This is a genomic window from Allosphingosinicella sp., assembly GCF_046295735.1.
GTDB lineage: Bacteria > Pseudomonadota > Alphaproteobacteria > Sphingomonadales > Sphingomonadaceae > Allosphingosinicella.
This window is the reverse complement of record NZ_JBKBMQ010000016.1, coordinates 1-90,111: the sequence shown is the minus strand read 5'-3', so window position 1 is coordinate 90,111 and position 90,111 is coordinate 1. Positions and strand designations below refer to the sequence as shown.

The 90,111-nt window shown below is 65.0% G+C and carries 81 protein-coding genes; 38 read left to right on the top strand and 43 right to left on the bottom strand.

The features are described 5' to 3' along the window. The 24 genes from ACK4K7_RS14480 to ACK4K7_RS14365 form a co-directional block, all read right to left on the bottom strand. The coding region (locus ACK4K7_RS14480; RefSeq protein ID WP_431867070.1) for a S49 family peptidase at positions 1-961 on the bottom strand (961 nt) is incomplete at its 3' end. 8 nt (positions 962-969) lie between these two features. Then, the gene (locus ACK4K7_RS14475) at positions 970-2,430 is read right to left on the bottom strand and encodes a phage portal protein (protein WP_431867068.1); all 1,461 of its coding nucleotides are present in this window, start codon (positions 2,428-2,430) and stop codon (positions 970-972) included. Positions 2,431-2,433: 3 nt separating this feature from the next. Next, positions 2,434-2,646, bottom strand: a complete 213-nt coding sequence (locus ACK4K7_RS14470) for a phage head-tail joining protein (RefSeq protein WP_431867066.1) — start codon at positions 2,644-2,646, stop codon at positions 2,434-2,436. Positions 2,647-2,656: 10 nt separating this feature from the next. Then, entirely contained in the window at positions 2,657-4,696 is a 2,040-nt protein-coding gene (locus ACK4K7_RS14465) for a phage terminase large subunit family protein (protein ID WP_431867064.1), read from the bottom strand. After that, the gene (locus ACK4K7_RS14460) at positions 4,641-5,231 is read right to left on the bottom strand and encodes a hypothetical protein (protein ID WP_431867062.1); all 591 of its coding nucleotides are present in this window, start codon (positions 5,229-5,231) and stop codon (positions 4,641-4,643) included. The genes ACK4K7_RS14465 and ACK4K7_RS14460 overlap by 56 nt, the downstream gene beginning before the upstream one ends. Before the next feature lie 29 nt (positions 5,232-5,260). After that, a complete protein-coding gene (locus ACK4K7_RS14455) occupies positions 5,261-5,521 on the bottom strand; it encodes a DUF7220 family protein (RefSeq protein WP_431867060.1) in 261 nt (86 codons plus the stop codon). Further along, the gene (locus tag ACK4K7_RS14450; protein ID WP_431867059.1) at positions 5,518-6,996 is read right to left on the bottom strand and encodes a site-specific DNA-methyltransferase; all 1,479 of its coding nucleotides are present in this window, start codon (positions 6,994-6,996) and stop codon (positions 5,518-5,520) included. The genes ACK4K7_RS14455 and ACK4K7_RS14450 overlap by 4 nt, the downstream gene beginning before the upstream one ends. A 344-nt stretch (positions 6,997-7,340) precedes the next feature. After that, entirely contained in the window at positions 7,341-7,814 is a 474-nt protein-coding gene (locus ACK4K7_RS14445; protein ID WP_431867057.1) for a DUF6362 family protein, read from the bottom strand. Beyond that, positions 7,774-7,974: a hypothetical protein gene (locus ACK4K7_RS14440; RefSeq protein WP_063185802.1), complete on the bottom strand. Its 201-nt coding sequence runs from the start codon at positions 7,972-7,974 to the stop codon at positions 7,774-7,776. Before ACK4K7_RS14440 ends, ACK4K7_RS14445 begins: the two co-directional genes overlap by 41 nt. Next, positions 7,971-8,228 (bottom strand): DUF6378 domain-containing protein, encoded by a 258-nt coding sequence (locus ACK4K7_RS14435; RefSeq protein ID WP_431867055.1) that lies wholly within the window; start codon positions 8,226-8,228, stop codon positions 7,971-7,973. Before ACK4K7_RS14435 ends, ACK4K7_RS14440 begins: the two co-directional genes overlap by 4 nt. Further along, the gene (locus tag ACK4K7_RS14430; protein WP_431867054.1) at positions 8,225-8,872 is read right to left on the bottom strand and encodes a crossover junction endodeoxyribonuclease RuvC; all 648 of its coding nucleotides are present in this window, start codon (positions 8,870-8,872) and stop codon (positions 8,225-8,227) included. The genes ACK4K7_RS14435 and ACK4K7_RS14430 overlap by 4 nt, the downstream gene beginning before the upstream one ends. Further along, complete coding sequence (locus tag ACK4K7_RS14425) at positions 8,872-11,799, bottom strand: DUF7146 domain-containing protein (RefSeq protein ID WP_431867052.1); 2,928 nt, start codon at positions 11,797-11,799, stop codon at positions 8,872-8,874. Before ACK4K7_RS14425 ends, ACK4K7_RS14430 begins: the two co-directional genes overlap by 1 nt. After that, on the bottom strand, positions 11,792-13,072 hold the full coding sequence (locus ACK4K7_RS14420) for an ATP-dependent DNA helicase (RefSeq protein WP_431867050.1): 1,281 nt from the start codon (positions 13,070-13,072) through the stop codon (positions 11,792-11,794). Before ACK4K7_RS14420 ends, ACK4K7_RS14425 begins: the two co-directional genes overlap by 8 nt. Beyond that, on the bottom strand, positions 13,069-13,839 hold the full coding sequence (locus tag ACK4K7_RS14415; RefSeq protein WP_431867048.1) for a hypothetical protein: 771 nt from the start codon (positions 13,837-13,839) through the stop codon (positions 13,069-13,071). The genes ACK4K7_RS14420 and ACK4K7_RS14415 overlap by 4 nt, the downstream gene beginning before the upstream one ends. Before the next feature lie 8 nt (positions 13,840-13,847). Then, positions 13,848-14,063 carry a DUF6511 domain-containing protein gene (locus ACK4K7_RS14410; RefSeq protein ID WP_431867047.1) on the bottom strand — a complete coding sequence of 72 codons (216 nt, stop codon included), beginning with the start codon at positions 14,061-14,063 and terminating at the stop codon, positions 13,848-13,850. A gap of 140 nt (positions 14,064-14,203) precedes the next feature. Then, complete coding sequence (locus ACK4K7_RS14405) at positions 14,204-14,431, bottom strand: hypothetical protein (RefSeq protein ID WP_431867046.1); 228 nt, start codon at positions 14,429-14,431, stop codon at positions 14,204-14,206. A 5-nt stretch (positions 14,432-14,436) separates the two neighbouring features. Continuing rightward, on the bottom strand, positions 14,437-15,153 hold the full coding sequence (locus ACK4K7_RS14400; RefSeq protein WP_431867045.1) for a hypothetical protein: 717 nt from the start codon (positions 15,151-15,153) through the stop codon (positions 14,437-14,439). A 6-nt stretch (positions 15,154-15,159) separates the two neighbouring features. Further along, positions 15,160-15,993, bottom strand: a complete 834-nt coding sequence (locus tag ACK4K7_RS14395) for an ATP-binding protein (protein ID WP_431867044.1) — start codon at positions 15,991-15,993, stop codon at positions 15,160-15,162. After that, positions 15,993-16,292, bottom strand: a complete 300-nt coding sequence (locus ACK4K7_RS14390; RefSeq protein ID WP_431867042.1) for a hypothetical protein — start codon at positions 16,290-16,292, stop codon at positions 15,993-15,995. Before ACK4K7_RS14390 ends, ACK4K7_RS14395 begins: the two co-directional genes overlap by 1 nt. Next, entirely contained in the window at positions 16,289-16,783 is a 495-nt protein-coding gene (locus tag ACK4K7_RS14385; RefSeq protein WP_431867041.1) for a hypothetical protein, read from the bottom strand. Before ACK4K7_RS14385 ends, ACK4K7_RS14390 begins: the two co-directional genes overlap by 4 nt. Continuing rightward, a complete protein-coding gene (locus ACK4K7_RS14380; protein WP_431867040.1) occupies positions 16,783-17,124 on the bottom strand; it encodes a hypothetical protein in 342 nt (113 codons plus the stop codon). The genes ACK4K7_RS14385 and ACK4K7_RS14380 overlap by 1 nt, the downstream gene beginning before the upstream one ends. A 34-nt stretch (positions 17,125-17,158) precedes the next feature. Next, positions 17,159-17,734: a sigma factor gene (locus ACK4K7_RS14375; RefSeq protein WP_431867038.1), complete on the bottom strand. Its 576-nt coding sequence runs from the start codon at positions 17,732-17,734 to the stop codon at positions 17,159-17,161. Positions 17,735-17,866: 132 nt separating this feature from the next. Further along, positions 17,867-18,811: a hypothetical protein gene (locus tag ACK4K7_RS14370; protein ID WP_431867037.1), complete on the bottom strand. Its 945-nt coding sequence runs from the start codon at positions 18,809-18,811 to the stop codon at positions 17,867-17,869. After that, positions 18,771-20,018, bottom strand: coding sequence for a hypothetical protein (locus ACK4K7_RS14365; RefSeq protein WP_431867036.1), 1,248 nt, complete (start codon positions 20,016-20,018; stop codon positions 18,771-18,773). Before ACK4K7_RS14365 ends, ACK4K7_RS14370 begins: the two co-directional genes overlap by 41 nt. 352 nt (positions 20,019-20,370) lie before the next feature. Here ACK4K7_RS14365 and ACK4K7_RS14360 point away from each other — a divergent pair, with 352 nt between their 5' ends. From ACK4K7_RS14360 to ACK4K7_RS14335, 6 genes are all read left to right on the top strand, one after another. Continuing rightward, positions 20,371-20,826: a DUF2924 domain-containing protein gene (locus ACK4K7_RS14360; RefSeq protein WP_431867035.1), complete on the top strand. Its 456-nt coding sequence runs from the start codon at positions 20,371-20,373 to the stop codon at positions 20,824-20,826. After that, on the top strand, positions 20,823-22,133 hold the full coding sequence (locus ACK4K7_RS14355) for a recombinase family protein (protein ID WP_431867033.1): 1,311 nt from the start codon (positions 20,823-20,825) through the stop codon (positions 22,131-22,133). Before ACK4K7_RS14360 ends, ACK4K7_RS14355 begins: the two co-directional genes overlap by 4 nt. Beyond that, positions 22,130-22,525, top strand: coding sequence for a hypothetical protein (locus ACK4K7_RS14350; protein WP_431867031.1), 396 nt, complete (start codon positions 22,130-22,132; stop codon positions 22,523-22,525). Before ACK4K7_RS14355 ends, ACK4K7_RS14350 begins: the two co-directional genes overlap by 4 nt. 58 nt (positions 22,526-22,583) lie before the next feature. Beyond that, complete coding sequence (locus tag ACK4K7_RS14345) at positions 22,584-25,556, top strand: type I restriction endonuclease subunit R (protein WP_431867029.1); 2,973 nt, start codon at positions 22,584-22,586, stop codon at positions 25,554-25,556. 467 nt (positions 25,557-26,023) lie between these two features. Next, on the top strand, positions 26,024-26,944 hold the full coding sequence (locus tag ACK4K7_RS14340; RefSeq protein WP_431867027.1) for an IS1595 family transposase: 921 nt from the start codon (positions 26,024-26,026) through the stop codon (positions 26,942-26,944). A gap of 55 nt (positions 26,945-26,999) precedes the next feature. Then, complete coding sequence (locus ACK4K7_RS14335; RefSeq protein ID WP_431867026.1) at positions 27,000-27,362, top strand: hypothetical protein; 363 nt, start codon at positions 27,000-27,002, stop codon at positions 27,360-27,362. A gap of 224 nt (positions 27,363-27,586) precedes the next feature. Here the strand turns inward: ACK4K7_RS14335 and ACK4K7_RS14330 are convergent, their stop codons facing one another. Then, entirely contained in the window at positions 27,587-28,285 is a 699-nt protein-coding gene (locus tag ACK4K7_RS14330; protein WP_431867024.1) for a hypothetical protein, read from the bottom strand. Between the two features lie 56 nt (positions 28,286-28,341). Between ACK4K7_RS14330 and ACK4K7_RS14325 the strand changes: the two genes are divergently transcribed. Genes ACK4K7_RS14325 through ACK4K7_RS14315 form a run of 3 tightly spaced genes read left to right on the top strand, consistent with a single transcriptional unit; the run spans position 28,342 to position 31,970 of the window. Continuing rightward, complete coding sequence (locus tag ACK4K7_RS14325; RefSeq protein WP_431867022.1) at positions 28,342-29,208, top strand: restriction endonuclease subunit S; 867 nt, start codon at positions 28,342-28,344, stop codon at positions 29,206-29,208. Between the two features lie 3 nt (positions 29,209-29,211). After that, positions 29,212-30,339 carry a hypothetical protein gene (locus tag ACK4K7_RS14320; protein WP_431867020.1) on the top strand — a complete coding sequence of 376 codons (1,128 nt, stop codon included), beginning with the start codon at positions 29,212-29,214 and terminating at the stop codon, positions 30,337-30,339. After that, positions 30,336-31,970 (top strand): type I restriction-modification system subunit M, encoded by a 1,635-nt coding sequence (locus tag ACK4K7_RS14315; protein WP_431867019.1) that lies wholly within the window; start codon positions 30,336-30,338, stop codon positions 31,968-31,970. Before ACK4K7_RS14320 ends, ACK4K7_RS14315 begins: the two co-directional genes overlap by 4 nt. A 503-nt stretch (positions 31,971-32,473) precedes the next feature. On the opposite strand, the gene ACK4K7_RS14310 is transcribed toward ACK4K7_RS14315, so the two are convergent. Genes ACK4K7_RS14310 through ACK4K7_RS14295 form a run of 4 tightly spaced genes read right to left on the bottom strand, consistent with a single transcriptional unit; the run spans position 32,474 to position 40,776 of the window. Further along, complete coding sequence (locus ACK4K7_RS14310; RefSeq protein ID WP_431867018.1) at positions 32,474-33,790, bottom strand: McrC family protein; 1,317 nt, start codon at positions 33,788-33,790, stop codon at positions 32,474-32,476. After that, entirely contained in the window at positions 33,787-36,948 is a 3,162-nt protein-coding gene (locus ACK4K7_RS14305) for an AAA family ATPase (protein ID WP_431867017.1), read from the bottom strand. Before ACK4K7_RS14305 ends, ACK4K7_RS14310 begins: the two co-directional genes overlap by 4 nt. After that, the gene (locus ACK4K7_RS14300; RefSeq protein ID WP_431867015.1) at positions 36,945-37,376 is read right to left on the bottom strand and encodes a DUF4268 domain-containing protein; all 432 of its coding nucleotides are present in this window, start codon (positions 37,374-37,376) and stop codon (positions 36,945-36,947) included. The genes ACK4K7_RS14305 and ACK4K7_RS14300 overlap by 4 nt, the downstream gene beginning before the upstream one ends. Continuing rightward, positions 37,369-40,776, bottom strand: coding sequence for a TM0106 family RecB-like putative nuclease (locus ACK4K7_RS14295; protein WP_431867014.1), 3,408 nt, complete (start codon positions 40,774-40,776; stop codon positions 37,369-37,371). The genes ACK4K7_RS14300 and ACK4K7_RS14295 overlap by 8 nt, the downstream gene beginning before the upstream one ends. Positions 40,777-40,901: 125 nt before the next feature. Here ACK4K7_RS14295 and ACK4K7_RS14290 point away from each other — a divergent pair, with 125 nt between their 5' ends. Next, positions 40,902-41,237 carry a hypothetical protein gene (locus tag ACK4K7_RS14290; RefSeq protein ID WP_431867012.1) on the top strand — a complete coding sequence of 112 codons (336 nt, stop codon included), beginning with the start codon at positions 40,902-40,904 and terminating at the stop codon, positions 41,235-41,237. Between the two features lie 32 nt (positions 41,238-41,269). On the opposite strand, the gene ACK4K7_RS14285 is transcribed toward ACK4K7_RS14290, so the two are convergent. The 4 genes from ACK4K7_RS14285 to ACK4K7_RS14270 all read right to left on the bottom strand — a co-directional run bounded on the left by ACK4K7_RS14285 (position 41,270) and on the right by ACK4K7_RS14270 (position 44,340). Beyond that, positions 41,270-41,950, bottom strand: coding sequence for a hypothetical protein (locus ACK4K7_RS14285; protein ID WP_431867011.1), 681 nt, complete (start codon positions 41,948-41,950; stop codon positions 41,270-41,272). Positions 41,951-41,991: 41 nt separating this feature from the next. Next, complete coding sequence (locus ACK4K7_RS14280; RefSeq protein ID WP_431867009.1) at positions 41,992-43,479, bottom strand: hypothetical protein; 1,488 nt, start codon at positions 43,477-43,479, stop codon at positions 41,992-41,994. A 103-nt stretch (positions 43,480-43,582) separates the two neighbouring features. Then, positions 43,583-43,801, bottom strand: coding sequence for an AlpA family transcriptional regulator (locus ACK4K7_RS14275; RefSeq protein ID WP_431867008.1), 219 nt, complete (start codon positions 43,799-43,801; stop codon positions 43,583-43,585). 77 nt (positions 43,802-43,878) lie between these two features. Then, positions 43,879-44,340, bottom strand: coding sequence for a helix-turn-helix domain-containing protein (locus ACK4K7_RS14270; protein WP_431867007.1), 462 nt, complete (start codon positions 44,338-44,340; stop codon positions 43,879-43,881). A gap of 348 nt (positions 44,341-44,688) precedes the next feature. Here ACK4K7_RS14270 and ACK4K7_RS14265 point away from each other — a divergent pair, with 348 nt between their 5' ends. The 18 genes from ACK4K7_RS14265 to ACK4K7_RS14180 are packed head-to-tail and all read left to right on the top strand — an operon-like array spanning position 44,689 to position 62,673. Continuing rightward, positions 44,689-45,033: a hypothetical protein gene (locus ACK4K7_RS14265; protein ID WP_431867005.1), complete on the top strand. Its 345-nt coding sequence runs from the start codon at positions 44,689-44,691 to the stop codon at positions 45,031-45,033. A 26-nt stretch (positions 45,034-45,059) separates the two neighbouring features. Further along, positions 45,060-45,347: a type IV conjugative transfer system protein TraL gene (gene traL, locus ACK4K7_RS14260; protein ID WP_171128498.1), complete on the top strand. Its 288-nt coding sequence runs from the start codon at positions 45,060-45,062 to the stop codon at positions 45,345-45,347. Positions 45,348-45,359: 12 nt separating this feature from the next. Then, entirely contained in the window at positions 45,360-45,932 is a 573-nt protein-coding gene (locus ACK4K7_RS14255) for a type IV conjugative transfer system protein TraE (protein WP_431867004.1), read from the top strand. Continuing rightward, positions 45,932-46,690: a type-F conjugative transfer system secretin TraK gene (locus ACK4K7_RS14250; RefSeq protein WP_431867002.1), complete on the top strand. Its 759-nt coding sequence runs from the start codon at positions 45,932-45,934 to the stop codon at positions 46,688-46,690. The genes ACK4K7_RS14255 and ACK4K7_RS14250 overlap by 1 nt, the downstream gene beginning before the upstream one ends. Then, on the top strand, positions 46,683-48,005 hold the full coding sequence (locus ACK4K7_RS14245; protein WP_431867000.1) for a TrbI/VirB10 family protein: 1,323 nt from the start codon (positions 46,683-46,685) through the stop codon (positions 48,003-48,005). Before ACK4K7_RS14250 ends, ACK4K7_RS14245 begins: the two co-directional genes overlap by 8 nt. Beyond that, positions 48,002-48,868, top strand: a complete 867-nt coding sequence (locus ACK4K7_RS14240; protein WP_431866999.1) for a DsbC family protein — start codon at positions 48,002-48,004, stop codon at positions 48,866-48,868. The genes ACK4K7_RS14245 and ACK4K7_RS14240 overlap by 4 nt, the downstream gene beginning before the upstream one ends. 5 nt (positions 48,869-48,873) lie before the next feature. Further along, a complete protein-coding gene (locus ACK4K7_RS14235) occupies positions 48,874-49,629 on the top strand; it encodes a conjugal transfer protein TraV (protein ID WP_431866997.1) in 756 nt (251 codons plus the stop codon). Beyond that, positions 49,629-52,199 (top strand): type IV secretion system protein TraC, encoded by a 2,571-nt coding sequence (gene traC, locus ACK4K7_RS14230; protein WP_431866995.1) that lies wholly within the window; start codon positions 49,629-49,631, stop codon positions 52,197-52,199. Before ACK4K7_RS14235 ends, traC begins: the two co-directional genes overlap by 1 nt. A gap of 54 nt (positions 52,200-52,253) precedes the next feature. Continuing rightward, complete coding sequence (locus ACK4K7_RS14225) at positions 52,254-52,598, top strand: hypothetical protein (RefSeq protein WP_431866994.1); 345 nt, start codon at positions 52,254-52,256, stop codon at positions 52,596-52,598. An 8-nt stretch (positions 52,599-52,606) separates the two neighbouring features. Next, positions 52,607-53,002, top strand: coding sequence for a type-F conjugative transfer system protein TrbI (locus tag ACK4K7_RS14220; protein WP_431866992.1), 396 nt, complete (start codon positions 52,607-52,609; stop codon positions 53,000-53,002). Beyond that, positions 52,989-53,507 carry a S26 family signal peptidase gene (locus ACK4K7_RS14215; protein ID WP_431866990.1) on the top strand — a complete coding sequence of 173 codons (519 nt, stop codon included), beginning with the start codon at positions 52,989-52,991 and terminating at the stop codon, positions 53,505-53,507. The genes ACK4K7_RS14220 and ACK4K7_RS14215 overlap by 14 nt, the downstream gene beginning before the upstream one ends. Then, positions 53,504-54,151 (top strand): type-F conjugative transfer system protein TraW, encoded by a 648-nt coding sequence (gene traW / locus ACK4K7_RS14210; RefSeq protein WP_431866988.1) that lies wholly within the window; start codon positions 53,504-53,506, stop codon positions 54,149-54,151. The genes ACK4K7_RS14215 and traW overlap by 4 nt, the downstream gene beginning before the upstream one ends. Further along, the gene (traU, locus tag ACK4K7_RS14205; RefSeq protein ID WP_431866986.1) at positions 54,148-55,173 is read left to right on the top strand and encodes a conjugal transfer pilus assembly protein TraU; all 1,026 of its coding nucleotides are present in this window, start codon (positions 54,148-54,150) and stop codon (positions 55,171-55,173) included. Before traW ends, traU begins: the two co-directional genes overlap by 4 nt. Next, positions 55,170-55,934 carry a type-F conjugative transfer system pilin assembly protein TrbC gene (gene trbC / locus ACK4K7_RS14200; protein WP_431866984.1) on the top strand — a complete coding sequence of 255 codons (765 nt, stop codon included), beginning with the start codon at positions 55,170-55,172 and terminating at the stop codon, positions 55,932-55,934. Before traU ends, trbC begins: the two co-directional genes overlap by 4 nt. Further along, positions 55,931-57,694 (top strand): conjugal transfer protein TraN, encoded by a 1,764-nt coding sequence (locus ACK4K7_RS14195; RefSeq protein ID WP_431866983.1) that lies wholly within the window; start codon positions 55,931-55,933, stop codon positions 57,692-57,694. Before trbC ends, ACK4K7_RS14195 begins: the two co-directional genes overlap by 4 nt. Next, positions 57,675-58,508, top strand: a complete 834-nt coding sequence (locus ACK4K7_RS14190) for a conjugal transfer protein TraF (protein WP_431866981.1) — start codon at positions 57,675-57,677, stop codon at positions 58,506-58,508. Before ACK4K7_RS14195 ends, ACK4K7_RS14190 begins: the two co-directional genes overlap by 20 nt. Position 58,509: 1 nt before the next feature. Next, positions 58,510-59,934, top strand: coding sequence for a conjugal transfer protein TraH (locus ACK4K7_RS14185; RefSeq protein WP_431866979.1), 1,425 nt, complete (start codon positions 58,510-58,512; stop codon positions 59,932-59,934). Positions 59,935-59,970: 36 nt separating this feature from the next. Next, complete coding sequence (locus ACK4K7_RS14180) at positions 59,971-62,673, top strand: conjugal transfer protein TraG N-terminal domain-containing protein (protein ID WP_431866978.1); 2,703 nt, start codon at positions 59,971-59,973, stop codon at positions 62,671-62,673. A gap of 12 nt (positions 62,674-62,685) precedes the next feature. Here ACK4K7_RS14180 and ACK4K7_RS14175 read toward each other — a convergent pair whose 3' ends face one another. From ACK4K7_RS14175 to ACK4K7_RS14150, 6 genes are all read right to left on the bottom strand, one after another. Beyond that, on the bottom strand, positions 62,686-62,916 hold the full coding sequence (locus ACK4K7_RS14175; RefSeq protein ID WP_431866977.1) for a hypothetical protein: 231 nt from the start codon (positions 62,914-62,916) through the stop codon (positions 62,686-62,688). Between the two features lie 93 nt (positions 62,917-63,009). Beyond that, a complete protein-coding gene (locus ACK4K7_RS14170) occupies positions 63,010-66,306 on the bottom strand; it encodes a DUF499 domain-containing protein (RefSeq protein ID WP_431866975.1) in 3,297 nt (1,098 codons plus the stop codon). 11 nt (positions 66,307-66,317) lie between these two features. Beyond that, entirely contained in the window at positions 66,318-69,050 is a 2,733-nt protein-coding gene (locus ACK4K7_RS14165) for a DUF1156 domain-containing protein (protein ID WP_431866973.1), read from the bottom strand. Beyond that, on the bottom strand, positions 69,034-73,266 hold the full coding sequence (locus tag ACK4K7_RS14160) for a sacsin N-terminal ATP-binding-like domain-containing protein (RefSeq protein WP_431866972.1): 4,233 nt from the start codon (positions 73,264-73,266) through the stop codon (positions 69,034-69,036). The genes ACK4K7_RS14165 and ACK4K7_RS14160 overlap by 17 nt, the downstream gene beginning before the upstream one ends. Further along, positions 73,263-76,772, bottom strand: coding sequence for a helicase-related protein (locus ACK4K7_RS14155; protein ID WP_431866971.1), 3,510 nt, complete (start codon positions 76,770-76,772; stop codon positions 73,263-73,265). Before ACK4K7_RS14155 ends, ACK4K7_RS14160 begins: the two co-directional genes overlap by 4 nt. A 25-nt stretch (positions 76,773-76,797) precedes the next feature. Then, complete coding sequence (locus tag ACK4K7_RS14150) at positions 76,798-77,661, bottom strand: WYL domain-containing protein (RefSeq protein WP_431866969.1); 864 nt, start codon at positions 77,659-77,661, stop codon at positions 76,798-76,800. Positions 77,662-77,766: 105 nt separating this feature from the next. On the opposite strand from ACK4K7_RS14150, the gene ACK4K7_RS14145 reads away from it, so the two are divergent. The 8 genes from ACK4K7_RS14145 to ACK4K7_RS14110 all read left to right on the top strand — a co-directional run bounded on the left by ACK4K7_RS14145 (position 77,767) and on the right by ACK4K7_RS14110 (position 82,895). Next, complete coding sequence (locus ACK4K7_RS14145; protein WP_431866967.1) at positions 77,767-78,003, top strand: DUF2188 domain-containing protein; 237 nt, start codon at positions 77,767-77,769, stop codon at positions 78,001-78,003. A gap of 23 nt (positions 78,004-78,026) precedes the next feature. Further along, the gene (locus tag ACK4K7_RS14140) at positions 78,027-78,998 is read left to right on the top strand and encodes a CBASS cGAMP-activated phospholipase (protein WP_431866965.1); all 972 of its coding nucleotides are present in this window, start codon (positions 78,027-78,029) and stop codon (positions 78,996-78,998) included. Next, positions 78,995-80,251 carry a nucleotidyltransferase domain-containing protein gene (locus ACK4K7_RS14135; protein WP_431866964.1) on the top strand — a complete coding sequence of 419 codons (1,257 nt, stop codon included), beginning with the start codon at positions 78,995-78,997 and terminating at the stop codon, positions 80,249-80,251. Before ACK4K7_RS14140 ends, ACK4K7_RS14135 begins: the two co-directional genes overlap by 4 nt. Continuing rightward, positions 80,236-80,937, top strand: a complete 702-nt coding sequence (locus tag ACK4K7_RS14130) for a hypothetical protein (RefSeq protein ID WP_431866963.1) — start codon at positions 80,236-80,238, stop codon at positions 80,935-80,937. Before ACK4K7_RS14135 ends, ACK4K7_RS14130 begins: the two co-directional genes overlap by 16 nt. Positions 80,938-81,301: 364 nt before the next feature. Continuing rightward, positions 81,302-81,946, top strand: coding sequence for a S24 family peptidase (locus ACK4K7_RS14125; protein WP_015459677.1), 645 nt, complete (start codon positions 81,302-81,304; stop codon positions 81,944-81,946). A 12-nt stretch (positions 81,947-81,958) separates the two neighbouring features. Beyond that, complete coding sequence (locus ACK4K7_RS14120; protein WP_431866961.1) at positions 81,959-82,384, top strand: hypothetical protein; 426 nt, start codon at positions 81,959-81,961, stop codon at positions 82,382-82,384. Then, entirely contained in the window at positions 82,381-82,686 is a 306-nt protein-coding gene (locus ACK4K7_RS14115; protein ID WP_171129629.1) for a DUF5818 domain-containing protein, read from the top strand. Before ACK4K7_RS14120 ends, ACK4K7_RS14115 begins: the two co-directional genes overlap by 4 nt. Then, a complete protein-coding gene (locus tag ACK4K7_RS14110; RefSeq protein ID WP_431866960.1) occupies positions 82,686-82,895 on the top strand; it encodes a DUF6961 family protein in 210 nt (69 codons plus the stop codon). Before ACK4K7_RS14115 ends, ACK4K7_RS14110 begins: the two co-directional genes overlap by 1 nt. 19 nt (positions 82,896-82,914) lie before the next feature. Here ACK4K7_RS14110 and mobF read toward each other — a convergent pair whose 3' ends face one another. Genes mobF through ACK4K7_RS14095 form a run of 3 tightly spaced genes read right to left on the bottom strand, consistent with a single transcriptional unit; the run spans position 82,915 to position 88,557 of the window. Beyond that, positions 82,915-85,839 carry a MobF family relaxase gene (gene mobF, locus ACK4K7_RS14105; RefSeq protein ID WP_431866958.1) on the bottom strand — a complete coding sequence of 975 codons (2,925 nt, stop codon included), beginning with the start codon at positions 85,837-85,839 and terminating at the stop codon, positions 82,915-82,917. A 37-nt stretch (positions 85,840-85,876) separates the two neighbouring features. Beyond that, entirely contained in the window at positions 85,877-88,234 is a 2,358-nt protein-coding gene (locus ACK4K7_RS14100) for a type IV secretion system DNA-binding domain-containing protein (protein WP_431866956.1), read from the bottom strand. Continuing rightward, positions 88,231-88,557, bottom strand: coding sequence for a hypothetical protein (locus ACK4K7_RS14095; RefSeq protein ID WP_431866954.1), 327 nt, complete (start codon positions 88,555-88,557; stop codon positions 88,231-88,233). Before ACK4K7_RS14095 ends, ACK4K7_RS14100 begins: the two co-directional genes overlap by 4 nt. A gap of 437 nt (positions 88,558-88,994) precedes the next feature. Here ACK4K7_RS14095 and ACK4K7_RS14090 point away from each other — a divergent pair, with 437 nt between their 5' ends. Next, the gene (locus ACK4K7_RS14090; RefSeq protein WP_171128448.1) at positions 88,995-89,237 is read left to right on the top strand and encodes a hypothetical protein; all 243 of its coding nucleotides are present in this window, start codon (positions 88,995-88,997) and stop codon (positions 89,235-89,237) included. Between the two features lie 58 nt (positions 89,238-89,295). Here the strand turns inward: ACK4K7_RS14090 and ACK4K7_RS14085 are convergent, their stop codons facing one another. After that, a complete protein-coding gene (locus ACK4K7_RS14085) occupies positions 89,296-89,532 on the bottom strand; it encodes a hypothetical protein (RefSeq protein WP_171128446.1) in 237 nt (78 codons plus the stop codon). A 340-nt stretch (positions 89,533-89,872) separates the two neighbouring features. Here ACK4K7_RS14085 and ACK4K7_RS14080 point away from each other — a divergent pair, with 340 nt between their 5' ends. Then, positions 89,873-90,103: a DUF6437 family protein gene (locus tag ACK4K7_RS14080; protein WP_336919407.1), complete on the top strand. Its 231-nt coding sequence runs from the start codon at positions 89,873-89,875 to the stop codon at positions 90,101-90,103. Positions 90,104-90,111: the final 8 nt, after the last annotated feature.

Genomic DNA, 90,111 nt, shown 5'->3' with positions numbered 1-90,111 from the left:
TTGGAGGTTGAACGGCAGAGGTGCGCCGCTGGGCGCCTGCCTTCGCCGGGGCGAGACCTCGGCTTCGGACCGGTCGATCGAGCGTCGCGGCGAGGTCGGCGAGGGCCTGGTCGACGCTGCCGAGGCGGTCGGCAAAACCGATGTCGATGCCGCGCTGCCCCCGATAGATCGCGGCTTCGGTGGCACGCACGGCGTCGGGACTCATTTTCCGATTGCGCGCCACCAGGGTGACGAGGTCGGCATGGAGCGCGTCGACATCCGCCTGGATCGCCGAAAACGCCGTATCCGAGAGCGGCTCGTGGGGATTGCCATCGACCTTCTTCGCGCCGGAATGGATCAGCGTCCACTTGAGTCCGGCCATCGCGTCGGCGGCGCTCTCGTCGACATGGATGGCGACGACGCCGACCGAACCGACCTCACCGGTGCGGCTGACATAGAGGCGGTCGGCGGCGCTCGCGATGGCAAAGGCAGCCGACAGCGCGCTTTCGCTCGCGACAGCCCAGAGCGGCTTCTGCGCGGCTTCGCGCAAAGAGGTGACACGTTCCACCAGATCGAACAGACCGCCCACCTCGCCGCCCGGCGAGTCGAGCTCGAGCAGCACGGCGCGGGCCGAGGGTTCCGCGAGCGCCGCCGCGACGGCGCTGCCGATCGCGCCGTAATCGGTCGCGCCCAAGAGCGCCGTCAGCCAGTCGCTTCGGCTCACCAGCGGACCGAGCACCGGCACCACGGCGATGCCGCTGTCGGTCAGGGTGAAGCCGCGCGATGCCGACCGATCGGTATCGGGGAGGATCGGCGTGTTCGCGGATCGCGCATCAATGGTCGGATCGACCGCGAGCAGTCCGTCGAGCGCGCCCCGCGCCGGTGAAGTCTGCGCGGCTAGTTCAATGGCGCGCAAGGCGCGCGGCGCGATCGCCAGCGGTCCGCGGACAAGCCGGGCCAGCACAGGAAGGTATGATCTCATGGGAGTCCTCAATCGGCAGCTGGTGCGCTTGCCGGCTGTTCCGTATCGGCCAGAACCGGATCGGTGCGCGCGCCGGCGAACGCGAGCCCGAGGCTCCGCTCTCGCGCACGGTCCGCAGCAATCTCGGCATCGACCTGATCGGCGTCGTAGCCGCGCTCGGCGAGGGCCTGGGTGCGGCTCTTGAGCCCCGCCTCGATCTGCTCGATCTCGGCGCGCGCGTCCTTCAGCGGATCGACCCAGTCCCATTTCGGCGGCAGCCACGAGCAGGCAATGTGGTCACGGCGGCGCGCCTCGTAATCGGGAAGGTCGAGAGCGCCGGCCATGACCGCCGTATCCATCCAGCGCGCCCAGACGCGCCGGCAGATCTGCCAGACCATGACAGCGTGCTGATAGGCCTCGACCCGACGGCGGAACTCCAAGAGCGCCAGGCGCGAGTTCGAGTAGTTCGCCTTCAACATGTCGTTCGACAGATATGCGTATGGAATGCCGAGCGCCGCCGAGACCTGCAGGAGCGTGCGGTACTGGAACGGCTCGTAGGTCTGCCCGACATCCGCCGGAGCCGAGGTCTGCACCTCCTCGCCCGGCTCCAGCATCACGATCTGGCCGGGCTGCAGGTCCATCGTCCTTTCGCCGCCTTCATCGCTCTCGGCGATGTCAAAGGGCTCGGCCGGCGCCGGCGTGGTGATGAAGAGCGCATGCATCGCCGCGACCTTCTTCCGGTCGAGCTCGGCGTCGTCGTACGGGTCGAGCAGGAACAGTTTCACGATCCCCGGCGCGAAGCGCGAGACGCCCCGCAGCTGCCCGGCATCGACCGGATCGATCACGTGGATGACCTCGGATGCAGGAACACGAACGGTCTCGCCCATGAGCCCCGGATCGGTCACGTCGCCCGGGTGCCGGCGCAGGAAGTGATAGGCAACGCGCCTGCCGATGCCATCGAACTCGATGCCCTGGCGGACGACATTGCCGCCGGGAAGCTGCTCGTTGCGGCTGAGCGGCAGCATCTCGGAAGGGATCATCTGCAGCTGCAGCGGCACCACGAGCCCGTCCTCGGGCCGGCGCGGACGGAAGCGGAGGAACACCTCGCCGGCGATGAACACCTCGCGCGCGGCGCGCCGCTGCTGGCCGTAGAAATCGGTGAACCCCTCCGCATCGCTGTCGTCGGTCCAGTCGAGCCAGAGCCGCTGCACGCGCGCCTTGAGATCGGCGTCAGCGATCAGCGAGGACGGCTTGATGCCGTCGCCGACCACATTGCCGGCCCAGCTCTCGATCGCGTTCGCCGCATAGCCGTTGTTGCGCACCAGCCAGCGGGCGCGCGCGGTGATGTCGGCGCCGGCAGCCGCGATCAGCGTGTTGAGATGCGCCCGGCTCGGCTGGAAGTGCCGCAGCCTGCGGCTTGCCTGCCCCGCTTCGAAGCCGCCCACCAGTGCGCCGATGCGGCGGCGCCACCGCGTGATCGATCCCGGCACAGGTCACAGCCCCTTGCTTGCCGTCGTGCGAACGATGCGGCGGCGCGCGCCGGCCTGCGCCTCGGCGATCCGCCGTTCGAGGTCGCCGAGGGCGGAGGCCATTTCGGCGTCGGTCGCATAGGTGATGCGCCGCCCCTCGATCTCGACGGTGCGCACGCCGCGCCAACGGGCGGCGAGCAGCGCATCGCGGCGCGCGATCATGTCCTCAAGCGTCATTGTCCTGGTCTCAACTCAGATAGCTGGGCGTGATCACCCGTCGGCCGCGCCGGGTTGGCGCGCGTCGCACCAGACCCGCGGAGGCGATCCCTGGCGTGCCGGGGTGAGAACCAGCAGTCTCTGGCGTCACCGGGGCACACCGATCGGGCGAACCCACCTGGCCTTCGAGATCGCGCCACCGGGCTTCCCCCCAGCGATCGGCGCCGGCGATCCAGGCAGCGGCGCGGGCGTAGACCCGGCAGTCGAGCGCCTCGTTCCTCTCGCGCAGCTTCTGCCATTCGAGCCGGGCGAAGCCGCGCCGGTTGCGCACGGTGACTAGCTGCTCGGCGGTGAGCTGGCGCAGCCACTCGCTCTCGATCCAGTCGGGCAGATGGATGGTGCCCGGCGGGAAGCCGGCGCCGGCCGCGCGCTCCTCGGCAGTCGGGCGTGCGAGCCGCAGGAAGCGGTAGGTCTCGGCCTTGAAGCTCGAGACCGCCACCGTCCACAGCCGCGCGCCGCGGCGCAGGCGCCGTCCGTTCTCGGTCGCATCGACATAGGTGGGCCCCGAGACCGGGCTTGCCCGGTTGAACCCCTCCACCCCCTTGACGGCTGCGACCTGGGCAAAGCCGACGCTGCGCGCCCAGGCATAGACCGCCGGGGCCTCGTAGCCCGTGTCGATCGCGAGCCGCGCGATGCGCAGCTGCGCGCCGTGCTCGTGCGGCCAGGGCTGGTCGAGGAGCGCGGTCAGCCGGTCCCAGGCTTCCTGCCGGTCCGGCCCTCCCTCGATCACGATATGATCGACCAGCCAGCTTTCGAGGCCGCGGCCCCAGGCCCAGACATCGACCTCGATGCGGTCCTTCTGCACGTCGGCCCCGGCGGTCAGGAACAGCCCGCCCGCAGGCACGGTGCCGGCCTTCCACGGCTCGCGGCGGTCGTAGAGCCGCTGCCAGTCGGGCGCCTCGCCGCTCTCGATCCAGGTCTCGCCCAGCACCGTGTTGCGGAACACCTTGATCGCCTCGTCAGCGCCCTGCGCCGCCTCCCAGCTGCGCGCGATCCGCGCCCAGCTCAGCCAGCCCACCGGCGAGTAGAGCGCCGAGAGATGGTAGCCGGTCGTGGCAGGATCGGCGGCAACGGCGGTGGCGCGCCATTCGCCGGCTTCCAGCATCGCCGTCTTGTGGTGCTCGGCGATGGGCGCCTCGCAGCCCTCGCAGACATATTCCGCCGTCTCGGGCTTGCCCTTGTGCCAGCGCAGCCGCTCGAACTTCAGCCACTGCATCGCCCCGCAATGCGGACAGGGCACGAAGAAGCGGCGCTGGTCGGAGGCCTCGAACTCGCGCTCGATCCGGCTCACCCCGCGGATGGTAGGCGTCGAGACCAGCAGCACCTTGCGCCGGTGGGCGAAGGTGAGCGAGCGCGCCTCGGCGAGGCTCACCGGATCGCCCTCCTCGTCGGCCGAGGCGGGATAGGCGTCGATCTCGTCGAGGAAGATGTAGCGCGCCGGCATCGAGCGCAGGCCCACGGCCGAGTTGGCCCCCGTGAGGATCAGGATGCCGCCGGCAAACTCCTTCGACAGCATGGTGTTGCCGGCATCGCGGGCTCGGGCAGGCTTCACCCGCTCCCGCAGCGCCGGGCTCTCGGCGATCAGCGGATCGATGCGCTGGCGCGAATGGCGCTTGGCCAGCTCCACCGTGGGCTGGACCGCGAGCATCGGCCCCGGCGCCTGGTGGATGACATAGCCGATCCAGTTGTTGCCGGCCTCGGTCGCGCCCACCTGCGCGGCCTTCATGAACACCACCCGCTGCACCGGATCGTGCGGACCGAGCCGGTCCATGATCTCGCGCATGTAGGGCGTTCTCGCCGTGCGATAGCGCCCCGGCTCGGCCGAGGCGCGCGGGGCGAGCATCCGGTGGCGATCGGCCCAGGCGGAGACCGCGAGCAGCGGATCGGGCGCGATCCCGCGTGCCCAGGCGCGCAGGATGGCATCGGCCCCGGCGAAGTCCTCATGCTCCGGCTGCTCAGCCGAGCTTGGGTGCGCGCGGCGCGCCGAGGTCCTCGAGGTGGCTGCGGACATGGGTCTCCAGGGCTTTCTGCATCGCCGCCGCCTCGATCGTGATGTCCTGGCCGATGGTCCTGCTGCACGCGGCCGAGAGCTCGGCCGCCATCAGCGCGGCCACCCGCGCCGGCCAGGTGATCCATGCCTCGCGCTCCTCGCGCGCCAGACGGAAGACCAGCGCCTCGGCGCGGGCGCGCTCGACCAGCTCGCCCTTGAGCTTCTGCAGCCGGATGCGCCGCTCCTGGGCTTTCAGCACCTCGTTGGCGGTGCGGGCCTGGAGGAAGGTCATTGGGCTGTTCGCCGGCGGCGCGGCAAGCCCCTGCTCGCGCAGCGTCTCGCCCACGGCGGCGACGGCGGCCTCGGACACGGGCCTGACGCGCTCTGCCGGGCCACGGCGGGATTTGGCCGGATCGGTGGTCTCGGCGCGGCGCACATCGGAAGCGGCGGCATCGATCGAGCCGTCGGGATGCAGCACCAGCCTGCCGGCAGCGCGCGCCTTCTGCACCGCGCCGCGCGAGATGCCGGCATGGGCCGCATATTGCCGCTCGCTCATGCCCATGAGGGAAGAAGTGCCGTTGGCAGTCATGTCGCCGACCGATCAGGCCTTGCCGATCCTTGCCCCATCGTCTGGCGCTCCCGCAGCTGCTCGAACAGCCGCCGCAGCGCATAGGAGCGCGCAAGGCTCAGCAGCGTGAACATGGCGCCGATCATCAGGTTCTGCGCCAGCGTCGCATTGAGGCCGAACAGCGGAAAGATCAGGATCTGCGTGATGACCGCGACGCCGTAGCCGACCACGACATTGGCCAGCGCCTCCACCAGCGACATGAGACGGGACTGCTTCATCCCTGTCCTGCCCGCCTGCGCTTCGGCTTCGATCCGCTCGCCGCCTCCTCCGCCCGTGCACCGGCGCTCTCGGCGGCGGTCTGCGGCGCGGCGGAAAGCCGCTCGGCCTTCACCTCGGCGAAGGTCCGCCCGTCGCCTTCGAGGATCACCTCGCGGCCCGTGGCGGCCTGCCAGCGCTCGACCGCGACATCGACATAGGCCGGGCTGATCTCCATGGCATGAACGCGTCGGCCATTGGCCTCGCCCGCCATGATCTGCGTGCCCGAGCCGGAGAACGGCTCATAACAAAGCCCGCCGCGCTCGACGTGCTGGCGCATCGGGATGGCGAAGGCATCGAGCGGCTTGGGCGTCGGATGATCGGGCCGCTCCTCGCCGGCAGGCACAGCCATCTCCCAGGTCGAGGGCAGCGTTTCCTCGGCCACCTTGGGCGGACGGTGCGGGCGGCGCCAGCCCATGAAGCAGGGCTCGTGCTTCCAGAGGTAATGCGAGCGGGTGAGCACCCCGCGGTCCTTCACCCAGATGATCTGCTGGTGCACGAAGGCACCGGCCTTCTCCCAGCAGGCCTCCAGCATCGCCTGGCGGCGCGAGGCGTGCCAGCAATACCAGGCCGCGTCCTCGGTGATCGCCTCGGCGACCGCGGCGGCGATGAAGCCGTCGTAGAGTTCCGCGCCCTGCGAACTGTCGTCCCAGGTCACGCCATACGATCGGCTCGAGTCCTTTTTGCGCGTCGGGTGGTTCGCGCCGTCGTAGTCGACCAGATAGGGCGGGTCGGTGGCAAAGAGCACGGCGCGCTCGCCGTTCATCAGGCGGCGCACATCCTGATGGTTCGTGGCATCGCCGCAGAGCAGCCGATGGTGCCCGAGGATCCAGAGATCGCCCGTCTGCGACGCCGGGTTGCGCGGCGGCTCGGGGATGGTCACCAGCGGGACCGAAGCCGAACCATCCTCATCGCCGGCATCCGGATCGAGCGCCAGCAGCCGGTCGAGCTCACCATCATCGAAGCCGGTGAGCCCCAGATCGAAGTCCTCGGCCAGCAGGGCCTGCAACTCGGCCGAGAGCAGCGCCTCGTCCCAGGTGCCGAGGTCGGTCAGCCGGTTGTCGGCGATGCGGTAGGCCCGGCGCTGGGCGGGCGTGAGATGCCCGAGCACGATCACCGGCGCCTCGGTCAGTCCGAGCTGGCTCGCCGCCAGAACGCGGCCATGGCCCGCGATCAGCTCGCCGTCCTCGGCCACCAGGCAGGGCACGGTCCAGCCGAACTCGGCCATGCTGGCGGCGATCCGCGCCACCTGCTCGGCCCCATGTTGCTTCGCGTTCCCGGCATAGGGCTTGAGGCGCGCAAGCGGCCACGTCTCGATCCGGTCGGGGGCAAAGGCAAGGGTCATGGAAAAGAGGAACCGATGAGGGGTCAGGAACGCGGGAGCGGCGGCACCGGCGCTGGTGGCCGCCAGGAGAGTGGATCCTGCGGTGGACTCCACGGTGGATCGCCTGTGGACTCCGGGTGGATTCCGCAGCCCAGCAGGAAGCCACCCGCAAGCCACCCCGGGCTTGTGGCTATGGAGCGGAAATCACGCGGTTTTCTTGTGCCCTCAGGCAGCCGGTGGCTTCCGTCTGGCGGGGTGGCTTCCCAAAAATCCAGCCTGTGCCAAGCGATACGCCGCGCCTCGCCCGCCAGCATCCGGCGAGGCGCCAGAAGGAACCGTGCATCTCGCCCGTCACCGATCACCCCCGCACGCGGCTCGCCCGAGCTTGACGAAGAACTAGCCCAAATCGCCGGCCCCTGTCTCGCCGGCAAATGTCTCAGCGAAAATTGTCTCACGCATCAAAATAAACTTGACGAGCGCACGCGCTCGACGAGGAAGGCGCGCGAACGCTTCGCCGGCACTTTCTGCCCGTTGAGCTTCCAGGTGATGACGCTGAGGCCATATTCCCAGCGACGGCACGCGGTGGCGCGGGAGATCCCGAAGCGCCAGCAAATCGGCTTCCACGGCGTGCCCTCGGCGCGCGCCCAGACAAGCCGGGCATCGTCGGGCTCCAGCCATCGCAGCCAGGGCAGCGTCGCCTCCATACGGCTGATGGCGCCCGGCAAGGGCGGCGGACGCTTCATGCGAGGCGGCTCCTGACCGACGAGGTCAGCAAACTCATGCACGATCTTCGGCCACACCGAGAAATAGCCCTGCACCCGAACCTCGGGCAGGCGCTTCATGACGTCAGCAGCTTCGATCAGCCGCTCCTCGACTTGTTCGCGAGTCCAATCAGCCATGCCGTTGCTCCGTCGGCTGGCGCCGTCCGCCATAGAGCTTCTCGCCGAGCTGGCGAACCAGTTCCCGCTCGGGCCAGGTGAGGCGCGGATCGGTGGGGCTGACGACGAGGAGGCCCTGCTCGCGCCAACCCTCCCGCTTGACCTCTTCGGCCGACCGGCGTTCGCCGCCATATCCTTTGGGCAGCCATCTCATCGTGCGACCTCCTGAAGCACCGCTGCATAGCCGGCGATGTCGAGGATCGAATCCTGATCCTTCGGGTCGTGCGCGAGCTGCGCCAGCTCCAGATCGATGAGGCAAAGCACGACCTCTGCCGGCGTGACGGGGCGGCCGAGCGTGATCGACCAGCGTCTGGCGACAACAGCCATCACAGCAGCCGGATCGCCGTAGATCTTTCGGCGCTCGGCGACGACCGACGCGGCGTGCCTTAGCATCGACTCCCCGCTCATCGCACACCTCCATCGGTCTCGATGGCCCACAGCAGGATGGCGATCGCATCCGCTTCATTGTCGTCCGCGGGCGAGAAACCCCGGGCGCGAATGGCGGCCATGACGGCGGCCTTGTCGGCGTTGCCCCTGGCGGCGACGTGCCGCTTGATCGTGCCGACGGGAACGCCCTGATAGGCAATTGTCCGCTGCTCACACCAGGCGGTAAGCGTCGCGAGGAAGCCGCCATGGAGATGAGCAGCGTCGGTGCCGATGTGGCGGCGAACCTCCTCGAAATAGATTGCCGCGAGACCGCCGGCATTGGCCGCGATCTGATCCAGCCAGCTTCGCAAGCGCAGGTAGCGCATGCCGCCGCCATCGTAGCGGCTCGACCGGAACGAGACCGTGCCGCTCGTGATCAGGCCGTCATGGCTGCGCAGCGCCCAGCCGGTCGTGGTGCCGAGATCGAGACTGAGAATGGCGCGAAGCCCATGAGCCGGATGCGGGCGGAATGCGATGGCCCCTGCTGCGGCGGGACCGGTTTCGATGGTCGGGATCATGATTGTCTCCAGGATATTCGTTCGAGGGGCGGGTTCCTGAGCGAAAACCAAGCGCGGCGGACCGGTCGCTGCCGCCTGAAGGCAGACGAGTTGACGGAGCATGCCCATCAGAGCACCTCCTTGAGCCAGTCCGGCGCGGTGCCGTTCGGGGAACGTGACGAGGAACGTTCCCCCGCATGTTCCCCCGCGCAAGTCGTTGAGGAACAAGCGCTTTGGGAAGGTGGGGAACGTGGGGAACGTTCGTCCCCATCCTTTATCGCGTGGGCGCAGCCGCGCGCGTGCGTTAGTGTCGAAAAACGTTCCCCACGTTCCCCACGTTCCCCTGAGGCTTTGGTTTCAATGGGTTGCGCCGGGGAACGTTGGAATTCGACGTTCCCCTTTTCGGGGCAACGTTCCCCGCCCGATGGCGCGACACCTTGCGGAAAACGTTCCCCACGTTCCCCCTCGATCGCAAGCTGCCAGCGCTTGGCCTGATGGGAAACGCCCAACGTGCGCACGCGCATCTTGCGGCCGTCGATATCGAACACACGGTCGCGCATGCGGGCGAGCGCCTTGCCGAGCCGTGTGCGCTGTGACCGATCGCCCCCGGCGCCCAAGGGCAGCGGCGGCTCGCAGGCCAATGCCACCTCATAGAGATCGCCGGTGCCGACCTCCGCCGTCCCGAAGCGGTCCCACCATGCGCCAATCAGGCTGCGCCAGATCGCGCCCTCACCATCAGCGGCAGCGAGCATCTCGTCGAGGTTGGCAAGAAACCCCTCGATGCCGGCGACCTCGAGGACGCCGCCCATGACCCGCGCCCAAGTCTCGTAGCTTCCGATCATGCGCGCGCCCCGCGGGCGGCCGGCGGCAAGCCAGGCCCGGCACAGGGTAAGGCAGGCCGCGACCAGGCGTGGCCGGTTGGCGCGAACCCAGCTCATGAGATCCGGATGTCGGAACCCCTCGCGCCGCCAGGGTTGATCGACGCGGGCATCGAGCCGGATGCGGACGATGCGGCGCGCCATCTCGTTGGAGAAATCCGGATTGTTGCCGGTCGCGATCCAGACGCAGCGGATCGGCAGTCGCGTCATCTCGGACGCACCGAGAATGCGGTCCTCCCAGAAGGGCGCGGTGAGCGCTGCCGCAAGCGCTGATGAGTCGAGGGTGTGGCGCAGATTGTCGATGAGCACGATCGAGGGTATCTGCCGCAGCTTGGCGGTCAGCCGCTTGCGCCACTCTTCATCGTCGCGACCCTCGGTCATCACGGAGGCTCCCACACCGGTGAGCACGGTCGCGATCGCGTCGACCATCAGCGTCGCGCCGGTGCCGGGCGTCGGCTTCTCGATCAGGTGGAGGGGTGTCGGCGCGTCGATCATGGCGCGAAGAAAGCCGAGCAGCATCAGGGCAATGGCGTGCGCCCGCTCCGCTTGGCCGGTGAACGGAAAATCGCCGAGCATGTCGTCGATGATGAGACTGCGCGCGGTCGCGATCTGCGCCGGCGACGGGCGCTCCGGTATCGGGGGCACGGCAAAGCCTGGTGTCGGCTGATAGAGCAGCCGTGCATCGGGGTGGTAGCCGGGCTCGGTCAGGAGCGCACCATTGCGACCGAAGACCGGCGTGGTGACGATCCCCGCCAGCACCGGCAGGCCCGGGTCCGGCGTCGCCAGCAGCGACTTGATCAGCGGCATCGGCGGATGCGCGGGGACGAGATCGCCGTTGCGCGCCAGACGCCGCCAATCGGCGAGCTTCGCCAGCATGTGCCGCAGGCGTTCTTCGGTGACGGGCCGGGCCATGGGCAGGCCGTCATCGTCATGCACGGCCCAGGTCGGCATGCCGCCGCTGCGAAAGAGCCAGGGCGTCCTGTTCGAGGCAAGAAGCAAACCCCAGCTGCGTGCATGAGCCCGGGCGAGATCGCCCTCATCGGCGCGCAGTTGCGGCAGACGCCCCTGGGGCTCGACGAAACCGATCGGACGGTTTCGGCCACCGTCATCTGCATCGGCGGCATCCGCCACTGCATATGGCTCGGCCGTGTCGACGATCTGGCGGACCGCGTCCGCGCCGTCGCGCAGCAGGACGTCGTTGAAGTCATCGCCTTCCGCTCGCGGCAGGGCGATGGCGACGCTGCGGCCCTCGGCCCGCAGCCGCCGCGCCGCCGCTTCGGCTGCGCGAAGACCCGCGCCCGACGCGTCGTGGTCAGCGAGCATAACGACACGCCGGGCCTCTGGCGGGAGGACGACCTGTTCGAGATTGGTGGCCGAGAGTGTCGCCCATACCGCCATGCCCGGGCAGGCCGTCATCACGGCGAGCGCCGTCTCGATGCCTTCGCTGAGACCAAGGACAGCGTCCTCGCCGATCGGCGAGAGGCGCACGGCGCCGCCGCCGACCCGGCCCAGCATCTTCTTCGGATTTTCGACCTCGGCTTTCCCCGCCCCGTCCGGGCGCAGGTAGATGCGGTGCAGGGCCACCACGCTGCCGGTGCGGTCGCGAACCAGGCCGACGATGGCCGGGAACCCGGTCCTCGTATCCCGATGCGCGAGATCCGGATGGAATAGGAGGTCGGGCGGTGGCGGAACCGTAAGCCCGCGTGCGCGCAGATAGGCCTCGCCCGGTGTGCCGGCGATCGGGATGGTTCGGGAGAGGATGATCTCGATTTCTCGGGCAGGATCTTTCTCCGGCTTCGCGGAGACCGCCAAGGGTTCGCGCCGGGATGGCGCCGCGGCCGACCATCCGACCAGATCGGCGGCATAGGCAAGGAGGTCGCGGCCCTTGAGGCCGGTCGCCTGTTCGAGCGTGCTCAGCGGCCCGCCGCCCTGGCCGCCGTCGAAGTCGATCCAGTCGCCGGCGTGCTCGCCTCTGAGCGTGATCACGCAGGAGCCGTTCTTTCGCGGCGCAGCACCATTGATGTTGGCGAGACGCCATTCGTCGCCCTTGCGCCGACCGTTCGGGAAATGCTGCGGCACCCAGGTGCCGGTCCTGTCACGCAGGCCGGCCACGATGGCGTCGAGATCATATTGGACCGCGGGCGTTCTGGCGGGCGCGATGTCGTTGAAGTCAATCAAGGATCACCAGCCCTTGCTCCGCGCGCGTGATGGCGGTGTAGAGCCAGCGGGCGCGGTCCTCGGCGGTCCGCCCGAGGCCGTCGTCGTAGACGATCACGTTCTCCCACTGCGACCCCTGGGCCTTGTGGCAGGTGATGGCGTAGCCCCAGACGCTCTCGACAAGCCCCCGCATGTCGCGCCAATCGCGGCGCAGGCGCTCGGCGTCATAGGCGACGTGGTCGTCGAAATGCCCCTTGTAGAACCATTGGCGGCCGGGAACGCGCGTCCCGTCCTCGGTGCGCACCGATGCGCTGAAGGCGAGCGGGCTTTCGTCGCGGATATCCGAAAGGTCGAGGAACATGCCGTTGACGAGACCGAGATCGTGCCGGTTCTTGAGGCAGATGATCTTCTCGCCGAGACCGCGCGGGTAAGCGTCCGGAAATCCGGCCGCCTGTTTCATCGCGGTGTTCAGAAAGAGCCGCGTCGCGTTGCGGCCGCAGATCACCTGGCCGCCCTTTAGGAATTGATGCGGGCCGATGTCAGAGCGCCGCATCTTCCAGACGAAGGCATCGTGCTCGCCGTAGGGAATGGGCATGCTCTGCCGTGCGAGCGTGGCGAGACGGATGATCGCGCTGGTCTCGGCCTGGCGATGGATATCGGTCAGCATCACGTCGGGATCGGCGTGGGTGAAGGCACCGTCACCCTTGATCGGCGGCAACTGGCCGGGATCGCCGAGCACCAGGATCGGCTTGCCGAAGGCGAGCAGATCGCTCGCCATCTCGGCGCCGACCATGGAGACCTCGTCGAGCACGATCAGGTCCGCGTCGCGGACCAGCGACTGCTCGTTCAGAATGAAACGGGGCTGATGGATATCGGCGAGCCGGAGCTCGAGGCGGCGGATCCGGGTCTCGGCAAAGGAGCGCTCCGCCGGCCCCATGCTCCGCACGCCTTTGCGCAGCGTTTCCAACTCTCGGGTGACGCGCTCGATTTCTTCGGGCGTCGCCTCGGAGACCTTGTAGATCAGACTGTGGATCGTCGAGGCCGGCGTTCCCTTCCGGGTCATCACCAGGGCCGCCTTGCCGGTGAAGGCAGCATAGAGCACGCCGCCCGAGCCGCCCGTGCGATCCATCGGTTCGAGGCCGAGCTCGCCGATGGCATACCGGGTGATGGTGGTCTTGCCGGTTCCTGCGTAGCCGAACAGGCGGAACACCTGCTGCTCGCGGGTGCGGCGCCGATACCAGTCCTCGATCGCGGCGAATGCCGCAGCCTGCTGCTGAGACGGGATGAAGCTCACCGCTCGCCCTCCCAGCAGCGCCGCGTATAGGCGCACATGCGGCACAGATGGAAGTCCCGGGCTGTGGCGATACGCGGGGGGAGTTCGCCGGCTGCCGCGGCGCGCAGGATATCCACGGCCCTGTCGGACAGAGCCTGTGCGCAGGGCGGATCGAACGCGACCACCTCGTGGTGGAGCGCCTGAGTGTCCTTGTTGAGCGCCGTGACGAGCGCGGTCTCGAGCTCCAGATAGGCCATGTAGAGCTGGACCTGAGCAAAGTAGAGCGGCTTCGAGAGCGCGAGGCCACGCTTGACCAGGTCGTTCCAGGATTTGGCGCCCACCGCCTTGTGCTCCCAGAGCACGGGCCAGCGCAGACCGACATCGGGGCCGGCGAGGATCACGCCGTCGATGTGGCCGCGCAGCCTGCCGTCCGCCGCCTCGAACCCGAATTGTCCGCCGTCGGCGCGTTCGGTGCGAAGGTCGAAGCCCGCGTCGCGCAGCCAGCGGATGGAGAGCGTCTCGAACTGGTGGCCGGCGTCGAAGATGCGCAGGATCGCGCCATCGAAATCCCGTCCCTCATCCTTGGGCGTATGGGTCACCTCGTAGACGAGCTTGCGGGCGCAGGGTTCGCCGATCCGGCTGCCGCCGAGATAGTCACGCGGCTGCTGCCGACGATTGCGTGCGACGAGCGCCGCATCGATCAGGACGTTGACCCGATCGGACACGCTGATCGCGTGACCGATGCGGCCATAGACAAAACCGGAGCCGTGGTTGAGATCGATTCCCATGCGCCACCTCAAAAGGGAATCGGATCGTCGAGCGGGTCGCGGGCGGCGGCCTGGCGCTGCATCGACTCCTGAAACCCATCGACACAGGCCTCGATGATGCGATCGATCTCGGCCGCGCTCCGGTCGTAGAACGGCCCCATCAGGCCAAGTTCGGTGAGCGCCTCGGCGAGATACCGGCGCGCCTCCTTGATCGCTCGGGTCTCCATGTCGGTCTTGTCGATCATTCCGTTGTTCCTGTTGGCGAGCGCGGCGCCGACATCGAGGCAGCGCATCGAGCAGAAGCGGTGGTGCGGAAATCGGTCCCACTGCAGCCGGTGGACGTAGCCAAAGCCCCGCGCCTGACGCGCGCACAGGGCGCAGGGCTCTACCCGAGCAAGAGCCGGGTCAGGTCCTCGTTGCCGGTGGGCTGCTCCTTGATCCGCTGCGAGGCCAGGACGATGAAGCGGGAGATCGCATTCGAGGCCATGGCTTCGAGGTCGGCCATGGTGAGGGCGGCGATGGGCTGATTGAGCCTTCCGCGCCCTTCGAGCCATTTGCCGACCTCCTTTGCCGCTTCGCGCGTCACGTGCGCCTGCCACTCGTCATCAGTCATGGGGGTCAGCTGTTGAGCCAGGCAGGGCCGGCCGGCTTGGCGGCCGGTTGCGGCGGTGTGGACGCACCTGCGTTCGCCCAGGCTGTGCCGGCGGCCTGTGCCGGCGGCTGCGCGGGAGCCACCCGGTTCCAGGCCGGCTGCCCCGCCGGCGCAGGAGACTTCGGGCGGGCGCGGGTGCTCGGGCTCGCCGGCACGACCTCGCCATCCATAACCTTGCGCCATTCCGGCTCGCTCGGCAGGACCACGCGGTCGAGCTTGTTGCTGTCGCCGTAGCGCGGGTCGTCGCTGGGCTCGATCCTGATCTTGGCTACGAAGGTGATGCCGTCGAGGTCGGCGAGACCTCGCAGGATGCGTTTGGCCTTCGCCGCCTCGCTCATGTCGGCGGGATCGAGGCCAAGCGCCGAGTCGATCATCGCGCGGAAGCTCCCCTTGGAGATCTTCCAGCCGATCGAGACGCCATGCTCGTCCACCTTGCCGCCCTGGACGGTGAACATCTGCCAGAACTTGCGCCGGACGTGCAGGCCCTCGGCGACGGTGAACTCGCAATCGAGCATGAGCACGTCGCTACCGGGCGCGTTCGAGGCCTTGAGCAGCCCCCGGTCGATCTCGCTCTGGCCGTCGGTTCCGCCCGGTCGGATGGTCATGGTGACCTTGGCGAAGGTGCCGTCGGGTATCAGTTCGCCGCTCTTCTGCGGCTCGGCGTCGTTCATGTCGAAGCTCATGGCTCGTCATCCTTTCCGGGTTGCGTTGATCTTGGAGAGGAGCGCGCCGAGGTCGGGCGGCTCGGTGACATCGAGTCGGCCGCTGCGATCCTTCGCCGGCAGGCCGAAGGGATTGCCGGCGCGGCAGACGAGGCGCCGGGTCTCGCCGCGCTCCGGCTCGTGCCGCCAGCCATCTCCGTCGCGTGCGAACAGGCTCATGGTGATGACCTGATCGACGATGCCGGGCAACTCACGGCCGGCCTTGCCGCCTTCCATCTGCGGCTGCCAGGTCGTGCGGTTGAACTCGTCGGTGACGCGCTCGAGGATGCCGACAAAGATCACGGTCTTTCCGGGGGCGTGCTGCAGATGCTTGAGCAGGCCGACGACCTCGCGGGCGAGCAGGCCATAGGCGCCGCGAATGTCGGGTTTGCCGGTCCTGTCGGAGAAGGCCTCGGGCCGGGTCTTCGCCCAGGCCATGGCCTGGCGGGTGAGATCGGTGATCGAGTCGACGAAGATGATGCGCTTGCCCGCAATGATGCGAACGAGATCGGGATGGCTTTCCCTGAGATGCCGGTAATGCGCCTCGGAGAAGAAGCCGCTCGGATCGGCGGACGGGTTGACGCCGCCGACGAGGCAGCCGATGTCGAGGGCATCGGCGAAGGTGCGCACCGAAATGCTGTCGCCCGGCCAGTCCTGGACCGACTTCATGCCCGCCTCGAGATCGATGCAGAGCGTCTCGGCCGGCGGCAGCGATCTCAGCAAGGATGTCTTGCCGACGCCGCTCGGGCCGAAGATCGCCATGGTGGTCTTGGCACCGGCGGCAGACAGCCGTTCGTCGGCGCTGACGATACGCAGCGCCATCAGCGCTTCCCCTGGTCTCGGGACACCACGCCGAGCGCGCATTCACTCCCGCGCGCGCCCGCCTGACGGGCAAGACCATAGAGCTTGCGCAAGGCGTGCAGGCGGTCACCGACCGCGCTGAACTCGGCCTCGACGCCCAGCAAGGCGAAGGCGATGTCGTCGAGCGTGGCCTCCTCGATCGGCTTGATGGCCTGCTCGCTGCGGGTCTCGCCGAGCAACGGGACGACAATGGTGTCGGGCAGCGTTTCGAGCGCGTAGTGGCGCTTGCGGATTCGGGTGAGGGCAGCAGAGCTGGTCATCGGACATCCTCGTTCCTGATGGTGAGACGGAAGGTCGGCTTGGAGGTCCGCACCGTGCGGGCGGCGGCGAAGGCCTCACGGATGGCTGCGGGCCAGGCGGTGTATTTGCGCTCGGGGACCTTGAAGCCGATGTCGACGTAGTCGGCCGGGTTCTCCCCGCTCGCACGGATGCGCTCGACGAGCGCGGCGAGCAGCGGCTGGTCCCAGTCGACCTTTTTCGGGAGATCGGCAGCGACCATCACGGCGCCGTCCGCGAAACGGACGAGGCCGGTGTCCTTGCCCTCGGCCCTGCGTCTGGCGGCTGCCGCGTCGGCATAGCGAATGGCGATCGCGCCTTCGAGCCACTCCTTGAGCCGCTTGGCGGCATCCAGGGCCGCGTTGGCATCTTCCTGGAGCAGCGCCAGATGCTCCGCCGGAAGCTTTGCGATCTCGCCGACCGGCATGGTGCGGATGTCGTCGAGGCCGGGGCGATTGTTGCGAGCCGATGCCATTACGCCACCTCCGCCAGCAGGAGCGAGGACAGGGAAACCGCGGTCCGCCGGGGCTTCGGGCGAGCAATGGCCAGATAGCTGTAATCGTTGGTCCGATGCCGACGCTGTACGAGATGGATCAGTCCGTACTCGGCCGCCCACCAGGCGCGGCGCGCGACGCGCGCGAGTTCCGCCCGCTCCCGCTCGGCAAGGCGCGTGCCGTGCGGCATGGTATCGAGGGCGAGGAAGCCGCGGTGATATTCGAGGATGTCGCCGGGCGCTGCCTGGCCGACCCAGCCACACAGATCGATCTCGGTGAGCGGCCCGTGGACAGCAGCAAATCGGGATGGAATGGCGTTCATGATGCGCTCCTACTCATGCGCTCGCCGAACCGTCTCACGCGGCCCCGATGCCGATGGCCGTCAGGACGAGGCGGATGTCCTTGATGCGGCGATAGAGGCTGCTGCGGGCGCCATGACCGCTCGCGGCAAGACGATCGACGGTGGTGCGGGAGAGGCTTGCGCACAGAGCGCCATCGGCGGGGGCGAGCGAACCGAGACCGCGCTCGACATCGAGACGCTCCTCGACGGCGGCGAATGCATCGACGGGCTGGCCGAAGAGCGCCGACAGCCCGTCGGCCTCGGCGACGAGGTCGCCACGGGTCAGCCCGTCGCTCTCGGGAAGGATCTCGTCGAGCGAGATCGGCGTGGAGCCATACATCCGGCGCTCGCGCTTCGCCTTGCAGGCGATCCGCGTCGCCCGATTGGCGAGGACGATGCCGGCGAAGGCGCCGAGTGTGCCGCGATCAGGGTCGTAGGCAGGAAGCCGCGCGATCAGATCGACGAGCAGGTCCTGGCGGACATCGTCGAGCTCGGCAGGGGCAAGCCGCAGCCGGCGGACGAGCCGGCGGGCGGCGATGTCTGCCTCATGAAGAAGGATCCGAAGGTCGTCTCGGGAAATCGAAGAGTGCATCGGCATGGCCTCGGGTCATTGCGGTTGATGACCTCGAGCCTGCCGAGCCCGCCGCTCCGATGGGTGGGAGCACAATGGGCTTTGGATGGGAAAGAATGGGAAGACGACCGCTGGTTCAGGCCAGCCTCGCCGTCACCGAAGTACGAACTCGTCCGGAGCCAGCGCAAGGAAGTAACCGGTCGGACTCCGACGCGTCTTGATCAGGTCTGCGCCGCGACCTTCTCGTCCATGCGACAGGAAATGCCTCAGTTCGCGAACGAGATCGGCAGCGCCTCGCCCGCTGTTCTCGGCTTCTATCTGATGCCGCGTCAGATAGCCGCTCCGAGTCCCGACAGCCTTGGCCAGCATCACCAGAAGCTTGAACGGCTGTTGCGGGATGTGCATCTCGATGCCATCGAGTACCACCCGCTGGCTCTGGCGGAAAATAACGAGTTGTGGCCTCAGAGCCGGAGCGCACTCAAGCATCGAAATGTCGATCGCGAAGCCGGCCGCGTTCCTGCCCAGACAGCGGTCGATCGGCATGACGGCGATCGCAGCTTCGGCGAAGCGGGCGAGCTCGGTCGCCGCCATCGCGGGCGCGATCACCGTGATGGGCGAAGACCGGGCGACCGACCGCATCAGACCGATGATTCCCGGTTGAAGCACTGCACCACGCGACAGCGCGAGGAATAGCGCCCGCTGGTTGGATGTTTCCCCCACATGCCAGACACCGGTCGCGACCGGCGCCGGCTCGCCGCCGAACCCGGACGCCATGGCGATTTCGCGGACCAGCGCCGCCTGGACTATGCGAAAGCTCCGCAGATCGTCATCGCCGAGTACGAGGTCGCTTGCCCGATCCGTCGGACAGACGGCGACAGGTCGACCGTCGATCTGGCGCACGGGCCGCGCGCCAAGGCCGCAATCACAGGCTGGGCACACATCCCATTCCGTTGCCGGGGCCTGCTCGACCAGGACGCCCCGATCGAGCAGCCGCTCGAAATCACGCACGGCATGAGGCGCAGCCTGTCGGCCCCAAAGGATTGCGGGATCGCCCGCCTCACTCAGCCGCAACAGCAGCCTGGGCAGCGTCTCGGTCATTGAGCAATCCGTTGCGGCGAAGGAGCGTCATGATCCGGTCCTCGAACTGCTGACGCTTGAACATGGCTTGGGCCGGCGGCTTGAGCTTGACGGTCACCCTCCTCGCCGACTTGCCGCCGGTCGCGAAATGAACGCGGATGACGATGTGGTTGAGGCGCCAATCCGACCCAAGACGAGCGCCCATCATCATTTCGCCCAGCCTGGCCAGGGCATTGTCGCGTCCGTCGCGCGCAACATAGGAGTAGAAGCTTCGTGTCTCGCCGGTCTTCGGATCGGCGCCGACGCGGTCGACCTGGACCTCGGTTATCTGGACCCGCTGGATACCCGGATCGAAGTCATGGTTGAACGCGAAGCCGAAGCCTGCGCGCTGCACCGGATCGAGCGTATAGAGGTTCTGGGCGTCTTCGCCGGCGAAGAATTCGGGCTTGCCCAGGATCTTGTCGGCGAACAGTTCCGCAAGATCGGCGCGACGCGCCCTGGCGACGCCGCCGATCTTCAACAGGCCCGTCGTGGAGTTGTAGGACAGCACCGCGTGTTCGGCGGCGCGGAAGCTGATCACGCGCTTATGATCCTTCTGCAGGACGTCGGTCGTGGTGATCGGAGAGCCATGCTCGATCACCAGGACGAGTTCGTCGGCATCGTCGTACCAGCCGACCCGGCAGTAATTGCTGCGCAGATCCTGCTCGAACATCGCGGCGGCCGCGGTTTCGAACTCGGTCTTTGCGCGATCATCCATGATCGCCTCGACGCCTTCGTCGCGGCCCGCGAACTCGGCGAGCGACGTGCGCGCCATGAGCGCCATCATGTCCGACGCGGCGTTAAAGACGTCGGGATGGTCGAGGAAGACGCGCAGGGCGACATGCTTGGGATCCTGGTGAACCTCCGGCTCGTCGCGCTTACCTTCGGGTGTCAGGCTTATCCCGAGCCGTGCGGCCTGTTGAAGGATGATGTCGAGGCCTGCCGCATTGCCGAGCTCCGCGATCCGGTGCAGGTCGGCGACGAGTCCTTCCGGATAGTTCTCTTCCGGTCCCGCGAAGAAGTCCTGGACGGCGCGGCGCGCCTGATCCTTCGCGGCCTCTGCCTTGAAAATGCCAAGGTCGAGACCGGTGAGGGCATTGCGGTGGCGCTCGAACAGGCGGCCCAGAAGGCCGAGATCGATGGTTCGGATGAACTTGGGATTGACGAATTTCTTCAGGTTCTTGGCCATTTCAACCGCCCGGGCTTTTCGTGCAGATGTTCGACTTGTGTTCTTATCTTCGAGGACTGCCCGAGTCGACTCGCAGTCCACGGCTTTGAGACGGATCGTCCACAGCAAGAGTAGAGGCAGGGGAAATCCGGGCCGCTCAGGTGAACCTTGCCATGGACATGCCGAACCCGATCCACCCCCGACACATGAAACCGGATGAGCGAGTGGCTGAACTCTGCCGGCTTCTCGCATGCGGGCTGGTTCGGCTCACAGCGCGTCAGTCAAGCCAACTATCTGGCGACATGCGAGAAAGTTTCCTTCACTTCATGCCCGACCGATGCCGTCATGCAACTCCAAGCCACCGGAGAATTGCATGAGCAGGCCCGATCCCGTTCCCGCGCGCCTCGCCGCGCTCAAGACCATGCCGACGCCCGACCTGAAGCGACAGTGGCGCGACCTGTTCGACAGCGAACCGCCACCCTTCAACAGGCGCTATCTCGAGAGCCGGCTGGCCTATCGCATTCAGGAACTCGCCTATGGCGGGCTCAGATCCGAGACGATCCGGCGGCTGGAGCGGCTCGGCGAGGAACTCGACGGGGGCGACAGGAGGAAGCGCTGCTTCCGAGCCGACCGCGACCGTCCGATCACCGGCACGCGGCTTCTGCGCGAATGGCAGGGCGTCGAGCATGTCGTCACCGTTACCGCCGATGGCTTCGAATGGCAGGGGCGGCCCTACAGGTCGCTGTCCGCGATCGCGCGCGCCATCACCGGGACGCGCTGGAACGGCTGGGTCTTCTTCGGTCTGAAAAATCACAGGGGACGCGGATGACCGAGCCAGTCTTCCGCAAGTTACGCTGCGCGGTATATACCCGGAAATCCTCCGAGGACGGCCTCGAGCAGGAGTTCAACAGCCTGCATGCCCAGCGGGAGGCCTGCGAGGCCTACATCGCCAGCCAGCGCTCCGAGGGCTGGGTGCTGGTCCGCGATCGGTATGACGACGGCGGTATCTCCGGCGGCACGCTGGAACGACCCGGCCTCAAGCGGCTGCTGGAGGACATCGAGGACGGTCTCGTCGATGTGGTCGTGGTCTACAAGATCGACCGGCTCTCGCGCTCGCTCACCGATTTCGCCAGGCTGGTCGAAGTGTTCGATCGCAATGGCGTGACCTTCGTCTCGGTCACGCAGGCGTTCAACACCACCACATCGATGGGGCGGTTGACGCTCAACATCCTGCTGTCCTTCGCCCAGTTCGAGCGCGAGGTCACCGCCGAGCGCATCCGCGACAAGTTCGCTGCCTCTCGGCGCAAGGGCATGTGGATGGGCGGCGTCCCGCCCTGCGGCTACCGCGTCGAAAACCGCAAGCTGGTGGTCGATGAAGAAACCGCCGGGCATGTCCGCTGGATCTTCGCCCGCTTCCTCGAGATCGGGTCGTGTACGCTGTTGGCACGCGAGGTTGCCGCCCGCGGCCTGCGCACAGCCCGCGGCAACCCGATCGACAAGAAATACCTTTACCGGCTGCTCGGCAACCGCGCCTATCTCGGCGAGGCGGTCCACAAGGGCAACAGCTATCCGGGCGAACACGAAGCGATCATCGACCGCGAGACGTGGGACCGGGTTCAGGCGATCCAGCAAGAGAGCCCCCGGAAGCGCGCCGGGCGCACCCGTGCCGATACGCCCGCGCTGCTGAAGGGGCTGCTGTTCGGGCCCGATGGGGCCGCCTTCTCGCCAACGCACACGCGCAAGGGCGTCAAGCTCTACCGTTACTATGTCAGCCAGACGGTGCTGAAGCATGGTGCGGGTTCTTGTGCGGTCGGCCGCGTGCCTGCAGGGGCGATCGAGGCTGCTGTCATCGACCAGCTTCGCGCCGTGCTCCGCCAGCCGGAAATCATTGCAGGCACGTGGAAGGCGGCGCGAGCGCAGGATGGGGCCATTACCGAGGCTGACGCCCGCGTTGCCCTGCAGCAGCTCGACCTGCTGTGGGGCGAACTCTTCCCTGCCGAGCAGGCGCGCATCGTGGCGCTGCTGGTCGAACGCGTGGACATCGGCATGGACGGGCTCGACGTCCGGCTCCGGGTGGACGGCATCGGCAGCCTCACGCGCGAGATGCTGGCCGGCGCCATCGCAGAGGCGGCATGACCCGCATGACCCCAATCCCCGAGACGGTCACCATCCACGTGCCGTTCCGCATCGTGAAACGCGGCGGGCGCAAGGAAGTGCAACTGCCCGATGGCGCAGGCTCCGAACCCAAGGCGGACAATACGTTGGTCAAGGCGCTCGCCCGCGCGTTCCGCTGGAAGCGCATGCTCGAGTCGGGCGAGTTCGCGTCGATTTCCGAACTGGCCGAGCGCGAGGGGATCGCGCCCTCCTACATGACCCGCATCCTGCGCCTGACCCTGCTCGCGCCCGACATCGTCGAGGCAATCCTGGACGGAAAGCAGGGGCCGGAGGTGACGCTGGCGTGGCTGATGGACGGGTTTACGGAGGATTGGGAGGGGCAGCGGCTCGACATGCGCGATACTGGCCGCTAGGTGTCAAGCTGCATCAGATCAGACCAAGACTGGTTCATCCAAAGGCGTTGCAAATCAGATGGTGATGACCAGGGAAGCCGAAATCGAACAGGAACTCATCAGGCTTCTGTCTGATCAGCATTACACGATCCGGCATGACATTCGCAACCGCGAGGCACTCGAAGGCAATTTCCGGGAGAAGTTCGAGACCCTGAACCGCGTCAGGCTTACCAATAGCGAATTCGATCGGCTGCTTGAAGAAATCGTGACCTCCGATGTCTTCGCCAATGCCGAGCGGCTGCGCAACTGGAACACCTTCGAGCGGGAAGACGGCACACCGCTGCACTATCAGCTGGTCAATCTCAAGGACTGGTGCCGCAACAGCTTCGAGGTGGTCAGCCAGCTGCGCATGAACACGCGCAGCAGCCATCACCGTTATGACGTGATCCTGCTGCTCAACGGCCTGCCGCTGGTGCAGATCGAACTCAAGGCGCTGCAGGTATCGCCGCGCAAGGCGATGCAGCAGATCGTCGATTACCGAAACGATCCCGGCAATGGCTACGGAAACAGTCTGCTGTGCTTCATGCAGCTGTTCATCGTCAGCAACTGCAGCCAAACTTGGTACTTCGCCAACAACAACGACGAGCATTTCCTCTTCAACGTCGAAGAGCGATTCCTGCCGATCTATAGCTGGGCCACACGCGACAACCGCAAGATCGAACACCTTTCCGAATTTGCCCAGCAGTTCCTGGCCAAATGCACCCTGGCGGAAATGATCAGCCGATACATGGTGCTCATCCAGAACGAGCGAAAGCTCGTCATGATGCGCCCCTATCAGGTCTATGCCGTCAAGGCGATTGTCGATTGCATCCGGGAAAACCGCGGAAACGGCTACATCTGGCACACGACCGGCTCGGGCAAAACCTTAACCTCGTTCAAGGCCTCGACCCTTCTCAAGGATAACCCCGATATCGAGAAATGCCTCTTCGTGGTTGACCGCAAGGATCTCGACAAGCAAACCCGTGAGGAATTCAACCGCTTTCAGCCCGGTTGCGTCGAGGAGAACACCAATACTGAAACCCTCGTTCAGCGCCTGCTTTCCGATGACTACCGCAACAAGGTGATCGTCACCACCATCCAGAAGCTCGGCCTCGCGCTCGGCGGCTCGAGCAAGCAGCAATACCGCGACCGCCTGGAACCGCTGCGGAACAAGCGCGTGGTTTTCATCTTCGATGAATGCCACCGGTCGCAGTTCGGCGAGAACCATCAGGCGATCCGCGCCTTCTTTCCCAACGCCCAGCTGTTCGGCTTCACCGGCACGCCGATCTTTTCCACGAACGCTAGCTACAGCCGCATCGAGGGGCGCGAGGCCAGCCTCGTCACCACGCAGGACATTTTCGACAAGGAACTGCACACCTACACCATCACCCACGCCATCGACGACGGGAACGTGCTGCGCTTCCATGTCGATTACTTCAAGCCCGACGGCACCCCTGTCAGGCCGGGCGAGACCCCGGCCAAGCGCGCCGTGGTCGAGGCGATTCTCGGCAAACACGATGCCGCGACCAACCAGCGCAAGTTCAATGCGCTCTTCGCCACGGCCTCGATCGACGACGCCATCGAATACCACCGGCTGTTCCGCGACATCCAGCAAGCCCGCATGGCGCAGGATCCGGATTTCCTGCCCCTCAACATCGCCTGCGTCTTCTCACCCCCGGCCGAGGGCAACCGCGATGTTGCCCAGCTTCAGGAAGACCTGCCGCAGGAGCTGGAGGACAACAAGGTCGATCCGAACCGCAAGAAGGCCGCGCTTGCCGAAATCATCGCCGATTACAATGCGCGCTATGGCACCAACCATGACGTGACGAACTTCGACAGCTACTATCAGGACGTCCAGAGCCGCATCAAGGATCAGAAATACCCCAATTCCGACCTGCCGCGCGCCAAGAAGATCGACATCACCATCGTGGTGGACATGCTGCTGACGGGCTTCGATTCGGCCTATCTCAACACGCTCTATGTGGACAAGAATCTGAAATATCACGGCCTGATCCAGGCCTTTTCGCGCACCAACCGGGTGCTGAACGATTCCAAGCCCTACGGCAATATCCTCGACTTCCGCGCCCAGCGCGAGGCGGTGGACGAGGCGATCGCGCTCTTCTCGGGTGAGGCATCGGAGCGCGCCAAGGAGGTCTGGCTGGTCGATCCCGCGCCCAAGGTGATCGAACGGCTGGCCGAAGCCACGCGCAAGCTCAGCGATTTCATGGCCGATCACGGCCTTCCTGCCCGTCCCGAAGAGGTGAGCAACCTCAGGGGCGATGCCGCGCGCGCTGGCTTCATCGAACGGTTCAAGGAGGTGCGGCGGCTGGCCACCCAGCTTGACCAGTACACTGACCTTGCGCCCGAACAGCGCGCGCAAATCGAGGCGCTGATCCCCCGCGATTCCCTGCGCAGCTTTTCGGCCCGGTATCTGGAACTGGCGAAACAGCTTCAGGACAGGGCCCGCAAGACCGACGATCCGGACGACCCGGCGGGGCAAATCGATTTCGAGTTCGTGCTCTTCGATTCCGCGCTGATCGATTACGACTATATCATGGGCCTGATCGCCCGCTTCAGCCAGGCCGCGCCCGAACGGCGGAAGATGACGCGCGAAGAGCTGATGCGCCTGCTCGCCTCCTCCGCCCGGCTGATGGAGGAACGCGACGATCTTGAGGCCTATGTCGCCACCCTGCGGGAGGGCGAAGGCCTGAGCGAGGACGAGATTCGCGCCGGCTATGCCCGCTTCAAGGCCGCGCGCCAGGCCGAGGCGTTGGCCCATATCGCCGAGAAGCACGGGCTGGAGGCGCAGGCGCTGCAGGGCTTTGTCGATCTGATCCTTGGCCGGATGATCTTCGATCCCGACGCGCTGACCGATCTGTTCCGCCCGAAGGGGCTGGGCTGGAAGGCGCGCGCGCAGGCAGAACTGGCGCTGATGGAGGATCTGATCCCCTGGCTCAACCGCAAGGCCGAGGGGCGCGAGATCTCGGGGCTTGAGGTCTATGACCAACGCTGACGGCCCCGTCCCCCGCCTGCGCTTCCCCGAATTCCGCGACGCCGGCCCGTGGGAGGTGAAGCGGCTGGGGGAGGTGTGTGAAATCAATCCCGCCAGCGGAGAATTGCCAGAGTTCTTTATATACATAGATCTGGAATCAGTGTCCGCAGGCGAACTCCTTCAGAAAAAGGTCGTTTTGCGAAACGAAGCACCAAGTAGAGCACAAAGAATCCTATCCCCAAGCGACATCATCTATCAAATGGTACGGCCGTATCAAAGAAACAATCTTCTATTTTCGATTGTTGGCGATAAGACGTATGTTGCATCGACAGGATACGCTCAACTCCGTGCAAATAATTCTGCTTAATTCTTGTTTCAACTCATTCACACCGATTCATTTGTCGGCTCCGTTCTTCAGAAATGCACTGGATCAAATTATCGGCAATTATATACTTGGCGTAACAGATCGGGCGGTGTATAGAACATCCATGTTTGACCTCACCAATCCGATTTACAGCGATGCGAGCAAGGCTCGCGAGCATCTTGAAGCCCTCCACTGGCCCCACGGCCCGGTGTGCCCCAAGTGCGGCGAAACTGAGCGCGTGACCCGTCTCCAAGGCGACAGCACCCGCCCCGGCGTCGTTATGTGCAATGCCTGCCGCAAGCCCTTCACGGTCACGGTCGGCACCATTTTCGAGGGCTCCAAAATCCCCCTCAACAAGTGGCTTCTCGCCTTCCGCCTCATGGCGGGGAGCAAGAAGGGCTTCAGCGCCCACCAGCTCCACCGCTCACTCGGCATCACCTACAAGTCGGCATGGTTCATGGCCCACCGCATCCGCGAGGCCATGGACGGCGCTGACGGTCACGATCCGCTCGGCGGCGGCCCTGATGCCGTTGTCGAAGCCGACGAAACCTATGTCGGCGGCAAGGCCAAGAACCGCGCCACTCGCAAGCCTGCGCCCAAGAAGGTCGTCGTGGCCCTCGTGGAGCGCGATGGCCGCGCCCGCTCGTTCCATGTCGCCAACGTCAATGCCAAGCACCTGCGCAGCCTGATCGTCACGAACGTCCATCGCGGCGCGCACTTGATGACCGACGAGGCTACCGTTTACACCAGCCTTGGCCGCGAGTTTAACGGCCACTCGGTCGTGAACCACAGCGCCAAGGAATACGTCACCACTGGCGGTTTCAAGCATTCCAACACCGCCGAGAACTTTTTCTCGGTCTTCAAGCGCGGCCTGATCGGCACCTACCACCACATGAGCGAGGCTCACCTTGGCCGCTACTGCCGCGAGTTCGATTTCCGTTACAACACCCGCACCCTTACCGATGCAGAGCGCACTGACGCCGCTATCGTGGGCGCTATCGGTCGCCGCCTGACCTATCGGCGGACTGACGCTCTCGCCGCCTAAGCTGGCCCCTATCCCCGTTCAGATCGGCGAGCGCCGCAAGCGTTGGAGCGCGTAAATGGATGAAATCTACTACCGGATGGATTCAGTCGATGGCGTCGGGGTCAACGCCGAAATTGGTGACGTGATTATCGCGGGGCCGGTCGGGCCTAACACCCGATTGCTGACAGCCATTCCACTTGATGACCTGCCACTTCTGGTGACCTACCTTTCGCGCGCATACGCTCAGGCAAGCAGCGGATTACCTCAGAATGAACTTGGAACCTCACTGAATGCTGAGGCTCCGCAGTTTGTAGATCATCCCGACCAATCCAAAGTAACGCTCCATCTTGAGCTATTTTCCGGCGTGTCTCTGGCGTTCGGCTTGCCAAAGGATCAATGCGCTGCCCTGCGCGATCAGCTTGATCGCCTTCTTGGATAGACACTACTCGCCCTCCCTTGCGGCATCGCCGCACGGAGCGAGCGCGCCACTTCGATTGGGTCTGGACTTGCTTGGCCTTCGCTGGCCCATTCGGCTTCGCGGGCATCTGCAACGCCCGTCGCAGGCCGAACTGCATCCGCCGCTCGGTTTCCTGCTCGCTTCGCTCGTCAGTTCGGATGTCTGCCATGCCTCAACCAGTAGACTATTCTGGCGCGATCCTGAAGCTAGATCGCGCTGAGCTTCACATTCGAGACGTAGACTTCCTCGTCTATCATTGGCTGCGCAGCCACAGATACAGAATCACGCAGAAAATTGACCTGCAAACGGGGCAGTCTGGCTTCGAAGTCGCCCTCAAAGAGACCCCACCAAGGGCAATCGGCCCCGTTCTTGGCGATGCGCTCCACAATCTGCGAAGCGCACTTGACCTTTGTATCACCGCCATCGTGTCCGCTCGCAGCGGAAACACCGAAAACGCCTACTTCCCCTTCGCGAAGAACGGCGGCTCTGACATTGAGCACATGATCGGCAGGCGAGCCGGGGAAGCGGGCGAGGAAGCCCAGCAAATCTGCCGGGAGCAAAAGCCATATCCAGGAGGGAATGACGCTCTCTGGGGCCTTCACAAAGCCGACATTGCGGACAAGCACCAAGCCATAATCGCGACAGCAGCTTTCGGCACCTTCGGCATCCGATACCTTCCCAAATCGCCAGCTAGGCCAGTGGGGATCGAAGCCGAAATTCATTACCTCGGCTTGGAACCATACTTTGTGCCAGCGCCCGAAGGCCGAGAATTCGACACACCAGCGCAGCTTGGCCTGTCCGTTGATGTAGTCTTCCCTGCAAACGGGCCTTTGGCGGGCCATCCAATCGTTCCGACGCTGTATGCGCTGCTCGATGATGTCCGCTTCGTCGTGCGCCAGTTCCAAGAGCGATGTCCGTAGGTTCAAAAGCACCTTTGCGCCGTGTTACGCAAAGTATATAATTGCCAAATTATCCGGCAATCAACCCGTCCGATCTTGGCGAAATCCATGTGTCGGTTCCTTCCAACCCCGAACAACAGAAGATCGCCGACTGTCTCACCTCCCTCGACGATCTGATCCGGGCCGAGGGCGAGCGGCTGGAGGCGCTCAAAGCCCACAAGCGCGGGCTGATGCAGCAGCTCTTCCCCCGCCCCGGCGAGACCACCCCCCGCCTGCGCTTCCCCGAATTCCACGACGCCGGCCCGTGGGAGGTAAAGCGGCTGGGTGAGGTGTATCGTTTCAAGCCGACGAATTCATGGCCGCGCGATCGGCTCAATTATGAGTCGGGCACCACGAGGAACATCCACTACGGCGATATTCACAAAGGCCTCTGCAATTCATTTCGCTTGTCGGAGGAGACCGTTCCATTTCTCGACGATGGTCTTGCCGATCGACTTGCCAGCGATGCATTCTGTGAACCCGGCGACGTGATACTTGCCGACGCCTCCGAGGATCTCGCCGATATCGGCAAGGCTATCGAGGTCGTTGAGATCAACGGCGAAAGGCTGGTTTCAGGCCTTCACACCATCCTAGCCAGCCCGATAGAGCGGCGGCTGATCGTCGGCTTTGCAGCTTGCCTGTTCGCTTCGTCCGCCGTGCGAAAGCAGATACAGGAGCGCGCGCAGGGTGCGAAGGTGCTTGGCCTGTCCAAGTCTCAACTTTCGGAAGTGCTGCTGGCATATCCGAGGCAAGAGTCAGAACAACAGAAAATCGCCGATTGCCTCACCTCCCTCGACGATCTGATCCGGGCCGAGGGCGAGCGGCTGGAGGCGCTCAAAGCCCACAAGCGCGGGCTGATGCAGCAGCTCTTCCCGCAAAGCGCCGCCTGACCCATGGCCGCCGCCGGAACCTTCGCCACGCTCGACGCGCTCGCCGCCCATCTGCGGCGCGAGATCGCAGGCGCCAACAAGAAATGCACCCTCATCTTCGCCCATAACGGCACCGGCAAAACGCGCCTGTCGATGGCCTTCAAGGACCTGGGCAAGGCGCGCGACGCGGAAGGCCAGGTGACGGCGCGCGACACGCTCTATTTCAATGCCTTCACCGAAGACCTGTTCAGCTGGGACAACGACCTTGCGAACGACCGCGACCGGGTGCTGCGGATGAACACCGCATCGGCCTTTTTCGACGGTCTGGCGGAGCTCGAGATGGAAAACCGCATCCGCCCGCTGCTGCGCCGCCATGCCGATTTCGACTTCCAGATCGACTATGCCGCAGGCACCATCCTCTTCTGGCGCGAGACGGCGAAGGACGCCCAGGGCGCGGAGGTGCCCGTGCCCATCAAGATCTCGCGCGGGGAGGAGAACCTCTTCATCTGGTGCTTCTTCCTGGCCGTGGCGCAGCTCGCCATCGACGGGCAGGAAGCCTATGACTGGGTGCGCTACCTCTACATAGACGATCCCATCTCGTCGCTCGACGAGCAGAACGCCATCGCCGTCGCCGCGCATCTGGCGCGGATGCTGAAGGGGCAGGAGCGGCTGAAGGCCGTGATCTCCTCGCACCACACCTTGTTCTTCAACGTGCTGTGCAACGAGCTGAACAAGCCCTGGCAGTTCTACCTTGGCCGCGAGGCGGCGGGCTGGGTGCTGCGCGACACGGGCGCGACGCCGCGCTTCTACCATGTCGCCATGCTGAAGGAACTGCACGAGGCTGCGCAGGCAGGCAGGCTTTACACCTATCACTTCACGATCCTGCGCAGCATCCTGGAAAAGACAGCGACATTCCACGGCTTCAGCCATTTCGGTGACGTCATGAAGCGCGATCCCGACGACGAAGACGGCACGCTGCATTTCCGCTATATCCAGCTGCTGAGCCACGGCAGCTATTCGCTGTTCGAGCCTGCCGAGATGCTGCCGGAGAATAAGGACATCTTCCGCCGGATCCTGGAGAATTTCATGACCGATTACCGGTTCAATCCGGCGCTGTTTCCGCAGCCCGAAACCGAAGGAGCCACCCCATGACCGAACAGGACCAGATCCGGCTCGGCCGCGTGCTGTGGGCTATCGCCGACGAGCTGCGCGGGGCGATGAACGCGGACGACTTTCGCGACTATATGCTGTCGTTCCTGTTCCTGCGCTATCTGTCCAGCAACTACGAAGATGCCGCTCGGGCCGAACTCGGCGCCGACTGGCCCGACCTTCCGGCAGGCGACCGGCGGTCGCCCCTGGCTGTCTGGTACGAGCGCAATCCCGAGGACACGGGGGAGTTCGAAACGGTCATGCGCCGCAAGGTGCATTACATCATCAAGCCGGATTTCCTGTGGAGTTCCGTCACCGAGCTGGCCCGGACCCAGAGCGATGCACTGCTGCGCACCCTGCAGGCGGGCTTCCGGTTTATCGAGACCGAGTCCTTCTCTGCGAACTTCCAGGGCCTCTTTTCCGAGATCAACCTTGATTCGGACAAGCTGGGCCGGACCTATCCGCACCGCAATGCGCGGCTGTGCACGATCATCCAGAAGATTGCCGAGGGGTTGGCGGAATTCCCCAGCGACCGCGACCTTCTCGGCGATGCCTACGAATATCTGATCGGCCAGTTCGCCGCAGGGTCAGGCAAGAAGGCGGGCGAGTTTTACACCCCGCAGCAGATTTCCACGATCCTGTCACGCATCGTGACGCTCGACAGCCAGGACCCGGCATCGGGCCGGCGTGCGAAACTGAACCACGTCTATGACTTCGCCTGCGGCTCGGGTTCGCTTCTCCTGAACGTCCGGCGACACATGGGCAAGCACGGGATCGGCAAGATCTACGGTCAGGAAAAGAACATCACGACCTACAACCTCGCGCGGATGAACATGCTGCTGCACGGGATGCGGGATACCGAGTTCGACATCCACCACGGCGACAGCCTGGAAAACGACTGGGACATCCTGCGCGAGCCGAACCCCGCGAAGAAGATCGAATTTGACGCGGTCGTTGCCAATCCGCCCTTCAGCTACCGCTGGAACCCGACCGAGGAAATGGAAAAGGATTTCCGGTTCAAGGATTTCGGCCTTGCGCCGAAGTCGGCCGCCGATTTCGCCTTCCTGCTGCACGGGTTCCACTTCCTCGCCAAGGACGGCACCATGGCGATCATCCTGCCGCACGGCGTGCTGTTCCGGGGCGGGGCGGAGAAGAAGATTCGCACCAAACTGCTGAAGGACGGCAACATCGATACCGTCATCGGATTGCCGGCAAAGCTGTTCTACTCGACCGGCATTCCGGTCTGCATCCTCGTGCTCAAGAAGTGCAAGCGTACCGATGATGTTCTGTTCATCAACGCTGTCGAGCACTATCAGCCAGGAAAACGTCAGAACGCGCTGTTGGCGGAGCATATCGACAAGATCGTCGAAACCTATAAACACCGTCGCGAGGAAGAACGTTTCTCAAAAGTTGTGCCGCTCGAAGAAATTGAGCGCGAGCATGACTTCAATCTCAATATTACCCGCTATGTAAGCACCGCCGAGGCTGAGCCGGAGATCGATCTTGCCGATGTGCATCGCCAGCTCGCTGAGCTACAGAACCGGTCTCAGTCTGCTGCAAGACGACACAACGGCTTTCTCGAGGAACTTGGTCTGCCGCCCCTGCCTACTGGCGAAACGGCTCGGGCAGAATGAGAGGGCCTGGTAGCGGATCAGCTGAAACAGATGGTGACAGGTCGGGGCACCGTGGGCGTCGAGTCGCGCGCCGGCCACGGTGACCGGCGAGGTTTCGATCAGGGTCGCATCTCTTGACCGTGACACCGATATCGAACCGTCCAGTTCGCATCACTTCTTTCGCAAACAAAATCAACGGCTTGATTGGAATTCACCAAACTGGCGCAGTCAACAGGTCCGGAGAATATCGACCCCAAGAGAACGCTACCAAGCCTACCAGGCAGAGGGCGGTGCTCAGCCCATCCCGCATAACCCCCGAAGACAACGGAAAAATCCAGCCGCAGCCGGATCGGGAGAACGCATTCGCGATGGCAAGTGGCGGGCAGGAGGGATTCGAACTCGTCACCTATCAGATTGAAATCGTTCGAGTTCGTAGCCCACCGAAAAACTACGCCCACATTTACGCCCACACTTTTTCGGAGTGTCGGCGCAATCGCCTCAAATTAGAGACGCTACCTCCACTCTCAGGCTGCCGCAAACTGCTTTGGGTGGAGAGCCAGTTCTTCAACAAACAGAAGTTCTCTCAGCTGCCCGACGGCCGCCTTCGGGTTCGAGAGAGACAGCGTCGCAACTCCAATCCGGCTGTCGTCCGTGCCGTTGATCCGATGAACACAGGTCAGCCCGGCGGGTTCCGATCCCAAACCGGCGTGGTGTGGGTAGAGGAGTAACAGCCGCTCGCACCGATAGACGTGGGCATAGGCCATCATCTGATACACGTCGGCTTGCCCGACGCCGTATTTTGGATCGTCGATGGCCCCCTTGAGACGCTTCCATTTGGTGTCGATCACAAGCACCGGTGCGCCCCGCTCAGCGATCGTGATGTCGGGCTTTGTGGCAAAACGGTTTTGCCCCGTCTCGAGGTCAGCCAGCGCATAGCCCCGGGGACCCTGCAGGCGGACCTCAAAGCGGGTTCCAGAAAGGGCGCGAACAAGGCTCCGTCCGACAAACTCCTCGAACAGCTTGTTCATCTCGAACAGGAGCGAGAAGCCCCGGACGTCACCGCTGCTCGTCGTCTGGAAGCGGTCGCCGAGCAGCAGCTTAGCCAAGGAAAGTAGTTGCGCCCAAGAGCGGTTGGTTCGGTCGATAACGACCTGGTGCCACGGAAGGGCTTTGACGGGCAGCGCGGTGATGTCGGCGAAGGCAAAGCTGAGCTCCGCCAGTCGCCGCTGGTTCTCCGGCGCCCTCGCAACCTTGGCGAGCTTCGTCACCGCTGCCTTCATGATCTGGTTGAGGGCGATATCGGCGCTCAGCTCGTCATAGCGGCACGCCAATCGCTGCGGACTGGCCGCAAGCACCGTGAATTGCCGCTTGACATCCAACCTGCCCCGCAGGGCCGCCAAGTCGTCTTCATGCGGCACATAGCGTCGGGGAAGACCACGGTGGAGCGCCTCGAACAGTCGGTCGCAGAACAGCCGGATCAGAATTTCGAGCAGGTCGTCGCGCTGCCATCCGAGATCCGTCAGGGCGCCCTCGACGATGTCGAGATTGAGCACGACCGCGAGCATGTGGACAAGGCTTCGACGCGCGGCTGCGTCGCTTTCGTTGCCGTCAATTTTGGGAAGGATCTCAAGCGTCACGTCATCGGCAGCGATCACGCCGACGACCTGCTGGGCGCGCAGCTTCTTCGGATGGTTCGCCAGGATGCGCTCGCCGTCGAGGCCGGCCGACCGAACGGCGGCCGCACATTCGACGACGCGGTCCGCGGCCGCCCTGCTGAACGAACCCGCGCCGGGCTCCTCGATAGGGATATAATCCCATTCGCGGACGCTGCGGCGGATCATCCCGTTAGCTGCCGGTAGGCTTCATGGCTGAACGTGTCGCGGACGGTATACCGCCACCGCTCGTTCACGTAGTCGCCTTCCCCTGCCGCGAGCGGGGCGAGTTTCCGGCGGACGATGAAGCCGCCATCGTCTTCGATTTCCCCGAGGGCCTGCCGGACCCGCTCCCAGTTCTCGTAGAAATACTCCGCGAGCAGCGGGATGACCTTGGCGCGCATGACCTCATCGATGCCCTCCTTGGTCGCACAGCCAAGGAAGTAGGCGTGGCCGATCTGGTGCTCGCGATCGAAGAGGTACTCGATACGATCATTCAGGGTTTGGAGGAGACGTCTCACGTTGATGCCCTCGACATCGTCGGACACCAGGTCGGGGTTCGGCATCAGTTCCTTGAAGCGGAAGCGCCTCCTCAGCGCCGTGTCCAGGAGAGCGATGGATCGGTCCGCCGTATTCATCGTGCCGACGATGTGCAGGTTCGCGGGGACGCCGAAGGTGTCGCCGGAATAAGGCAGCTTGAGCCGAAGCTCGTTGCTTTCGCCAAGGCGCTTGTCGGGCTCGATGAGCGTGATCAGTTCGCCGAACACCTTCGAGATATTGGCCCGGTTGATCTCGTCGATGATGAGCACAAACTGGTCGGGGGCCGAAGGAACAGCCGGAGTGTCGCTGGGAAGGAGGCGGGAAAGAGCCTCCTTTTTGACCTTCGCCTCCTTGAGCATGTAGCACGACTGCATCGTCAGCGCGCCGTCGTAGATCGTGTCGATCGGCAGCGCCTCGTCGAGGACAAGAAGCCAACGCACCGGCCGGCGATGATTGTAGGTCCGCTCGCCGGTCGGCTCGTAATAATAGGGACCGGTGATCTCGCCGATCGCGCGGAAGTGCGAATTTCCTTCCGACACGATGACAATGTCGCCCTCGCGCATGCTGCCGCGGAATCGCCAGACCTGGGAGATATTGCCGCTGTTGCCTTTGGTGCCGGGCTCGATCTCGTTCCACTTGTCGAAGATCGCCTGGTAGTCCTCGTAGCGCGGATCGGACCAGTCGACCTCTCCGCCCCATCCGAGCACGATATATCCGCCCTCGATCGCGGCATCGTAGATATGATCCTCCGCGCCGGCCCGACCGAGGGACATCTTGAAGAACTGGCGATCACCGAGGTCATAGCCGCCCGAGCGACCGGCGCTCTTGCGCGCCTGCTCGGCGAGCGCCGAGATTTCGCGGAACACGCCCTTGCGCGGCTCCAGCCTGAAGCCGCCACCCTGGCTCTCGGCGCCGTCGTCATCGCCGGTGACCGGCCGGAGACCTTCGACGAAGTCTTCATAGGCGTAGGACTGGTGGAATGTGACGAAGCCAATCTGCCCCGCTTCCATCAGCGCGTCGTAGCGGCCTTTCAGCTCCTCCCTGCTGGCAGGAACAGATCCGTCACAGAGCCTCACCGCCTCCTCGGCCGTCGCGAAGGTCTTGCCGGTCCCGGGTGGCCCGTAAAGTATGAGGTTGGTCGGTCTGGTCACAGTCGTTCCCCCGCCGGAGCCCGTGCTCGCGGCATTGTCCATTTGAGAGTTGTCGGCCCGGTTTGCCGCCCAGATGAACCCCTGGACGTCCCACAGGTCGCGCGGCTTCCAGTCCCATTCACGGTCCATCACGTCGCGAATGGCGCCCATCAGGTCGAGCACGTTGCGATACTCGTCCGCGCTGAGCGGGTTGTAGGTGAGGACGGGCTTGCCGAGGAGCGCGCGAGCGGTCCTCATCACCGGGTCCGTATTAATTCCGTACGCTTCGGTCGGACGCGCGAACGCTGCGATCATCGTCGGGATGTTTCGGCTTTCGCTGTAGGGAAGGTTCTTCTCCTGGCCTTCCTTGAGGACAGGCCAGGTCCCCTGCACGAAAGCGGCTACCGCGTCGGCAATATCGCCCGTCGACCTTGCGAGCTGCCCCGCGTGCCGCTCAAGAACGCCCGGGTGCGCGGTGCGCAGGTTCTTGATCCGGGCGTCGGTGCGCCAGCCAAGAAGCCCGGACTCCTGGCCTGTCAGCAGGTCGAGAAAGGCGGCGCCGAGCGCCTCATCATCGAGCGGCGGTTCCCTCCGGAGCGCCTCCTGGGCCCGCGCCAGAAGGGCGTCCTTGTAGCGTCGCTCCTCGTCGAAATAACCGCCGCTGCTGGCTGCGAACCCCTCCGGCTCGAAGTCGGGGTATCTCGCGAGAAACAGCGTCTTGAGCCTCTCGAGCGCTTCGCGGTTGAGGCGGCTTCCTTTGCCCTCATACCAGTCAAGAACCTTGAGCAGCTCTCCCTCGCTCGAGGCGCGGACGCTGAGGACCGGCTTCGGGAATCCCACATTGCGAAGATCGGAGGGCGGAGCATGGCTGAGACGACCGGGCAGATTGGAATGCCGGCCCTTGTCGGCCGCATATGATTGCACTTCCTGTACCGGCGGCGCGCCGGCCCGTTCGTCGTCCTCGAGCCAGAGCTGGACCCTCGAGATGTCTTTCTGGAGCGCAATCGCTCGGCCGTCGGCGAGCGTGAACGAAACCATCTTCTGGCTGTCGACGTCAGGATCGCCATAACGCTCACGCAGGATCGCCTCGGCGCGGGGTACGTCGAATGTCCCGTTGGACACCGTCTCGAAGGTGAATTCGGTGGTCGAGCTGTTCTCCGGTCCCTCGCGCCGCACCAATCGAACACCCGCCAGGGCCTGGAACTTGGTGCCGCCGACGGCGCTGCAGACGGCCGGCATGGCGTCCTGCAAACCCATTTGCTTGTGGACGTCGCCTGCACGGACGACAAAGCGGCTCTCGCCCGCACGGCGGGCCGGCTCGACGATCTGCTTCAGCACGAATGCGCGAATACGGTCGGCCTGTGACTGCCCGGCGCTCGGCCCCGCGCCGTTCTCGCGGAACTGGCGATAGACGGAGAGCGCCGACCGGTATGATGCCAGGCTCTTGTACGGGTCACCATCGATCTGGATCTTCGAGGTGTTCGGCTTGCCCGCGGCGTTATCTTCGGCGGAGTAGGCGAGATCCTCAAGGATGGCCGCAAAGCCGTCCGCTTCGAACGCCTCGTCGAGGTCGCCGTAGTGCCTCTCGACCCTGCGGGCATCCGCCAGCCGGGTCGAGACGGTGTTGGGAGCCTGGCCCTGCGCCTGCATCCACGCGCGGAATTCTTCTTCCTTCAACGAGTCCTCTCCGTCCCTGGCGAGGCCCGCAGTCGGGAGCCGAACTCCTGCTCGAACGCCTGCATCATCCCGATCGCCCAGCGATGCTGCTCATCCCAGTCGCTGCGGTCCTCATAGCCGCGGCTGAGCGTCGCGCGAACGGCCGTCTTCTTGCGGCCCTCCTTCTGTTCCCAGGCAAGGCTTTCGCCGATCGCCGACTGGATCGCGGCACGCTCGCGGTAAAGCCGCTCGAACTGCCGGCGATCCTCATCGCGCTCGTTGTTCAGATTAACCTGAATCGCGTCGCGGCGAACGCTCAAGCTGATGTGAGAGCCCGGCACGATCTCCCGCATCGGCGCCCAATTCTTCCCGGGCGGCCTCATGTCCAGTCCTGCGTCTTTGGCACGCTGCGTGAAAATGGCGAGGTAGCTCGCCACGGCATCATCCATAGACCCCTCCCGACGCTTCCGCCTTGAGCCACGCCAGCGTGTTTACCAGCCGCAGGTGCTCGACGGCCTTCGCGTCGAGTTCGAGGAGCTTTGGATTGGCAAGGACCACCGCGAGCGTTCGCGCTCGGCTGATTGCCACATTGAGGCGATTTTTCGAATAGAAGAAGTCCACGTGTCGCGGCAGGTCTTCCGCCGTCGAGGTCGTCAGCGAGACGATGACGACCTCCGCCTCCTGGCCCTGGAATTTGTCGACCGTCCCGACACGGGTGCCGTCTGGAAGGCGGGCCTTCAAGGCGTTCACCTGCATGTTGTACGGGGCCACAACGAGAATGTTGTCCAGTCCAAGGCGCGCCTCGTTCCCTGCTCGATCGATATATCGCTGTCGTAGAAGGCTTTCGATCAGGCCGGCGGCGAGCTCGACCTCCTCATCGCTTCGCTGGCGGCAGCCGCTATGCCCCATCTCCACCAGCCGGATGCCTGACGGCTGCAGGGCCTCGTGCGCTGCCGAGAGAACAAGCATCTGGCGCTCATTGTCCGGCTCAGCCTTCAGGCGGCCGTCGTAGACCGCCCTCGAGATGAAACCGCAGATCGTGGGATGCATGCGCCAGCTGGTGTCGAGGAGTATGCCCCGGTCCGCAGCGATCGTGGCCGCGCCCTGGACCAGATAGTCGAGGACCGACAGTCCGCTCTCGCCCGGATGCGCGCCCTGGATGGGCTGGCCGAGCTGCATCTGGTCGCCGACCAGAATGATGTTACGCGCTGCTGCGCCCATCGCGACGAGGTGCCCCAGCGACACCTGGCCGGCCTCGTCGATGAAGAGGTAATCGAAATACTGGTCGAATTCGGGCATTCCAAAGAGCCACGCGGTTCCGCCGACGAGTTGCGAACCTTGATCGAGGATGTCGCTCGCCCGGTCGAAGTCCTGGATCATGCGACCACTCAGATGGGTCTCGGGATCGCTCCGGTTGACCTTCTTGGCCCCGTCGAACGAGAAGCCTTCTGCGGCAGCCACCTGCTCAACCTTGGCGAGCAGATTATTGATGGCCTTGTGGCTGTTCGACGAGACGCCGACCCTTTTGCCCGCCTTGAGCAGGGCGACGATTACATGTGCGCTGGTGAAGGTCTTGCCGGTGCCGGGCGGCCCCTGGATGAACAGGGTCGATCGCTCCAGCGCCAGCGCGCGGCGCGTCGCCGCTTCAACCAGGGTCTCGCTCTCGCCGACGAGATTGCCGCCGGGCCAGCCTCTCAGGCGAGGCGGTGCCCGCTCGATGAGATCGACGATCGCCTCGTACCGACCGGTGACCGTCGCTCCCGACGCCCGGAGCTCGCGCGTCAGGTCGTTGTTGCCCGTTGCCAGATATTCGGCGACCCGCAGAACGGCGCCTTCGAGCACGTCCGTGTCGATCGGCCACGCCGGAATGATCGAGCCACCTAATGGCCAGTCCGTTCCGGACTTCACGCCTCGCTTCACTTCTACGAGGCCCGCCTCGCAATCGAGGCTCTGGATGCTGCCGAGCCGCTGCCGGGACGGCGCGTGCAGCACATCCTTCCCGGGTTGCAGTTTCGTCTCCTGCGGCGGGAATGCGTAAGTCGCGACGATCGATCGCTTTTCGGGCCGAAGCCAGTCTTCTTGTACCGGTCTGATGTCACCGATGCATTCGCCATCGTCGATGAGGTCGTCCTCGAGCCGTTCGCAGCGGTCGAATACCGCCCATTGCTCGGGTTTTTTCGCGCGACGGTGAAAATCGATGACGTGTGCGAGGAGCTCCCGGCCGCGTTCGGACAGCCCGGCCGCCTGCTCGCGAACCAGCCGGCGAAGCTGCTCGCGACGAACTTCTGCCGGGTCCTCTTCGACCTGGACGACGGTCGGCACTTCCCGGCGCGCCCACCATTCGATTCCGCCGGGCCTCAGTTCGAGCAGCCAGTTCCGGAGCCCTTCAGTGTTTTCGCAATCGACCCGGTTATAGTCGAGGATGTCCTGAAGGAGCTTCTCGTCGCGAGTCTCTCGCCAGCGGTGATAGAAGACGATGGACTGGTCAGCCTTGGTGACGGCTTCGTCTCTGGTTGCGGCGAAGAACGCCTCAAGCGCCTTGAGGCTCATCGACGGTTGGGAGGTACGGATGGCATGCCGCGCCACCGAATAGAGGTCGACGAACTTCTCGGCGCGCAGCAGGGCATCAACGGCATCTTCGCGGGAGGCGTAAGCGGTCGACAGACGCCGCAACGCCGTCACTTCGTAGGCCGCATAGTGGTAGATGTGGGCGTCGGGGTTGGCTCTGACATGCGCGGTCAGGAAGTCGACGATGCGCTCGAACACCTGGCGTTCGGCATCATGATCGTGAGCCCACTCGGCGATGAACCGCGGCTGTGCTCCGTCACGGTAATGAATGCCCCACAGATACTCGAGGCCGCCGAGGAACAGCGGATCTCCCTCGAGATCGAAGAACAGGTCGGCCGGATCCGGAGCCGGGAGCCTGGCAAAACCGCGATCGGGCTGCACCGGCAGCACTTCGACCCGGCGCTCGCCCGTCCTCGCCTCGACCTGAAGAGCGGCCTGGGCACGAAGACGCGCGAATGTCTCGGGGGAGAGCTTTGGGATGCGTGCTCCTTCTGGCGTCCTCGCCAGCGCCTCAACCGAGTTGATGCCCGCCGCGCGCAGCTTGTCGATCTGGCCGCGGCTGATTCCCGCCACGAGGCTCAGGTGGTCCGCCGCTTCCCAGATGGATTCACAATGGTGGCGCCAGCCGCAGTAGCCACAGGCCGAGCAGGGTTCGCCCACCGAGCCCTTGGCGCCTGAGCCGATGAACTCGAGATAGCGGGCCTTGGCCGTTGCGAGCGTGTACTGAAACTCGACCCGCCGGAAGGATTCCTCGCGGCCATCGCCGAGGACCAAGTGCATCGAATGCGGCGCCATCCCCTGCATCTCGGAGATGAGATCGGAGTACAGGCCCAGCTGGAGGACGTGCTTCGGATCGGCGGTCCGCGCGAGCTTTGTATCGATCGGCTCGTACGACCAGTCGGCGAGGGCGGACGGAATCTCCACTCGGCGCAGGAAGTCCGCGAATCCGTGCCACGGCGGCGCGAGAAAGGTGGCCTGGTAGATGATCTCATGTCCCGCCCGCATGGCGGCGAGCGTTGCCTGCGCCCTTGTCTCCAGGGTCCCTTCGCCTGCGATTTCAGCGACGTCATGCCCGGCGGCCTTCAACTGAGCGAGATAGCTCGCCTCGTGCGCGTGGCCGGCCTGCTGGATCAGCTGGACGCTTTCGTCGTCTTCCGCCCTGTCCGGGAGAGAGGCCGGGTCGACAAGCTTCTGCAGGTTCAAGGCGGCCGCGTGAGAGCAGCCGAGAAAGGCGTTCAGGTCCGACGCGGAATGAAGAAGTGAATCGTTGTACCGGCGCATCGGGCCCCCGTCCCTGGCGTGTGCGACATAATCGGTCGTGAGCCCCCGCTACGCCCCGCGCGCAGTCTAGACGGAGAGCTTCCTTCGTTTCAAGCTAAGTGCCTGAATTGCGGGAGCGGGCGAGAATGCCGGAATGGACAGCCGTGCCGTTGGACTATGAGCCGGTGAGCGGCCAATCAGACGTCTTCGTCAAGGCGGCATCAACTATCGACGCAGACACCTTGGGCAAAGTCACGCCCGCGCCGACCACCGCACGGCAGGCCTATTTCCACGAGTATTTGAAGCGAATCTCCTGGCACTTGGGAAGCCGCTCGATTCCCATATTCCTCGACTTCAACGGCGACCGGCGACGGATGGACAAGGGCTGCATCGGACACGCGGTTGCGGCCGGCGTACTCAAGCCGCCCGTGAATGGCCCCGACGGGATCAGTCACGTCGAGCTGGCTGAGAGCGATACCTAACCCCGCGTCAGAGTGGCCAAAAATCGTGCGCGTCACTCCACGACAGGATAGTTCGGCATCGGCCATTCGTGGCCGGGGTTGTCCATCATCAGGTCGATGAAGATGGGCAGCAAGCATCCGAGCAGCGATGCGCCGTCGCGAACCTGGTCGCGGTTGACGTCGCTGTTCCAGGTCGCGCCGCCATGCACGAGCTGGTTGCGCAGGACATAGAGGCGGTCGAAGAGGATCGAGAGGATCCGGACCGTGTCGTGCTCGCGCAGCGCGTGATTGATAGCCGTCCGGCTGCGCTCTAGCTTCTCGGCCCAATCAGCATAGCCGGGCACGCCATTCTGATGCTGCCAGAACGGGTGGTAGACATAGCGATTGCCGAGCAGCAGCCGGATTTCCTGGCTGAACCGTTCCCAGACCATGTCGTAGATTCGGTGCCGGGAATCGAACTGGACGAGCGTCGAGAAGAAGGCCTGAAACAAGCCGCGCTCGCCCTCCGGGGCAGGGGAACTTGCCGAGGCCTCGATATCCCCGGCGTAGGCGGCATTGAAGCCGATCCACAGCAGGATGAAGCGGACGTCGAGGTCATTCGTCTCGGCTTGCGCTCGACGCAGCCATGACAGGGACCGGTGCACGCGAAGGGTCAGGGGCGTCGAAAACCCATCGCGGAGCCGCCGCTGCTTTTCTTTCAAACTATCGGGATGAAGAGGATCGCTGGAGAGCATCCGCCTAGCTTAGCCGGAAGTGAAGTCCCAGCAAGCGCGGCCTAGATTTCGCCTGACCGCTTGAGCGCCTCCAAGCTGCGAACGGTATCAGCTAGGCGCTTGAGCCCCGCGTCGCTGTCGATGCCACGAGAGCCAGTGAGAACGATGCTGACCTTGTGCTTGCATGTGGCCCGCAATGAATCTGCGGCGTCGAACAGCTTCTGCTTGAGAAGATCGGCGCCCATCTCCAGCGCATTCTCGAGATGCTCCTGCGAACGCAGCCCTTCGAGCGCCCGTTCGACGATCAGGCGCTTCAATTTCAGATCTTCCGCGTCGCCGATCATCTGCCCGAAGTCACCAGCAAGGTAACGCCCCCACTCGGAGGCCACGTCCTCGCGGGCTTGGCGTAACCGCGCCTCGTCGCTCTCAAGGCGGGGAGCGTTGCTGAGGCGATCTAGGATGCTCGACATTATTGATCCGGAGAGCGCGACCGCCAAGCACTCCTTGGCAACATAGCCCAAGAACGGGGCTACTATCGCGCGAGCGATCATCGGAGCGTACATGGCCTCGGCGGAGTCACAGATCTCGGCGGCCTTTTCCCGAGCCAAGGCGAACACCCAATCGGTGTAGTCGGCGTCGACCTCCTGAAGCAGGTCCCTCAGTCGGCCTACCCGCTTCTCGAGATTGGGCCGCCCCACGAACATTTCCGGCGGAAACCCGAAGAGCATCGCGATGCCGAGATTCAGCCGGTGTGTCTCGGGCGTATCGCGGATCTGCTCGCGCAGTAGTTCAAGGTCCTCGTCCGTAACCGGAGCGAGCTTCTGCACGTCCCCCGCCAGACCCCTGAGCAGACCTTCGAAGGCATCGAGGCGGTCGGATACGATTTGGTTATCCACCACGATGCGCTGCTTGAAGAAGCGGGCCGCGACCGCGCCTTCGCGTCCCATCCACTCGTCAAGATCGACGGGGCGGAGGAGCTTGATAGAGAGCTTCGGCAGGCTTGCGAACACCAACCGCTCTACAACCTCGTCATCCATCCTCGCCAAAGTCGCGTAGGTGTCGCGGACCTCGACCGCGGCGGCCATGATGGCGTCGCGCTTTGCTGGCTCAACTTCCGAACGCCGCGCGAAATAGTCCACGACCGTCCTGGCGGGATCCCTCGCCACCGTCAGCATATAGATGAGCTCGCGGTCGAACCGCAGGTCCCCGTTCACGCTCGCAAAGAGGATGAGTTTGGCCATCTCGCGAAACACAGCGGGAAGGGCCATCTGCCCTTCCAAGCGCTTGCACTGTATCACGCCGACCGGAACGCCACCCTTCGTCAGCAGCACGTCGCGACCTGCATCAGCGCCACGCACCATGAGCGCCGCATCATCCCAGATCCGTTCGACGCCAAGGGGCGCCGAACGCTTCGAAAGCGCATAACACAGGCGTTCGAAGTCCTCGTCGTCCAGACGAAGATAGGCGAAGCTGGCCAGCCCGGCGTCTTCGATTTCTGCCGGTTTGACCTTGGCAATTTCTGCATCGGCGGCGGCGCCGGAGATTATCATAGCTATTTCCACAAATTGCCGTTGTCGCGAGCTCTACGCACATCCGGTCAGGCGACCAAGCTTGCTCGGAGCAATCTGCGGCTTGACGCGAACACCGGTAGGTTCAGCCCGTGCCGGCAACGCTTCGGATCCAGTCCTCAATCTCGGACTCGACCCAAACGGTACATTTCGGGCCAAGCGAACGTGATCGCGGAAACCGGCCATCGCTCATGCGCTGATAGATTGCGGATCGCCTGAGACCGACCCGGGCCATCACCTCGGGCAACCGCAGGAGCCGCCCGGGCGCGAGCGGCGAAGAAGGGGCTTCGACCGACAGGGGCATGGCATCATTGCTCTGGGGAAAGGCATTCATTTGTCGTCCAGTCGTTTGCTAGCTCGGTCCCCTCTGAGGCAGATCGGTTAGCGGCCCAGCGACATCGCGATGTCGCGGCCCAGAAAGTCGTCGATATGCTTGGCCAGCATCCGCGCCACGAGCTGTGAGGTGCCGTTCGCCCAGCGCGGCCTGACGTCCTCCACCCTTCGGCCGAGAGTGCGCTCAAGGTGCGCTGGCAGGGCGCTGATGAACTCTTCGAGGAACTCGCCCATCTCGGTGCGCATCCATTCGCAGGCCAGGTCTTCCTGCCCGGTCAGCGCGAGCACGATGGTCGCGCGCGGACTCGCGCCGCAGGCCGCGAGGATGCGGGCTGCTTCATCGAGGCCGATCGGACGTTCGCCGCGCAGCACGCGCAGCAGGGTCTCGCGGTGCATGCCGACTTCGCGGGCGATCTGGTGCCGCGGCTTGTCGGCACACTCGACGGCATGGGCCAGGGTACGCGCGATACAGTCGTTCGCGTGACCGGTGGGGGACGTTGGTGGATGCATGACACGACTCTTCCGTTGGTGTGGTGAGTCGCAGGCATATCGCGAGAGCTATGCTGTAGGAAAACGAAAAGAACACATAGGGAACATCTCGTTTCTAGGCGAATCATGCCGAGACCGCGATTCGCCGGTGATCGCCGGCGCATCACACGGAGCTTTCCAGCGGTGAGTCCCTGCTAAGCGGCTGAGATCAGCGGGACCCTCCGCCAGCGCCTCTACCGGTTTGTCCATATACGTCCGCCGTGGCAGGCAATGCACTGGCACCTATTTCCTACAGCCGTTTCCTAGATGCATGTGGAACACACAGCGAACGAAAGGACGCTGCGTTCACCCCTCGAAGCGGAGCTTCACATGCAGTCTCTCAGCCTCCCCCGGCGCTTCGGCGCAAGCGGCCTCGGCCTCAATCGCGTTGGCAGGGCCGCCAACATTGCCATCCCCGTCGCCATCGCCGCACTCGCGACCGGAGCCGCCTATGCCGGCGCCGACACGACCTTCACCCCGGCGCTCACCAAGTTCACCGACTTCCTCGAAGGCTCGGGCGGCAAGATCATCACCGTCCTCAGCCTCGCGGGCGGCCTGATCGGCCTCGCCTCCGGGCGCTTCTCGCTCAGTCAGGTCGCGGTTCCCGTCGGCGTGGGCATCGGCGTGGGCACGGGTGTCCCGATCGTCACCTCGGTCGTGACCGCGGTCATCTGACGGTCGGGCAGGGAAGGCGCGTCGCCATGGCGGACCGGTACATCATTCCCCGTCGGCTCGACGATCCGGAGCTCATCGGCTTCTGGACCATCGACGAGTTCGCCGGGATGATCGTCCCCTTCACCTGGGGCATCCTCAGCCAGCATATCTTCATCGGCATCGTTGTCGCCTTCGGCGCCTGGTTCGCGCTGCGAAAGGCAAAAGCAGGACGCGCCAGCTCCTGGCTCACCCATGCCGCATATTGGTATCTGCCGGCCGGATTCCTGGGCCTCCGTGCGACGCCGCCTTCCCACTGCCGCCTGCTTGCCGGTTGAGGGGAGACACCCATGTTCGCCGACATTTCGCACGAGCGCCAGCAGTCGCTGCTGAGGCAGCGCAACCTGTTCGCGCTGACCAGTGCCGGCCTGGCCGTCGCGCTCGCCGTTACGACAAGCCTCGCCGCGACCCGTGACCGCGAGGTCGTGCTTCTGCCGACGCTGCCGAAGCAGCTGACGGTGAGCAGCGCCGGGGTCGAGGCCGACTATCTCGAGCTCGTCACCCGCGACACCGCGCTCGTCCTCCTGAACCGCAGCCCGGAGGGCCTCGACTACTGGATGAGCGAGATCCTCAAGCTGGCCGATCCGGCCAGTCACGGCCGCCTCAAGGCAGAGCTCGTCCGCATCGTTGAAGAGCAGCGCGGCTCGGACGTGACCCAGGCATTCGTCATCCGGACGATGACCGTCGATCCGAAAGCGCTCTCATCCGAGGTCACGGGCACGCTCAAGACCTTCGTCGGCGCGCAGGTCATCGCCAGCGAAGAGCGCCGGTTCCGCTTCAGCTGGACCTATCGGGGGCTGCGGCTCGCGCTCTCGGGCTTCGTCCAGCTGCCACCCCAAGACAAATCCAAGGAGGCCCAGTGATGGCTTACCAACGCAGGAGGCTTGCGCGCGGCGCGCTGCCCGGCCTGGCCGCGATGCTCGCGTTCACGAGCTTGCCGGCCCATGCGGCCGACCAGTTCAAGCAGGCGGCGGACGGCGCCGGCATCGAGTGCTCGGTCTCGGCCCGCGAGCTCACCCGCTTCGCGCTCGTCGGCGACCAGTTTGCGAGCGTGTCGAAGATGTCGACCGGCACGCCGTACAACGACTTCGCCGTCACCAACGAGCCCATTCGCGGCGACATCTACGTCTCGGTGCCCGAGACCTATGCGGCCGGGTCGATCAGCTTCTTTGCGACGACGAAGAAGGGCTTCGTCTACAAAGTCTCGTGCCGGGTCGAGCCGATTCCGGCGGCGCAGGTGTTCATCACCAATCCCGCGATCGCCACCAGCCAGGCCGCCGAATGGGAGAGCGAAACTCCGCTCGCGACCAGCGCTATCCGCCTGGTGCAGGCGATGGCGAACGACCGGACGATCGACGGCTTCGAGGTGCGGCAGGCGAGCGACCTCCCCGCCCGCGCCGGCGACCTCGAGATCCAGCTTGTCGCCGAATACCGGGGCGCGAGCCTCGCCGGCAAGGTCGTCCGGATCACCAACCGCGGACGCAAGTCCATCACGCTCGCCGAGCGCGACCTCGCGCCCCGCGACACCCTCGCCGTGTCGATCGTCAACCCGACGCTAGAGCCCGGCTCCAGCACGACGGCCTTCGTGGTCGGCACCAACGGGGAAAGCAGCCATGACTGACTTGCACGACAATCCCGCTCCGCTGCAGGCCGAGCCCGCCTCGCCGTCAGAAGTGGCCGACCTCAACGCCCGGACCGCGCGCCGGCAGAGGCTGCTGCTCGGCGGGATAGCCGCCGTCGCATTGGTCGGCGGTAGCTGGTTCATCCTCGGCGGCGACGAGGACAGCGCGTCCGACGACCCCCAGGCGGCGCAGACCATCGATACCGCGGGTCTCGTCAATCGCGACCTCTCGCAGCGCGAGTTTGTCGCCAGCTATGGCAACCGGCTCGACGCGGTGACGCGCGAGCAGAAGGCCCTCAGGGAATCCGCTGTCCCGCGCAGCGAGGTCGAGGCGCAGCTCGCCGCGCTCAAGGCCGAAAACCAGGCCATGCGCGTCGACGGGCAGGCCGCGATCGATGCGATCTCGGCCGAGAACGCAGACCTCAAGTCGCGGCTCGCCGGCCAGGCCTCCGCGCCCGCACCGGCAACGCCGCCCCCGGCCTATGGACCGCAGGCGGGCAGCTATGATGCGCGCGGAACCACCCCGCCCGCCACGGCGGCAGGCGGCGGCGAGGCGATGATCCCGTCTCCAGGAGAGGTGAAGCTGCTGAGCTTCACCAGCGAGAAGGCCGGCGCGACCGGGCTTCGCGCGGCACGCCCGGAGGCGCCGCCGGTCGTGATCGAGGACTCGCCCGATTACCTCCCGCCCAATTCCTATGCCCCGGCGCGGGTGATCGTCGGCGTCGACGCCTCGGCAGGGGTCGCAAGCCAGACCGATCCGCTGCCTGTCGTACTGAGGATCACCGGGCCGGCGCGGTCGGTGATGCAGAATGGAAAGGTGCTCACCACCCGAATCCAGGGCTGCGTGGTCAATGGCGCGGCGCGCGGCGACCTCTCCTCGGAGAAAGTCTATGTGAAGCTGGCCCGCATGACCTGCGACCAGCCCGGCGGCGGGGTGGCGGTGAGCGAGGTCAAGGGGTTCATCAGCTTCGCCGGCAAGTCCGGCGTGCGCGGGCGGGTCGTCAGCCGCGAAGGCAGTCTCGTCAGCCAGGCGCTGCTCGCCGGCATCATCGGCGGGTTCGGCCGCGGCTTCTCGGCCAACGCCAACAGCCTCTTCTCCGGCATCACCACCAACCCCGACGGCACGCGCGGCCAGCTCACGCCCGGCGAAATCGTGACAGGCGGGCTCGGCCAGGGCGCCGCCGACGCCGCCGACACGGTCAGCAAATATCTGATCGAGCGCGCCGAACAGTACCAACCCGTCGTCGAGATGCCGACCGGCATCGATGTCGAGATCGTGTTCCTCGACGGCGTCTACGTGAGGAATTCCCAGTGACAGATGCACCCAACAAGCCCGCACGCCGCTGGCTGCGCCCTGCGGCCGGACTCGCCGCCGTCGTCGCCGTCTCCGCCGCCACCGGCTGGGGCGTTGCCAGCCTCGCCGCGCCGACGGCCGCTCCCGACACCGCCACGGTGCGCGCAGCGCTCAAGCTCAGGCTTCCGAAGACGCCGATCGATGCGATCGACTGCTCCGGGCTCGGTGGGCTGTGCGAGGTCGCCTCCAAACAGACGCTCTTCTACGTCGACCGGGCGACCAAGTATCTCGTGATCGGCCGGGTCTACGACATGGAGGCGCGCCAGGATCTGACCGCCGCGCGGCTGCTGGCGCTCAACCCGGACCTCCTGACCGCCGGCGCCGCACGCCGCGAAGCCGGAGAGGACGAGCGGGCGCAGCAGCGTGCCAGCGTGCCTACGCGAGTCTCGCTCGCCGGGCTGCCGGCGAACGGGGCGATCACCTGGGGTCCGGCGGACGGGCCGAAGGTGGTCGTCTTCTCCGACTTCAACTGCAGCTACTGCAAGAAGCTCGAGGGCGAGCTCAAGGGGATCGGCGCGCGGGTTGAGGAACGCCCGATCTCGATCTTCGGCGCGGAAAGCCGCCAAGTCGCCGAGCAGGTGCTCTGTTCGCCCCGGCCGGAGATGTCGCTGCGCATGGCCTATTCGGGCCTAGCGCTCGCCAATCCCAAGCCGTGCGACACGAGCGGCCTCGACGCCAACGAGGCCTTCGCCAAGGCGCACGGCTTCGGCGGAACGCCAGTGATCGTGCGGCCGTCCGACGGCGCCGTGCTCGAAGGCTATCGCCCCGCGGCCGCGCTGCGCGAATTCCTCCGCGCCGCTCCCCGCCAGACCAGCAAAGGATGACTTCCATGCCTTACCCCAAGCGCCTCATCGTCGGCGCAGGCCTCGCGGCGGCGCTGAGCGGCTGCACCACATTCGGCACCAATATCCAGGGCGAGTTCACCTGCCGCGCGCCCAAGGGCGGCTGCGCGCCGAGTCACGTTATCGACGCTGGCGCGACCGCCGCGCTCGAGCAGGCTCGGTCCTCGCCCGAGCTCGCCCGGATCCGGGCCGAGGTTGCGGCAGGCGACACCGGCCGGACGTCGGAACGCACGCTCAAGATCGTGTTCCCGGCGCATGTCGACGAAGCCGGAACGCTGCATGACGAAGCCGTCGCCTGGGCGGTCGTCGAAATTCCGCGTTGGGCCGCGGAGCTGCGCCGCAAGCCCGGCAAAGAAGCCGCGCCGCCGCTGATGCGGCAGCTCGGCCGGCAGCTCAAGGCTGCCCAGGCTGCAGATGACTCTGCCGTAAAGGAAAGCGGCGACGAGGCCGATGCCGATCTCGGTTCGCCCTTCTCGCCGGCTGCCTCGCCCATTCCCGATTCCCCCGTTTCCTCGCCGCTGGTCCTCCCCTCCACGGCGCGCGAGGCCGTCGCCGGTGCCAAGGCACCGGCGGTCGAGGGGTTCGACATGTCGTCCCCCCTGCATGATCGGACCCCTCGGCCTGGCGGCGACGCGCCGCTGGCGTACCCGAGTGTCGAAGCGATCGAAGCCGCCAAAGCCCCAAAGGGCAGCGACAACGCCACGACCTCCGCGCCCGCGCCGGCGGACAAGGAGCCCAAGTGATGGCCGAGCGGCTGAACACGATTCTGGACCGCGTGCTGACCGGCCTGCTCGGCGACGCCGAACATGCCGAGAAAGGTCGGCCGCCGCTGATGCTCGACATGCTGTCGGACTGGCTGCCGTACCGCGTGTTCGACCCGGCGAGCCGACTCTATTTCAACGCGCGATCAAAGGGGTTCATCCTCTCGGTGACCCCGCTGATCGGCGCCGACGAACGCACGGGCGAGATCCTCGGCGCCTTCTTCTCCGAAGGCCTGCCGCCCGGCGCCTGTCTGCAGGTGCTGCACCTCGCGTCCCCGCGCATCAGCCGGATCGTCGCGCCGTGGTTCGCGCCGCGCTACGTCCAGGGCGGGGTCTATGAGGCGATCGCCCGCCACCGGGCGAAGCGGCTCTACGGTCTCGTCTGGGAGTCGGGCTCGGCCGACGCCCCGTTCCACGCGCGCCATCATCAGGTGATCGTCTCGGTCGGCGTCCCCGCGACCAAGGGCGTCGGCAACGAGGAGCTCAAGCAGACCCGCGACGGGCTGGTCGCGATGCTGAAGTCGCTCAATCTCGGCGTTGCCGAGGTCGGCCCGGAGCAGCTGATCGCGCTTGTCGACGATCTCACCTCGCCGACGACGGCGCCGCAGGACGACGCGGTGCCCTACAATCCGAACGATCCGATCGCTGCCCAGGCAATCCGCCACGACATCGAGCTCATCGTCCACGAGGACCGGATGCACTTGCGTACCGAGCGCTTCCGCCCGACCGGCAGGACGAACGAGGGCGTGCCGGAGATCGGCACCGTCTATCCCGACGCGTTCGACGTGCGGCACTTCGCGGTCCGCAACATGCCGCAACGCTGGGCGCCGTGGGAATGCGCGCGACTGATCGGCGACCTGTTCACGGACAAGCTGCGCTTTCCATGCCCGGCCGCGACGATGCTGTGCCTCGTCTATCCCGACCAGGAGGCCGCCAGCGCCAAGGCCGGCTTCAAGTTCATGCGCACGACCAGCCTCGCGGGCACCAGGAGCGCGCGCTTCCTGCCGCGCATCGGTGAGCAGGCCGCCGAATGGCAGCACGTCCAGGCCGAGCTCCAGGAAGGCCGCCGGCTCGTCCGCGTGTTCTATGGCATCACGGCCTATTCGCCGCTCGGGTCGGCTGACCGCCACGAGCGCGCGATCAAGTCGATCTACAAGGCCGCGGGCTGGGATCTCGCCGACGAGCGATACCTGCAGGTCCAGGGCCTGCTGGCGGCCATGCCGCTGACGCTCGCCGACGGACTCGGCGCCGACATGGAGCGCCTGAAGCGCTTCAAAACGGTGCTGTCGACGACCGCCGCCAACATCGCGCCGATGCAGGGCGAATATCTCGGGAGCGCGCAGCCGCACCTGCTGTTCGTGGGCCGGCGCGGCCAGCCCTTCTTCTGGTCGCCATTCGAGAACGACGCCGGCAACCACAATGTCGCGATCTGCGGCAAGTCGGGCTCCGGCAAGTCGGTGCTGCTGCAGGAGATGTGCGCGGCGCTCCGGGGCGCGGGCGCGCAGGTCGTGGTGATCGACGACGGGCGCAGCTTCGAGCATTCGGTAAAGCTCCAGGGCGGCCGCTTCGTCGAGTTCACGATGAAGGCGGGCTTCTGCCTCAACCCCTTCTCGATGATCGACGCGGCCCGCGCCGAGGAGGACGAGGACTATCGTCTCGACTGCTTCGGCATGGTCAAGGCCATCGTCGGGCAGATGGCGCGGCACAGCCAGAAGCTGAGCGACACCGAGCGCGGGCTCATCGACCGCGCGGTCAACAGCGTGTGGAGCGAGCATGGCGTCGCGGCGACGATCACCGGCGTCGGCGAGGCGCTGGCGGCACAAGGCAACGAGACAGCGTCCGACCTCGCGACCGCGCTCGCGCCCTACATGGCCGGCGGCACCTACGGCGCCTTCTTCGAGGGCCAGGCGAGTCTCGCGCTCGATGCCGACTTCACGGTGTTCGAAATGTCCGACCTAGCGAGCCGCGAGGAGCTGCGGGCGGTCGTGCTCTCGGCGATCATGTTCATGACCAGCCAGGCGATGACCCGCTCGCCGCGCCAGGTGCGCAAGCTGCTGCTGATCGACGAGGCCTGGTCGATGCTCAAGGGCGGCTCGATGGGCGAGTTCGTCGAAACCTACGCCCGCACCTGCCGCAAGTACGGCGGCGCGCTCGCCACCGCGACCCAGTCGCTCAACGACTATTACAAGTCGGACGGGGCGACCGCCGCGCTCGAGAACAGCGACTGGATGCTGATCCTCCAGCAGAAGCCCGAGACCATCGCCGACTTCAAAGCCAGCAAACGCCTCGACATGGACGACCGCACCGAGACGCTGATCCGCAGCCTCAAGCGCTCGGGCTCCGACTATTCGGAGGTGTTCATCAAGGGGCCGGAGACCGAGGCGATCGGCCGGCTCGTGCTCGACGACTATTCGGCGACGCTGTTCTCGAGCTCGCCCCAGACATTCGCCGCGATCGATGCCGAGATCGCCCGCGGCCACCAGCTCGCCGACGCGATCGAGCGGATCGCCTTTGCCGGCCGCACCTCAATCCACCCTCAAGCAAGGACCTGAAAACCCATGTCACTCCACCTCGTCACACCCTCCGAACCAGCGCAGGAGCTTGCCGTGAAGGACGATCTCCCGCCGCCCGGCAAGGGCTGGCGCGGCCATGCCGCCGACACCTGCTACATCCTCCTCAAGGCGGGGGGCTTCCTGGCCACGACCTACCTGATGACGCTCGGGCTGCCGCTCCTGTTCTTCCTGATGATCTCGGGCGGCGACGTGGAGCTGTTCTTCGCGCAGCTCGCCAATTTCGCCGACCGCTTCCTCGGCGCCGATCCCGACCGCCAGGTCGGCTTCGTGAACGAGCTCAAGTTCGGCCTCATCAGCCTCGCCACGCTGGTCGCGTGCCTGCGGCTGCCCGGCTTCCTGTGCGAGGTCAACGAAGGACTCCGGGAGGAAAGGCCGTGAAGAACATATTGGCAACGCCAGTCCTGCCGAAGGGTCGCTTCGGCGTCAGCCTGACGGGAATCGCGCTCGCGCTGAGCATGGTCGGCTCCACGCTCTGGGGCCTGTGGGCAACCGACAAGTTGCTCGCGCTCGAGAAGCGCGAGGTCGTCACCGTCCAGCTGAGCGGCATCATGGGCGACTTCGTCGAAGCCGAAGCGCGCGCCGGGCGGACCCCTGAGGAAACCCGCCAGCGGGTCCAGGCCTATCTCAAGGCGGTCGAGGCTTCGGTCGGCCAGCTCTCGCGCGAAGGCCGCACTGTCCTCGTCGCCGAAGCGGTCGTGGCGGGCAGCACCCCCGATTTCACCGAAGCGGTGCGCGCCGACGTCGCGCGCCGGATGGGAGCCTCTCCCGATGCGCGCCGCTGACACGCGTCCTTCGGCATGGCCGCGCCTCGCGCTGTGGGGCGGCCTCGGCGCAGCGGCGCTGGCGCTCAGCTCGCTGTCCGCATTCGCGCGCGACCACGCGCTGATGATCAACGCGAGCCCCAGCCTGCCCTACTGGGCGGTCTGGCTGACCCGCGGCGCCGTGCCGCAGCGCGGTGACATCATCCTGTTCGATCCGCCGGCCTCGCCGCTGCTCGTGAAGCACTTCGGCAGCGAGCCGAAGCCGTTCGGCAAGCGGGTGAGCGGGGTGCCGGGGGACGTCGTGACCGAACGGAGCCGCGCCTTCTTCGTCAATGGGCGGCTGGTCGCTAGGGCGAAGCCGCGGAGCCGGCTCGGCGAGCCGCTGGCGCTCGGTCCGACCGGCACCGTTCCCCGGGGCTGCTACTTCGTCACCACCGAGCACAAGGACGGCTTCGACAGCCGCTACGCGGCGATCGGCTGGATCTGTGCGCCGCGCATCCTTGGCGTGGGGAGGCCGATCCTGTGAACCGGACCATCCTCATCGTCGGGCCGCTCCTCGCCTGGCTTGGCACAGCCACTCCGGCGCTCGCCCGCGACTACGGCCAGCAGGGCACCGTCTGGCCGATCGTGGAGCCTGATCTGCTCGCGCAGATTCACGCCCGGCTGACCCGGCTCGAAAAAACTGGGGAGACAGCGCGGCTCAACCAAGAGCTGAAGCGCCGCACAATCGCGCGCGTCAACCGGCCCGAGCCGGTTGCCGGCGTCGACCCGGCCTCGGCAACGCGCAGCTGGCGCTTCGATCCGACGATCACCGTCGAGCGCAACATTGCCGACGACAAGGGCCGGGTGATTATTGCCGCGGGCACGCGGGTCAATCCGCTCGACACCGTGCCGCTGCGCGCACCGCTCGTGTTCCTCGACGGCGACGATCCGGCGCAGCTTGCCTGGGCGACGCGCCGCTTCGCAGCGACGCGGGCGAAGCTGATCCTCGTGCGCGGCGCGCCGCTCGAGCTGATGAAGGCCCGCCAGCGCCGGTTCTACTTCGACCAGGGCGGCAGCCTCGTGAAGCACTTCGGCATCCGCGCGGTTCCCGCGACGGTCGAGCAGGAGGGCCGCATCCTCCTGGTCACCGAAGAGGCGATTGAGCCGCAGAAGGGCAAGGCGTCATGACCCGCAAGGACCTCCATTCCCGCATCGGCGCCTTGTTCCTGCTGCTGGCCGGGAGCCTGCTCGCCGCCAGCCCTGCGCAGGCGGAGGCCGGACCCGGGCGCTGCACCGGCAAGTTCGTCAACCCGATCACCGACATCTGCTGGTCGTGCCTGTTCCCGATCTCGGTCGGGGGTCTGAAGATCTGGCCCTCGGAGCGGCCCGACACCGACAATCCCGATTCCCCGGTCTGCCTGTGCGGCCTGAGGCCCGGGATCGCGATGGGCTTCTGGGAGCCGGTGCGGCTCGCCGATGTCAGCATGAAGCCGTGGTGCTTCGTCAACCTCGGCGGGATGAAGCTCGATCCCGGCTTCGACATCGGGTTCAAGACAATGGCCGGCCCGTCGGCGGTCGGCGGGGCGACGCAGTACAACTCACAGTGGCACGTCCACTGGTACGCCTATCCGCTGATCTACTGGATGGAGATCGTGGCCGACTTCCTGTGCCTCGAATCCGGCTCGGTCGACATTCTCTACATCACCGAGATCGACCCGCTGTGGCAGGACAGCGAGCTCACCGCGATCATCAACCCGGAGGCGGTGCTGTTCGGCAATCCGCTGGCACTCGCGGCCTGCGCCGCCGATTGCGTCGCGGCGACCGCGAAGCTGCCGACCGACGAGCTGTTCTGGTGCGCCGGCTGCCAGGGGACGATGTATCCGCTGAACGGCAATGTCTCGGCGACGATCGGCCATGTCCAGGCCTCGCGCCTCGCGCTCGCCCGCTTCTCGTACAAGCTCCACCGCGAGCTCGTCGCGTGGGGAACGATGGGCAGCAAGGGGCTGTGCGGCAAGTACCTGATGCCGGTGATGCGCAAGCAGCAATACCGCTTTCAGGCGACCAACCCCAATCCGCAGACGAAGGGCCGCTACGCCTGCGCGCCCATCGGCGCCTCCACCACCTTCATGTCGGCAGGCCAGGTCTATCCCGCCATCGGCGAGGACATGGGCTACCTGGTCTGGCGCAAACGGAACTGCTGCGCGCTATGAAGACGCTCCCCCATCTCCTCGCCATAGCCGCGCTCGCGGCCGCCGCCGCCTTCGCCGGCGCAGCGGCCCAGACCGCCGACCCAGACCTCGATCTCGAGACGATCCGCGCACGCGCCGCCGAGCAGGCCGGCGAAGCCGACGCGCTTGCGGCCAGAGCGCGCGCCCGCGCCGAGCAAGTGGCCGAGCAGGCGCGGACCAGCGCTGCCGACGCCCAGGCGCACGGCCGGCACTTCGCCGGCGAGGCTGCCAAGAGCGCGAGGCCCGATCCGGCGCGGACCTTCGATTTCGACCGGATGGTCGCCGATGCCGGCACGTTGGCGAGCGAAAGCATGGGTGAGGCCCCGCGCTTCATTGCCTTTGCGTCGCTGTCGATGCCGCCGGCTGCACTGCGCGCGATGATCCACGACGTCACCCGCGCGGGCGGGGTGATCGTCCTGCGCGGGCTGCCGCAGAACAGCGCGAAACTGCTGACGGCCGCGCTGTCGAAAGTCGTGCGGCCGGGCGAGGATCTGGCGAGCGTGGGGATCGATCCGCGCCTGTTCCGCGCGTTCGGCATCGAGGCGGTGCCGACCTATGTCGTCGCCGGCAGCGACTTCGACCTGTGCGATGGGTTCGACTGCACGACCGCCGTCCCGCCGCACGACCGCATGAGCGGCAATGTGAGCGCCGCCTACGCGCTCGAGACCTTTGCCCGCGGCGGCGGCCCCGGCGCGCTCATCGCCGCCCAGCATCTCGCCCGACTTGAAAGGCCGGCCTCATGAAACGGTTTCTGCTGCTCCCGCTGTCGCTCGCTTGCTCCTGCCTCCTGCCGGGCGGGGTCGCCCACGCCCAGACCACGACCGAGGCCGCCAAGGCGGACGGCAAGGCGTTCGGCCGCGAAAAGGCGGCCGACGCGCAGGAGGCGGCGACCTCCCGCCCTGACGCGGGCCGGGTTCCCAATTTCGGCGGCGTGCCGAGCCAGTCCGATTACTTCGATGATCCCGACCGCATGAGCCGGGAGGCCGCGAGCCAGGCAAGCTCGAGCACCGGCTATCGCACGATGCGCGACTCGATGGACCGGCGCGCGCGGTTCGCCCCGCAGGATCTCGACGCGGTGATCGCCCGCAGCAAGGCGTTAGCCAGGGATCCGCTCGCCTATACCAGCGGGATGGCGATCGGCGGCTCGCAGGGCCGCTGCGTCCCGCTGCCGGCCGGCACCGGGAGCGCCGGACGCTACATGGCGACCTGCAACACGGGTTACACCGCCAGCCAGGAGACGCGCAGCTGCCGTGTCGCGCTCGACGTCACCTTCGAGCAGCGGGCGACCTACCGGTACTATGCCGAGGTCCCGTTCCACACCGGGCTCGCACCTCCGATTAACCAGTTCTCCGCGGCGCTCGGCAACGGCACCTGCCAGAACGTCGGCACGGCGGACGGATGCCAGGTCGTGCGGCACTACGGTCTCAGACCGAGCAGCCGGTGCGGGCTCTATCGCTTCGACATTCTCCAGTGCAGCGCGCCGGTCGCCGGGCTGACCGGCAATACGCACCCCGCAACGGGCCAGCTCTGGTTCGCCGAGACGGTCACCCGGATCCCGACGACCACGCGCAACGAGAGCGGCTGCACCTCCCTCGCCGCCGGCGGCACTTGCCAGCCAGATGGAGAGATCTGCACCGACAGCGATCCCGTGACACGCATCGTCGATGGCGTGGCGGTCACCCAGCCCTGCTGGGCCTGGACGCGCAGCTACACCTGCGCGCAGTTCACTAAGGCGCAGGATTGCGAGGCCCTGGAAAGCACGGCGGGTTGCACGCTCGTGCGCGAGGACTGCCTGACCGACGAGCCCTGCCGGACCTGGGAGCGGGTCTATGACTGTCCCGTCCCGGACCAGCCCGCCAGCGCCAACCAATTCATCTGCGATGGCGACGTCTACTGCATCGACGGCTCGTGCGAGACGATCCAGCGCGAGGCCAATGACGAGTTCAAGGATGCGGCCGTCGCGCTGAACGCGATGAACCAGGCGCGGCGCGAGTTCGACTCCGACACGCTCACCCTGTTCCGCGGCACGCGCAACACCTGCTCGTCCAAGGTCTTCGGGGCGCTCAACTGCTGCCGGGGCAAGGGATTTCCGCTCATCCCGGGCATCCAGCTGCTCATGGCGCTGGGTTGCAGCCGCGAGGAAGCGCTGCTCCACCAGCGCGATGCCCAGGGCCTGTGCGCCTATGTCGGCAGCTATTGCTCGGACAGCTTCCTCGGCGTCTGCCTGACCAAGAAGAAGGTCTATTGCTGCTTCGAGTCCAAGCTGTCGCGGATCCTGCAGGAGCAGGGCCGCCGGCAACTGAACAAGCCTTGGGGCAAGCCGAAGACGGAGCAGTGCCTCGGCTTCACGATCGACGAGTTCGCCAGGCTCGACCTCTCGAAGATGGACTTCAGCGAGGTCTATGCCGAGTTCACCGACGCCGCCCGCCTGCCCGACGAGCTGCAGGCCGCCACCGAAATCCAGCAGAAGATCGAGGACTATTATGCCCGCGCACGCCAATAGGCCCGCCCGGCGGCTTCCGGCCGCCTGCCTCACGCTGGCCATCCTCCTGACGACAGCTGCACCGGGCCGCGCCCAGGAGCCGCCGCTCGTCGCGACCGGCGACGGCCAGGACAGCTTCTACTGCGAGAAGCGCCGGCTCGGTTACTGGTTCTACTGCACCAGGCCCCGGCCGGCCGAAACGCCCGAGCCCGCGCCGCCGCCGCCGGCGAGCGCGACCAGCCAGCTCGATGCGATCACCGCGCAGCTGCGCGAGCTCAAGGCCAAGGCGATCCTCGAACCGACGCCGGCCAACGTCACCGCCTATATCCGCTTCCAGCGCGAGCAGCTCGATCGCGCGTCGTTGTTCAGCGATGTCTGGCAGCGGGCGATCTGGCAGGACCCCGAGCTCGACTACACGCTGCAGCGGCCCGTCTCGACGCTCGGCAAGATGCAGTGGCAGGACACGCGCAGCGCCGAGCGGAACGCCGTCATGGCGCAGCTCGGGGCGCGCTACGGACTGTTCTACTTCTTCGCGCAGAGCTGCGGCGCCTGCGAGGTGATGTCGCCGATCGTGCAGTCGGTCGCGTCGACCTGGCACATCGCGGTCCGCGCGATCTCGACCGACGGCGGGCCGTCGCGCCATTTCCCCAACTACACCGTCGAGACCAACCAGCGCACCCGCATGGGCCTCGAGGCGAAGGTGACGCCGGCCGTCGTGCTCTGGGATGCCCTCAAAGGGCAGGCCATACCGATCGGCTACGGCGTCATGTCGGCCGACGAGCTCCAGGACCGCATCTATCTCCTCACATCGAAGGAAGCCGGACGTGACTACTAGGATGAAGCGCATGCTCGCCACGCTGCTGGCGATCACCCTCCCGGTCGCCTCGGCGCAGGCCGACGTCGGCAGCTCGATGGACGCCTTCCTGAAGGACGTGGGCGGCGCCTCGAACATCAACGGACCGACCGCGTTCGAGGGCCAGTCCGCCGGCTATTACAGCCTGGGCAACGTCTGGACGCGCTTTCCGCAGAAGACGACGAACATCGCCAACCTGCAGCTGCCGCGCGCGCGCGCGGGCTGCGGCGGCATCGACATCTTCGCCGGCTCCTTCAGCTTCATCAACGCGAGCGAGCTCGTCGCGATGCTCAAGGCCGTCGCCAACAATGCGGTGGGGTTCGCCTTCAGCCTGGCGATCGACACCGTCTGCCCCGAGTGCTCGAAGATCATGCAGGAGTTCAGCCAGAAGGCTCAGCTCATGAACAATCTCAACATCAACAGCTGCGAGCTCGCGCAGGGGCTGGTCGGCGGCGTCTGGCCCAAGGGCGACCTTGCCGACAAGGCGATCTGCGAGGCGATCGGCAATTCCGAGGGCATCTTCACAGACTATGCCGCCGCCAAGCACGGCTGCGGCACCAAGGGCCAGCGCGCCAGCACGACCGCGCAGGGCGATGGCGAGTATGCCGACGTCAACCCCGCGGTGGCGCGCAACTACACTTGGACCATCCTCAAGAAGTCGGCCTTCTTCTCGCCGAACGGCACCTTCGATCGCGAGCTCGCCGAATATGCGATGACGCTGATCGGCACGATCATCTACGTGCCGCCGAAGGACGACGAGGCGGGCAAATTCGTGCCTTTCGCCGGCGATTCGTCCTCGACGCTGGTGACCGCACTGCTCGACGGCACGGCCGGCAGCACCGTCAAGGTCTTCGACTGCGACGAGACCGACCAGTGCCTCAATCCCACCTTCAAGACCCTCAGCGTCCCGGCATCCAAGGCGCTGCGCCCGCGCGTCGCCGCGCTGATTGCCGGCATGGTCCAGGCGATCCGCGATGACACGGCGATCACGGAGGGGCAGAAGGAGCTGCTGCAGGTGGCCTCGGTGCCGCTTTACAAGATCCTCACGGTGCAGGCCGCCTACGGTCGCGGCATGCCGACCGACGATCGCGAGACGCTTGCCGAGATTGCCAGCGTCGACCTCCTGTTCGCGGTGCTCGACCGGATCGTCAGCGAAACCGGTCGCTCGATGTCGAGCTTCATCGGCGCCGACGAAGCCAAGATCGCGATCTGGCAGGGCCAGGTGAACACGGTCCGCCAGGCGCTCGCCGACCGGCAGGCCAACACGCACCTCAAGGTCAATGCGATCATGCAGATCATCGAGAAGACCGCGTTCATCGAGAACGTGCTCGCCGCCTCGCTGTCGCCGGGCATGGCCGCCTCGCTCGACTGGTCGCGCGGCGTCCAGACCCGTGCCCTGACACACTGAGCCACACCAGCGCGGCACAAGGCGGGAGCCAGGGATATGGTCGAGATTTTCACGGTCGGCGGCGGGGACTATCTCGTCAACGTCTTCCAGGCCGTCGCGGCCTGGACCGGCAACGGCGGCTACAAGAGCCTGATCCAGGTCGTGCTGGTGATGGGGCTCGGGCTTTCCGCGCTGACGCTGGCGTTCAACCAGGACTGGCGCGCGTGGATCAACTGGTTCCTTGGCGCCACGCTGATCTACTCGTGCCTGATGGTGCCGCGGCTCGACGTCCATGTTACCGATCGCCTCAATCCCGGCCTCGCCCCCGCCAACGTTAGCAACGTGCCGCTCGGGCTTGCGCTGATGGCGAGCTTCACCAGCCAGGTCGGCGACTATCTGACCGGGTCGGCCGAGGTGGTGTTCGGCCTGCCGGGCGACCTCAACTATTCGAAGAACGGGATGATCTACGGCGCGCGACTCTACGACGCCACCCGGTCCTTGCGCATCTCGGATCCGGAGTTCGCCGCCAACCTCGACGAGCACTTCCGACAGTGCGTGTTCTACGACGTGCTGCTCGGCCGCTATTCGATGAAGCAGCTCGCCGAGACCAACGACATCTGGACTACCATCGCGCCGGGCAGCCAGGCCCGCGCGCAGCGCTTCCTCACGCGCGATGCCTCGTCGGGGCAGGTCAGCTCGAGCATCGTCACATGTCGCGAAGCCTACGCGGCGCTGAACGCCCAGTGGGCCGGGTTGATCGACGGCATGGGAACGGTCTTCGGGCGGCAACTCTACCCGAACCAGACCGCCGCGCTCGCCAAGGCCAAGCTGTTCGCCGACCTGCCGGTGGCTTACCAGTACCTCGCCGGCGTCTCGGCCAACGCGACCGACATCTTCAAGCAGACGCTTACCATCAACGCGATGAGCCAGGCGATGCACTCGATGTCCGGCAGCAGCGGGGCCGGGAATGTCGATGTCTATGCGCAGACCCGCGCCGACATCCAGACCGAGCGGACCTACGGCTCGATCGCCAGCAACGCGATGAAGTGGGTGCCGCTGCTCAACGTCGTGCTGACCGTGCTGTTCTACGCGCTTTTCCCGGTCCTCTTCCCGCTGTTCCTGATGCCCAAGACCGGCCCGCTCGCGCTGAAAGGCTACGTCACCGGCTTCTTCTATCTCGCCGCATGGGGTCCGCTGTTCGTGATCCTGCATATGATGCTGATGGCGAAGGGTGCAGCCGACATGACCGCGGTCGCGGGCGCCAACGGCCTCAGCCTCGCCAGCTTCACCGGCATGGCTGATGTGAACAGCGACATCGGCACTCTTGCCGGCTACCTCATAGCCTCGGTCCCGTTCCTCGCCGGCGGCGTCGCAAAGGGGGCGATGGCGATCTCGCACCACGCGACGAGCTACCTCAACCCGAGCCAGAATGCGGCCGAGGAAGCCGCGCGCGAGGCGAGCACCGGCAACGTCGCGCTCGGCAATACCAGCTTCGAGAATTCGAGTGTGCTCACCCGACAGTTCGCGCAAGGCACGATCGCCCCGAGCTTCACCTATGGCGCCGGCCAGACCCGGACTTTCAGCGACACCGGTTCGATGACTACGAGCCTCGCCGAGGCCAGCTACGACCAGCTTCCGAACTCGAGCTACCCGTTCACGCCCACGCTCGGGCAGGAATTCACGTCGCGGCTATCAACGATGGCGTCGCAGGCCCGCTCCAACAGCGAAACCTATGCCAACATCGCCACGGCATCGACGACCAGCGCCGTCACCAGGTTCCGCGAGCTCCGCGACCAGTTCAGCCGCGGCAGCAGCTTCGAGACTGCCACTGGCCAATCGAACTCGGGCAGCATCCAGACGGCCTTCAGCGAAGTCGACCAGGCCTCCACCAACCTGCAGCGCCAGTTCGGCCTGTCCCGGCGTGCGGCGGACGATATCAGCACCGCTTGGTTCCTCAGTGGTGAAGCGGGTGTGAAGGCAGGTGGAGATGCCGGTCTTCTGTCCGGAAGCGTCGGAGCAAGGGGAGGCGGCAGCCGTACATGGACAGATAGCGATATCGGCATCGCTTCCGAAGACCGCTCGCGGATCATGGGCAGTCTCCAGCAGATGTCGGACAGCCGAAACTGGTCGAGCACTCGAGACGAGTTTGTCCGATCGGTGAGCACCTCCTCGAGCTCGTCTATCTCGACCACAGCGAGCGGCATGAACGCTTCTCTGACCGAGGCGCAAAGCTACAGCCGAGAGGCCCGGCGTGCCGAGGAACTGGCGAACCGGTTAGAGACCCAGGCGTCGTTCTTTGAAGGAAACAGCGCGGCCGGGAGCCTGAACCTATCCCAAGCCTATCGTGAGTGGGGTCTGGCCGAGATCGAGCGGAACCGGGATTTCTATGGAAGCGTTCGTTTCGACGACGTGGCGTTCCAGCTCAGCCCAGAAGGCCAGGCGCTGCAAGCCAAGTTCATCGAGAGCTACGCTGAACAGCTTCGCGACGGGATTGAGGATCGTCTGGTGCTTGCGCCCGGACAGACTGTGTCCCGACCGAACGTGGATGATGCCGACGCAGTTCGAAGCCGAGCCTCCGTCGGAGGGACTATCCCCTCGGTGGTGCCACAAATGAACGCCAGTGGCATTCGGGATGAGATCGAACGGGTTCAGTCGGCCGGCCGGCAGCGCATTGACGAGCAAAGGGATCGTCTGGATGCGGTGACGAAGGACGCTCGCGGCGCAAGCGCCGAAGCAGCCGACGAGATCAAGGAATGGTGATTTAGAGTTAGATCACCACAGTCCAAGGGACGCGGCGATTAGATATGCGAACACCGTGAGGATCACGAGCGAACCCACGATGGTAAGCTTCCTCGCCAAAGGGTCGGCCCAGGATTTCCTGATCCGGTATTCCGTCAGCCGGTTTTCGCGAATTGCCTGATCGACCTCGGATAGGCCTTCCCACTTCTGGGATCGCTTAGGCTCGGCGCTTTCAAAGTCGAACTGGGTCATCAGGGCGTTCATGTCGTATCCCCTCGGAACATAGCAGAAACGGGCGTAAGAAACAGGAAAATCTGCGCCCATTCCGATAAGCTATCTCCCCTCCCGGCGCGATTCTCACTCCAGCGATTTGTCGACGAATCCCAGGGTGTTTGCATTCTCCACCAGCGTCCGGACCTTGGCACGATCCAGCCCAGTCGGAACCTCGGCATCGATCTCCAACCTGAGCTTGACCGAACTGCCGGGAAGAGTTGTCAGCTGCTCGACAATCGCCTCGACAATCTGATGCATGTCTCTCGCCGGCCGTTCCGGGGAGATCATCACGGTCCCCAGGAACCGGGTCGGCTTTCTTTCGGTAACCGATGGTTCGGGAGCTCCGCCAATCTGCTGCACTTCAGTGCCTGGAGCCTTCTCGCCGGGTTGTTCGGGAGCGCCTGAGGGTTCTGGTTGGGCCGGGGCCGGCCGATGCGCTTCGGCGACGTCGGGTTTGATGATGACGCTGTCGCTATCGATGACAACCGCTGCGTTAACAGCTCGCTCGATCGCCAAGCCGAGATAGGTGTCCGTCTTTTCGTCCCATCGCTCGGCATATGCGAAGGGCCCAGGCAACATACCTGTTACCGCTGACTGAACGGCCTTTACGAGAACCTCCTGGTTCTTCAGGCGCGGCAAGTAGACATAACGATTGAGATATTCTCGCAAGTCCTTGAGTGAGAGGTGCGGCTTACCGTTCCAGATGTATTTCTGGAGATCGCGATCGAGGCGGGTTGGCCCGAGCTCGGTTAGCAGACCCTCCTCGGCCAGAAGCTTCTTGCTTGCTCTGACAAGCAAGCCATCCTGCGCAGGAATCTTGCCTGAGACCCATTCCACATCTGCCTGCGCGCTTTCTTGCGCAGGGTAATGGAGATAGCACCACGCTTCCTTGAGACGGGTTTTCACCGTCTCGTTGGCTTCCGCTAGCTTTGCCTTGGCGAGGGCGCTGTCACTCTGCGTGAGATTAAGCCGGTCAGTGTCGCGGACGATCTCGCCCCAGGCCAACGCGGAACGAACAGCATCCTTCAAATTGTCGAGCTGGCGCGCGTCCGCGGAAATGAACACCAGCATGTTGCGGTAGACGCGCGGCGTAGTGCCGCGCTGCATCAGGATGTCCTTCGCCTCCACCAGGGCCTCGGACCCATCCCGGCCGTTATGTGGGTGTGCGACACCCAGGACGACGGCGCGAACGCCTCCAGCCTCGTCAGGCACTTCGGCGGACGTCGCAGGGGCAACTTGCACCGCGTCGAAGTGACCGCGATCGGCGAGACCATTCACATACTTCGTCAGCTCATTGTCGATGGTCATGAGTACGAGCGCGTTCTCGATCTGCGCTGCGCGGTCGGTCGCGATCCGATTGAGGCTCGCCGACATTGAATACCAATACCGGCCAAGGTCGGCGTGCATGAACTTTGCCTGGTTGGTCAGCCGCCGAAGCGCATCCCCGAAGATCGCGGGTCGTTCACCGGGCTGAACTACGCCCAGATTAATCTGCTTGTCGTCGAGGCCTGTGTTTTGCTGTTGATGAGTTGGCGCGGTTCCCATGAAGATCGCGCGCGCCACGCGACGAGTTGCGGAATAGCGGTTCAGGTTCGGTGCCGACTGGTCGACCTTGTACGGGGTTGACGCTGTCCCATCGACGTCGCCAGCGATGATCGACTGCCAGCTCACGTCCAGATAATGGAGCAGTTCCGGTTCGACCCGCGGCGAACTCACGGCAATGCTGCCCGGCATGATCATCACTGACGGGTCGCCGTTCATCCAGAGCTCGTGGATTGCCTGCGCCATCAACCGCAGCACACCGCGGGTGCGCTGAAACTTTTCGAGTGACCCCCAGCTCGTGTAAAGCTGGTCGAACAGCTCGGGATGAATCGGATAAGCCTTCTCGAGCTTGCGGCGATAGTCTTCGTCGGCGCAGCCCTGCGGGAAATCGTTGGCGTTTTCGCGATAGAGCTTCGCAAATTGCTTCAGCGTGTTGTCGCGGTGATGGAACTTGTCTCCCGGGATTTCCTTGAACAGCCGACGCCGGACGATCTCGTAGCTTTCCTCCTGGCTCGCCGGACGCCATGATGATTCCACGCGGCTAAAGGTCTGCTTGAGGCGCGCCAGAGCCTCCTGACCACCTTCACCGCCGACTTCGATCTGCGATGCTGGCAGAGAGGCGACGAGCAGGGTTCCCGGGCTGGATTTGACTGCCTCCGTCAGCGACTGCACGAAGGACAGGTTCGCATCGAACGAACCGGACGGCAGGCCTTCGACCTTGTAGATCTGCCGTAGGTAGGCGACCCACTCGTCGATCAGGATCAGGCAGGGCGCGCACTTCTTGAAGATTGCTTCGAGCAGGTGCGATCCAGGCGCGATGCCGTTCGCGTCATTCTCGGCGATCATATTGAACGCCTCGGCGCCTCCAAGTTGCCAAGCCAACTCACCCCAAGTCGTGCGGATCTTCCGGCCGCCATCGGCATTGAGAACGTCTTGCGGTCCCCGAGAGGTGCCGACGAGCACGGCGCGATTGATGCCCGAGGGAACACTCAGCCCATTCTCGTCAAGCAATCGGTCGAGGCCCGAGAGGTCCTGAACCGGAGCCGGCCCCGCCATATGATAGAGCGCGAGCATTGAGTGCGTCTTGCCGCCGCCGAAATTCGTTTGCAGCTCGACGACAGGATCGCCGCCCCTGCCGGAGAGGCGCTTGGCCGCGCCGACCAACAGCGAGCTAAGGCCCTCCGTCAAATAGGTCCGGCTGAAGAATTGCTTCGGATCGCGATACTCGGCCGGCGCGCTCCCTGAGTGGACCTTGGCTAGATCGGCCGCGAATTCAGCCTGCTGGAACTCGCCCGTGGCGACGTCGGGGTGAGGCTCGACCACCTCGCGCCAGGGAAGCAGCCCGGCCACCGTCTCGACGGAGATCTCGAGGCGCTGGGTTTTTCGGCGCTCCTCGTTGCGCTGAAGCTCGGTGAACTTCGTCCGCAATATTGTGTCGCGCATCTTCGACAGCTGCTCGGCCGTCTCGCCGGCACTGATCGCTTCCATCAGTCGACGCATGGAATCGAGCGCGCGCTCGGCATCGTCGTAGCTGAAATTCTCATTGTGCGAGAGCTTGTTTCGTACGTCGAGGAGTTCGGACACGTACGAGCGCTCAGGATGGCCGAGGACGGTGGCAAACGCGTCCTTCCAAAATGCCATCATTGTTTTCAGCAGTCCCTGCTGATCCCACCCCACTTCGCCGGCGGAGTTCGGCTTCAGCCCTTGGACACGCTGGACGACTTCCAGCTGCCAATGGCCCTTGAGCGAGCTTTCCAGCCGCTTTTCCACAAATGGAATGAGCGCAGCTGGAAGCAACTCCATTCCTTCGAAAACATGCTGACGCGTACTCTTGGCCACGTTCCGTCCCCCTATATGTCCAGCCGCGTCTGACGATCGCCCGTTGTGTCATGGATCGCTGCCGCCTGTCGGGTCAGTTCAGTCCAATCCGCAACCAATGCGTTGTAGGCGGTGGCCTCTTGGCGATCCTGCCGCTTCTTGTCGCTGATGTCGTAGAGCAGGTAGGCAAGATCCTTTACCGCCTCCGCTTTGTCGCTCCCGATTTTCTTGAGAAGCATAGCCGTGTCGTGTGACAGGCCATTCTCTTGATATTGCCGGACGAGATACTGGCAGCACTCCCAAATCGTGACGTGCCCATCGGTCTGGGGATCCCAATCCTCCTCCAATTCGTCGCGCTTGTAGATGCGGACCCGCCCAGCGGACGACTCGACGATGCCAGCATGGCGCACATCATCGACGGAGATACCGCGGGCCCGGGCGAGGTTGTCCGCATCCCCGAAAACGCCCTTGTCATAGCCGTGCTGGGTGAACCATGTAACGGCAAAGCGCGTCTCAGCGTCAAAGTCACCCTCTTGTGACGAGAGATACTGATCCAGTTCCTCGTTGATGATCTGCAATGCAGTTTTAACGGACATCTTCTGGTCGTTGCCTTCGATTACCGAGGCGTATCGACTGAAAATCGCGATGCCAGGACCGATTGAAGCCTGGGGAATGTCAACCGGCGCGATGTTCGCGCGGTGCATCTCCTTCAGGGCCGCGGGTAGTTCCCGGCGCAAGGTTCTGACGAATTCGACCTTGGAAATTGTCTCAGAATCAGCCCCGCGAGGACGGCAAGCCATCACGACAGAAGTTGCGAGCACATTCTTATTTTTCTTCAGGTTGCCAACCAGCTCAGTCCGCACTGGCCACGTCGCGCCGATCGAATAACCTGCATCTACGATGGCCTGTAGGAAAGTCGCCCAGCCCTTTACGGAGAAGCCGCTATCATCCACCTCGCCTTGCCGGAAGGCGTAGTAGATCGCAGCGGGCACGTCGGAGCGCCCTTGGGTTGCCATATGGCGCATGACGGTGGTCATTCCATCAAGGAAAAAGCTATCGGCCTCGTCCTTGCCGCCATGACGTTTGTAATCGGCGACCAATTCCTCCTGCTTCGGCACCAACATTGTTGAAAACAGGTCCGGATAGGTGCTGGCCAGCCCCTTTCTCAGCCAAACATAGAAGAAGTCGGAAAGGTCCGCATAAGGTACGTTGTCGTAATATGGCGGATCCGTCGAAATGACGAAGCCGGAGAAATCAACGTTCTGGGCATCTTGCTGCCTTTCTACGCCGCCTTGATCAGAGCAAGGCAGCGCGGCCACGGCTTTAGCTAGATACTCGACCTGGCCCATGAAGTTGCCCGATGAAGACGAAAATGGGTTCCCTTCGACGGTGTCCCACCGCATTGGCAAGGCCTGCATTGCAAATACTTGCTGCACGTTTTCGCCAACAGTATCCCAAAAGGCGTTGGTAGATTGCCTGTTGGCCAACCTGCTCACACACAACACTAGATACGAATGGACCGCCTTTCGATAGGAGGGATCCGAGATATCGCTGATCACATCAGGGATGAGGTCCATGAAGGTGTTCAAAGCGATAGTCTGACGATCCATGAAAAGATCGGATATGTTGGTGGGCCCGTAGTTGGTGACACTCATATACTGAGGGTGCTGCGATAGAGGATATTCCGGCCGCCAATCGGGCTTCTCGCTGAAAGCGAGGGCCTCGTGTTCCTGGGTTGCGGGGACGTACCGGCGGCCGCCCTTACCCTCCGCTACGATGGCGAGAAGGCGCCAGCCCATTCTGCCCGCCATTCCCTCGGCTTTAACATATTCAGCGGTGATGGCGTCGCCGGTTAGCAGGCACCTGAAGTTCGCACCGCGGCCCGCCTTCGTTCCCGCCGAAACGACAGCTGGGTCAGCCGGTTTGCCCGTTTGTATCTCGAAAGAGATGTCGGAGCCGCTGACTCTTGGCTTTACCCAGACGGATTTCTTTGGCTTGTTGCAGAGCCAATAGTTTGAAATCAAAGGAACATGGGCACCGCGTACTGCGGGATTTGGGCTAGCAACGGTTCTAGCCCAGAGCCAAGCAAGGACGGTCGCTTTACCGCCCCCTTCCTTTTCGGGAAGAACGACCTGCGGATAAAGATGCCCGATCCTCCTCCATGCTTTGTCAGTGAGCAACCGCGCATACCAGAGGATATCTTCTGCGAGGCCTTCGGCACCGCGATAGTGGAGGCGTTCCTGTTTCCCAGGATGGACTGGTTTCTTATCCTTAAACTGGGACGGCAACTCGATCATTGCCTTGCCAATCATTACAGCAACCGGGTTCAGGTCGGAGCCGGTCGACGGCAGTCCGAGCCGCACAGCTTCAAGCGGAATGGAAGCGCCGCCTGAAAATGGGTCGTATATTGGTGGGACACCTTCCGGGAAGTTGCGACGAATCTCAGCGCGGGCACGCTCTACAACTTCCCCGTTGGTAGAGTTTTCCCATTTCACTAGGTCCTCGATGATCTTGAAAAGGCGCTGACGTTCCTCCTCGATTGCCTCCTCGGTCGGAAACTTCTCCGGATGGCTCGACGGGTCGTCGACTAGCTGAGCGAACAATACTGCGCGGCACGCCGCCAACGGCCGCCTTGCCCACCAAAGATGCAGCGTCGACGGATGGCCATGACGGATCGATTTTTCGCGGGCGGACGCCGCATTGATAACCTCAAGAGGGATCGCGACCTCGATAAGCTTCTTCTTTGGATTACTGGTCGAGGTCATAAACTAGCCTGTACGTTGCGGGGTGAATGGTCATCTGGCCGCCATCGCGCAGGGCGCGAAGGCGGTTTCCCGTAATCTCGACGGGATCACCCTCCGGGTTGACGAGAATGAATGAGTAGATGTCCGGCTTCTGGTCGAGCAATCCCCAGACCTCCGCATCAATCTGAAGCGGCTCGCGCTCCAGACAATGGTCCTTCGGAAAATAGTGGCGCAGGACTTCACCGCTGGCCGAGCGCCGCTCCCATGGAAATCTCCCGCCATTGACGCGGCCGATCCAGCTTCCGTCGGGATGGAAGAACCGATCTTCGCCATCCGCCTTGTAACCCTGGGCTTGCGCAAAGCGCGCCATGACGCTGGGCCGGGGCGGCTTCGCCGGCGCACGCGGGCGGTAGAGGGCCTCTGGTTCCAACGCGCCCAATTCGGACTCGTCGTGAGATAGGCCGGGTTCTGGCGCAGCTGGACGCGCATCATCCTCGAATTCATCTAGCTCGCTTGCCAAGGATTCCTCGCCGGCAGGAACGGAGTCTGCTGTAACCTCCTGGGCCCGACCGTCGTGGTGCGCTGGGGTGGCGACCACCGCCTCAACCGCCGGCGCAGCCTCTACTTTCTCCGGCCCTAGGGTGAAGTTCTCCTCAAGATAGGCCCGAATGTCCTCGGCCGATCGTTCGAACGCGTAGGCCAGGGCCGAACGAATGTCGGGTGTGAGGCTTTTCCCGATCTCTTCGGGCACCCGTTTTGCGAGCTTTGCCTTACTCAAAGGCGTGACGAAGAGTGTACCTTCCCGCCAAAGGATATCGGCAAGACGGGCGGTGCCGGCTGGCGTTCCGTCAAGGTAGGGTATCACTTCGAGCCGCGGAGCGGTGACCCAATCTGTGTTCGCCAGTTCTGCGGCCACTGCCCGCGCCCGCTGTGTTTCATCGGGATCGCCGAATTCGATCCGCTGAAGCTGGGTTCCGAACGCGGTCAGCCAAGCCCGCTTCTCCTCGAGGCCGGCGGGGAAGGACGGTTGGTTGAACCGCTCTTCGATCTTGTCCGAGAGGGGCGCCAGGCCGGCAAACGGTAGGTCGCGCACCGTCTCCCCGGACAGGCGCTGCAAGTCGGCGGTCTTTCGTTTCACCCAGTCGTGCAAATGGCTCCATCGAACCAAGCCCTGCATGCTGAGCGCATAGTCGAGCGTGTCGACAGCCACCCACTCGCCGAGAAGATTCAACCAGTGGCCGCTCTCCTGCCAGATGCGGAACGGATATCTGACCAAGAGCGCGCGCACTCTGCGCGCATCGTCCTGTGAAAGTGGCAAGCCCGAAGAGAGGGTGCTGAGCCACTGGATCGCCAAGTCCGCCGACGGCCGCTCGGCAACTCCGACACGCTGCCAAAGGCTAAGATGCCCGACGGACGCCCGAATAATCGCGGCCCCCGGGACATCTTCCTCGTCGCCATGAAGGAACACAGCGTCGGCCGTTGCCCAGGTTCCATCATGGGCGAGGATCAGCCGCTCGGACTTGAAGGCATCCTTGACCCGCTGAGTATCACTCGTCGAGGAGCTGTCCAGCATCGTGTCGAGCCGGCGATACCACTTCTCAACTTCCTGGACCGGAGCGCGTTCTGATCCGGCCAGGGCGCGCAATCGTTTTAGAAGTTGCTCCGGGCCACCCGGCTTGCTGCGAACACCCAGGAGATCGAGAAGCGGGCGCGTCGCCTCGCGGTCGAGCAAGCCGTGGACGAATGGCTCCACGTCGATGAAGGATTCAGTCTCGGGCGTCCGGCGAAGCAGGTCGGCGGGGATCTGCGGGACGTCGCGGGTGTCAGGGAGACAGGGCTTATCCCTGAGCTTGAGGATCCAGCCTGCAAGCAGGGGTTCCCAGCTGATCGCCCGCGTTGAGCCCGTCGTGGCGACCTGAAGCAACCGAGCGCCCGTCGCTCTCGTCCAAAAACTCTCACGCTGATTGAGGATCTTGCCGGCGACCTTGGTCCAGATGGCCGCATCGGAAGCAGCCATAGCTTGCCAATGCTTCCAATACTCGGTCGGAAAATCCGAATCCTCGATGACAAAACTGTCTGTGACGTAGGGGTAGTTGAGCCCGCCGCTCTGGCCGCGAGCCTTGGCTTCGGCCGCGATCCGTGAACGGCCGTAAACACTGATGCGTGTGCGGGCCAATGGGACGAAGGTGTGAAGGCCCGACCGGCCCGATCCAATCCAGCGCAGCCATTCCTCACGCGAGCAGGATGAAAAGCCCGCAGCGTAGTCCGGGTGCAGAAGGTGCTTTTCCTGCGCCGATTTGGGGAGAAGCGCCTCGATGGACCCGTCCTCGTCGAACAGCACCGAATGGCTGACGGGGCGCAATTTGCGGTCCGCGGTAGCGTATCGGAACGAGGCGCCGATCGTAGCACTCAATTTCGCCGCGATCTGGGCGAGACGCACGCAGTCGGCCAGCTTGGGCTGGCCAGCGGCAAAATAGGACTCGGCGACGCGCTCGATCACGGCATTCACGTCGCTGGTCGTGTCGAGACCAATTTCCTCGAGCACATCGAACGCCCCTTTGACGGGATCGTCCTTGGCGCTCTTCCCCTCGCGCTCGTCGCGGCGTTGCTCGGCGAGGAAGCGCGTCCAATTCTGATTGAGGGCAATCAGGTGTTCGGCGAGAAAGCTCCAATCGTCGTCCGATTGGAGCAGTTTCTTCTCCCCGAGGCGGACCACCTCCGAGGCGGCGAACAGCACGTCCTGCCCTTGGACAGGGACGATGCGAAGCGCTTTTGGGTCATCGCAATCATAGCCCGTCACCTCGGGCGCGATGTAGGTCCACAAATTGAGCAAGTGGCGCCACGTCGCGGGCCGCGGCAGGTGAACCTCGCTTAGGCGTTCGAACAGGTCTCCCTTGCTGAAAACATCGACGAGGTTCCAGTTCTGGAGCTTTGCCCGGTCCGCGACCGCCACGTGCCGCGAAAGCGCCGGTCGCGCCTTCTCGTCGAGAAGGGTCATTGCCTGTTCCGCCGGCCAGACCTCGAATATCTCTGCAGGCATGACAACCGCCTGCTTGCTGCCCACCAGCTGGCCGTCATCGGTCAGCAGGATCGGCGCTTCCGCGAGCGCCTCAGCGCAGGCGACCTCGACAATGGCGCCGCACACACCTTCAAGGTCGGTCGCTTCACGATTGACGTCGGGCAGGAGCCCGTACGCAGCGGCGCGGTCCGGGATTCCCGTCTTCGTGTCGCCCAGCCATTCGACCATTGCTTTGGCCGCCAGTGCGCCGGCTCGTTCAAGCAGCCACCGGTTGGTGGGAGAGATCGAAGGATCCTTAATCTTGAGGCGGGCTGGATCCTGGATGAAGGGGGCGTTGCAGGCGAACGGGAGCGGCGTTTCAACGCCGGTGGGGAGAACAACGTATAGTCGGCCCTTGGCCCCGAGCACGATCTCGACACGGCACGGCGGAAACTCGCCGCCATCCTCGGCGCCCAGCATCCGCTCCTGGCGGATTTCCTCGAGGGCGTCCGAGGGGAACGCTTCCTCGCCGGAGCGCACCAGGAGAAAGGTCTGCTCAGCCTTCTCGTCGAGAGCCATCCATTCGCTCTCGGCAACGGGCCCAGCACCCATGCTCTGCCAATGAACTGTCTTGTCGCCGATCCGCAGCTTGCGGATGTTCCTGAAGAACAGCAGAGAGACGGGGCTCTTCAGCCACTCATCGAGGTTCTTTTCGACCTCCCGCCGCCGCAGGTCGCTTGCGATAGCGACCTCCACCCGCGTGGAATTTGTTGGGAGGCGCTCCGCCTCGACCCAGTGCGGCTCCGTAAACCGGGCGCGGTCGAATGCGACCGCCAATGATGGGGTGTAGAGCTCGACGCGATCGCCCAAACTGAAGGTGCTCTTGAAGCCGATTCCGCGAAAGCCGATCGTGTGGAGCGCGCGTTTGTTCGAGTAGCCGAAGCGGCAGATCGACGCGAAATGCGCCTCGATGAAGTCGTCCCCGTTGTGCTCGAAGATGAAGCGGTCGTTCTCGATCGAGACTTGGGCTTCGCTTGCGCCGGCATCGTCCGCATTCTGCAACAGCTCCGAGAGGATATGGCGGGGGCTTTGCACCTGCTTGAACAGCTGGTGCCAGGGCCCAGCGAGCTCCGGATCGGCCTCGAGTTGATCCCAGCGCTGCGAGGCGCGGGCTCTAATTGCTTCGAAATAGTCCGGCGGCGGCGTGATGCCGGCCGCGAGCTGATGCTTCGTGCTCATGCCGGCGCGCCAGCCCTCTCCAACAGTCGCCGGAGGTCGAACTGAATTGCGGTTTCGAGAAATGATGGCTCGCGGTCGACCAGCGGCCCGCGGACATACCGCGGCTCTTGAGCGCCGGTGTCGGTGACGGAAACGATCGCCAGGATGAATTTATCGGGCTCGTGAAGCGATGTGATGATCTCCTGGCGTGTGATCATCACCGAGTCCGCACCATCGACCCGTCCCTTGACCTCGATGAAGCGCATATGCCCGGAAACGGGGTCGTAGGACTCGATGTCATAGCCAAGCTTCTTGGCGGACACGTCGACCGGCCTGTTGCCGAGAGCGCCTTCGGACGCGATCACTGCGGACATGGCCGCCAGCTCGATCTTGCGCCGGGCCGCAGGGTCCACCGCAAACTGCGGTGGAACAGGATCGTTGGTGACCTGTCGCGCAGCCAACAGACCGCGCGGGATCACGACCATGCCGCCCCGTACCCGTGGCGGCTGCGAGGAGATGAAGCGCTCCTTCTCAAGCTGGTCCATCCGGCGCTTCTGACGTTCGGCAAGCTCCTCGGCGCGACGCTGGGCGTTCTGCCAGTTGAGCCGGGTGCGCTTGCCCGCCTTCTCCTCTTCCTTCAGCTCGAACGCGCGGGAATCCCAGTAATTTATCTCCTTCTTGAGGCGGGAGCGGACCTCCTGCTCCACCTTTTCAATCTCGGGCACTCGGCGCGCCTTGACCTCCGCCACATGCTTTTGCGCCAGTTCGACGGTGGCGAACCGGATCGCAGTCTTCTCCAGCTCGCTCGTCAGCCAGCTTTCGTCGAGGAGATCTCGGACCAGGTCGATCTCTTCCGCAGCAGCCGGACGAAGGTTGAGGTGCGGCGCGATGCCTGCATTGGCGGCGTGGCCGGACTTGTCGATCGCGGCAAACTGAAGCCGCTGCGAAATCACGTGCGGCTTGCCCGCGCTCGTCTCTCGGCCGTCATGAACCGCATGCTCGAGCAGGAAAATGGCTGACAGCTCCTCGCCCGTTTCCGTGTCGTCGACGAGGATCGCGCCTTGGCGCATGATCTGCTCATATTGCTCGCGGATGAGGCTGATGACCGCCTCGAGCAGAGGATGGCCCGGACAGACGAACGCAGCCACCGGTTGCTGGTTGATGAGGCTCTTCTCGAAGCAAATTCGCTCATACTGTTTCTGGATCGGAGCTCCGGTACCAATCTGACGGTCGCGCTCGCGGATCCGCACCGGCACGTGCGTGATTTCCCAACGGCCCTCTTCGCGCCGCTTTAGCCGACCACCGAGGTGCTGGAACGCCTCGACGAAGAAGCTTTGGATGTGATGCGGCTGCAGCCGGAGCGCTTCAGCACGTTCCATTTCGAGGCGCAGTTCTTCGACCTTGGCCGCCGGCATGGTGTCATTGGTGAGAGCACGGCGGCGAAGCAATTCCAGCAGATGGGATTGATCGACAGCCCCGTCGACCTGCTGGAAAAGCCGCGCCTTGACGTCCTCTTGCTCGCCGTACTGGATCGCTTGGAACAGGAGATCCTTCAGCGCCGTGCCTTCGAACAGCTCTCCGAGCACGTCATATACTCGGCCGCCAAGCGCTTCGCGCGCCGCCTCCAACTTTTCGAGGAGGCGGGCGTAAACCTCGCCCTCACGCGTGTCCGCCGCAACCAGGTTCCAGAGGTGGCAAACCTCGGTCTGGCCGATACGGTGGATACGGCCGAAACGCTGCTCGATCTTGTTCGGATTCCAGGGCAGGTCGTAGTTGACCATGAGATGTCCGCGCTGCAGGTTCACGCCCTCGCCCGCAGCGTCGTTCGCGATCAGCACAAGCAGGTGTTTGTCCTGCATGAATCGCTCGATGACCTTGCGGCGCTCCTCGCGAGAGACCCCGCCGTGAATGACGTCCACGGCTTCCGGATTGCCGAGGCGTGCCCGCACCTTGTCGAAGAGGTAGTGGAGGGTGTCCTTTGGCTCTGTGAAGATGATCAGCTTGCGCCGATTGCCGGCGCCATCGATCATGAGATCGTCATCAAGAATGCGATTCAGTTGGCTCCATTTGGTATCCACACCGGAGCGCAGGACGCCGAGCGCCATCGCCTCGAGGCCCTTCAGGGTCTCGACTTCCATCGCGAGCTGCTCAACCGTCTCGGCAGTGGTCGCGCCAGTTGAAATCAGCTCCTCGAGCTCGTCGATCTCGTCCTGCCCATATTCCTCGATGTTTCTGAGGATGTCGGGATTGACGGCCGGCTCGTCGATCCCGGCGCGACGGCCCTTCGCGGCAAGGCGCGCCTCGCCAAGCTCCGTTTCCAGCCGCTCGCGGCGACGGCGCAGCGACTGGTAGATTGCCGCGGGGGAAGAGGCGAGCCGCCGCTGGAGGATCTGGAGCGCGAAACCGACATTGTTTCGCTTCTTCCCGTCTCCTTCGGCGAAGCGCTGGACCCGGTTCATCTCCGTGCGGACGTACTCGGTTACCGCCGCATAGAGGGCAGCTTCACCCTCGGAGAGTTCATATTTTACGGTATAGGCCCGCCGTTCGGGAAAGAGCGGCCGCCCGTCGAACTTGAGCAGCTCCTCCTTGGTAAGGCGCCGCATCATGTCTTCCGTATCGGCGTAATGAACACCGTCTCGGAACCGCCCCTCGAAGCGGTCACCATCGAGAAGCGCCATGAAGAGCTGGAAGTCTTCTTCCTTGCCGTTGTGCGGCGTCGCCGACATGAGCAGCAGGTGCCGGCAGACCTGGCCGAGCTTTTGTCCGACCTGATAGCGCCGCGTGTATTTGACTTCTCCGCCGAAATAGGTGGCGGACATGCGATGCGCTTCATCGCAGATGATCAGGTCCCACTCGCGCGCACTCATCAGCTTGTCCTGCAACTCCTCGTTGCGGGCCAGCACGTCGAGGCGGACGATCAGCCGGTCACGGTCGCTGAACGGATTGCCCGACCGCGAGGTTTCGATCATGTCGCGGGTGAGAATGTCGAATTCGAGGTTGAATTTCTGCCCAAGCTCGTCCTGCCATTGCTCGACGAGGCTGCCCGGCGCGACCACGAGGCAACGCTCCAGATCGCTACGAGCGATTAGCTCCTTCATCAGGAGGCCAGCCATGATCGTCTTGCCGGCACCGGGGTCGTCGGCGAGGAGGAACCGCAGGGGCTGCCGCGGAAGCATCTCGCCGTAGACCGCCGATATCTGGTGCGGCAGAGGATCGACCAGGCTGGTGTGGATCGCCAGATATGGGTCGAAATAGTGAGCGAGCTTGATGCGGTTGGCTTCGGTCACAAGGCGCAAGAGGGCGCCGTCCGCGTCGAACGACCAAGGCCGGCCGCCCTGTTCTACCTCCAAGCGGTGCTCGTCGTCCCGATAGAGGACGGCCTCGGCGACTGAGCCATTATGATCGCGATAGACGACGTTGATCGCCTGATCGCCGATCCAGTCCACCGACACGACTTGAACGGGCTGCGCAGACGCGATGCCACGCACCGACGCGCCGTTCTTTATCTCTTCAAGCTTTGCCCCCATCAGACGGCACTTCCCCCCAGGTCGTTCACAGTTGGAACTCGGCCCGCTCAAGCGCGGCTTCGGTTTCCTTGCGGTTTATGGTGACGATGTGCTGAGTGCGAGCGCTTTGCTTCGCGGCGTCGCCGAGCAGGCCCAGCCGCTTCAGCACGTAAAACAGCATCGCATAGCGAATCGAAAGCACGCCGCGTCCCTGATCGAACCCGTAGTCCTTGGCGACGACCTGCCTCTGGCTCTCCGTCAGATCCGGATGGGGACCGATGATGACATCGAAATGATTGTTCCAAAGCCAGTCCTGGTCACCGGTCGCGCCGGGCTCGTCTTGGCCGCCCACCCCCAGAATTCGCGGCAGCAGGAAGTCCTTGAACTTGAGCTCGAGGTGGCAATAGGCACGGACGTGCCAGCGAAAGCCGTCATAGCCGAAGGCATGCGGGGTGATCCGGCGCCAGATTGGCTCCGGCCGAGTCTTGTTCATTGACTGATAAAAGACGTCGACTGACCTGCCCTCGCGTACCGCGTCGAGTATCTTGCGCAAGACCTCGATAGCGACGTCACGTTTGGGGGTGAGCGCGACATCGGCCTGCGGAAGCTCGGAAATCCAGGAATCATGCGCAGGCACGATCCCCTCGGCGACTGAGCGAAGCTGGGTCAGATAGACGTAAGGGTCAGGGTCAAGAAAGCGCAGGACGAACTTCTCGGCGGCGACATAGCGTTTGGCGCGCGTGTCATATTCCATGTTTCCGGGGGCCCGTTCCTGATACAGCATCAGGTCCTTGGAGGCCTGCGGGGTCGACACACCGAAGCAATCCTTGATGTCTGCGCGGTTGATCGATCCCTCCCAGAACAGGCGAAACTCAATAAATTCAAGCCTCTGCTGAACACCCCAACTCAAGATCGACCCTCCGAATGCGGATATAAACTAGTCGCACTTGACCACTAGTGCGTATAGTTGTTATACGCACTGCAAGCGGAGAGTCAACCGGACAGGGAGGCAAATGTGGCCGACAGATACGTGACCAAACATCCCAAGGGCTGGGCGGTAAAAGCGCCCGGCGCCGAGCGCGCCAGCAGCGTCCATTCGACCCAGCGCGCGGCCGAGCAGGCGGCCAAGCAAACCGTCCGGAATCTCGGCGGAGGCGAGGTCCGCATCCAGGGGCGCGATGCTCGCTGGCGCGACTCCGACACTGTCGCTCCGGGCAACGATCCGAATCCCCCGCGGGACCGGAAGCACTAGGTGGGGAAGCGGGCGTCGGCGCGGTGAAACGGATTCTGACCATCGATGGCGGCGGTATCCGGGGCACGTTCCCCGCCGCCTTCCTTGCCAATCTCGAGCAGGATCTTGGGCAGCCCATCGGCCGGTATTTCGATCTCATCTCCGGGACGTCTACCGGCGGCATAATCGCCATCGGTCTGGCGCTCGGGCTGCACGCTGCGGACATTCTCAAGCTTTACGAAGAGAAGGGACCGGCGATTTTCGCGCAGACGCGCGGCGGCGTGGCGGGATGGCTCGGACGGTATCTCCGCAACGGACGCTGGATTTTCGCCCCAAAATATAGCGCGCAGCCGCTTCGTGACGCACTGTCCGGGGTGCTTGGCGATCGCAAGCTCGGCGAGGCCAAGACGCGCCTGGTGATCCCCGCCTGGCATCCGCAGACGCAAGGCGTCTACATCTTCAAGACCGCGCATCATCCGCGGTTCGCGACCGACTATAAAGAGCTTGCGATCGACGCCGCGATGGCGACCGCGGCCGCGCCGACCTATTTCGCGCAGCACGTCACAGCCAATGATGTTGGGTTGGTCGATGGCGGGATTTGGGCCAACAATCCGACCGGCCTCGCGGTGGTCGAGGCGATCGCGATGCTCGGCTGGCCGGCGGACGACCTCCGAGTTCTCAGCATCGGGTGCCTCGAGGACATCAAGGTTGTGCAGGAATCCTATGGCGCGGCTGGCATTGCGCCCCAGCTCGCCGGCCTGTTCATGGACGGCCAGTCGCACGGCTCGCTAGGAATCGCGAAGCTGCTTACGGGCCATGAACATGACCGGCGCGCCATCTACCGCGTCTCGCAGCCGGTGCCTTCGGGCTTCTACTCGCTCGACGACACTCGTCGCATCCGCAGTCTCAAGGATCGCGCCTTTGCCGAGGCGCGCATCCAGAAGCCCATCCTCCAATCGCAATTCTTCGACGCTCCCGCCGAGGAATTCGTCCCGCACTATGAGGTGACCCCATGACCGTGCACGACAAGCGCCTTGCGAAAACCCACGACGACATTCTCGAGGCGATCGCCGAAGCGCTCGACATTCCGCCGTCCAAGTTCGAGGAGGCGAAGAGCCGCTACGAGGCGATCGGCAATTGGCTTGATCGGCCGGAATCGACCCTTGCCGACTACGACCCGGCAATCTCGCCTCAGGGTTCGTTCCTGCTCGGCACGGTGACGCGTCCGCTCACCGAGGCGGAGGAATATGACGTTGACCTCGGCTGCCGGCTGAAGGCGACCAAGGCCGAGTTCACGCAGAAGGGCCTGAAGGAGGCGGTCGGCTACGAAGTCGCCCTGTACGCCAAGGCCCAGAGCATGGCCGAGCCCGAAGAGCACCGGCGTTGCTGGAGGCTGAACTATGCTGCCAGCGCGCAATTCCACATGGACATTGTCCCATCACTGCCCGACGCGCAGCGCTACCAAGCCAAACTCGCCAAGCGGGGACACCGCGATCTCGCGCTCGATGCCGGGCTGACAGGGCACGCGATCGCGATAACCGACAACACGCTCCCGCACTATGACGTACGGACCGAAGATTGGCCGCAGAGCAATCCGCTCGGGTATGCTGCCTGGTTCCGCAGCCGCATGCGCTTCCAGCTGGCACTGCGGAAGAAGGCTTTTGCCGAACGCGCCCGGATCACGGCCAGCGTGGATGATATCCCTGACTACAAGGTCAAGACTCCGCTGCAGCGCGCGATCCAGCTGCTCAAGCGCCATCGCGATTGCATGTTCGTGCACGATTGCGAGCACAAGCCGATCTCGATCATCATCACCACGCTCGCGGCTCACGCCTATAATGAGGAGCCGACGATCGCGGGCGCACTGCAGAGCATCCTCACCGGCATGGATCGCTTCATCGAGGATCGCAGCGGCACCGCGTGGGTCGCTAACCCGGTCAATCCGGCCGAGAACTTCGCCGACAAATGGGCAGAAGTCCCCAGAAAGCGTGACAATTTCTATCGATGGCTCGATCAGGCCCGGCAGGACTTTGCGCTGTACCTGCGGGCGAGCACCTTCGACCAGATTCCGCAGGCGCTCCGCGATCGGCTCGGCCCCGGCCTCGTCGACCGAGTCATGGCCGCGGTGCCCTCAGTCGCCGCAGCCGAGCTCGCCGCCCCCGCTATCCTGACTGGCGCCGCCAAGGCCGCGGACGTCGAGCGCGCCGAGCGCGCTATCGAGCGGATCAATCGCGAGGGGGCCCAGTCGCAGCCTTGGGCCAGCTTGTAGGGAAGCGGAAAGAGCTGGCGCTCGAGGAGGTCAAGGCGGCGATCGCCTTCGACCAGCCGAAACTGCACGCCCGTAAAGACGACCGCACCATCCACGTCGAGGGCAGCTATCTTGTCTTCGAGAGGAACGTCGTCGCGGCTCCGGGCGGCCCGATCACCGCCTTCAACATCCGCATGGAACTGCCCGTCCACTATCCGTGCTTCGAGCCCAAGGTGTTCGAGACAGGCGGGCGGATTCCGCGCGAGCCTGATCGACACATCAACCCCGATGGGGACTGCTGCATAACGGTATGGGAGCACTGGCTGGCAACCGCCGCCGACCAATCGATTGCTGGCTACATCAACGGCCCACTCCACGAGTATTTTCTCGGGCAGTTCTGGTTCGAGAAGACTGGACGATGGCCATTCGGGGAGCGAGCGCACGGCACTGCCGGTCTCGAGCAGGCTTATGCGGAAGTGCTGAGGGTGGCGAACAACCGCCGGCAGCTACTGTACCATCTGCGGTTGCTGTCCCAGGACTGGCCGAAAGGTCATTGGCGGTGCCCATGCGGAAGCGGCAAACGCCTTCGCTATTGCCACCGCAACGAGCTCGAGGTGATGCACCAACGCGTCCGGCCAGACATCGCGCGGCGCATGTTGCGGCGCCTGAACCCGGAGAGGCGCGAAATGAGGGGTACCGGAGCTTAGGGTGAGCCCAGCGCCACGCTTGGCCCAGCTGTCCAGCATCCTTCAAAGAGAATTTGAAGCGGGACTGACAAGGTCGGCCGTGGCCGTGCTTCGGGTGATCAGGTAGGCCCGAACGCGCTCCTGCGTCCTACGCCTAAGACGTCGTCCCGAACGCAAATCTCTTACAAAACGGGGATCTCCGACGGCCAGTCTGCCGAACGTGCTCGGCGGCACTTTGGTGCGCGCCAGATATCTCTCGACCTGCTCCAGAAGCTCCATTTTACCCGACTCGCATTACTCTTGCGTTCCTGTTATGTTCCTACTAGGAAGGCATCCTAGAGTCTAGGATTGGATTTCCTAGACGCACTCACTTGGGACGTCGGCGATGGACGAAGCACGCAAAGCCCTGGACGAGCTGATTCAGCAACGGGGGTACAATTACTCCTCGGTTTCCCGCCTCCTCGGGCGCAATGCGGCCTATATCCAGCAGTACATCCGGCGCGGCAGCCCGCGGAGCCTGGACGAGCAGGATCGCGCAGTGCTTGCCCGGTTCTTCGGTGTCGACGAGAAGGTCCTTGGGGCTCCCGACCGCCGCTCGGGGCCGGTTGTCGAGCTGGTCCACGTGCCCGTGCTCAGCGTCGAGGCTTCCGCCGGTCATGGGGCGCTGGCCGAGATGGAATCCAAATGCTCCCAGTTTGGCTTTGATGAGAAATGGCTCCGCCGGCTGACCGCCAGCAAGGCGTCGAGCCTATCCATCATCGGCGTGCACGGCGACTCGATGGAGCCGACCCTGCACGACGGGGACGAAGTCATGGTCGACCTCGCCGACGGCCAGTCGCGGCTGCGCGACGGCATCTATGTCCTGCGCATGGACGACGCGCTCAACGTGAAGCGGATCGCGATCGAGCCGCAGGGCCGCCGGATTTCCGTGCTGAGCGACAACCCGGCCTATCCGAGCTGGCGGGGCCTCGAGCGCCGCAGCATCAACATTGTCGGGCGGGTGCTTTGGTTTGGGCGTGCGCTGCAGTAAGCCCGCCGTTCCATGCTGACCTTCCTTGCCGCCTCGATCGTTGCCGCCGGACAGACCTTCACATGCACCCCGACCCATGTGTGGGACGGGGATGGACCGATCTGGTGCGCGGAGGGGCCCCACGTCCGGCTCTCCGGTATCGCGGCGCGCGAAATGGACGCCACCTGCCGAACCAACCAGCCCTGTCCCGACGCCTCGCCGACCGAAGCCCGGGACGCGCTCGTGGGCCTGCTCGGCGGTGCCCGCGGACGCAATTCGACGGGTCACGTTGCCGTGGCCGGCCCGAGAATGACCTGCCGCTCCGAAGGATCGGCCGGGGGGAACAGGACAGCAGCCTGGTGCCGCCTGCCAACCGGCGCGGACCTGTCGTGCGCCATGATCCGCACGCGCACGGTCCTGCGTTGGGATCGCTACTGGAAAGGCCCTGACTGCCGATGAACGCCGACCTGCACCTGCGCGGCCGTCTCGAACGGGGAAGAGTGGGCCTGGTCCTTAGGGCCGACGGCGGCGGCACATGGGAGCTCGACGCCGGAGGGCGAGCGCACCGGCTGGTCGGCCAAGAGGTCGAGGTCGTGGGACAGCGCGCCGGGTTCAACGGGGTCGCCTGCGAGCAGGTGTGGCCCGCCGGCACACCGCGGCCGCGACAAAGCAGGGTTAGGATCGAGTATCTCTTGGCCGGGGGCCTCGTCGCCTACGGCGTCATTGCCTTCCTCGTCGGGCTGGTCGGCTATTTCCGCTGATGCTCAGCGAGTGGGAGCTGTGGGCCTGCGCCAATCGGGTGCTGCAGACCCACGGCGAAGAGGCTGCGCTCCATGCCGCCGAGCAGATCGGCGCCCTCGTCCTGCAAGGCGATGCCCAGGGCGTCCGCACCTGGCAGGCGATCGCCGCCCGCATCGCGCAACTTTCCGCAACCGGTGGGCAAGCACCGCCCATTGAACGAATGAACTGATCGGCCGGCGAGAAGGGTCTTAGATCCCGATTTCGAACGGCTTGGTGAGCGACCGATCGCGCTCGGGCGGCTCCCGCTCTGGTAGCGGCGACCACCCTTTCGCCTGGCCCTTGGCGGCGGCGTCGCGAAGGAGATCCACGGTCTCCAGGGCCGATCGCTTCATGCCCGGGTTGCGCTCGACGGCCGCCTCCAGCTTGCCGGCATTGTCGACGAAGAGGGTGAGGCCGTCGCGCAGCCGCGTAATCGTCACTAGGAACGTCTGCTGGTTGGAGAGATTGCGCTCGCGGCTGTCCATGACCGCTATACCGCGATCGGAGGTCAATCCCTGAGCCATGTGCGCGTTTAGGGCGTAGGCGAGATCAAGCCGTTCGAGCATTGGGTCGCCCTGCGACAGCTGGTGCTCGGCCCCAAGCGAGGTCTTCACCGTCACGCGCCGGTCGTCAATCGCGACGATGCGCGCCTGGTCGGCATTGAGCAGTCCGCGCTTGTGGTCGGTCTCGGTCCAACGGATGCGGTCGCCCGCGTAGATCTCGAGCGGGCGGACCTCGAACAGCCGGAGCGGGTCCTGCTCGCCTTGCGGGCGCAGCTGCCCGGGACGAAACTCGAAGCGCCGGCCGCGTTCGTTCTCGAGCGTCACCCGCTCGCGGACGGCATCGGTTTCCACGACCCGGTACTGGCCCTTGAGCAATCTCTGCCCGCGCTGGCGCCGGTCGATCTCGACCACCATTCCTGGGCCATAAGTGCGGGCATAGCGCAGCTCCTCGCGGGTGACATTGACGCGGGAAAGGGTGTCCACCCTCATCCCCACCGTCCCGAGCTCCCCATTGGCGCGGAGGCCCGACTGCACTGCGTCATTGACCTGGCTCCGCAATGCCCGGCCGGAGGCATAGATCGACGTGCGCTCGCGATCCTGCGGCGACAGCGATAGCCAGGCGGCAGCGGCCTCGACGGCGGCTCCCTGAGCCACCTCCACGACATGCTTGCCCAAATGCCGCAGCGCCTCGTCGATCTGCCCGCCCTGGGCCGCGTATTGCGCCCGGCGAAGCGCCTGCTCGCGCGCGCGGACATTGATGTTCATGACCGCGGTTTCGACCCCGGCCTGCTGCATCACGTCGAACGGCTTGCCCGCATCGACCGCGCCGAGCTGCTTGCGATCGCCGATGCCGGCGAACCGATCGAGCTCAAGAAGATTGGCGAGCCGGACCAGCTTTTCCTTGTCGGCATTGCCGACCATCGAGGCCTCGTCGAGCAGCACGACGGTGCCGCGCATGGCGGCTCGGGCTTCGGCAACCCGCGCCGGATCACCGCCTTCGAGGAGGTCGCGGTGGCGCCGAAGGAAGCGCGTGACGGTCATCGACGGGATGCCGGTCTCGCGCTCGAGCATCTGCACGAGCGTGTTCTGCACGGCCAGGCCCAGCACCGCCCGACCCTCCTCGCGCAGGATGTCGGCGACCGGCTTGAGGACCGTGCTCTTGCCGGCACCGGCGATGCCCTGGATCGCCACGATGCGGTTGTGGGAGCCGAGCAGCAGGCGGCCTGCCTTCTCCTGCCCGGGGTTCAGGGTCATCCCGTATTTGAGCTGGGACAGCGCCTGCAGCCGCTCGCCGGCAACTTCGGACGGCACGATGGCGGGAGCAGTTCCCCGGCCGCTTTCGACGCTCGCGATGATGCGCTGCTCAAGGCTGATCGCATCGCGCGTCGTTACCAGTTCGCGATCAGCCCCTTTGCCCCTGAGCAGGTGGCCCTGGCGCAGCAGCTGGTCCACGCGGTGCTCGATCTCGGGCATCGAGGTGGGCAAGGCGAATCCAAGCGCCGTTCGATAGATCTCGGCGCGCGGAAATGCCGCCTCGCGCTCGCCTAGGTGACGAACGGCTGAGGCAACGGCGTGCACTGCGGCGATCTGCTCTGGTGTCCGCTTGCCCATGTGCGAAGGGACGAGCGGGTCGCCCTCCCGCAGCCCCAAACGCTCGGCAAAGGAGACGGCGAGGGAGCGCCCGCGCTCGACAAGCGAGCGGACCGTCTCGCCCAAGCCGGGCACGTTCCCGAGGTCCTGGACCGCCCGCGCGTTGGCCCTGGCAATCACCGCCGCAGGGTCGAATCCGAGCTTGGCCGCAGCCTCCTTCCACTGGCGCGCGAGCGCATCGCGGTCCTCGATCCTCGCCTTTTCCGCTCGCGTCATCAGTGTCGCGGCATCGAGCACGCCCGGTCCCCGATGGTCCATCTTCGCAACAGCTTCGAGGATCTCGGCACGGCGGGTGCTGAAGGCGTCTCGGATGGATTTAGGAACGCCCACGGCTTCGAAATTGCCGTGCTTGCCGAACTCCCCGACCTCGTAGCCGAGCTTTTCGACGGACAGGCGAAAGCGCGCCATGGTCATCGCATTGAGCAGCGTGTTGTGCTCCCAGAGCTTGTCGTTCCTGAGCGCCCGCCATTTGCCGTCCGGCCCTTGCGTCACGTTGGCGACGACGGCGTGGATGTGCGCATTGGGCTCCTGGTTCCGGTTGGTGTCGTGCTGGAACAGGCCGATCACGAGGTTGCCGGTCGCGACCACCCGCTCCTTCCCGCGCACCTCCATCCGGGTCTCGGCGAGGTTCTTTTCGGCCCAGGCCAGCGTCTCCTTCACCGCGGCAGAATAGGCGTCGAGGATGCGCCGATCCCCGCCCACAAGCGCGAGCAGCGACCAGCTCTTCGGCATCGAGAACGTCAGGTCCGTGCCGGCGCGGTGCACGCGGTTGTCGCTCCCGACACGGTTTCCGTCCAGCAGCAGGCCCTTGAGCACGGCCTCGAACTGCCGGGCCTCGATGCGGCCCTCGAGGCCGAGTGCCTGGGCGCCCTTTCCAAGCCATTCGCCGGAGCGATCCGCATCGGCCCGCGTGTAGTAATTGTCGGCGGCGAAGTAGTTCGCGGCGCCGCCGGCCGTGCGGACATTGGCTACCGAGAGCATGGTCCGGACCCCGACCGGGCAGCGCGCCCTACCATCGTCAAAGCCCCAGGTCGCCGAGATCGGGCTCCTCGCGCGGCGGGGCGTCGCGCTCGGGCATGCCGTCCTCGAGCATCAGCTTCCGGGCAGCGGCGTCGGTCGGCCGCCCGACCGGCCTATCGGCATTCTGGGGCCGGCTTGCGGGATCCTTCACGACAGGAGCATCGGGCCGGCCGGGCTCCTGCGCATCGCGCGCGGGGTCGTTCCCGGCAGACGATGTGCCCGCGCGAATCACGGCGTCCTTGGGAAGCGTGAAGGCAGGTGGAGCGGGGTTCGCCTGGGCGGGAACATTGGCCGCATGCCGGTCGTGTGCCCCCGTCGCCCGGGGCACCCCGACGTCGACCCTCAGGTCCGGGGGACGGTCCTGCGCGGGCGGCATTTCGCTCCTCGACTTCTCGGTCACGTCGCGCGGTTCGAGTGCCAGCACGCCCTGCTTGGGGACCACAGGCTTGCCCGCGCCGTCGTCGTTCGACGACGGATGTTCGGCGGTCCCCGAGGCTGGTTGGGCTGGCGGCCGGAGGGGCGGCGCCTCCCGCGGGAGCGCTCCTGCCGGCGGCCGATCGTTGGCCCGGCCGATGAAGGTCTCGGCGACCCGTGGGCGGCTCACCGGCTTCAGCTGGACGGGTGCGGCGGGGAAGCCGTCGGGGAACTTGATGTACCCCGACAGCCGCGGCAGGTTCATCAGCTGGTCGGGCAGCAGCAGCGGCTCGATGTGCTTGCGCGGGGTGAGGCTGACCGCATCGCGGGCATTGTTGTAGCCGTAGGTATAGGCCTCCTCCATGTCGCGCACCTGCCGGTGACCGATGAAGTCCGAGCACCAGGTGGCGGTCTCCCTATCGGCCGTGCCGAGGATCAGCTTGGTCCGCGCGAGCGACGACAGGGTCATCGCCATGTTCTCGCCGTAGACCTCCTTGAGCTTGGCGTAGGCATGCAGTCCGAGCACGATTGCTCCCCCGAAATTGCGCGCGGTCTGGAGCCCCTTCTCGAGCGCCGGCAGGCGATGCAGCGCGCCGAGCTCGTCGATGAAGAACCAGCATTTGAGGTCCTGCGTGCGCGCGGTCGTCATCAGCGTGTTCATCGCCGTGTCGAGCCACAACGTGAGCAGCTGCGCGCAGACGCTCATGTCGACGTAGCGCGCCGAAATGAACACCACCGAGCCTCTGCCGTCGTCTTCCTCGACCCATTGGCGCAGCGAGAAGCGTGAACCCGAGCTGGGCAGGAGCTTGAGCGCCTTGGCGTTGACGTTGAACACGGCGCGGATCGATTCCGCCATCCGGGCGGCTTCTGGCGCGGTCAGCGGATCGGCGATCGTGCCGCGCATCATGGCATGAACCCGCGAGAGGTCGGCGGTCATGAGCTCGCGCGCGAGCGCGTCGTTCGTGGCGCGGCCCTCGGCGACGAGCTTGAGGCAGAATTCGACGAACAATGCCCTCGCGGCGATCACCCAGAACTGCGCTTCGCCGCCGCCGTCATGCGGCACCAGGGCCTCGGCGGCGGCCCAGAATTCACCCTCGCTGCGGCATTCGTCGAACAGGCTCCACGCGGGGCACCGAGCGTCGAGCGGGTTGAGGATGGTGTCGCGGCGGCCGTCGTGGAAGTGCTCGATGAACGCGCCGGTGAGATCGAAGATGACGCAGCGCTGGCCCTTTGCCCGGGCCTCGGCGACCATATCCGACATGGCGACTGTCTTGCCCATGCCGGTGGTGCCGATGAGCATCGCGTGGCTCTGCTCGAGCCGCCACGGATAGACGACGGTTGCCAGGTGTGATGGCCGGTAGGGAAAGGCGGACGCGAGCTCGCGCGGGCTGCACAAGCGCCACTTCCAGCCGAGCGCCTCGCTTAGCTCCCGGGTGCGCTCCCGCCGGTTGTGTATGCGCAGTTCATCGACCAGCTCGGGCAGCGTGACAAGCAGCGCGCCCCGCTCGTGCTTGCGTTCCTTCGAGCGGCTGCCGAAGCGTGCCGCGAACCAATAGAACAGCGCGAACGCGGGCACCAGCAGCAGCGCCGACCGGACCAGCGCGTCGCCCAGAAGGCCAAGCATATGGTCCCATGCCCGCACCACCGGCGGGAAGCTGTCGAGCATGGCGATCGGCAGCTGGATGGTCCCGCCGAACGCGGTCTCGAGCGCGATCCGCTTCTCGGGATCGAACTCCATGAAGCCGTAGATCGCGGCATAGATACGCATGCCGACAAGGTACATCTCATGATCGGACAGCTGCCCCGAGAGGGTCCACCATGAGGTCCACGCAATCACGATGGCGGCGACGATCAGCGGGCCCTTGAGGCCGGCAGCGAACATGAAGCTGAAGTGGCCGAGGAGCTGGCTGCCGCGGGTGAAGTTGACGAGGTTGCGTTTCATGCCTCGCCTCCCTCGTCGGTGCCGGCGACAAGGCCGAGCTCACGACATTTGCGGGCGTAGGCCTGGTGTGCGCGCTCGCGCAGCGCGTGGTCCGGGTGCCCGGCCAGGAGCGCATCGACGCCCACCATCATGAAGACCGAATGACGGGCTATGCGCTCGACCGAATGCTCGAGCCGCGAGACGTAATCGTCGTCGTCGCAGGCTTGGGCAAGCAGCGAGCGGATCCACTCGCTGATGCTGATTTCCCGTCGCCGCGCAGCGGCACGCACGCGCACGGCAAGGTCGTTCGACACATGGACTTGGAGAGAAATCGGCCGTGACATTCACGGACTCCTCGAATGCGGAGCCCGGTGTCGCGCGGCGAAAGGCCCTTCCTCACTAGGTCAAATCCGAGAACATGTCAAGAACACCTAAGATGCCGGATTTCCGGGACGTGGAGCGACCCTTCATTCGAATCCGATTTGAAAATTGGCCCAAATCAGATCTGATTGAGAAGCTGCCACCTGCCAGATTGGCGCATAACATGTTGTCATTAAGCCATATTTCACTGCGACCCGTCGCGTAGGGTGTGCCCCTGTCCCCAACTTCGGATGGCGAATCCGGGAAACGCGCCTGGCCCGAATGGAACGGATTTGAAGCTCTTACCGGTGGGCTGCCGAGCGCGCCGGCCGCGGGCGCGGATCTGGCGGTTTTAGCCTGGGCAATCCAGCCGCGAGGACATAATCTGCGTGCAAGAAACCGGACCAGCGGGAGCACGCGAATGTCCAGCGTAACCTTGTCGGCAACGCCCAAGGGCAATGGCTTCCAGGCGACGATCACCTATTCAGACGGGGTCGCCGTCAGCTCCGCCGAAGCGTTCCCGAGCGAGTCCGAGGCAATCTCGGCAGCGGCCCTGAAGCTGCTCGAAATGCCCGACAGGCTGGAACGCTCAAGCCAGCCGAATTCCGACGGTCGAACGGGGGAAAGCTCCTTCGATCGAGCGCCCTCGAACAGCCTGGATTAAGGAACCGAGCAAAAGGAAAGGAGGAAGCCCGGGCGGGCTTCCTCCGTGCGTGACCGGATCAGAATTCGTCGCTCAGCTTACTTGGCACGGCCTCGATGACGCGGTCCAGCAGCGCCTCGGGCAAGGCGTTGTAATCGCCTTCGTCGACCGCGACGTAGCCGGCATCCTCGTCGACCAGAACGTACTGCGTGAAGTAGCTGTGAAAGGACCGGGCATGGGCCTGATCCAGCGCGGCCATGAAGGCCGCGCGGTCGGCATTCAAACCTCCAAGATCGGCGTTCGATGAAACATGCATGGCTATCCTCCTGATGTTCGATGCGTCGCATCAGGAGCTCACGCGGAGGCGGGCGGCGGGCCGGGTCAGGGACCGCGTGGAACACGCGGCCGCGGAAGCGGCGATGGGGGCAACGATTTTGTCGGAGCAGGGATTCATCCCTGCTGCGGCAAAATGGTGGGGCCCCGTCGTCCTTGACGCGGCTTGTCGGCCGCATCACCCTCGGACTACTCGCGAGAGAGACCTCTCCAACATCTGCGGGTTGGCCCCGCCTTGCCCAAAAAAACCGTTTTCCTACACGCCTTCGTGATGGCAGATTCCGGCTCGGAGGGGACCAACGGCCAGCGAAAGGAACATGCGAATGGCCAGGTCCAAACCGAGCGCTCGGGATGCGCTCAGGAAGCTGCGCGAGCAGCGCGAGGAGCTCGATGCACGGGAAGCGAGGCTCCGCGAAGAAGCGGCAACCGAGCTCGGCAGGCTCCTCATCGAATGCGGCGCCGAGACGCTCGAGCCGGGCGCACTCAGGCAGCTGATCCGCCAGTCGATGACCCTCGGGATCGACGAGACGCTGAAGCGTCTCGCCCCCGCCTGAACCCTGCC

What these genes read in the sequence shown, in the direction of transcription:
- ACK4K7_RS14470 (WP_431867066.1), bottom strand. Translation starts at nt 2,646, where the DNA reads ATGACGCTTGAGGACATGATCGCGCGCCGCGATGCGCTGCTCGCCGCC.
- ACK4K7_RS14465 (WP_431867064.1), bottom strand. Translation starts at nt 4,696, where the DNA reads ATGTCCGCAGCCACCTCGAGGACCTCGGCGCGCCGCGCGCACCCAAGC.
- ACK4K7_RS14460 (WP_431867062.1), bottom strand. Translation starts at nt 5,231, where the DNA reads ATGAGCGAGCGGCAATATGCGGCCCATGCCGGCATCTCGCGCGGCGCG.
- ACK4K7_RS14455 (WP_431867060.1), bottom strand. Translation starts at nt 5,521, where the DNA reads ATGAAGCAGTCCCGTCTCATGTCGCTGGTGGAGGCGCTGGCCAATGTC.
- ACK4K7_RS14445 (WP_431867057.1), bottom strand. Translation starts at nt 7,814, where the DNA reads ATGGCGGACGGCGCCAGCCGACGGAGCAACGGCATGGCTGATTGGACT.
- ACK4K7_RS14440 (WP_063185802.1), bottom strand. Translation starts at nt 7,974, where the DNA reads ATGAGATGGCTGCCCAAAGGATATGGCGGCGAACGCCGGTCGGCCGAA.
- ACK4K7_RS14435 (WP_431867055.1), bottom strand. Translation starts at nt 8,228, where the DNA reads ATGAGCGGGGAGTCGATGCTAAGGCACGCCGCGTCGGTCGTCGCCGAG.
- ACK4K7_RS14430 (WP_431867054.1), bottom strand. Translation starts at nt 8,872, where the DNA reads ATGGGCATGCTCCGTCAACTCGTCTGCCTTCAGGCGGCAGCGACCGGT.
- ACK4K7_RS14415 (WP_431867048.1), bottom strand. Translation starts at nt 13,839, where the DNA reads ATGGGAATCGATCTCAACCACGGCTCCGGTTTTGTCTATGGCCGCATC.
- ACK4K7_RS14410 (WP_431867047.1), bottom strand. Translation starts at nt 14,063, where the DNA reads ATGATCGACAAGACCGACATGGAGACCCGAGCGATCAAGGAGGCGCGC.
- ACK4K7_RS14405 (WP_431867046.1), bottom strand. Translation starts at nt 14,431, where the DNA reads ATGACTGATGACGAGTGGCAGGCGCACGTGACGCGCGAAGCGGCAAAG.
- ACK4K7_RS14400 (WP_431867045.1), bottom strand. Translation starts at nt 15,153, where the DNA reads ATGAGCTTCGACATGAACGACGCCGAGCCGCAGAAGAGCGGCGAACTG.
- ACK4K7_RS14395 (WP_431867044.1), bottom strand. Translation starts at nt 15,993, where the DNA reads ATGGCGCTGCGTATCGTCAGCGCCGACGAACGGCTGTCTGCCGCCGGT.
- ACK4K7_RS14390 (WP_431867042.1), bottom strand. Translation starts at nt 16,292, where the DNA reads ATGACCAGCTCTGCTGCCCTCACCCGAATCCGCAAGCGCCACTACGCG.
- ACK4K7_RS14385 (WP_431867041.1), bottom strand. Translation starts at nt 16,783, where the DNA reads ATGGCATCGGCTCGCAACAATCGCCCCGGCCTCGACGACATCCGCACC.
- ACK4K7_RS14380 (WP_431867040.1), bottom strand. Translation starts at nt 17,124, where the DNA reads ATGAACGCCATTCCATCCCGATTTGCTGCTGTCCACGGGCCGCTCACC.
- ACK4K7_RS14375 (WP_431867038.1), bottom strand. Translation starts at nt 17,734, where the DNA reads ATGCACTCTTCGATTTCCCGAGACGACCTTCGGATCCTTCTTCATGAG.
- ACK4K7_RS14370 (WP_431867037.1), bottom strand. Translation starts at nt 18,811, where the DNA reads ATGACCGAGACGCTGCCCAGGCTGCTGTTGCGGCTGAGTGAGGCGGGC.
- ACK4K7_RS14365 (WP_431867036.1), bottom strand. Translation starts at nt 20,018, where the DNA reads ATGGCCAAGAACCTGAAGAAATTCGTCAATCCCAAGTTCATCCGAACC.
- ACK4K7_RS14360 (WP_431867035.1), top strand. Translation starts at nt 20,371, where the DNA reads ATGAGCAGGCCCGATCCCGTTCCCGCGCGCCTCGCCGCGCTCAAGACC.
- ACK4K7_RS14355 (WP_431867033.1), top strand. Translation starts at nt 20,823, where the DNA reads ATGACCGAGCCAGTCTTCCGCAAGTTACGCTGCGCGGTATATACCCGG.
- ACK4K7_RS14350 (WP_431867031.1), top strand. Translation starts at nt 22,130, where the DNA reads ATGACCCGCATGACCCCAATCCCCGAGACGGTCACCATCCACGTGCCG.
- ACK4K7_RS14345 (WP_431867029.1), top strand. Translation starts at nt 22,584, where the DNA reads ATGGTGATGACCAGGGAAGCCGAAATCGAACAGGAACTCATCAGGCTT.
- ACK4K7_RS14340 (WP_431867027.1), top strand. Translation starts at nt 26,024, where the DNA reads ATGTTTGACCTCACCAATCCGATTTACAGCGATGCGAGCAAGGCTCGC.
- ACK4K7_RS14335 (WP_431867026.1), top strand. Translation starts at nt 27,000, where the DNA reads ATGGATGAAATCTACTACCGGATGGATTCAGTCGATGGCGTCGGGGTC.
- ACK4K7_RS14320 (WP_431867020.1), top strand. Translation starts at nt 29,212, where the DNA reads ATGGCCGCCGCCGGAACCTTCGCCACGCTCGACGCGCTCGCCGCCCAT.
- ACK4K7_RS14315 (WP_431867019.1), top strand. Translation starts at nt 30,336, where the DNA reads ATGACCGAACAGGACCAGATCCGGCTCGGCCGCGTGCTGTGGGCTATC.
- ACK4K7_RS14310 (WP_431867018.1), bottom strand. Translation starts at nt 33,790, where the DNA reads ATGATCCGCCGCAGCGTCCGCGAATGGGATTATATCCCTATCGAGGAG.
- ACK4K7_RS14300 (WP_431867015.1), bottom strand. Translation starts at nt 37,376, where the DNA reads ATGGATGATGCCGTGGCGAGCTACCTCGCCATTTTCACGCAGCGTGCC.
- ACK4K7_RS14295 (WP_431867014.1), bottom strand. Translation starts at nt 40,776, where the DNA reads ATGCGCCGGTACAACGATTCACTTCTTCATTCCGCGTCGGACCTGAAC.
- ACK4K7_RS14290 (WP_431867012.1), top strand. Translation starts at nt 40,902, where the DNA reads ATGCCGGAATGGACAGCCGTGCCGTTGGACTATGAGCCGGTGAGCGGC.
- ACK4K7_RS14285 (WP_431867011.1), bottom strand. Translation starts at nt 41,950, where the DNA reads ATGCTCTCCAGCGATCCTCTTCATCCCGATAGTTTGAAAGAAAAGCAG.
- ACK4K7_RS14280 (WP_431867009.1), bottom strand. Translation starts at nt 43,479, where the DNA reads ATGATAATCTCCGGCGCCGCCGCCGATGCAGAAATTGCCAAGGTCAAA.
- ACK4K7_RS14275 (WP_431867008.1), bottom strand. Translation starts at nt 43,801, where the DNA reads ATGCCCCTGTCGGTCGAAGCCCCTTCTTCGCCGCTCGCGCCCGGGCGG.
- ACK4K7_RS14270 (WP_431867007.1), bottom strand. Translation starts at nt 44,340, where the DNA reads ATGCATCCACCAACGTCCCCCACCGGTCACGCGAACGACTGTATCGCG.
- ACK4K7_RS14265 (WP_431867005.1), top strand. Translation starts at nt 44,689, where the DNA reads ATGCAGTCTCTCAGCCTCCCCCGGCGCTTCGGCGCAAGCGGCCTCGGC.
- traL (WP_171128498.1), top strand. Translation starts at nt 45,060, where the DNA reads ATGGCGGACCGGTACATCATTCCCCGTCGGCTCGACGATCCGGAGCTC.
- ACK4K7_RS14255 (WP_431867004.1), top strand. Translation starts at nt 45,360, where the DNA reads ATGTTCGCCGACATTTCGCACGAGCGCCAGCAGTCGCTGCTGAGGCAG.
- ACK4K7_RS14250 (WP_431867002.1), top strand. Translation starts at nt 45,932, where the DNA reads ATGGCTTACCAACGCAGGAGGCTTGCGCGCGGCGCGCTGCCCGGCCTG.
- ACK4K7_RS14245 (WP_431867000.1), top strand. Translation starts at nt 46,683, where the DNA reads ATGACTGACTTGCACGACAATCCCGCTCCGCTGCAGGCCGAGCCCGCC.
- ACK4K7_RS14235 (WP_431866997.1), top strand. Translation starts at nt 48,874, where the DNA reads ATGCCTTACCCCAAGCGCCTCATCGTCGGCGCAGGCCTCGCGGCGGCG.
- traC (WP_431866995.1), top strand. Translation starts at nt 49,629, where the DNA reads ATGGCCGAGCGGCTGAACACGATTCTGGACCGCGTGCTGACCGGCCTG.
- ACK4K7_RS14215 (WP_431866990.1), top strand. Translation starts at nt 52,989, where the DNA reads ATGCGCGCCGCTGACACGCGTCCTTCGGCATGGCCGCGCCTCGCGCTG.
- traU (WP_431866986.1), top strand. Translation starts at nt 54,148, where the DNA reads ATGACCCGCAAGGACCTCCATTCCCGCATCGGCGCCTTGTTCCTGCTG.
- trbC (WP_431866984.1), top strand. Translation starts at nt 55,170, where the DNA reads ATGAAGACGCTCCCCCATCTCCTCGCCATAGCCGCGCTCGCGGCCGCC.
- ACK4K7_RS14195 (WP_431866983.1), top strand. Translation starts at nt 55,931, where the DNA reads ATGAAACGGTTTCTGCTGCTCCCGCTGTCGCTCGCTTGCTCCTGCCTC.
- ACK4K7_RS14190 (WP_431866981.1), top strand. Translation starts at nt 57,675, where the DNA reads ATGCCCGCGCACGCCAATAGGCCCGCCCGGCGGCTTCCGGCCGCCTGC.
- ACK4K7_RS14185 (WP_431866979.1), top strand. Translation starts at nt 58,510, where the DNA reads ATGAAGCGCATGCTCGCCACGCTGCTGGCGATCACCCTCCCGGTCGCC.
- ACK4K7_RS14180 (WP_431866978.1), top strand. Translation starts at nt 59,971, where the DNA reads ATGGTCGAGATTTTCACGGTCGGCGGCGGGGACTATCTCGTCAACGTC.
- ACK4K7_RS14175 (WP_431866977.1), bottom strand. Translation starts at nt 62,916, where the DNA reads ATGAACGCCCTGATGACCCAGTTCGACTTTGAAAGCGCCGAGCCTAAG.
- ACK4K7_RS14165 (WP_431866973.1), bottom strand. Translation starts at nt 69,050, where the DNA reads ATGACCTCGACCAGTAATCCAAAGAAGAAGCTTATCGAGGTCGCGATC.
- ACK4K7_RS14160 (WP_431866972.1), bottom strand. Translation starts at nt 73,266, where the DNA reads ATGAGCACGAAGCATCAGCTCGCGGCCGGCATCACGCCGCCGCCGGAC.
- ACK4K7_RS14155 (WP_431866971.1), bottom strand. Translation starts at nt 76,772, where the DNA reads ATGGGGGCAAAGCTTGAAGAGATAAAGAACGGCGCGTCGGTGCGTGGC.
- ACK4K7_RS14135 (WP_431866964.1), top strand. Translation starts at nt 78,995, where the DNA reads ATGACCGTGCACGACAAGCGCCTTGCGAAAACCCACGACGACATTCTC.
- ACK4K7_RS14125 (WP_015459677.1), top strand. Translation starts at nt 81,302, where the DNA reads ATGGACGAAGCACGCAAAGCCCTGGACGAGCTGATTCAGCAACGGGGG.
- ACK4K7_RS14120 (WP_431866961.1), top strand. Translation starts at nt 81,959, where the DNA reads ATGCTGACCTTCCTTGCCGCCTCGATCGTTGCCGCCGGACAGACCTTC.
- ACK4K7_RS14115 (WP_171129629.1), top strand. Translation starts at nt 82,381, where the DNA reads ATGAACGCCGACCTGCACCTGCGCGGCCGTCTCGAACGGGGAAGAGTG.
- ACK4K7_RS14110 (WP_431866960.1), top strand. Translation starts at nt 82,686, where the DNA reads ATGCTCAGCGAGTGGGAGCTGTGGGCCTGCGCCAATCGGGTGCTGCAG.
- mobF (WP_431866958.1), bottom strand. Translation starts at nt 85,839, where the DNA reads ATGCTCTCGGTAGCCAATGTCCGCACGGCCGGCGGCGCCGCGAACTAC.
- ACK4K7_RS14100 (WP_431866956.1), bottom strand. Translation starts at nt 88,234, where the DNA reads ATGAAACGCAACCTCGTCAACTTCACCCGCGGCAGCCAGCTCCTCGGC.
- ACK4K7_RS14095 (WP_431866954.1), bottom strand. Translation starts at nt 88,557, where the DNA reads ATGTCACGGCCGATTTCTCTCCAAGTCCATGTGTCGAACGACCTTGCC.
- ACK4K7_RS14090 (WP_171128448.1), top strand. Translation starts at nt 88,995, where the DNA reads ATGTCCAGCGTAACCTTGTCGGCAACGCCCAAGGGCAATGGCTTCCAG.
- ACK4K7_RS14085 (WP_171128446.1), bottom strand. Translation starts at nt 89,532, where the DNA reads ATGCATGTTTCATCGAACGCCGATCTTGGAGGTTTGAATGCCGACCGC.
- ACK4K7_RS14080 (WP_336919407.1), top strand. Translation starts at nt 89,873, where the DNA reads ATGGCCAGGTCCAAACCGAGCGCTCGGGATGCGCTCAGGAAGCTGCGC.